General features: G+C 44.6%; 100 protein-coding genes, 1 other RNA gene and 1 pseudogene (2 of these 102 only partly in view). 48 read left to right on the plus strand and 54 right to left on the minus strand.

Features of this window, described 5'->3' with window-relative positions; genetic code table 11:
* Nucleotides 1-338 carry the 3' end of an apolipoprotein N-acyltransferase gene (gene lnt, locus J4N43_RS12090; RefSeq protein WP_053350767.1) on the plus strand. It extends 1,180 nt beyond the left edge of the window, so 338 of the gene's 1,518 nt are visible here — the last part of the coding sequence; the start codon falls outside the window, past its left edge; the stop codon is at nt 336-338.
* A gap of 83 nt (nt 339-421) precedes the next feature.
* Here lnt and tnpA read toward each other — a convergent pair whose 3' ends face one another.
* Both tnpA and J4N43_RS12100 read right to left on the minus strand, forming a co-directional pair.
* A complete protein-coding gene (tnpA, locus tag J4N43_RS12095; protein WP_017633711.1) occupies nt 422-856 on the minus strand; it encodes an IS200/IS605 family transposase in 435 nt (144 codons plus the stop codon).
* Nucleotides 857-1,036: 180 nt separating this feature from the next.
* Entirely contained in the window at nt 1,037-1,507 is a 471-nt protein-coding gene (locus tag J4N43_RS12100; RefSeq protein ID WP_005373024.1) for a zinc ribbon-containing protein, read from the minus strand.
* Nucleotides 1,508-1,660: 153 nt separating this feature from the next.
* On the opposite strand from J4N43_RS12100, the gene leuS reads away from it, so the two are divergent.
* From leuS to lipA, 12 genes are all read left to right on the plus strand, one after another.
* Nucleotides 1,661-4,234, plus strand: a complete 2,574-nt coding sequence (leuS, locus tag J4N43_RS12105) for a leucine--tRNA ligase (RefSeq protein ID WP_053350279.1) — start codon at nt 1,661-1,663, stop codon at nt 4,232-4,234.
* 152 nt (nt 4,235-4,386) lie between these two features.
* Nucleotides 4,387-4,926 (plus strand): LPS-assembly lipoprotein LptE, encoded by a 540-nt coding sequence (locus tag J4N43_RS12110; RefSeq protein WP_158159579.1) that lies wholly within the window; start codon nt 4,387-4,389, stop codon nt 4,924-4,926.
* A 5-nt stretch (nt 4,927-4,931) separates the two neighbouring features.
* Nucleotides 4,932-5,951 carry a DNA polymerase III subunit delta gene (gene holA, locus J4N43_RS12115; RefSeq protein ID WP_053350278.1) on the plus strand — a complete coding sequence of 340 codons (1,020 nt, stop codon included), beginning with the start codon at nt 4,932-4,934 and terminating at the stop codon, nt 5,949-5,951.
* 88 nt (nt 5,952-6,039) lie between these two features.
* Nucleotides 6,040-6,357, plus strand: coding sequence for a ribosome silencing factor (rsfS, locus tag J4N43_RS12120; protein ID WP_005373015.1), 318 nt, complete (start codon nt 6,040-6,042; stop codon nt 6,355-6,357).
* Between the two features lie 4 nt (nt 6,358-6,361).
* On the plus strand, nt 6,362-6,832 hold the full coding sequence (gene rlmH, locus J4N43_RS12125; RefSeq protein ID WP_017821762.1) for a 23S rRNA (pseudouridine(1915)-N(3))-methyltransferase RlmH: 471 nt from the start codon (nt 6,362-6,364) through the stop codon (nt 6,830-6,832).
* A 29-nt stretch (nt 6,833-6,861) separates the two neighbouring features.
* Nucleotides 6,862-8,778, plus strand: a complete 1,917-nt coding sequence (mrdA, locus tag J4N43_RS12130; RefSeq protein WP_005384126.1) for a penicillin-binding protein 2 — start codon at nt 6,862-6,864, stop codon at nt 8,776-8,778.
* Nucleotides 8,778-9,899 (plus strand): rod shape-determining protein RodA, encoded by a 1,122-nt coding sequence (gene rodA / locus J4N43_RS12135; protein ID WP_005384128.1) that lies wholly within the window; start codon nt 8,778-8,780, stop codon nt 9,897-9,899. The genes mrdA and rodA overlap by 1 nt, the downstream gene beginning before the upstream one ends.
* Nucleotides 9,900-9,901: 2 nt before the next feature.
* A complete protein-coding gene (locus J4N43_RS12140) occupies nt 9,902-10,705 on the plus strand; it encodes a septal ring lytic transglycosylase RlpA family protein (RefSeq protein ID WP_017635670.1) in 804 nt (267 codons plus the stop codon).
* Between the two features lie 91 nt (nt 10,706-10,796).
* Entirely contained in the window at nt 10,797-11,975 is a 1,179-nt protein-coding gene (locus J4N43_RS12145) for a serine hydrolase (RefSeq protein ID WP_005384132.1), read from the plus strand.
* A 139-nt stretch (nt 11,976-12,114) separates the two neighbouring features.
* Nucleotides 12,115-12,393 carry a DUF493 family protein YbeD gene (ybeD, locus tag J4N43_RS12150; RefSeq protein ID WP_005384135.1) on the plus strand — a complete coding sequence of 93 codons (279 nt, stop codon included), beginning with the start codon at nt 12,115-12,117 and terminating at the stop codon, nt 12,391-12,393.
* Nucleotides 12,394-12,569: 176 nt separating this feature from the next.
* Entirely contained in the window at nt 12,570-13,232 is a 663-nt protein-coding gene (lipB, locus tag J4N43_RS12155; protein WP_053350277.1) for a lipoyl(octanoyl) transferase LipB, read from the plus strand.
* The gene (gene lipA / locus J4N43_RS12160) at nt 13,229-14,194 is read left to right on the plus strand and encodes a lipoyl synthase (RefSeq protein ID WP_005391329.1); all 966 of its coding nucleotides are present in this window, start codon (nt 13,229-13,231) and stop codon (nt 14,192-14,194) included. Before lipB ends, lipA begins: the two co-directional genes overlap by 4 nt.
* A gap of 461 nt (nt 14,195-14,655) precedes the next feature.
* On the opposite strand, the gene glyA is transcribed toward lipA, so the two are convergent.
* Nucleotides 14,656-15,906, minus strand: coding sequence for a serine hydroxymethyltransferase (gene glyA / locus J4N43_RS12165; protein WP_005381985.1), 1,251 nt, complete (start codon nt 15,904-15,906; stop codon nt 14,656-14,658).
* Nucleotides 15,907-16,253: 347 nt separating this feature from the next.
* On the opposite strand from glyA, the gene J4N43_RS12170 reads away from it, so the two are divergent.
* From J4N43_RS12170 to J4N43_RS12180, 3 genes are all read left to right on the plus strand, one after another.
* On the plus strand, nt 16,254-16,856 hold the full coding sequence (locus tag J4N43_RS12170) for a YitT family protein (RefSeq protein WP_053350276.1): 603 nt from the start codon (nt 16,254-16,256) through the stop codon (nt 16,854-16,856).
* Nucleotides 16,857-16,946: 90 nt separating this feature from the next.
* A complete protein-coding gene (locus J4N43_RS12175) occupies nt 16,947-18,467 on the plus strand; it encodes a winged helix-turn-helix domain-containing protein (RefSeq protein ID WP_053350275.1) in 1,521 nt (506 codons plus the stop codon).
* 131 nt (nt 18,468-18,598) lie between these two features.
* A complete protein-coding gene (locus tag J4N43_RS12180; RefSeq protein ID WP_053350274.1) occupies nt 18,599-19,498 on the plus strand; it encodes a hypothetical protein in 900 nt (299 codons plus the stop codon).
* A gap of 99 nt (nt 19,499-19,597) precedes the next feature.
* Here J4N43_RS12180 and treC read toward each other — a convergent pair whose 3' ends face one another.
* From treC to gmhB, 4 genes are all read right to left on the minus strand, one after another.
* A complete protein-coding gene (gene treC / locus J4N43_RS12185) occupies nt 19,598-21,283 on the minus strand; it encodes an alpha,alpha-phosphotrehalase (RefSeq protein ID WP_053350273.1) in 1,686 nt (561 codons plus the stop codon).
* Between the two features lie 87 nt (nt 21,284-21,370).
* Complete coding sequence (gene treB / locus J4N43_RS12190) at nt 21,371-22,795, minus strand: PTS trehalose transporter subunit IIBC (RefSeq protein WP_005381959.1); 1,425 nt, start codon at nt 22,793-22,795, stop codon at nt 21,371-21,373.
* A 176-nt stretch (nt 22,796-22,971) separates the two neighbouring features.
* Nucleotides 22,972-23,919 (minus strand): trehalose operon repressor TreR, encoded by a 948-nt coding sequence (gene treR / locus J4N43_RS12195; RefSeq protein WP_033905853.1) that lies wholly within the window; start codon nt 23,917-23,919, stop codon nt 22,972-22,974.
* 74 nt (nt 23,920-23,993) lie between these two features.
* The gene (gmhB, locus tag J4N43_RS12200) at nt 23,994-24,545 is read right to left on the minus strand and encodes a D-glycero-beta-D-manno-heptose 1,7-bisphosphate 7-phosphatase (RefSeq protein ID WP_054729997.1); all 552 of its coding nucleotides are present in this window, start codon (nt 24,543-24,545) and stop codon (nt 23,994-23,996) included.
* Between the two features lie 341 nt (nt 24,546-24,886).
* Between gmhB and metN the strand changes: the two genes are divergently transcribed.
* The 3 genes from metN to J4N43_RS12215 are packed head-to-tail and all read left to right on the plus strand — an operon-like array spanning nt 24,887 to nt 27,430.
* Nucleotides 24,887-25,921, plus strand: a complete 1,035-nt coding sequence (gene metN / locus J4N43_RS12205) for a methionine ABC transporter ATP-binding protein MetN (protein WP_005381962.1) — start codon at nt 24,887-24,889, stop codon at nt 25,919-25,921.
* Nucleotides 25,911-26,588: a methionine ABC transporter permease gene (locus J4N43_RS12210; protein ID WP_005383604.1), complete on the plus strand. Its 678-nt coding sequence runs from the start codon at nt 25,911-25,913 to the stop codon at nt 26,586-26,588. Before metN ends, J4N43_RS12210 begins: the two co-directional genes overlap by 11 nt.
* 32 nt (nt 26,589-26,620) lie before the next feature.
* Nucleotides 26,621-27,430: a MetQ/NlpA family lipoprotein gene (locus J4N43_RS12215; protein ID WP_005381966.1), complete on the plus strand. Its 810-nt coding sequence runs from the start codon at nt 26,621-26,623 to the stop codon at nt 27,428-27,430.
* Between the two features lie 126 nt (nt 27,431-27,556).
* Here J4N43_RS12215 and J4N43_RS12220 read toward each other — a convergent pair whose 3' ends face one another.
* Nucleotides 27,557-28,333 (minus strand): Zn-ribbon-containing protein, encoded by a 777-nt coding sequence (locus J4N43_RS12220; protein ID WP_158159578.1) that lies wholly within the window; start codon nt 28,331-28,333, stop codon nt 27,557-27,559.
* Between the two features lie 2 nt (nt 28,334-28,335).
* Nucleotides 28,336-28,881 (minus strand): SecY-interacting protein, encoded by a 546-nt coding sequence (gene syd, locus J4N43_RS12225; protein WP_005381970.1) that lies wholly within the window; start codon nt 28,879-28,881, stop codon nt 28,336-28,338.
* A gap of 108 nt (nt 28,882-28,989) precedes the next feature.
* Between syd and queF the strand changes: the two genes are divergently transcribed.
* The 5 genes from queF (at nt 28,990) to xni (ending at nt 36,454) form a co-directional block, all read left to right on the plus strand.
* Nucleotides 28,990-29,835 carry an NADPH-dependent 7-cyano-7-deazaguanine reductase QueF gene (gene queF, locus J4N43_RS12230; RefSeq protein WP_053306524.1) on the plus strand — a complete coding sequence of 282 codons (846 nt, stop codon included), beginning with the start codon at nt 28,990-28,992 and terminating at the stop codon, nt 29,833-29,835.
* A 164-nt stretch (nt 29,836-29,999) separates the two neighbouring features.
* Nucleotides 30,000-32,282 (plus strand): tetratricopeptide repeat protein, encoded by a 2,283-nt coding sequence (locus J4N43_RS12235; protein WP_017635678.1) that lies wholly within the window; start codon nt 30,000-30,002, stop codon nt 32,280-32,282.
* 98 nt (nt 32,283-32,380) lie between these two features.
* Complete coding sequence (locus tag J4N43_RS12240) at nt 32,381-33,946, plus strand: GGDEF domain-containing protein (protein WP_005381978.1); 1,566 nt, start codon at nt 32,381-32,383, stop codon at nt 33,944-33,946.
* Nucleotides 33,947-34,237: 291 nt separating this feature from the next.
* Nucleotides 34,238-35,614 (plus strand): nucleotide 5'-monophosphate nucleosidase PpnN, encoded by a 1,377-nt coding sequence (gene ppnN / locus J4N43_RS12245; protein WP_005383611.1) that lies wholly within the window; start codon nt 34,238-34,240, stop codon nt 35,612-35,614.
* A 57-nt stretch (nt 35,615-35,671) separates the two neighbouring features.
* The gene (xni, locus tag J4N43_RS12250; RefSeq protein WP_053350270.1) at nt 35,672-36,454 is read left to right on the plus strand and encodes a flap endonuclease Xni; all 783 of its coding nucleotides are present in this window, start codon (nt 35,672-35,674) and stop codon (nt 36,452-36,454) included.
* Nucleotides 36,455-36,562: 108 nt separating this feature from the next.
* Here xni and rlmM read toward each other — a convergent pair whose 3' ends face one another.
* The 7 genes from rlmM to pomA form a co-directional block, all read right to left on the minus strand.
* Nucleotides 36,563-37,654 (minus strand): 23S rRNA (cytidine(2498)-2'-O)-methyltransferase RlmM, encoded by a 1,092-nt coding sequence (gene rlmM, locus J4N43_RS12255; RefSeq protein WP_017820611.1) that lies wholly within the window; start codon nt 37,652-37,654, stop codon nt 36,563-36,565.
* Nucleotides 37,651-38,049, minus strand: a complete 399-nt coding sequence (locus tag J4N43_RS12260; protein WP_047010151.1) for a DUF423 domain-containing protein — start codon at nt 38,047-38,049, stop codon at nt 37,651-37,653. The genes rlmM and J4N43_RS12260 overlap by 4 nt, the downstream gene beginning before the upstream one ends.
* The gene (locus J4N43_RS12265; protein ID WP_005383614.1) at nt 38,039-38,662 is read right to left on the minus strand and encodes an alpha/beta fold hydrolase; all 624 of its coding nucleotides are present in this window, start codon (nt 38,660-38,662) and stop codon (nt 38,039-38,041) included. The genes J4N43_RS12260 and J4N43_RS12265 overlap by 11 nt, the downstream gene beginning before the upstream one ends.
* Complete coding sequence (locus J4N43_RS12270) at nt 38,643-39,563, minus strand: transcriptional regulator GcvA (RefSeq protein WP_005383616.1); 921 nt, start codon at nt 39,561-39,563, stop codon at nt 38,643-38,645. The genes J4N43_RS12265 and J4N43_RS12270 overlap by 20 nt, the downstream gene beginning before the upstream one ends.
* A gap of 510 nt (nt 39,564-40,073) precedes the next feature.
* Nucleotides 40,074-41,522: a tRNA uracil 4-sulfurtransferase ThiI gene (gene thiI, locus J4N43_RS12275; RefSeq protein ID WP_005383617.1), complete on the minus strand. Its 1,449-nt coding sequence runs from the start codon at nt 41,520-41,522 to the stop codon at nt 40,074-40,076.
* A gap of 211 nt (nt 41,523-41,733) precedes the next feature.
* Complete coding sequence (locus tag J4N43_RS12280; RefSeq protein WP_042521210.1) at nt 41,734-42,681, minus strand: flagellar motor protein MotB; 948 nt, start codon at nt 42,679-42,681, stop codon at nt 41,734-41,736.
* A 14-nt stretch (nt 42,682-42,695) separates the two neighbouring features.
* Nucleotides 42,696-43,457, minus strand: coding sequence for a flagellar motor protein PomA (gene pomA / locus J4N43_RS12285; RefSeq protein WP_005381564.1), 762 nt, complete (start codon nt 43,455-43,457; stop codon nt 42,696-42,698).
* A gap of 263 nt (nt 43,458-43,720) precedes the next feature.
* Here pomA and xseB point away from each other — a divergent pair, with 263 nt between their 5' ends.
* Genes xseB through dxs form a run of 3 tightly spaced genes read left to right on the plus strand, consistent with a single transcriptional unit; the run spans nt 43,721 to nt 46,755 of the window.
* On the plus strand, nt 43,721-43,963 hold the full coding sequence (gene xseB / locus J4N43_RS12290; protein WP_005381566.1) for an exodeoxyribonuclease VII small subunit: 243 nt from the start codon (nt 43,721-43,723) through the stop codon (nt 43,961-43,963).
* Between the two features lie 21 nt (nt 43,964-43,984).
* Nucleotides 43,985-44,869 carry a (2E,6E)-farnesyl diphosphate synthase gene (ispA, locus tag J4N43_RS12295; RefSeq protein WP_005383621.1) on the plus strand — a complete coding sequence of 295 codons (885 nt, stop codon included), beginning with the start codon at nt 43,985-43,987 and terminating at the stop codon, nt 44,867-44,869.
* A gap of 20 nt (nt 44,870-44,889) precedes the next feature.
* Entirely contained in the window at nt 44,890-46,755 is a 1,866-nt protein-coding gene (gene dxs, locus J4N43_RS12300) for a 1-deoxy-D-xylulose-5-phosphate synthase (RefSeq protein WP_005383623.1), read from the plus strand.
* Nucleotides 46,756-46,802: 47 nt separating this feature from the next.
* Here dxs and pgpA read toward each other — a convergent pair whose 3' ends face one another.
* From pgpA to vcdP, 15 genes are all read right to left on the minus strand, one after another.
* Nucleotides 46,803-47,309 (minus strand): phosphatidylglycerophosphatase A, encoded by a 507-nt coding sequence (pgpA, locus tag J4N43_RS12305; RefSeq protein ID WP_053350269.1) that lies wholly within the window; start codon nt 47,307-47,309, stop codon nt 46,803-46,805.
* A gap of 91 nt (nt 47,310-47,400) precedes the next feature.
* On the minus strand, nt 47,401-48,366 hold the full coding sequence (thiL, locus tag J4N43_RS12310) for a thiamine-phosphate kinase (RefSeq protein WP_053350268.1): 966 nt from the start codon (nt 48,364-48,366) through the stop codon (nt 47,401-47,403).
* 78 nt (nt 48,367-48,444) lie between these two features.
* Nucleotides 48,445-48,912, minus strand: coding sequence for a transcription antitermination factor NusB (nusB, locus tag J4N43_RS12315; RefSeq protein ID WP_005381571.1), 468 nt, complete (start codon nt 48,910-48,912; stop codon nt 48,445-48,447).
* Nucleotides 48,912-49,382, minus strand: coding sequence for a 6,7-dimethyl-8-ribityllumazine synthase (gene ribH, locus J4N43_RS12320; protein WP_005381572.1), 471 nt, complete (start codon nt 49,380-49,382; stop codon nt 48,912-48,914). Before ribH ends, nusB begins: the two co-directional genes overlap by 1 nt.
* A gap of 169 nt (nt 49,383-49,551) precedes the next feature.
* A complete protein-coding gene (gene ribBA, locus J4N43_RS12325; protein ID WP_005381573.1) occupies nt 49,552-50,661 on the minus strand; it encodes a bifunctional 3,4-dihydroxy-2-butanone-4-phosphate synthase/GTP cyclohydrolase II in 1,110 nt (369 codons plus the stop codon).
* A 173-nt stretch (nt 50,662-50,834) separates the two neighbouring features.
* Entirely contained in the window at nt 50,835-51,488 is a 654-nt protein-coding gene (locus tag J4N43_RS12330; protein WP_053306528.1) for a riboflavin synthase, read from the minus strand.
* 8 nt (nt 51,489-51,496) lie between these two features.
* Complete coding sequence (gene ribD / locus J4N43_RS12335; RefSeq protein ID WP_053350267.1) at nt 51,497-52,624, minus strand: bifunctional diaminohydroxyphosphoribosylaminopyrimidine deaminase/5-amino-6-(5-phosphoribosylamino)uracil reductase RibD; 1,128 nt, start codon at nt 52,622-52,624, stop codon at nt 51,497-51,499.
* A 7-nt stretch (nt 52,625-52,631) separates the two neighbouring features.
* Nucleotides 52,632-53,081, minus strand: a complete 450-nt coding sequence (nrdR, locus tag J4N43_RS12340; RefSeq protein ID WP_005381578.1) for a transcriptional regulator NrdR — start codon at nt 53,079-53,081, stop codon at nt 52,632-52,634.
* Between the two features lie 206 nt (nt 53,082-53,287).
* A complete protein-coding gene (locus J4N43_RS12345; RefSeq protein ID WP_053350266.1) occupies nt 53,288-54,538 on the minus strand; it encodes a glutamate-5-semialdehyde dehydrogenase in 1,251 nt (416 codons plus the stop codon).
* A gap of 17 nt (nt 54,539-54,555) precedes the next feature.
* Complete coding sequence (gene proB / locus J4N43_RS12350; protein ID WP_005383771.1) at nt 54,556-55,695, minus strand: glutamate 5-kinase; 1,140 nt, start codon at nt 55,693-55,695, stop codon at nt 54,556-54,558.
* Nucleotides 55,696-55,816: 121 nt separating this feature from the next.
* On the minus strand, nt 55,817-56,206 hold the full coding sequence (gene crl, locus J4N43_RS12355) for a sigma factor-binding protein Crl (protein ID WP_005381584.1): 390 nt from the start codon (nt 56,204-56,206) through the stop codon (nt 55,817-55,819).
* Between the two features lie 115 nt (nt 56,207-56,321).
* Nucleotides 56,322-57,569, minus strand: coding sequence for an esterase FrsA (frsA, locus tag J4N43_RS12360; RefSeq protein WP_005381586.1), 1,248 nt, complete (start codon nt 57,567-57,569; stop codon nt 56,322-56,324).
* Nucleotides 57,570-57,660: 91 nt separating this feature from the next.
* Nucleotides 57,661-58,125 (minus strand): xanthine phosphoribosyltransferase, encoded by a 465-nt coding sequence (gene gpt, locus J4N43_RS12365; RefSeq protein WP_005381590.1) that lies wholly within the window; start codon nt 58,123-58,125, stop codon nt 57,661-57,663.
* A 263-nt stretch (nt 58,126-58,388) separates the two neighbouring features.
* Nucleotides 58,389-59,678: an NCS2 family permease gene (locus J4N43_RS12370; protein ID WP_005381592.1), complete on the minus strand. Its 1,290-nt coding sequence runs from the start codon at nt 59,676-59,678 to the stop codon at nt 58,389-58,391.
* 483 nt (nt 59,679-60,161) lie between these two features.
* Nucleotides 60,162-60,248, minus strand: coding sequence for a small protein VcdP (gene vcdP, locus J4N43_RS24645; protein ID WP_017635687.1), 87 nt, complete (start codon nt 60,246-60,248; stop codon nt 60,162-60,164).
* A 453-nt stretch (nt 60,249-60,701) separates the two neighbouring features.
* Here vcdP and J4N43_RS12375 point away from each other — a divergent pair, with 453 nt between their 5' ends.
* Nucleotides 60,702-62,174 carry an aminoacyl-histidine dipeptidase gene (locus J4N43_RS12375; protein WP_053350265.1) on the plus strand — a complete coding sequence of 491 codons (1,473 nt, stop codon included), beginning with the start codon at nt 60,702-60,704 and terminating at the stop codon, nt 62,172-62,174.
* A gap of 64 nt (nt 62,175-62,238) precedes the next feature.
* Here the strand turns inward: J4N43_RS12375 and J4N43_RS12380 are convergent, their stop codons facing one another.
* Nucleotides 62,239-62,778 carry a DUF3332 domain-containing protein gene (locus J4N43_RS12380; RefSeq protein WP_005381596.1) on the minus strand — a complete coding sequence of 180 codons (540 nt, stop codon included), beginning with the start codon at nt 62,776-62,778 and terminating at the stop codon, nt 62,239-62,241.
* Between the two features lie 330 nt (nt 62,779-63,108).
* Here J4N43_RS12380 and J4N43_RS12385 point away from each other — a divergent pair, with 330 nt between their 5' ends.
* From J4N43_RS12385 to J4N43_RS12395, 3 genes are all read left to right on the plus strand, one after another.
* Nucleotides 63,109-64,176, plus strand: coding sequence for a succinylglutamate desuccinylase/aspartoacylase family protein (locus tag J4N43_RS12385; RefSeq protein ID WP_042521202.1), 1,068 nt, complete (start codon nt 63,109-63,111; stop codon nt 64,174-64,176).
* Between the two features lie 264 nt (nt 64,177-64,440).
* A complete protein-coding gene (locus J4N43_RS12390) occupies nt 64,441-66,627 on the plus strand; it encodes a TonB-dependent receptor domain-containing protein (RefSeq protein ID WP_252094115.1) in 2,187 nt (728 codons plus the stop codon).
* A gap of 118 nt (nt 66,628-66,745) precedes the next feature.
* Complete coding sequence (locus J4N43_RS12395) at nt 66,746-67,186, plus strand: hypothetical protein (RefSeq protein ID WP_053350263.1); 441 nt, start codon at nt 66,746-66,748, stop codon at nt 67,184-67,186.
* Nucleotides 67,187-67,276: 90 nt separating this feature from the next.
* On the opposite strand, the gene J4N43_RS12400 is transcribed toward J4N43_RS12395, so the two are convergent.
* Together J4N43_RS12400 and purL are read right to left on the minus strand one after the other, a co-directional pair.
* Entirely contained in the window at nt 67,277-67,585 is a 309-nt protein-coding gene (locus J4N43_RS12400; RefSeq protein ID WP_025998700.1) for a DUF3622 domain-containing protein, read from the minus strand.
* A 296-nt stretch (nt 67,586-67,881) separates the two neighbouring features.
* Nucleotides 67,882-71,775, minus strand: a complete 3,894-nt coding sequence (gene purL, locus J4N43_RS12405) for a phosphoribosylformylglycinamidine synthase (protein ID WP_158159576.1) — start codon at nt 71,773-71,775, stop codon at nt 67,882-67,884.
* Nucleotides 71,776-72,074: 299 nt separating this feature from the next.
* Here purL and mltF point away from each other — a divergent pair, with 299 nt between their 5' ends.
* Complete coding sequence (mltF, locus tag J4N43_RS12410) at nt 72,075-73,652, plus strand: membrane-bound lytic murein transglycosylase MltF (protein WP_031777268.1); 1,578 nt, start codon at nt 72,075-72,077, stop codon at nt 73,650-73,652.
* Between the two features lie 588 nt (nt 73,653-74,240).
* Here mltF and tadA read toward each other — a convergent pair.
* The 6 genes from tadA to J4N43_RS12440 form a co-directional block, all read right to left on the minus strand.
* A complete protein-coding gene (gene tadA, locus J4N43_RS12415; protein ID WP_054579961.1) occupies nt 74,241-74,789 on the minus strand; it encodes a tRNA adenosine(34) deaminase TadA in 549 nt (182 codons plus the stop codon).
* A gap of 212 nt (nt 74,790-75,001) precedes the next feature.
* Nucleotides 75,002-76,561: an AbgT family transporter gene (locus J4N43_RS12420; protein ID WP_017635695.1), complete on the minus strand. Its 1,560-nt coding sequence runs from the start codon at nt 76,559-76,561 to the stop codon at nt 75,002-75,004.
* Nucleotides 76,562-76,849: 288 nt separating this feature from the next.
* Entirely contained in the window at nt 76,850-77,260 is a 411-nt protein-coding gene (locus tag J4N43_RS12425) for a type IV pilus modification PilV family protein (protein ID WP_053350260.1), read from the minus strand.
* Nucleotides 77,250-78,503 carry a hypothetical protein gene (locus J4N43_RS12430; protein WP_053350259.1) on the minus strand — a complete coding sequence of 418 codons (1,254 nt, stop codon included), beginning with the start codon at nt 78,501-78,503 and terminating at the stop codon, nt 77,250-77,252. The genes J4N43_RS12425 and J4N43_RS12430 overlap by 11 nt, the downstream gene beginning before the upstream one ends.
* Nucleotides 78,500-79,117, minus strand: coding sequence for a PilW family protein (locus tag J4N43_RS12435; protein ID WP_053350258.1), 618 nt, complete (start codon nt 79,115-79,117; stop codon nt 78,500-78,502). The genes J4N43_RS12430 and J4N43_RS12435 overlap by 4 nt, the downstream gene beginning before the upstream one ends.
* Nucleotides 79,098-79,607, minus strand: coding sequence for a GspH/FimT family pseudopilin (locus J4N43_RS12440; RefSeq protein ID WP_005381616.1), 510 nt, complete (start codon nt 79,605-79,607; stop codon nt 79,098-79,100). The genes J4N43_RS12435 and J4N43_RS12440 overlap by 20 nt, the downstream gene beginning before the upstream one ends.
* A gap of 103 nt (nt 79,608-79,710) precedes the next feature.
* Between J4N43_RS12440 and J4N43_RS12445 the strand changes: the two genes are divergently transcribed.
* A complete protein-coding gene (locus J4N43_RS12445) occupies nt 79,711-80,142 on the plus strand; it encodes a type IV pilin protein (protein ID WP_053350257.1) in 432 nt (143 codons plus the stop codon).
* Between the two features lie 69 nt (nt 80,143-80,211).
* On the opposite strand, the gene dnaJ is transcribed toward J4N43_RS12445, so the two are convergent.
* From dnaJ to grpE, 4 genes are all read right to left on the minus strand, one after another.
* Nucleotides 80,212-81,360: a molecular chaperone DnaJ gene (gene dnaJ / locus J4N43_RS12450; RefSeq protein WP_005381620.1), complete on the minus strand. Its 1,149-nt coding sequence runs from the start codon at nt 81,358-81,360 to the stop codon at nt 80,212-80,214.
* A 204-nt stretch (nt 81,361-81,564) separates the two neighbouring features.
* Nucleotides 81,565-83,478, minus strand: coding sequence for a molecular chaperone DnaK (gene dnaK, locus J4N43_RS12455; protein WP_005381623.1), 1,914 nt, complete (start codon nt 83,476-83,478; stop codon nt 81,565-81,567).
* A 347-nt stretch (nt 83,479-83,825) separates the two neighbouring features.
* Nucleotides 83,826-85,100: a dicarboxylate/amino acid:cation symporter gene (locus J4N43_RS12460; RefSeq protein WP_053350256.1), complete on the minus strand. Its 1,275-nt coding sequence runs from the start codon at nt 85,098-85,100 to the stop codon at nt 83,826-83,828.
* A gap of 418 nt (nt 85,101-85,518) precedes the next feature.
* The gene (grpE, locus tag J4N43_RS12465; protein WP_021034134.1) at nt 85,519-86,115 is read right to left on the minus strand and encodes a nucleotide exchange factor GrpE; all 597 of its coding nucleotides are present in this window, start codon (nt 86,113-86,115) and stop codon (nt 85,519-85,521) included.
* Nucleotides 86,116-86,261: 146 nt separating this feature from the next.
* On the opposite strand from grpE, the gene nadK reads away from it, so the two are divergent.
* From nadK to bamE, 5 genes are all read left to right on the plus strand, one after another.
* Nucleotides 86,262-87,146 (plus strand): NAD(+) kinase, encoded by an 885-nt coding sequence (gene nadK / locus J4N43_RS12470; protein WP_005381631.1) that lies wholly within the window; start codon nt 86,262-86,264, stop codon nt 87,144-87,146.
* 265 nt (nt 87,147-87,411) lie between these two features.
* Nucleotides 87,412-88,593 (plus strand): DUF3103 domain-containing protein, encoded by a 1,182-nt coding sequence (locus J4N43_RS12475; RefSeq protein ID WP_017820586.1) that lies wholly within the window; start codon nt 87,412-87,414, stop codon nt 88,591-88,593.
* 167 nt (nt 88,594-88,760) lie between these two features.
* A complete protein-coding gene (recN, locus tag J4N43_RS12480) occupies nt 88,761-90,425 on the plus strand; it encodes a DNA repair protein RecN (RefSeq protein ID WP_005381634.1) in 1,665 nt (554 codons plus the stop codon).
* A gap of 21 nt (nt 90,426-90,446) precedes the next feature.
* Nucleotides 90,447-90,929 carry a GNAT family N-acetyltransferase gene (locus tag J4N43_RS12485; protein WP_005381636.1) on the plus strand — a complete coding sequence of 161 codons (483 nt, stop codon included), beginning with the start codon at nt 90,447-90,449 and terminating at the stop codon, nt 90,927-90,929.
* A gap of 242 nt (nt 90,930-91,171) precedes the next feature.
* Nucleotides 91,172-91,531: an outer membrane protein assembly factor BamE gene (gene bamE / locus J4N43_RS12490; RefSeq protein WP_005381639.1), complete on the plus strand. Its 360-nt coding sequence runs from the start codon at nt 91,172-91,174 to the stop codon at nt 91,529-91,531.
* Between the two features lie 101 nt (nt 91,532-91,632).
* Here bamE and J4N43_RS12495 read toward each other — a convergent pair whose 3' ends face one another.
* Both J4N43_RS12495 and J4N43_RS12500 read right to left on the minus strand, forming a co-directional pair.
* A complete protein-coding gene (locus J4N43_RS12495) occupies nt 91,633-91,992 on the minus strand; it encodes an RnfH family protein (protein ID WP_005381640.1) in 360 nt (119 codons plus the stop codon).
* Entirely contained in the window at nt 91,982-92,425 is a 444-nt protein-coding gene (locus J4N43_RS12500) for an SRPBCC family protein (RefSeq protein WP_005381641.1), read from the minus strand. The genes J4N43_RS12495 and J4N43_RS12500 overlap by 11 nt, the downstream gene beginning before the upstream one ends.
* A gap of 119 nt (nt 92,426-92,544) precedes the next feature.
* On the opposite strand from J4N43_RS12500, the gene smpB reads away from it, so the two are divergent.
* The 7 genes from smpB (at nt 92,545) to J4N43_RS12535 (ending at nt 98,750) form a co-directional block, all read left to right on the plus strand.
* On the plus strand, nt 92,545-93,030 hold the full coding sequence (gene smpB / locus J4N43_RS12505; protein ID WP_005381642.1) for an SsrA-binding protein SmpB: 486 nt from the start codon (nt 92,545-92,547) through the stop codon (nt 93,028-93,030).
* Nucleotides 93,031-93,096: 66 nt separating this feature from the next.
* Nucleotides 93,097-93,464, plus strand: a transfer-messenger RNA (tmRNA) gene (gene ssrA, locus J4N43_RS12510).
* A 96-nt stretch (nt 93,465-93,560) separates the two neighbouring features.
* Entirely contained in the window at nt 93,561-94,853 is a 1,293-nt protein-coding gene (locus J4N43_RS12515; protein ID WP_140063073.1) for a site-specific integrase, read from the plus strand.
* Between the two features lie 262 nt (nt 94,854-95,115).
* A complete protein-coding gene (locus J4N43_RS12520; protein ID WP_140063072.1) occupies nt 95,116-96,273 on the plus strand; it encodes a site-specific integrase in 1,158 nt (385 codons plus the stop codon).
* 18 nt (nt 96,274-96,291) lie between these two features.
* The gene (locus tag J4N43_RS12525; RefSeq protein WP_065768113.1) at nt 96,292-96,543 is read left to right on the plus strand and encodes a hypothetical protein; all 252 of its coding nucleotides are present in this window, start codon (nt 96,292-96,294) and stop codon (nt 96,541-96,543) included.
* A gap of 93 nt (nt 96,544-96,636) precedes the next feature.
* Nucleotides 96,637-97,698 carry a helicase RepA family protein gene (locus tag J4N43_RS12530; protein WP_005398076.1) on the plus strand — a complete coding sequence of 354 codons (1,062 nt, stop codon included), beginning with the start codon at nt 96,637-96,639 and terminating at the stop codon, nt 97,696-97,698.
* Nucleotides 97,699-98,042: 344 nt separating this feature from the next.
* Nucleotides 98,043-98,750 carry a hypothetical protein gene (locus J4N43_RS12535; protein ID WP_025501817.1) on the plus strand — a complete coding sequence of 236 codons (708 nt, stop codon included), beginning with the start codon at nt 98,043-98,045 and terminating at the stop codon, nt 98,748-98,750.
* Between the two features lie 107 nt (nt 98,751-98,857).
* Here J4N43_RS12535 and J4N43_RS12540 read toward each other — a convergent pair whose 3' ends face one another.
* The 5 genes and pseudogenes from J4N43_RS12540 to J4N43_RS12560 form a co-directional block, all read right to left on the minus strand.
* On the minus strand, nt 98,858-102,106 hold the full coding sequence (locus J4N43_RS12540; RefSeq protein WP_140063070.1) for a type I restriction endonuclease subunit R: 3,249 nt from the start codon (nt 102,104-102,106) through the stop codon (nt 98,858-98,860).
* 77 nt (nt 102,107-102,183) lie between these two features.
* A complete protein-coding gene (locus tag J4N43_RS12545; protein ID WP_205390737.1) occupies nt 102,184-103,554 on the minus strand; it encodes a restriction endonuclease subunit S in 1,371 nt (456 codons plus the stop codon).
* The gene (locus J4N43_RS12550; protein ID WP_140063069.1) at nt 103,554-105,875 is read right to left on the minus strand and encodes a type I restriction-modification system subunit M; all 2,322 of its coding nucleotides are present in this window, start codon (nt 105,873-105,875) and stop codon (nt 103,554-103,556) included. Before J4N43_RS12550 ends, J4N43_RS12545 begins: the two co-directional genes overlap by 1 nt.
* 1,993 nt (nt 105,876-107,868) lie before the next feature.
* Nucleotides 107,869-109,371 (minus strand): annotated as a pseudogene (locus tag J4N43_RS12555) (type I restriction-modification system subunit M); the annotation flags it as partial.
* 121 nt (nt 109,372-109,492) lie between these two features.
* On the minus strand, nt 109,493-109,894 hold the full coding sequence (locus tag J4N43_RS12560) for a hypothetical protein (protein ID WP_240199926.1): 402 nt from the start codon (nt 109,892-109,894) through the stop codon (nt 109,493-109,495).
* 154 nt (nt 109,895-110,048) lie between these two features.
* On the opposite strand from J4N43_RS12560, the gene J4N43_RS12565 reads away from it, so the two are divergent.
* The 3 genes from J4N43_RS12565 to J4N43_RS12575 all read left to right on the plus strand — a co-directional run bounded on the left by J4N43_RS12565 (nt 110,049) and on the right by J4N43_RS12575 (nt 113,237).
* Complete coding sequence (locus J4N43_RS12565) at nt 110,049-110,879, plus strand: hypothetical protein (protein WP_025562326.1); 831 nt, start codon at nt 110,049-110,051, stop codon at nt 110,877-110,879.
* 5 nt (nt 110,880-110,884) lie between these two features.
* Entirely contained in the window at nt 110,885-111,184 is a 300-nt protein-coding gene (locus J4N43_RS12570) for a hypothetical protein (protein ID WP_205391106.1), read from the plus strand.
* 319 nt (nt 111,185-111,503) lie between these two features.
* Nucleotides 111,504-113,237, plus strand: a complete 1,734-nt coding sequence (locus J4N43_RS12575; RefSeq protein WP_250155654.1) for a site-specific integrase — start codon at nt 111,504-111,506, stop codon at nt 113,235-113,237.
* Nucleotides 113,238-113,287: 50 nt separating this feature from the next.
* Here the strand turns inward: J4N43_RS12575 and J4N43_RS12580 are convergent, their stop codons facing one another.
* The 3 genes from J4N43_RS12580 to J4N43_RS12590 form a co-directional block, all read right to left on the minus strand.
* Nucleotides 113,288-113,785: an RNase H family protein gene (locus tag J4N43_RS12580; RefSeq protein ID WP_158159574.1), complete on the minus strand. Its 498-nt coding sequence runs from the start codon at nt 113,783-113,785 to the stop codon at nt 113,288-113,290.
* 168 nt (nt 113,786-113,953) lie between these two features.
* Entirely contained in the window at nt 113,954-114,565 is a 612-nt protein-coding gene (locus J4N43_RS12585) for a hypothetical protein (protein ID WP_158159573.1), read from the minus strand.
* A gap of 769 nt (nt 114,566-115,334) precedes the next feature.
* Nucleotides 115,335-115,343: the final stretch of a hypothetical protein gene (locus tag J4N43_RS12590; RefSeq protein WP_005479249.1), read on the minus strand. The gene runs 192 nt beyond the window's last position; 9 of the gene's 201 nt are visible here — the last part of the coding sequence; the start codon falls outside the window, past its right edge; its stop codon occupies nt 115,335-115,337.

Here is a 115,343-nt window from a genome sequence, read left to right on the forward strand (position 1 = left end):
ATGTGACTGACGAAACAGACTTCATTCTAACGCTTTCAAACGATGCATGGTTTGGTCACTCTATCGGCCCTCTTCAGCATATGGAGATCGCCCGTATGCGTGCCTTAGAGTTAGGTAAACCGCTCATCCGCTCGACTAACAACGGATTAACAGCGGTAACCGATCACAAAGGTAAGATCGTTGAGCAAGTACCGCAGTTTGAAACTGCAGTACTGCGCGCAGAGCTCACCCCAACCAATGGACAAACGCCATATCGAGTCCTTGGTACTTGGCCATTGTATATTTGGGTTGGGTTAAGTTTAGCTCTGGCTTTCGGCTTAAGAAGAAAACAGAGCTGATAACAGCTTGAAAGTAGAAAAGGTAAATTACCACCTTCTAAAGAAGGTGGCTTTGTGTGAGCCCCCTAAAAGGGGGCCTTTGTTTAGTCCAGCGCCAATTGCTGCTGCTCTACTCGCTCTTGCTTCTCTTGATGTCTTACATATCGGCGTATTATTTCTTCATTGATTCCAACACTATCGACAAAATAGCCTCTTTGCCAAAAGTGATTACCCCAAAGCCTGTTCTTCCTAAGGTGAGGAAACTTGCTAAATAGCTTTAAGGCTATTTTGCCTTTCAATACCCCCATCAACTTGGATATCGAAAGCTTTGGTGGGACCTTTACAACTAAATGTACGTGGTCAACTTGTACGTTTAGCTCTACGACTTCACATCCAAGTTGATTACAGTAAACATAAATACATCGATAAACTTCTTTACCTATATTGTTCTTCAAGATCCTAAATCGATACTTTGGCGTCCACACTATATGGTATTGACAACGCCAAAATACGTGGGAAGCTTGATTGTATCTACTCATGTTATTTGTCCTCTTTGACTTCTGGAAAAATCAAAGACGCATTTAACATGAGTAGTTTTACAGGCAAAGCCGAAACGGATGATAACCACCTACTGAAGTAGGTGGTTTAGGGCTGAAAACAAAAAAGAGGCGACTAAGCCTCTTTTTTATTCATAGCATTATACTGTCGTTACGCGCCATTTATGGCTTTAATGACTGACGAGTAAAGCCTTTGTGACCACATTTAATACACGGAATGATTACAGTTGGGTGGTTATACGTTGTCTTGTGACCACACTCATCACAGACTAAAGTGCCTAAGCCTATCACCTCTCCTGCTTCATATAGCCCTTGATGCTCTAAGTCATCGAACAACTCAACCCACTCAACTTTAGTTCGGTCAGTAATCTCTAACAGCCCTTGCCATATCGAGTCCGCAATCGTTAAGTAAAACGGGCCGCTTTTGCTATCCTCGTAACTCTCTGAAAACTCTTTTAAGTCTGCTTTAAGGTACGCTTTGATTAAAGCCAATTCATCTTTGGTCAAGTCATTAGCAGCATCCACCACTTTGCCCGACGTCTCAATCGCTTTGTTAACTTCTTCCGGACTGTGCTTCAAGGTTTCAATCACATCCTCGAGCATTTCCTCATAACCTGTTTTACGTTTAGGCATAACTGACCTCCATCTTTCTCCTACCTGCGTCACTTAAGGGCGCATGGGTACAGATTGGCTATTGTTGTGATCCCTAGCTTTAGGTATTCTATGACGATCTATTTAAGTCTGTTCTAACCGAACTCACAAATTCCAAGATAACGGATACCATCGATGCAAGAACAATACAACCCACAAGATATTGAACAAAAAGTTCAAAAGCACTGGGATGACAACAAAACCTTTGTTGTAAGTGAAGACCCAAATAAAGAAAAATTCTACTGTCTGTCCATGTTCCCATACCCAAGTGGTCGACTGCACATGGGTCACGTGCGCAACTACACTATCGGTGATGTAGTATCTCGTTTCCAACGCCTACAAGGCAAAAACGTGATGCAACCAATCGGTTGGGACGCATTCGGTCTACCTGCAGAAAACGCAGCAGTAAAAAACAAAACTGCGCCAGCACCTTGGACTTACGAAAACATCGAATACATGAAGAACCAACTTAAGCTTCTAGGCTTTGGTTACGATTGGAACCGTGAATTCGCAACATGTACACCGGAGTACTACCGCTGGGAACAAGAGTTCTTCACTAAACTTTACGAGAAAGGTTTAGTTTACAAAAAGACTTCTTCTGTTAACTGGTGTCCTAACGACCAAACTGTTCTTGCAAACGAGCAGGTTGAAGACGGTTGTTGCTGGCGTTGTGATACGCCTGTAGAGCAGAAAGAAATCCCTCAATGGTTCATCAAAATCACTGAGTACGCTCAAGAGCTACTAGACGACCTAGATAAGCTTGAAGGTTGGCCTGAAATGGTAAAAACCATGCAGCGCAACTGGATTGGTCGTTCTGAAGGTGTTGAACTGAAGTTTGAAGTTAAGGGTCAACAAGACCTAGAAGTTTACACAACACGTCCAGATACGCTAATGGGTGTGACTTACGTGGGTATCGCAGCCGGCCACCCTCTTGCAGCTCTTGCAGCAGAGAACAATCCAGAGCTTGCAGCGTTTATCGACGAATGTAAGAACAACAAGGTTGCAGAAGCTGAGCTAGCGACAATGGAGAAGAAAGGTATGGCAACTGGCCTTACTGCTATTCATCCATTGAACGGCCGCGAAGTACCAGTATACGTAGCAAACTTCGTACTGATGGACTACGGTACAGGCGCGGTAATGGCTGTACCTGCACACGACCAACGTGACTACGAGTTCGCAACGAAGTACGGTCTAGACATCGTGCCAGTTATCAAGCCTGCTGATGGCAGCGAGCTAGACATCTCTGAAGCGGCATATACAGAGAAAGGTGTACTGTTCGATTCAGGTGAATTCGATGGCCTAGAATTCCAAGCGGCGTTCGATGCAATTGCAGCGAAGCTAGAAGCAGAGGGCAAAGGCACTAAGACTGTAAACTTCCGTCTACGCGACTGGGGTGTATCTCGTCAACGTTACTGGGGCGCACCAATCCCAATGGTAACGACTGAAGACGGTGAAGTTCACCCAGTACCTGCTGACCAACTACCAGTGATTCTTCCAGAAGACGTGGTAATGGACGGCGTAACGAGCCCAATCAAAGCAGACAAAGAGTGGGCGAAGACAACCTTTAACGGCGAACCTGCTCTACGTGAGACAGATACGTTCGATACGTTCATGGAATCTTCTTGGTACTACGCGCGTTACTGTTCACCACAAGCGGACGACATCCTAGACCCAGAAAAAGCAAACTACTGGCTACCAGTAGATCAGTACATCGGTGGTATCGAGCACGCTTGTATGCACCTACTGTACTCACGCTTCTTCCACAAACTACTGCGCGATGCGGGTTACGTAACGTCTGACGAACCGTTCAAGCAACTACTGTGTCAAGGCATGGTACTGGCTGATGCGTTCTACTTCGAGAACGAGAAAGGCGGCAAAGAGTGGGTAGCTCCAACAGACGTAGCCGTTGAACGTGATGGTAAAGGCCGCATTACTTCTGCTAAAGACACTGAAGGTCGTGATGTAACGCACTCAGGCATGATCAAGATGTCTAAGTCTAAGAACAACGGTATCGACCCTCAAGAAATGGTAGACAAGTACGGCGCTGACACAGTACGTCTATTCATGATGTTCGCGTCTCCAGCGGACATGACACTTGAATGGCAAGAGTCTGGCGTAGAAGGTGCGAACCGCTTCCTAAAACGTGTTTGGAAACTAGTGAAAGAGCACACAGCGAAAGGCGCAGCAGAAGCAGTAGATACCTCAGCGCTTTCTGGTGTTCAAAAAGCACTTCGCCGTGACGTTCACAAGACTATCGCGAAAGTGACGGACGATATCGCTCGTCGTCAAACATTCAACACCGCGATCGCAGCGATCATGGAGCTGATGAACAAACTAGCGAAAGCGCCTCAAGAATCTGCGCAAGATCGTGCAATCCTTGACGAGGCACTGAAAGCTATTGTTGTCATGCTTTACCCTATCACTCCGCATATCTCATACGAGCTATGGGCAGCACTAGGTGAAACAGACATTGATAACGCGGCATGGCCGACGTTTGACGAAAAAGCGCTAGTTGAAGACGAAAAAACTATCGTTGTTCAAGTTAACGGTAAGCTACGTGCGAAGCTAACAGTCCCAGCTGATATCTCTAAAGACGATATCGAACAGCTTGGTCTAAACGACGAAAACGTGGTTAAGTTCACTGATGGCCTGACTATTCGTAAAGTTATTTACGTTCCAGGTAAACTGCTGAACATCGTTGCAAACTAATCGCAGCTGTCAATTTGTCTCTGTTTAGCGAACTTATTTGTTAACCAAGAGTCATTAAACAGGGTAGTTTTCTACCCTGTTTATTTACCTCAAACCATTCACATGAGTGGTTTAAGGTAAATAACCCCTTCAATTTAGGATGAATACAATCAATGCGCTTTTTCTCTTTGATTAAACTACCAGTGGTATTGGTATTAGCGGGGCTTCTTTCTGCCTGTGGTTTTCACCTTCGCGGCGAGTATTCCGTACCGGAAGAGCTGCACACTATGTCTTTCTCCAGCTACGATGAATACAGTGAATTAACTCGCTATGTTCGCTCTCAACTCGAACTGAACAAAGTTGAACTTGTTCAACCATCATCGACGGCACCCAACCTTCATTTGACGGAAGCGACAATCGATGAGCGTACACTATCGCTTTATCAAAATAGCCGTGCAGCAGAAAAAGAGCTGACATACGTAGTAAAATACCGTGTGACAATTCCTGGCTATGGTTCTAAAAACTTTACGACAACAGTAAACCGCAACTACCTAGACAACCCGTTGACCGCACTTGCAAAATCTGTTGAGCGTGACGTAATTGAAGACGAGATGCGCTTGCAAGCTGCAAAACAGATGATGCGCCAGTTGGGCCGTATTCGTGCCGAATATGAAGCAGGACAAATCTCTGAGCCAGCGAACAAAAACTCTTAGTCACTATGCGAATTTATACCGATAAGCTAACGGATCATTTAACTAAACAAGTTAAACAGGTTTACTTAATCTTTGGTAATGAGCCGTTACTGATTCAAGAAAGCCGCCAAGCAATCCAAAAGGCAGCGTTTCAGCAAGGTTTTGAGGAAAAACACCGTTTTGCGGTGGATGCTAGCATCGACTGGAACCAAGTTTACGACTGTTTCCAAGCGATGAGCCTGTTTTCAAACCGTCAATTGATTGAGCTTGAAATTCCTGAAAGTGGCGTAACAACCGCCGTCAGCAAAGAGCTGCAAACACTGTGTGATATGCTTCATGATGACATCATGCTCGTCATTGTTGGTAGCAAACTGACCAAAGCCCAAGAAAATGCGAAATGGTTCAAAGCATTAAGCTCAAAAGGCGATTGGGTAAGCTGCTTTTCGCCAGACCTTCAACGCCTACCTATGTTCATTCAGACACGTTGCCGCACGTTGGGACTAAAACCCGATCAGCAATCACTGCAAATGTTGGCTCAATGGCATGAAGGTAACCTATTTGCATTGACACAAAGCTTAGAGAAATTGGCCCTACTCTATCCGGATGGTGAGCTGACCATCATACGTTTAGAGGAAGCCCTAAGTCGCCATAATCACTTCACTACCTTTAACTGGATCGACGCCTTACTGGCAGGTAAAGCAAACCGTGCACAACGTATTCTTCGCCAACTTGAGGCGGAAGGGGTTGAGACCGTGATCTTGATTCGAAGTGTACAAAAAGAGTTGAGCCAACTTTTAAATATGCATCAAGACTTAACTCAAATGGGAATGAACCAGGTATTTGAGAAATATCGAGTTTGGCAAAACAAGCGTCCACTCTATAACGCAGCACTGACCCGCTTATCAGCGAGTCGTATTTGTGCATTGCTCTCCTTGTTGGCTCAAGCCGAGATAAAAGCCAAAACTCAGTATGACGAGTCTGTATGGCCAACTATTCATCAGTTGAGCTTAGAAACCTGCTCTCCTGATATTAAGCTGGCAATTTAAAAATCAAAGCGTGATATAGTGCGCGACCTGTTTTGCAAGCAAGAATGTAAAACATTGTAGAGATAAGAGACAAACCGAGGAAAACCGAGTGCTTCGCGAAGAACTGAAAGACTTTTTAGCTGATAAAGCCGACGACATGAAAGCGGAAGACATTATCGTCCTAAATGTGGAAGATAAATCAAGCGTGACAGATTACATGATCATCTGTACTGGTACATCCAAACGCCACGTTTCATCCATCGCTGACCATGTTGCAACAGAAGTGAAAAAAGCCGGTCTTGAGCCACTAGGAATGGAAGGTGAAAACGAAGGTGAATGGGTAGTCCTAGATATGGGCGACGCCATGCTTCACGTGATGCAAGAAGAGCACCGCGAACTCTACCAGCTAGAAAAACTCTGGGGTTAATCTTTTGAAAATTCAACTAATTGCTGTTGGCACAAAAATGCCAAAATGGGTTGAGGAAGGCTTTCAAGAATATCGTCGCCGTTTCCCGCATGATATGCCGTTGGAGTTGATTGAAATCTCTGCTGGTAAGCGTGGTAAGAATGCCGATATCGCTCGCATCCTGCAAAAAGAAGGAGAAGCGATGCTCGCGGCGGTACCAAAAGGCAACCGTATCGTCACGTTAGATATCCCAGGTAAAAAATGGGACACTCCTCAACTCGCTGAGCAGTTAGAAGCTTGGAAATTAGATGGCCGTGATGTATCAATATTAATCGGCGGTCCCGAAGGACTCGCTCCTGCATGCAAAGCTGCAGCAGACCAAAGCTGGTCATTGTCTGCCTTAACGCTACCCCACCCTCTAGTGCGTATCGTAATGGCAGAAAGCTTGTACCGAGCGTGGAGCATCACCGCTAACCACCCTTATCATCGCGAATAATCGTTGTTTAACTTTAGAGCCAAGCGTTAATGATTCGTAAACGCCGCAGTCAAATCCGAGATTATCAAGCCGAAGCGCGTCTGTTTGCCAGCCGCGCTATTGTTGCTTTTATCGGCATTGTTGTCTTGATGGGAGCTCTGGTTGCCAACATGTACAACATTCAGGTGAACCAGTTTCAAGACTATCAAACCCGCTCGAACGATAACCGCATCAAAGTGGTGCCTATCGCGCCTAACCGAGGTCTAATTTATGACCGAAATGGCGTTTTACTGGCAGAGAACCGTCCCGTCTTTAACTTAGAACTGACCCCAGAAAAAATTAAAGACATTGATGCAACCATCCAAGAATTACAAACTATTCTGGAAATTACACCAGACCAGATTGAACGTTTCCACCACGAGCGTAAACGGACTCGTCGATTTAAATCGGTCCCACTGCTTACCCAACTGAACGAAAAACAAGTAGCGGTATTCTCCGTCAATCAGTACCGCTTTCCGGGTGTGGAAATAAGTGCGACCTTAAAGCGCTACTACCCTTTCAGCGAAGTCTTAACCCACGTGATTGGGTATGTTTCTCGAATCAATGATCGCGACATGCAGCGCCTGATCCGAGAAGAAAAAGACGCAAACTATCAAGCCACTCGCGACATTGGTAAGCTGGGTATTGAAAAATACTACGAAGACCTCTTACACGGTACAGCCGGATATCAAGAAGTCGAGGTAAACAGCCGCGGCCGAGTAATTCGTACGTTAAAGTACGTTCCACCTGTACCCGGAAAAGACATCGTTTTAAACCTTGATATCAACTTGCAGCTGTACGTACACCAATTATTGGATGGCCGCAGAGGCAGTGCTGTAGTGATCGATCCTAGAGACAACGGTGTACTGGCTATGGTTTCAAGTCCTAGCTACGATCCTAACTCGTTCGTGCACGGAATCTCAGGTAAAGACTATCGTGCCCTTTTGAACGATAAAAACCGTCCTTTGGTCAACCGCACTACACTTGGCATTTACCCTCCGGCCTCTACCATCAAACCATTTATGGCGGTAGCCGCGCTGCAAGAAGGTGTCGTCACACCTAACACCACACGAAATGACCCTGGTTATTGGCGCATACCAAACTCCAACACACGCCCGTTTCGTGACTGGTTGCGTTGGGGGCACGGGCGCGTCGATATCATTAAGTCGATCGAAGAGTCTGTTGATACCTTCTACTATCAAATCGCTTATGACATGGGTATTGACCGTATTTCGAATTGGATGATGATGTTCGGTTTTGGTGATTACACTGGCATTGATATCTACGAAGAAAGTAAGGCGAATATGCCGACTCGTGACTGGAAAATGTCTCGCCATAAAACCCCATGGTATAAAGGTGATACGATCCCTGTGGGTATCGGCCAAGGATATTGGACAGCAACACCAATGCAAATCGCCAAAGCAACCTCCGTATTAGTAAACGAGGGAGAAGTGATCGCACCTCACTTGCTCAAAGCGACGATAGAAAATGGTAACGACTTCGAAGAGCAGCAAACGACAGAATACGTGACTTACCCACCAATCAAGAATGTGCCTAAAAAGTACTGGGATATGGCGAAAGAAGGCATGCGTCGGGTAAACCATGGCACGCGCGGAACAGCTCGTCGCTCATTCTACAAAATGAATTATGAAACAGCGGGTAAATCAGGTACTGCACAGGTCTTCGGTCTGGGTGAAAACGAAGAGTACAACGCCGATGAGATCGCCGAGCACTTACGTGACCATGCGTTATTTACTGGCTTTGCACCATTTGATGATCCTAAAGTGGTCGTCACTGTAGTACTAGAAAATGCCGGTGGTGGTTCTAGTAACGGTGCCCCAGTAGTAAGGAAAATTTTTGACCGAGTCGTTCTTGGTCCAGAAGAAATTGAGCCTGAAAACAATGCGAAGAAAGAGGTAAAACAGTAATGAAGATGGATCCCTCTACAGGTAAAAATCGCGCCCTGTTTGAACGCTTCCATATCGACTTACCACTCCTACTTGGCATACTGGCCCTGATGGGGTTTGGCCTGGTGATCATGTACAGCGCCAGTGGCCAAAGTTTACTGATGATGGATCGCCAAGCCATGCGAATGGTGCTTTCACTCGTTGTGATGCTCGTCCTTGCACAGCTTTCTCCACGAACTTACGAAAGCTTGGCACCTTTGATGTTCGTTGGTGGCGTTATACTGCTTTTCGGCGTGCTGTTTTTCGGTGAAGCATCGAAAGGCGCGCAGCGTTGGCTTAACCTCGGTTTTGTGCGCTTTCAACCGTCAGAGCTATTGAAGCTCGCGGTGCCATTAATGGTAGCTCGCTATGTTGGTAGACAGCCCCTCCCACCAACGCTAAGAACACTCATTGTTGCACTGATTATGGTCTGCTTACCAACCATTCTCATTGCAAAACAGCCTGACTTAGGTACCTCAATCCTGATCGCGGCTTCCGGTATTTTTGTTATCTTCCTCGCAGGCATTAGCTGGAAAATAATTGCTGGTGCTGCGATTGCATTAGGTGGTTTCATTCCAATTCTGTGGTTTTTCTTGATGCGAGAGTATCAAAAAGTGCGAGTTCGTACTCTATTTAACCCGGAGTCTGATCCGCTAGGAGCGGGCTACCACATTATTCAGAGTAAAATTGCGATTGGCTCCGGCGGTATTTCCGGCAAAGGTTGGTTGCAAGGTACGCAGTCACAACTAGAATTTCTTCCTGAACGACACACTGACTTTATCTTTGCAGTAATTGCTGAAGAATGGGGTATGATTGGCTTCCTTTGCCTTTTAGCCATCTATCTATTTATTATTGGACGAGGTTTATATCTCGCCAGCCAAGCGCAAACCGCATTTGGACGAATGATGGCAGGCAGTATTGTACTCAGCTTCTTCGTGTATATTTTTGTAAATATTGGCATGGTAAGTGGCATCCTACCTGTAGTAGGTGTACCGTTGCCACTCATCAGTTATGGCGGCACATCAATGGTAACCTTGATGGCTGGTTTTGGTATTCTGATGTCGATTCATACGCACCGAAAAGCATTCTCTAAGGCGACCTAGACATGCAAAAACGCGCTTTATATTCCTTGGTTTTCTCTGCTCTTATTTTGGCAGGCTGTTCATCAACTAGCCAAAAAGAACAAGAAGGCCGTTACGAACTCGAATCCGATGTTGCACCGGATACACCGCTTTCAGTCGAACACATCGAGGATGCGCATCCTAAATATGAACCGTACAGCCTAGGTGGGAACAAAGATTACCACTTACGTGGCAAAGACTACAAAATAGTTCGCAATGCGAAAGGCTTTAAAGAAAAAGGCCGAGCATCTTGGTATGGGAAAAAATTCCAAGGTCATTTGACTTCTAATGGCGAAATCTATGACATGTACTCAATGACGGCAGCGCATAAAACGCTACCGTTACCAAGTTACGTAAAAGTTACCAATACTGACAACGGCAAAACCACCATAGTACGAGTTAATGACCGAGGTCCTTTTCACGATGGCCGTATCATTGATTTAAGCTATGCCGCCGCGCACAAGTTAGATGTCATAAAAACAGGCACCGCGAACGTGGAAATTGAAGTGATCAGTATCAATCAGCCCACGGATAAAAAGTCATTAGAAGCGCACCCTAGGTACGTTATTCAAGTGGCATCATCAAAAAATGAAGAACGCGCGCGAACTTTAGGTACCGAGCTTGGTCAAAAATTGGATACAGAAACTTTCCTAGAGAGTGCGAAAGAGTCTTATCGCTTGTTGTTAGGGCCATTTACTGACTATTCCCTGACGCAAGCCACATTAGATAAAGTAAAGTTGCTCGGCTATTCGTCTGCATTTATTAAAAAACACAACACTGCCAAATGACCTCGTGTCATGAATTTCTCTTTGATCCCCCTCTTACATAACTAGGGATTCTGATAAGATGTCTGCAGTTAACCCAAAAATTTGAATTACCATGAATAAAAATAAGTTTGTGAAATCTATTCTCGTTTCTTCGGTTGCCCTTTCTGCAACTTTCGCTCAATCTGCTCTTGCATCACCTATCGTTGTTCCAGATGCCCCTCAAATCGCGGCGAAGGGCTACGTGCTGATGGATTACCATTCAGGTAAAGTACTGGCAGAGAAAGAGATGAACACAAAATTGTCTCCAGCTAGTCTGACTAAGATGATGACCAGCTATGTAATCGGCCAAGAGCTAGCGCGTGGTAATATCTCAGAAGATGATGATGTCACCATCAGTAAAAATGCGTGGGCGAAAAACTTCCCTGATTCATCAAAGATGTTCATTGAAGTAGGCACAACAGTTAAAGTACGTGACCTGAACCGAGGTATCATCGTCCAGTCAGGTAACGATGCCTGTGTTGCGATGGCAGAACATATTGCAGGTTCAGAAGATGCATTTGTTGACCTAATGAACGCTTGGGCCAACACATTGGGTATGACTAACTCGCACTTTGCCAATGTTCATGGCTTAGATAACGCAGAATTGTACTCAACACCATACGACATGGCACTGCTAGGTAAAGCACTTATCCGTGACGTACCAAATGAGTACCGAGTGTACTCAGAGAAGAAATTTACTTACAACGGCATCACCCAATACAACCGTAACGGTCTACTTTGGGATAAGAGCATGAACGTTGACGGCATCAAAACGGGTCACACAAGTAATGCGGGTTACAGCCTAGTAAGTTCAGCAACTGAAGGTCAAATGCGCTTGGTTGCGGTCGTTATGGGTACTAAAGATGCCAATGCTCGTAAGTCAGAAAGCAAAAAGCTGCTAAGCTACGGCTTCCGTTTCTTCGAAACAGTGGCACCGCACAAAGCAGGTGAAACGTTCGTAGAAGAAAAAGTGTGGATGGGTAACAAAGACACCGTAGCACTGGGTCTTGACCAAGATACTTACGTAACACTACCGCGTGGTGAAGCGAAAAACCTAAAAGCAAGCTTCGTCCTTGAAAAAGAGCTAGAAGCCCCAATTAATAAAGGTGATGTAGTTGGTAAGCTATACTATCAGATCGATGGTGAAGATATTGCCGAGTACCCACTAATGGCACTAGAAACCGTAGAGCAAGGTAGTCTATTTAGCCGCATGTGGGATTACATCGTATTGTTATTCAAGAGCTTCTTCTAAAAAGAACGTTAGAGTAGCAAACTTATTCGCAAAGCCGCCTGAATGGGCGGCTTTTTAAGTTTGAGCTCCTCGTCTTGAGTTCCCCCTAATTTGACTGTACTATTTCGCACCGCAACGAATATCTACTGGAGTTATCGATATGCTAACCATCAACTCTGATGCAAAATTAAAAGACCTGCTTGAGTTCCCTTGTTCATTTACTTACAAGGTAATGGGTCATGCAAAGCCTGAACTTCCAGAGCTTGTTCTTGAAGTTATTCAGCGCCATGCTCCAGGTGACTACAGCCCGACCGTTAAACCAAGTGCTAAGGGCAACTACCACTCTGTGTCAATCAACATTACTGCAACCTCTATCGAGCAGGTTGAGACACTGTACAAAGAGTTAGGTGAAATTGACATCGTACGCATGGTTCTATAATTTTTTGATAGATTAAATTTTTTTTGAAAGCAGCTTTAGCTGCTTTCTTTTTATTTATCAAAGAGATAACGAGGCTTTACATCGCTTTCAGTTAAAAATCTGTTACGCAGCGGTAGAGCATCAGGGTTATCCGGTTTATAATCCAAAAACTTTATATATTAGCAACAGGAATTCCCATGCAACACCAACTTGTTGTAAAACGACTTGGCCGCCAAGACTATGAGCCTGTATGGAAGGCGATGCATGAGTTCACCGACCAACGCACAGAAGAAACCCGTGATGAAGTCTGGTTGGTAGAACATAACCCAGTATTTACGCAAGGACAGGCAGGTAAAGCTGAGCACTTGATTAACACTGGCGATATTCCTGTTGTACAAAGTGATCGCGGAGGTCAGGTTACGTATCATGGCCCTGGTCAGTTGGTCGCCTACTTCTTGATCAACCTACGCCGCAAAAAATTAGGTGTACGAGATCTCGTTACCACAATCGAGAACCTCGTGATCAACACGCTAAAAGCATACAATATTGGCTCAGCCGCGCGACCTGACGCACCAGGTGTCTACGTTGCCGGTAAGAAAATATGCTCTCTCGGTTTACGCATTCGTAAAGGATGCTCGTTTCATGGTTTAGCCTTGAACGTAAATATGGATTTAACACCGTTTCTGCGTATTAACCCTTGTGGTTATGAAGGTATGGAAATGGTTCAGGTCAGCCAATTTGGCGGCCCAGACAATGTAGAAGCCGTAGAAAAACAATTAATAGAAGAACTCGTTACTTTGCTCGATTATGAGCAAGTAGAATTCAGCACAGAAGCACCTTCTCAAGGTAATAAAGCATGAGCAAACCAATCCAGATGGAAAAAGGCGTTAAATATCGTGACGCCGATAAAATGGCATTGATTCCCGTAAAGAACATGCCTACAGAGCAGAAAGAAGTGCTACGTAAGCCTGATTGGATGAAGATCAAGCTACCAGCCGACAGCCAACGAATTCAAGACATCAAAGCGGCGATGCGTAAGAACAAACTTCACTCCGTATGTGAAGAAGCATCTTGCCCGAACCTAGCGGAATGTTTTAACCACGGTACAGCTACCTTCATGATCTTAGGTGCTATTTGTACTCGTCGTTGTCCTTTCTGTGACGTTGCTCATGGCCGCCCATTACCACCGGAAGCAGAAGAGCCTCAAAAACTGGCGAAAACCATTGCCGATATGAAGCTGAAATACGTAGTAATCACTTCTGTTGACCGTGACGATCTGCGTGACGGCGGTGCACAACACTTTGCCGATTGTAACCGCGAGATCCGTGCGTTAAACCCGCATATTAAGATTGAAACACTGGTTCCTGACTTCCGTGGTCGCATGGATGTAGCGCTTGATCTAATGAAAGACAATCCGCCAGATGTCTTCAACCACAACTTAGAAACAGCGCCACGTCTTTACCGTAAAGCTCGCCCAGGTGCGAACTATAAATGGTCACTTGAGCTTCTTAAGAAGTTCAAAGAGCAGCATCCCGATGTACCGACCAAGTCTGGTTTGATGATGGGCCTTGGTGAAACCAAAGAAGAAATCATCGAAGTACTGAAAGATCTACGCGCACACGGCGTAACGATGCTGACTCTAGGCCAGTACCTAGCGCCAAGCCGTCACCACTTGCCAGTAGAACGTTACGTTCCGCCATCAGAGTTTGACGAGCTAAAAGAAGTTGCACTAGAACTTGGCTTCACGCATGCAGCGTGTGGTCCATTTGTGCGCTCTTCTTACCATGCCGATATGCAAGCTCAAGGTATCGAGATTAAATAAGCTCTCGCTTGTTTTGAAAAGCTTGTTTTGAAGAGAAAAGGTTGGCTCAGTGCCAACCTTTTTTGTATCTGGCAAATGATGATAAAAAGCCACTCTACCACCGTCATTCTGAACAGCGAGGTACGAACGTGATTCAGAATCTGTTTTCAGAATACTGAGGATTTTTAGGGAAACTCTGAGTAAAAGAGTGTGCCTCAACAAGATTCCTGATCTCGCCTCGGCTCGTCGGAATGACGTGGTTTGGGTATATTGAAAAGGGACAGTGTTGGTAGCCATCCCCTTATCACACACTCTCGCTATATCTCATTCCAAACGCCAGACAAGCAAAAAGGCCCTCAAATGAGGACCTTTAGTATATCAATGTTCAAAATAGACGAGTCGAGTTCTAGGAGAACACACGGAGTTTGCGCGAGCAAATGAGTATGTTCGACACCGAAATCGACTCATTCTATGAAGAACAGTTAGGCATAAACCGGTAGACGCTTACAAATTTCTAGCACTTTCTGTTTTGTCGCTTCGATAACTTCTTCGTTGCCGATGTTATCTAGAACGTCACACATCCAGTTTGCTAGCTCTTTTGCATCTTCTTCAGTGAAGCCACGGCGAGTGATCGCTGGCGTACCTACACGAATACCAGACGTTACGAATGGGCTGCGTGGGTCATTTGGTACTGAGTTCTTGTTTACAGTGATGTTTGCTGCACCTAGTGCCGCGTCTGCGTCTTTACCAGTGATATCTTTGTCGATTAGGTCAACAAGGAACAAGTGGTTTTCTGTACCGTTAGATACGATTTTGTAACCACGCTCTTGGAACTGACCAACCATTGCTTTTGCGTTTTTCACTACGCGAGCTTGATAAGCTTTGAACTCTGGCTCCATCGCTTCTTTGAACGCTACTGCTTTACCAGCGATAACGTGCATTAGAGGACCACCTTGACCACCAGGGAACACTGCTGAGTTCAATTTCTTGTACATATCTTCGCCAGCATTTGACAAGATAAGACCACCGCGAGGACCTGCTAGTGTTTTGTGCGTCGTTGTTGTTACCACGTGAGCATGCGGTACTGGTGTTGGGTATTCACCGGCAGCGATAAGACCAGCTACGTGCGCCATATCAACAAATAAGTAAGCACCTGCTTTGTCAGCGATTTCACGCATGCGTTTCCAATCAACGATTTGCGAGTAAGCAGAGAAACCACCGATGATCATCTTAGGTTTGTGTTCAAGTGCTAGCTGTTCCATCTCGTCGTAGTTGATTTGACCAGCTTCATCGATACCGTAAGGGATAACGTTGTAGTGCTTACCAGAGAAGTTTACTGGTGAACCGTGAGTTAGGTGACCACCGTGCGCTAGGCTCATGCCTAAAACTGTATCGCCTGGGTTAAGAAGCGCCATGTAAACTGCGCTGTTTGCTTGAGAACCTGAGTGAGGCTGTACGTTAGCGTACTCACAACCAAATAGTTGGCATGCACGCTCAATTGCTAGTGCTTCAGCTTTATCTACGTACTCACAACCGCCGTAGTAACGCTTACCTGGGTAGCCTTCAGCGTATTTGTTCGTTAGCTGAGAACCTTGCGCTTCCATTACACGTGGGCTTGTGTAGTTTTCAGAAGCGATAAGTTCAATGTGTTCTTCCTGGCGAAGAGTTTCTTCCTGGATAGCTGCGAACAGTTCCGCATCGTAATCTGCGATGTTCATATCACGCTTAAGCATCTGTATCTCCTGACTCAGATTAGTACTGAAAGTTGCAAAAAAACTGTTGAATGACCCGACGCAAACGTTTTCGTCACCCTAATGGCGCGCATTCTACATAATTTGATTTAGGTCATAAAGAGAAATTTACAATTTTTCTCATGCAGTTTTTTCATGATGACAAGCAATGTTTATCATGCCAGCATTGCAATCGCATAACGACAATCTATTGCCTGTCAAATTTGTGCTTTACACCCTGTAAAACAGCAATTACATAGGTTTACCGTAAATTTTACCCTCTAGCTACCGAAAAGATCATCTTTTTACTACTATGCACGCCTTATTTATCACTAATGACTGCAACATTGATGGAAAAACACTCATTAAAAGAAGACTGGATAGCGATTCTCACGGGTACCTTTTTAGTAGCTCAAGGCGTTTTCTTTCTCCAATCCGCGAACCTTCTAACGGGAGGCACGACTGGATTGGCTCTGCTTATTAGCCAATTTACACCTTTTACCTTTGGTGTGCTGTACTTTTTAGCAAACAGTCCTTTTTACTTACTAGCATGGAAACGCTTCGGCCGTCATTTCGCCATTAATAGTGCCATTTCTGGCGCGTTGGTTTCTATCTTTGCCGATCATCTTTATTTGCTAATCTCGCTCGAATCGGTAAATGAAGTTTATTGCGCCGTCGCAGGCGGGCTTTTAATGGGGCTCGGTATGCTGATCCTATTCCGACATCGCTCCAGCTTGGGTGGCTTTAACGTGCTGTGTTTGTTTATCCAAGACAAATTTGGCATTTCAGTTGGCAAAAGCCAAATGGCAATCGATGCATGTATCCTGTTTGCTTCATTCTTCTTTGTCACACCAGAAGTGATTGGCCTTTCAATGTTGGGGGCGTTTGCACTCAATCTCGTGTTAGCGATGAACCACAAACCGCACCGCTATTCCGTGACCTACGGTTCATAAATTTTTGATAATGATTGAAGCGCGATTTATAAGATTTCGCGCTCCAATCGCTATATAATACTTCGCGATTTCCAAATAGATCGGTACGGTATGCGCGACTTTCTGCAACAAGCTAAACAGACTCACAGTTGTATTGCGATTGGAGAGCTGATCTATAACCCGAAGACACAGACCCTTCATCAAGATGCTATCGCGATTGATCTCGAACCTCGTACCATTGAGTTATTAGAGCTGCTGCTAACAAGCGTGGGACATCCGCTCTCTGCTGATACCATTATCGAAACCATTTGGCAGAGCAAGTTCATCTCTAAGAATGTGCTCACGAACCGCATTAGCACCTTACGTGCCCTGCTACAGCAGTACTTACCCGAATACGATGCCGCTAAGCTTTTAGTCACTTACCCCCGAAAAGGCTACTTTCTTAACCCTGCCAATATTCGTTTAGTGCCACCAGCGAAAAACCATCGGCGCGTTATCTCAACCCAGGTGGCGAGTAATAAGAACTTCAAGCTGATTTTTGCTTACAGCTTATGTGCCATACTTGCGGTATGTAGCATGACACTCGCAAGCTTGTTATGGCAACGCCAAGAAATCTCAACACAACAAACACGTCATCAACTACTGATTCCCAAAGTCGAGCTACTACTCAACCGTGTCGATTCAATCGGCTCCCAGGCGCGAAAATACCGCATACTGGTCAAAGCCATCTTGCTGCAACAACAGGTCGAATATCCATACACCGACATCGCCAACCAAGATGCTCCCAGTTACTTTCTTGATCCTATCGGTCATACGCCATATTTCCCTGGCGCACGAAACATGCAGACCAGCGACTACGAGCTCAATATCGAGTTAAAAGACGACACAAAACAGGGCATCTTGAAAGCGCAGATGAACCTTATTTATCCTGCGACGGGCAAGCTGGCGTTTCGCAATGAGTACACACTGCGTTTATCTGCCTTACAATCGGATATTTTCCAAATGCACTCGGATGTCGCGCAATACTTCAATCTGCCTGCACCTTCGGCAAGTTCGTGGCAGCTTTCGAATATTCACAAAAAAATGTTATTCGAGAATGCCTTTTCTAGCCAACCTCTCCGACAATCTGATGAGTTTGCGGCTATAACAACGGCAAGACATCTCGCCTTATACGAGCACGAACATCAAAAGCTGGAAGCGTATTTAACTCAAGTACAATCGTCGTTTGATGTTTTGCCAGATGAGCTGAGCCTCTGGTTAGGTCTATTGCATTTCAAATTAGGGAACTTAGACAGGGCAAAAGCTCTGTTAACGACACCAGATGGCGACTCACGTATCCAAAACGCACTGATTTATACCTTTGTGTCTCACATTGCTTATAAGCAGAACAAACTTGAACAGTTCCGTCTCAACTACATGGAATCACTGGTGGCGCTGCTGCGCGTTTTACCTTCCGAAACCTTGTTTGAGCGTCTTTCTCAATCTGAATCAAAAGAGACTTGCCTCCAACCGTGGAAAACGTTGCATGTTAGTGTGACCGATCAAGAAATCATAAGCCGATGGAAAGCGCTCATTAACGAGTATTGCACTAACGTAGCCAACGAAATAACCCCAAATAAAACAAAGACCTAAATATAAAATTAAGCTTTCATTAACCCCTGTTATCTTTTGTTTTTTGCCCTTTTTCTCTCACTGAACTTAGCATGCTCGCATTCAAGCAACGGCCCAACATGAAGCGGCCTTATCAATCAGGAATGTAAACCATGCTAAACAAAATGACGCTTATCGCAGCAGCAACTCTGGCTCTTTACGGCTGTGGCGGAGGTTCGTCTTCTGGCAGTGCGAATCCAAACAAAGTGCCTCAAGAAAGTTTCGACGTCTCGATTCACAACTCAATCTTCGCTCCCACGCCAAGTACACAGCTAAACTACGCATTTAGCTTGGATGGCCAACCAGAAGGCGACATGAAACTGAGCTTCCAAGCGATGGATAGCGAGCAAATATTGGCAGCATTGGCACAAATCCCAAACAGCGAAGCAATGGTCCAGTTGGTTAATGACTTGGTGAACTACGGCGCCGAACAGTTCTACTATTCAGACGAGCAGTACAACGACGACGAAGAGAGCAATACGCTTTACTTTGCAGGATCAGATGGTGCACTCCATGAAATCACTGACGCTTATTTCATTGGTCATCAGTTTATTGCCATGCTTATGCACAGCGGTCCGATTTTCCGCCTAAACGGTGACGACGTAAAAGAGAAAAGCCCGAATATTGACATCGGTGAAGAAACTATGTCTCTGCAAACCACTCTTACAGGCTACGCAGTTCACAACCTTCTAGACCGTTTTGAAGATCATGAGTGGGTACAAAACCTTCCTATGACAGCATCTTGCCAAGTGGTTTGGCAACAGCAAATCCGAGAGACTGGTATGCGTAAAGCGTTCTCGATCTCAGGCAAGAAAATTGAAGCGGCATACCTGATGGAAGAGAACATCTACAACCTAAACTGTGATGATATGGACTCAATGGAGTTCGCCACTTCGGCAGAACGTTGGTTTAATCCGAGCTTAGGTCTGATAGAACAAATTGAACTGCTGAAAGTACAACAAGTACAAATCAACGAAGAGAAAGTGCAGCTAACAGCGATTGAAACAAAATAAGCTTGCATTTTTTATAGATATCTCAATAAAAGAAGGCTTTGGGGAGCACACCAAAGCCTTCATCTCGAACATCAATCTTAGGGGTGATGACACCCGAGTTTATTCTTCTATCAATAAAATACGAGTTTCGTAAGGTCGTAACACTTGATGGTTTGACGCGACTGCGCTCGCTGAGTTTTGATAGTTAGATAGCAAGTTTTTCGCCTTACTCATATCAAAACGTTCTGGCAGAACGCATTCCACCTCTTCAGCGTAGTAGTTATTGATACACAGCAGCGTTTGCTTATCGTTCTGACGAGCGTAAGCGAAAATACGTTTGTGCTCTGGCAGTAAATCTTCATAACGGCCATCGGTGATGACTGGAACCTGTTTACGCAGTTCAATCAGACGCTTGTAAAAGTAGAACACCGAGTTTAAATCGGCAACCGCAGCTTCAGCATTGATTTCAGAGTAATTCTGCGCCACTTCAAGCCACGGCGTGCCCTCAGTAAAGCCCGCGTGTTTTGCACTGTTCCATTGCATTGGTGTACGTGAGTTATCACGCGACTTCTGTGCCAAGATCGCCATCATATCGTCATGAGATACACCATCACGGTTGACCATGATGTCGTACATGTTAGTACTTTCAACATCACGATATTGGCTGATTTCGGTATAACCCGGGTTGGTCATGCCGATCTCTTCCCCCTGGTAAACATAAGGTGTGCCTTGCATCATGTGCACTGATGCCGCAAGCATCTTGGCAGATTCAACACGGTATTGCTCGTCGTTACCTAATCGGCTCACAACGCGTGGCTGGTCGTGGTTACACCAGAACAGCGCCCCCCACCCTTTGCCATTTAAGCCCGTTTGCCAATGATTGAAGATCTGTTTTAACTGAATGAAATCAAACGGCGCTTTGGTCCATTTTTCACCATTTGGATAATCGACTTTCAGATGATGGAAGTTGAACACCATGGATAGCTCTTTGCCGTCTAGCGAAGAATATTGCTGGCAGTGCTCTAGCGTAGTGGAAGACATTTCACCCACCGTCACGCTGCCGTATTTTTGAAACACAGATTCGCTAATCTCTTGAAGGTATTCGTGCACACGTGGACCATCCGTGTAGAAACGACGACCATCACCAATATCGTCACTTGGAAAATCTTGCTGCTTGGAAATCAGGTTGATAACGTCGAGACGGAAACCATCCACACCTTTGTCTGCCCAGAAGCTGATGACTTCTTTCACTTCTTCACGCACTACTGGGTTTTCCCAGTTTAAGTCCGCTTGCTCTTTAGCAAAAAGGTGCAAATAGTACTGGCCTGTTTTTTCATCCAGCGCCCAAGCGTTGCCACCAAACTTTGATTGCCAGTTGTTTGGTTCAGCACCATCTACCGGATCTTTCCAGATGTAGTAATCACGGTATGGGCTGTTTTTATCACCCAGTGCGGATTGGAACCACTTGTGTTCTGTCGACGTGTGGTTCACTACAATGTCCATGATGATACGAATACCCAACTGATGCGCTTCTGCTAGCAAAGTATCGAAATCTTCCATAGTGCCGAACTCAGGGTTGATCGAGTAGTAATCGGATATGTCATAACCGTTGTCGATCATTGGCGATTGGTAAACCGGCGTCAGCCAAATCGCATCCACACCAAGATGCTTAAGATAATCCAGCTTAGAAATGATCCCTTTGATGTCGCCCGTGCCTTTACTGCCACTGTCACAAAAGCTTTTTGGGTAAATTTGATAGATGGTTGCGGTTTTCCACCAGCTCTCATCATGCTTGGTCATAGCCATTTCTAACACTCACTTACCAGTAATCGGAAACTTAAAATTTGAAAAGAAAAATAGGAGGAGGCAGCCAAGTCACTGCCTCAAATAGAATTACGCGTTTGCAGGCTCAAGCTCACCTTTGGCTTGTGCACGCTTATAAAGAATTAACGTTAATGCAGCAGGTACCAGCATTGCGACTAACATAGCCAAAGCAAAAATGCCCCAGAACTGCGGTTGGATAGACAAGATGCCCGGCAAACCGCCCACACCGATACCGTTCGCCATTACGCCCGCACTACCACAAATAGCAGCAGCACACGCACTACCGATCATCGCGCTCAGCATTGGGAACTTGTATTTCAAGTTGATGCCGTACATCGCCGGTTCAGTCACGCCAAGGTAAGCAGAGATAGCCGCAGGCACTGAGATATCACGCTCGCCGTGTTTTTTACTGATGATAATGATGCCGACGACCGCAGACGCTTGAGCAATGTTTGAAAGTGCAATCAGAGGCCAAATTGGCGTGCCGCCTAGCTCTTGCATTAATTGAAGGTCTACCGCGTTGGTAGTGTGGTGAATACCAGTAATGACCAATGGCGCGTATAGGAAGCCGAAGATGGTTGAGCCAATCATAGCGAAGTCACCCGTCATGGCTGCTTTTGCTGCGAAAGCAACGCCGTCACCCAACATACGACCGAATGGACCAATGATAGAGTGCGCAAGAATCACAGACACGATGATAGAGACAAACGGCACAACCACTAGGTAAAGGTAAGACGGAATGATGCGTTTTAAGTTGGTTTCAATAAACGCCAGTGCCATACCAGCGAGCATTGCCGGAATCACTTGCGCTTGGTAGCCCACTTTCTCGATGGCAAATAAGCCAAAGTCCCATACTTCAGGCACTTGCTTACCAATTAGGTAGGCGTTCATTAACTGTGGCGAAACCAGCGTGACACCCAATGTGATACCCAAAATCGGAGTACCGCCGAGTTTTTTCACTGTCGACCAACACACGCCAACTGGTAGGAAGAAGAAGATCGCCTCACCAATCAGCCATAAGAAAGAGTGTACAGTTGCCCAAAACTGGCTGATTTCCGTTAGCGTTTGACCATCAAACATCTTGATGTCGCCAATCACGTTACGGAAGCCAAGAATCAGACCACCGGTAATGATCGCAGGCAGCAGTGGTACAAAGATTTCTGCAAGGTGGGAAATACCACGCTCAACGATATTCATGTTTTGACGAGCAGCGTTCTTCGCTTCGTCTTTGCTGGCTTCACTTTTACCCGTCAGTCCGATCAGTACCTTGTAAACTTCATCCACTTCAGTACCGATAACCACTTGGAACTGGCCTGCGTTGGTAAAACAGCCCTTCACCATCGGTAATGCTTCTAACTGTTTCGTATCTGCTTTGTCCGTATCATTTAGAACAAAACGCAAGCGAGTTAAACAGTGACTTACACTGGCAATATTGTCCGGCCCCCCGACCAGCTCAATAAGACGCTCCACGTCTTTACGCGCAATCTTACTCATAACTTTGTCCACCCTGTATTGGATACATTCGATTCATCATTTTGTTTTTATAAATGGGAACATTCCCATTTCTTAATTTTAATATTGCCATCCGAAGGCAAAAAACAAAATGGGAACAGTCCCATTAATTGAGAGTGATCACAGTATAATTTTAGAGCAGATCGTTTTAGTGTGGGTCAATAAACGATAGGCTGTTGAGTAAAGTGAACCACTTCCTCATCGCCATTTAATTGATTGATCAGCATGTTAGCGGACTTCTCACCTGCAAGGGTATAACCGGGGTCGACACTAAATACTTTAGGGAAAAGGAAAGAGAGCAATTCATTACCACCAACACCTGTCACAACCACATCTTCACGGCCTAACTCTTGAAGACGCTTAATCACGCCCAACGCGATGGTGTCACTGGCGCACACGATGGCCTGAGTGTCAGATTGAAGGACTTTGTCTACCAACTGATAAGCACTTTCATGGCTCAACTTACCCGTCTGGAAACAAGGTGTAATTTGTTTGCGTTGACACCAAGCTTTATAAGCATTTAGACGAGCTAAGCCAGTGGTTTTGTCTTCAGGGTCAACACCAATATAAGCAATGCGAGATAAAGATTGCTGCTCAAGATGAGACAAAGCCATGTCTATCACACCTTGGTTATCGTAGTTGATCGAGGAAACCATTTGCGTGTCCATCGCGATCACGACGATACGATTCCCCCACTCCGCCAATGCTCGCTCATCACATCCAGTAAAGCCAAACACGATCACCCCATCGACGTTGCGACGTTTAAGCACATCCAAATGCTCATTGGTTTTATCGCGATCGAATTGGCTCTCCATGATCACCGCATCATAACCAGCGGAATACAAAGCATTGAGCATGGTACCAACGGCGCGATTTTCTGATGGTGAATCTAAACGGGAGATGATAACCCCAATAACCTTTTGACTGCCACCACGCATCGACTGCGCCGACTTTGATGGGACGTAGCCTGATTCACGAATGATTTGCTCTACCTTCTCACGCGTTTGCGGTTTTACCTTGGGATCGTTAGTAAGCACACGGCTTACTGTTGATTTGCCCACGCCTGCCAATTTTGCGATATCAAGAATGGTGAGTTTTTTGCTCATAAGTGTTCAGATTAAAAGAAGGAATCAAACAAAAGGGAAGCAGTGGCTTCCCTTATCTCAGTCAGTAATGAAGATTACTTGTTTAAGTACGCAGGCACATCTGCAATGCTATCTAATACTACCGTTGCAATGGCTTCGCCCTGTTCCGTTACTGGCTTACCAGTGCGAACCAAAATCTTAGTGCCAACGCCTGCCGCTTCTGCTGCCATCATGTCTTCAGCTTTATCGCCGATCATCACAGATTTCTCCATGTCGATCTTCAAGAAGTCACGCGCAGAAATGAACATGCCTGGTTTTGGCTTACGGCACTCACAATCTTGCTTGTACTCGCCAATGCCATGTTCTGGATGATGTGGACAGTAATAGATACCATCGAACTCAACACCTTTATCAGCAAAGTTCCAATCCATCCATTGAGTCAGAGACAAGAAACGGTCTTCACTGAATTTACCGCGTGCGATGCCCGATTGATTCGTCACTAACACTAGAAGGTAGCCTTTATCTTTTAGCGCTTTCGTCGCTTCAAATACACCATCAATGTACTCAAAATCATGTTCGTCATGAACGTAGCCGTGGTCAACGTTTATCACGCCATCACGATCGATAAAAACAGCAGGTTTTGCCAAAACGTATTTCTCTATTAACTCGGTTTAATCAGATTATTACATACCTTATAAACTTCAACACTATCTAATTCATTCTTGGCCTCGACAAAACGGTTGATTTGTTGGGCAAGAATCGGTAAATCTGAGGGTGCCCTGCCGTCTACCTCCTGCTTGTTATCTATACATCTTCGTTTCAAAACAGAACATCCATACATTTAGACGTCTAGACGTAAAAATATCTATTGACTTCATTCTGCTTAACCCATAGCATCAACTGAAAATTGAGATAAAGCTCAACATTAAGTTCTGTCAAAGGCCGTTTTTGACAGCGAAGTTCCCCGTATCTTTGGGCAGGTTGAAACATGATAGAAATAAAAAACGTCAATAAAGTGTTCTACCAAGGCAGTAAGGAAATCCTTGCCCTGAAAGACATTAACCTACACATCGACAAAGGCACCATCTTTGGTGTTATCGGTTCATCAGGTGCTGGTAAAAGTACGCTGATCCGCTGTGTCAACATGCTAGAAGCACCGACCTCTGGTTCCATCATCGTTGATGGTGTGGATCTAACCAAACTCAGTAAAAAACAACTAGTCGAAACACGCCGTAACATTGGCATGATCTTCCAGCACTTTAACCTGCTTTCGTCTCGTACTGTGTTTGATAATGTAGCACTGCCACTAGAACTGGCAGGTAAAGACAAATCGCAAATCACAACAAAAGTAACTGAGTTGCTAAAGCTTGTGGGCTTAGCCGACAAACACGAGAGCTACCCATCTAACTTAAGTGGCGGACAAAAACAGCGTGTGGCAATTGCTCGTGCATTGGCATCCGATCCTAGCGTGCTGCTTTGTGATGAGGCCACTAGTGCGCTAGACCCGGCAACAACTCAATCTATCCTTGAGTTATTGAAAGAGATCAACCGCAAACTCAACATCACGATTTTACTTATCACTCACGAAATGGAAGTCGTAAAAAGTATCTGTCACGAAGTAGCAATCATCGGTGGTGGTGAGCTGGTGGAAAAAGGCACCGTTGGCGATATTTTTGCGCACCCTAAGACAGAGCTAGCGCACCAATTCATTCGCTCAACGCTGGATCTTTCCATTCCTGAAGATTACCAAGCACGTCTACAAGCAGAGCGTGTTGATGGCAGCTACCCGTTGGTTCGCTTAGAGTTTACTGGCGCAACCGTCGATGCACCGTTAATGTCGCAAATTTCTCGTAAATACAATATTGATGTGAGTATTTTGAGTTCCGACCTTGATTACGCTGGTGGCGTGAAATTCGGCATGATGGTCGCAGAGCTATTTGGTAACGAAGAAGATGACAACGCAGCTCTTGAATACCTGCGTAAGCACAACGTAAAAGTAGAGGTACTTGGTTATGTCCTTTAATACGATTTCTGAATGGCTGAGCTTAAACAGCAAACTACTTTTAGGTGCAACGTGGGAAACGCTTTACATGGTTGCGGTTGCCGGATTAGTCGGCTTTGCTGTGGGTATTCCATTAGGCGTAATCCTCCATATTACTAAGAAAGGCGGCCTACTTGAAAACACCAAACTAAATAGCGGCTTAGGCGCTATCGTTAACATTGGTCGTTCTGTGCCATTCCTCGTACTGATGGTTGCGATTATTCCAGTGACAAAAATGCTAGTTGGAACCTTTATCGGTACAACCGCAGCAATCGTCCCACTGACTATTGGCGCCATTCCTTTTGTCGCTCGTCTTATTGAAGGTGCTTTATTAGAAGTACCGACAGGCTTGGTGGAAGCAGCGCAGTCAATGGGGGCGACTCCAACACAGATCATCACAAAAGTTCTACTACCTGAAGCAATGCCGACTATTGTTAACTCAGTAACGATTACCTTGGTCACTCTCGTTAGCTACTCAGCTATGGCGGGTACGGTAGGCGGCGGCGGCCTAGGTGACGTAGCCATTCGTTACGGTTTCCACCGCTACGATGTAACTATCATGGCCGTGACTGTCGTGATGTTGATTGTTCTAGTACAGATTATTCAGTCTATCGGTGACGCAGTGGTGCGCCGTGTAGACCACAGATAAGCATCAAAAATACAAATTATAAGGAGATAAAGATGAAATTTAGCCTTAAAGGTCTTTTGACTGTAGCAACGGCCGCCTCTGCTCTTGCTCTAGCGGGTTGCGGCGACAAAGAAGTAGACGTAAACAAAGTAAAAGTTGGCGTTATTGCTGGTGCTGAAGCACAAGTAGCCGAAGTTGCCGCTAAAGTAGCAAAAGAGAAATACAACCTAGATGTTGAGCTAGTAACATTTACCGATTACGTAACACCAAACGCCGCTCTGGATGATGGTTCAGTAGACGCGAATGCGTTCCAGCACAAACCATACCTAGACCAACAAGTGAAAGACCGCGGCTACAAACTGGCTATCGCGGGTAACTCATTCGTTTACCCTATTGCTGGTTACTCAAAGCAAGTAAAATCAATTGATGAAATTCAAGATGGCGCACGCATCGCAGTACCAAACGACCCAACTAACCTAGGTCGCTCACTACTGCTTCTTGAGCAGCAAGGTTTAATTACGCTACGTGATGGCGTTGGTCTACTCGCTACAGTACGTGACATCGTAGGCAACCCTAAAAATATCGAAATCATTGAACTAGAAGCCCCACAGCTTCCACGTTCACTGGATGACGTAACGCTATCTATCATCAACACCACTTACGCAAGCTCTATCGACCTATCGCCAGAGCGTGACGGCGTGTTCGTTGAAGATAAAGACTCGCCATACGTAAACCTAATTGTCGCTCGCGAAGAAAATGTTAATGCGCAAAACGTACAAAACTTCGTAAAAGCTTACCAAACGGAAGAAGTTTACGAAGCGGCAAAAGAGCTGTTCAAAGGCGGTGTTGTGAAAGGTTGGTAATCCCACTTTTCAAAACATGACTGAAAACAACGTTCTAAACATAAACGTTCTAAACACAAAAGGGCTGATGTGAAAACATCAGCCCTTTCTATTTGTCTATCTACCCATTTAAGTAGCTTCAATTCGCTACTTAAGATGGTCCCAAGAGATATTCGACACGATTCGGCAGTCATCACACTTAAAATGAAATATGTCATGTAGTGGCTCATCGAGTAGCCACTCGCCATCGCATTTTGGACACTTGCGCGCTTTCTCGCTCTCCAGCGACTGACCACCGACACGATACTGGTAATAGTACGTAGGGATCTTCGTGATGTATTCGATACGGCCACGTAAGTCCCAACCTCGGCGAAACAGCACACTATCCACATCGCAAATTTCGTGCAGCGCCGCATATTCCGCTCGGCAGCCCCCTGCCATTTGGATTTCATCACACGCTTGCCACTCAGTCTGCCACTTAATGACGGCTTTATGGTCTCCATTAAGTGTTGGCTCATTACGATACAAAGGAATTGGCAACAGGGTTTCACCACTTCGCAAAGGCGAACACGTATGAACATAAGTCGTGTACAACACTTGCCAGCTAGGTGTCTCTTCTTCGGCTGCTTGTTCTGAATTCAAATCACGCCCCAGCATACGCATTTTCGGTGCAAGCAAAGACGCATCCGACAAACGGTTCATGCACACTTTGACGAAATCTGAGTGATAACGTGGATGCAAGCTGTCTTGTTCTGGGCAAACAACACGAACGAAAAATTCACCTTCTCCCATCACTATCGGAAATTCACGACCTAATACTTGGCCGTTGTAACGCAGAGCATCCATCAAGCCATTAATGGCTTTGTCTACCGCGCTGACGGTGGTGTTATCAAAACACTCAAACTGCAACTCAACAACATACATACTTAGACGGCAGCCTCTAACTTATTCAAGAACTCAACCAATGAATCTGCCAATACATCACGTTTAGAGGTGCCCAAACGCTCTAGAATCACATTGCCAGTGAGGTTACAAATAGAAATCACATCCATTTCCTCATCTGTCGCTGCGATAAATACTGTTGGTTTAAGTTTCAAGCGGCGCTGCGTCACCAAATGACCAAGAATATTTTCTTGTAGACGCACGAAATCGTCATCGCTCCAGACTTGCAGCAGCGTCAACGAATTACCTTGCCAAGTTGCCTCCATATCGGCGCAGTATTGAGAACCATAAAAGGCTTTAACATCATCTTGCAGTGACAACTCAATCGCATTTTCCACATTGGTGAAATCGGCCATTTCATCACGTGCGACCGCTTTCCAAAGCACCTTTCCATCACGCTTCTCTTCGACACAAGGAGAAACAAGCTCTGCAAGCTCTTCACTGCTTGGCAACTCATTGTGCTTAGCTTGCCAAGCTTGTTGGTAGCGCAGGCTGAACTCTTGTAGCGCCTGAGTAACGTTTTGGGTCATGAAGGTCTCCTCATTCCTTATTTATCAGATAGCCGTACTTGCCGGATGGCAATTGACCAGCGGATTCAGTAAAATTCTCGCCATTCTAATCGAAAACGACCACAAAGTATGAGCAAATATTCTGACGCTAAAGAGCTTGCTGGCTTAACACTAGGTAAAACGACCGAGTATGCGAACCAGTATGACCCAAGCTTGCTGCAACCAGTCCCTCGCAGCCTGAACCGAGATGACCTCCAGTTAGGCGATACTCTGCCTTTCATGGGGCACGACATTTGGACGCTGTACGAACTGTCTTGGTTAAATAGTAAAGGTTTACCACAAGTGGCCGTTGGCGAAGTATACATTCCAGCCACCAGCGCAAACTTGATTGAATCGAAGTCTTTCAAACTGTACTTAAACAGCTATAACCAAACCCGCTTTGCAAGCTGGGAAGAAGTGACTGAGCGTTTAACACAAGACCTTTCTGAATGCGCAGGTGAAAAGGTGCTGGTTGAGGTGAATCCAGTGACCCACTATACCAATCAACCTATCGTGACAATGGACGGTGAATGTGTAGATGACCAAGACATTGACATCACCAGTTACGATTTTGATGCCGATTTGCTTGAAGGTGCGGCAGGTAAAATACAAGTTGAAGAGGTGCTACATAGCCACCTATTGAAATCAAACTGTTTGATCACTAACCAACCCGACTGGGGCAGTGTAGAAATTCGCTACCAAGGCGCAAAAATAGATCGTGAGAAGCTGTTACGTTACTTAGTGTCTTTCCGCGAGCACAATGAGTTCCACGAACAGTGTGTAGAGCGTATTTTTACGGATCTAATGAAATACTGCCAACCAAGCAAACTGACCGTATTTGCCCGCTATACGCGCCGTGGAGGCTTGGATATCAACCCTTACCGCTCAACGGAACAAGATAAGCCAGCTCACAATCACCGTATGGCTCGTCAGTAAGCGCATAGGCAACAGAAATAAGTTCGGCAATCTAAAGGGTTGCCGGACGTTTTTATTGTCCAAGCATGTTACTATATCAAATGGCTTCAACCCGCATTTAAACGGCTAATTGAGGCTTTTCGCCGTTATCGCCATATCTAAAAACAGTTCGAGGGAACGAAAGGATGTTTTGGGACAGTTCGCGTCTATTCAAATTGATTGGCTTTCTTTGCTTGCTGTTTGTACAGCCACTTCATGCTACCATTTTATCGTCCGCGTTACTCAACGAAGCACAACAATTGGCGGAAATAGAGCCATCACAAGCAAAACAAGCGGCAACCAACTATTTGTCACAGCGTGAACTAACAGAACGCAAAGAAAGTGACAGCCCTTCAGCCATGTCTCGCGACGAAACAGATCGTAGCGTTCGCACACCAAGCAGCACCATCGAAGCGCACAAGATTATCGCTCAGGCAGATTACGCCATGGGTAATGTTCGTTCGGCTATCGAGCACCTAAATAAAGCGGAACGCTTAGCGCAAGAATATCAATTGCCGTACATGGACTTAGATCTCCAGCTGATGCGCAACCAAATGATTTGGATGTACGACGAAAACTACTCAAAAGCGGAAGACACGCTTAACCAAATTGAACAACAGCTCGATGAAGCCGATGCCGTATTACAACGCACCGACAGTGTTCGCTACCGACTAGTGATGCAAAGAGCACTCCTCGCTTCACATAGTGGCGATATCATTAAAGCGGAAAACTTGTACTCTGAAGCAAAGACCATGCTTGACGATAGCCGCTCTGAGTTAGCCTTGATCGACTACTACACAGCCGTCGGCGAGTTTTACCTCAATAGCAAGAAATACAATTTGGCTTTGTCAGAGCTGCTATACGGTTATTGGCAATCTATTGAAAGTAACAGTGGTGCAAGGTTAGCAAAAGTGAATCGCCTTTTGGCTAGGCTCTTCCAGGAGCGACGAGTGTACGACAAAGCGATCGAATACTTATCTCAAGCCGCAGATTTTTATGACTCTTACCCTAGCTCTCCGATCCTAGCGGACGTCCTAGAGCAAATGGGCGACATCTACTTTTATCAGGGTAAGTTTAACCTTGCGTTAGTGCATTACTTCAACGTGCTTGACCATGAAAGTACCAGTAAGAACATCAATAGAATCATTAAAATTCGCTTAAGCTTGGCGGCTACCTACCTACAACTCTATAACTACGCGCTAGCAGAGCAGTACTTAGACCGCTCTAAAGAGCTTTTAGAATACACCAATATTCCTAAGCTTGAAGCAAAGGCTGCCCTGCTTCAGTCAGGTCTGGCTTATCATCAAAATGACAGTAAAGACGTCATTACTAATGCAAAGCTGGCGTTAGCGCTTGCTGAAAAGTCACCTGAAAATAACAACTTCATTAAGCAGCAGTCATACCGTTTACTTGGGTTGGGTTACGAGCAGGCAGGCGAATACAAACTTTCTCTGCAAGCTTATAAAAAATACACAAACCTCGTTCGTCTAGAACAAAAGCAGCTTAACCAAATCAGTGAAGATGCGTTCCGTCAGCAAAAAGAATTTGCCGAACAAACCATCCATTACATCGGTCAATCAGAACGCTTAGAGCAAGTGGAAAGAGAGCATCGTAAATTCCAGAAAATCTCATTTGCATTGTTTATTACTGTATTGGTCATGTTTTTGTTCATTATGCGCCGCGGTGTCATTATGCAGCGCCAAGCAAGTGAAATCGAAAAACTGCGTAACGACCTCTTCACCCACTCTCGCTCTCGTTTACGTAACTTGCGTATGCTGAATGTTAAGCTTTCTCGCTCATTGAAAAAGTCGAGCGAAACTTTCGAGCAATGGCAAATGGGTGAATTGATCCACGAACCACTTAATGATCGCCTACGCTTTGTTATGATCGATTTGCCATTCTTACGAAGCATGTACGTCCATAACGGCTATAAGGCAGGTCTAGAACTAGAACGGGCATTTGGCGACTTCCTTGCGGAAAAAATAGAAAAACCGTCGCGTCTTTACCATTTCTCAGATGCGAACTTACTCTACATAGAACCGAACGCTGACCGTGATGCTTCTGCCGAAGTCATGTTCGAAAAATTCCAGACTTGGGTGGATGAGTTCGCACAGCAGCACAACGTCAATCGTATTATTCGTATGGGCATCAGCGATTATCCGTTCTTACCCCGAGCCTACACTGCAATTAACGATGAGGAATTACTCGATCTGTTATTGCTTGCTACTCACATCGCACGAGAAGTCAGCTTGAAGGATAAGCAAAGCCACTGGGTGTTCTTAAAAGCCATCGATAATGCGCCTGCTGCTAGCTTTGCAACAGGTAACATAAGAACTGCCTGTCAACATGCCATTAGCCAAGGCCTGATCAAGATCCATTCGTCCTACAAGAATGAGGACGACATCAAGAAAATATTAAAAAATGGATAATTAAACGCCTGTTGAACGTAATAACTAATGACGCTATAAAGTTTTTTGTTATTATCAGATAATTGTCAGTAGTACATGGACTTAACCGTAGTCACTTCATGGGAATCTTGGAATCCGATATTCAGTCGCAGCTGCATCAGCTGAGTTGTCAACTTGACCAACTCAGACTGACTCATCGTGATACTTCACTCAAATTCAAACGTGAACAACAAGTTCTTAAACGCGTTGTGGCATCATTGTCTTCAGCTTGCCAGGGTTCGAATACTCAGGTATCCAACTACCTATTTGAAATCCAACAAGAGCTGCAACATCAAAAAGATATCAGCACTCTTATCCCGCGTTTAGCGGTATTAGAGAGGATGCTCAAACAGCAGTCGAAGACGATGGATAAACAGAACGGTTACCTTGACGAACAAATCAAGCACAGTGGTGAAACACTGCAACGTGTCACTGGCTTACCTGCGCAGTTAAAACGTGAACTACGGAACCTGATGAGTTTCTCTGAAGTTCACGCCAGCAATAAAGCTGATCAAGCCACTAAGCTACTGAGTATTTACGAACGCGCTCTGAAAATCATCACGTCTAATTCACGTCTACATCTTAGTGAATTTGAAAACAATCCCGACAGATCTCAGCTTGAGTGCTTAGCCAGCGACCTCCAACATACTATTACAGAGCTGGATTTCGAAGGAGAATCAGGCGATAGATTGCTGGATATTCGCGCTAAGTTGCTCCTTGGCGTGAGTGCCGAGTCTCTCATTGAGCTTACGCTCTCAACGCTGAAATTGGTTGTCGAAGCAACAAAGTTCGAGCGCGAGGCGTCTAGCCAATTCCTTGATCAGCTGAACACTTCTCTCGCAAGTAACCTAAAAACCGTTCATCAGAACGTCGACCAGCATCATACCTACTTTGAACACCGCCAAGAGCTCAACACAGAAATGAACAGCTTGGTTGAATTAAGCCAAAAGTCACTTAATCAAGCTCAAGATATCGCGGTTGTGAAAAAAGAAATCACGCCTCTTCTCGAAAAAATGGCGTCGCTGACAGAGCGACTGAAAATGACGGAAGAGCGAGAGCAAGCGCTGCAAGAACGGTTGAGTTACAGTAAGAACCAACTCGAAGCGGTATTTGAAACTACGCAAGATTATCGTCGACGCTTAGATGACCAAGCTCAGCGTATGTTGCTCGACCCGCTGACTAAAGTTTATAACCGCACTGCATTTAACGATCGACTAGAGCTAGAGTATCGCCGTTGGATTCGCTCTCAGCAAAACCTTCGTGTTGTGCTATTTGATGTAGACAACTTCAAAGCGGTGAATGATAGCTATGGTTATACGGCTGGCGATAAAGCGCTGAAGATCATCGCTCGTACTATTAACAAGCGCGTATCAGAAACGGAAACAGTAGCTCGCTTTGGTGGCGAGGAGTTTATTCTACTCGTCCCGGAACAATCTGAAGAATACACACTGGATCTGATTAAGCATATCCAGCGTGATATTAGCCAATTACCCTTTAAGTTCCGTGAGCAAAATATCATGATTACCTTAGCTGCTGTATCGACGTCTTTCAAAGAGTCCGATACGCCAGAGTATGTGCTCGATCGTCTTGGCAAGATGCTTGCGGACGCTAAAAAACGTGGAACAAACCAGCTTAACTGGAGCTAAGATTCGTACAAAAAGCGAGCAAACAAACCAAATTTGGTGCAATCTTCGCTTTATAACCACCCATTTTCAACGAGTTATCACATTTCTTCCCTTTTAGTCTGCTAAGCTGTAAAAACCCAAGTCACTTCAAGATGATGTATTTATAAAAGGCAAATGTATCATCTTGAGGTTGCTTGGGAGTTGATAACCATAAAACCAAATCGGCCAACTACCTTTCATCAAACCATACGTATAACACCAAAAAGGTAAGTTGGTACTTTCCCTCAAATTAATGCAACACAAGGAGGCGTTATGATTACCCATATAAGCCCCGCTGGTAGCATGGACTTGCTATCTCAACTAGAAGTAGAGCGCTTAAAGAACACAGCCTCGAGTGAACTTTATCAGCTGTACCGTAATTGCACATTAGCGGTGTTGAACTCCGGTAGCCATACCGATAACTCGAAAGAACTGCTCGATAAATACCAATCGTTTGATGTCAACGTAGTGCGTCGTGAGCGTGGTATTAAGCTTGAGCTGACTAATCCGCCAGAGCACGCTTTTGTTGACGGCGAAATAATTAAAGGTATCCAAGAGCATCTGTTCTCCGTATTGCGTGATATCGTTTACGTAAACATGCATTTGGCAGACGCCCAGCGGCTCAACCTTACTAACCCAATTCACATTACGAACCTCGTGTTCGGCATTCTTCGTAATGCCAGAGCATTAACTCCAGGTATCGCACCGAATCTTGTCGTATGTTGGGGTGGTCACTCTATCAATGGAGTGGAGTATCAGTACACACGTGAAGTGGGTAACGAACTGGGCCTGCGTGAACTTAACATCTGCACAGGTTGCGGCCCTGGTGCAATGGAAGGGCCGATGAAAGGTGCAGCAATTGGGCACGCAAAGCAACGTTATACTCAGCAACGTTATCTTGGTTTAACCGAACCCTCGATTATTGCTGCCGAGCCACCAAACCCAATAGTAAATGAACTGGTCATCATGCCCGACATCGAAAAGCGCTTGGAAGCCTTCGTCCGTATGGCTCATGGTATCGTTATTTTCCCAGGTGGCCCGGGCACAGCGGAAGAGCTACTGTACATTCTTGGCATCATGATGCACCCGGATAACGCCGATCAGCCAATGCCTATCGTATTAACAGGACCAAAAGAGAGTGAAGAGTACTTCCGCTCTATTGATGAGTTCATTCGCGACACACTTGGTGAGGAAGGGCAAAAGCACTACGAGATCATCATTGACGACCCGGCAGAAGTCGCTCGTATTATGAAACGCTCCATGGACTCGGTACGCCTTCACCGAAAAGAGAAAGGCGATGCGTACAGCTTTAACTGGTCATTGAAAATTGAGCCAAACTTCCAACTGCCATTCGAGCCTACTCATGAGTCGATGGAGCAATTGGATTTAAGCCTAGATCAAGAACCGCAAGTTTTAGCGGCCAACTTGCGTCAAGCCTTCTCTGGCATAGTGGCAGGTAACGTAAAGGCTGAAGGCATTCGAGAAATAGAACGTAGAGGGCCTTTCACCATTCATGGCGACGCAGTCCTCATGAAAAAACTCGATAAGTTGCTAAAAGACTTTGTCGAACAGCACCGAATGAAATTACCTGGCGGTTCAGACTACGAACCGTGTTATCGAATCGCTCACCCGGAAATTGGTGGTCGATAGTCAGGCTAGCATTCGTTACACTAGGGGCATTACGCCCCTTTTTATTGCTAAGTCATTATGTCTATTCATCTTGTTATCATTGATGCCCTAAACCTGATCCGCCGAGTGCACTCAGCACAACCAGATCCAACCGACATAGCAAGAACCATAAGCACAACGCAAAGAACCCTAACTCGCATTCTGTCAGAAGCCAACCCGACACACATCATCGCGGTTTTTGATCACCACGAACAAGACAGAGGTTGGCGCGCTGAAATTCTCCCTGACTATAAGCAAAACCGAAAACCAATGCCTCTGCCACTACTGCAAGGGTTAGATGCGATTCAACAAGCGTGGTGGGAGCAAGGTATTGATTCATTGCTGTCTGAAGGCGATGAAGCAGATGATTTGGTTGCTACACTCGCAACGAAAGTGGCCAGCCATGGTGAAAAAGTCACCATCGTTTCGACTGACAAAGGTTACTGCCAGCTACTTTCCCCTACCCTACAAATCCGTGATTATTTCCAACATCGTTGGTTAGATGAACCATTTATCGAAAAAGAGTTCGGCGTAAAACCAAGTCAACTAGCGGATTACTGGGGATTGACCGGGATAAGCTCTAGCCAGGTTCCGGGCGTACCTGGAATTGGCCCGAAAGCAGCGAAAGAGATTCTCACTCAGTTTGAGAGTATTGAAGCTGCCTACGCTAGTGAAGATCTCGTACCGAAATACCGTAAAAAATTGGATGAGCACATTGAGTCTGCTCGTTTATGTAAACGCGTCGCCGCTTTAAAGTGCGATATAGAACTAGGCTTTAACTTGCAAGATATTCGCTTTTTAGGGCCAAACAAAGCGGAGTAGTGCCCGATGGTAGTTTCACACCATGAAACCCTCAGATATTAAAAAAGCGCCATTTGAAGGCGCTTTTTCTATTCTAATCACTATCCCCAAAAGACTCAGGGAATAAAGTTAGTAAGGTGAAATATTCGACAGACATTGGATATGAATCGTGATCTCTTCACGATCATGATACAAATGTTTAGCTTGTAGCTTGAACTTTACCTTATTATCAATGAGGAACTGCTTCAGATTTTCAAGGTCTTGCAGCACTTCGTCATAACGCCCTTTCATTGGCAGCTTAAGGTTAAAGATAGCCTCTTTTGCCCAACCTTTTAACAGCCACTGTCCCATCAGGTGAGCAACACGAGCTGGCTTTTCCACCATGTCACAAACAATCCATGTTACGTTCTTGCGGTCTGGTTCGAACTTAAAGCCATCCACCATATGGTGTTTGATCTGGCCAGTTTCCATCAAACTGTCTGCCATCATGCCGTTATCAACGCAGTGAACGAACATTGAGCGCTTCACTAATTGGTACGTCCAACCGCCTGGACATGCACCTAAATCCACACCCCACATACCTGGTGCTAAACGCTCATCCCACTCTTCACGTGGAATAAAGACATGAAATGCTTCTTCCAGTTTAAGTGTTGAACGACTTGGAGCGTCTGCTGGGAATTTAAGGCGAGGGATACCCATGAAGAACTGTGAGTTGTTGTCAGTGTAAGAGTAACCAACGTAACAGTGGCCAGGCTCAACAAAGCAAATGTGCAGTACTGGTTTTTTCGCGTTATCTTTGTTCAGCATTAAGCCTTTGCCGCGCAACGCTTGACGCATTGGGACGGTAAACTTACGGCAGAATTTCAGTAGCTCTTTCGCTTCATTTGTATCTGGCGTTTCAATTCTCAAATCACCACAACGAGGGAATGCTTCAATGTCTGCTAGTTCATTCAAAATTGGACTAATGCGGTCATCACTTGGCAACGATTGAAACTCAGCTGCTACCGCAAACATTTGTCGAGCAAAAATTAAAGACTTAAAGTCTAAACCTCTCGCAAGTTTGTCGGCATCTCCATCTTGGTAACACTCGAAGACAACATAACCTGAGTTTCTCTTCACACGAGGGAAGCCATACACTTCCAACTGTGTCGCTTTGTCCTGAATTTCACCAGCACACTCTTTCTCAAAGCCAGAACGGCAATAGAGCATTAGTTGTTTCACTTGGAGACCTCTTTGATATTGAACGCAGCAAAAAAGAACAGACACCAACCAATCATGAACAGCAACCCTCCTACAGGAGTAATTGGCCCAAACCACTTAATGCCCGTCAGCGCCAGCGCGTAAAGACTGCCGCTAAAACAAAAGATGCCGATAATAAAGCAAATCGCCGCAATGAAAAAATACTTTTGTGCTTTTTGTCCCAAATTGAGCAGAAGCAGAATGGCACAAAACACAATCGCCAACGTGTGAATAAATTGATACAGAACTCCGGTCTCAAATACACCGAGCAAATAAGGGGCCAGTGTCGCTTTTAGCCCATGAGCAGCAAATGCTCCAAGAGCGACCGAAAGCAGCCCAGACAAACCAGAGAATGAGAGTAACCACTTACTTTTCACTGTACACCTCTTTTATAAACGCCGCTAACTGCTCTATCGCGAGTGCAATGTTACCCACTTCAGTATGACCTGAGATCTTGCGCGGTTTGAAGCTGTGGTCACCATCAGGTAAAAAGCTCACCGTTACTTGTGACGAAAGGACGAAATCATCGAATTCCTCACGCTTACCAAAGGTGTCTCGTTCCCCTTGCAGAATCAGCGTAGGTTTCTCAATGGTTGCTAAGTGCTCGCCTTTGTATTTCTCTGGCTTTCCTGGCGGGTGAAATGGAAACCCTAAACAGGCAATGCCCGCCACCAGCTCATTTTCAGCCAACAAGCTCGACATACGACCGCCCATTGACTTACCACCAATAACCACGGGAGAAGAAGTAAAGTGAGCGATCACTTCGCTGTATGCTTCGAGCAACTTTGGCGCGCGATCGGGCGGACGCTTTTTGCCATCTTCCGAACGTTTCACCATGTAAGGGAAATTAAAACGCACTACACGAATACCTTGCTCCACTAATCCTTTGGCGACCGCTGTCATGAAATCATGCTCCATCCCCGCACCTGCGCCGTGAGCAAAAATAAACAGCGGTCCGTTTTCAGGTCCCTCAGCTATCCAGTGATTCATCCAATACTTCCTCTTGTTCTTTTCTCGCGGTTGCTAACATCCAGTCTCTAAACGTTGCGATTCGGCCCATATCTGCCTGCTGTTCATGACACACCACATAGAATGCATTCTTAGATATCAACACCTCGTCGAATGGTGCAATGAGTCGTCCGGCTTCCATTTCAGGTTTGGCGAGTACGTTGTTACCGAGCGCGACCCCCTGACCGTGCGCAGCAGCCTGTAGCACCATCGTTGAGTGACTAAAAATAGGACCGTGGTTTACGTTGATGCCTTCAATGTTGTAATGACGAGCAAACTGCTTCCAGTCTTTACGCGAAGTATCGTGTAACAAAGTATGTAATTTGAGGTCACTTAAAGATTCTAATGGTTTGTTACCCAAAAGTAATGAAGGTGAACAAAGTGGGATCAAAAACTCTTGGTACAATTTATCTGCTCGCAAACCTGGCCAGTTCCCACGGCCATAGTAGATCGCCACATCAACATCATCAGTCAGTGAGCCTTCATCCATATCTACGGCTTTAATACGTACATCGATATCGGGCTCTTGAGCATTAAAATCGGCCAAACGAGGTACAAGCCATTGGATAGCAAAACTCGGCGGTAGGCTAATCGTCAATGCCCCTTTTTCGCTACGTTCCAACACCTTATCTGTCGCTTCCGCAATCGAGGTGAAAATATCTTTGATATCGAGAAAGTAACTTTGGCCTTCTTCTGTTAACAACAAAGAACGATTACGTCGACGGAAGAGCTTCAATGATAAGAACTCTTCAAGCGCTTTAATCTGGTGACTGACCGCGGCTTGAGTAACAAATAACTCTTCTGCTGCTCGTGTAAAACTGAGATGACGAGCAGCCGCTTCGAAGACTCGAAGCGAATTTAATGGAGGCAATCTGCGAGACATATGGGACCTCTAATAGGATTAGTTTTTTTAATCTGAAACATTATAAAATGTCCGTTGTCGAACAGCCAGATAAATTCTATATTTCACCCCGCAACACGGGCCTGAACGGCTTGATTTCTTTGGAAATCAATTGGCTTCGTTGTTGCGATGTTGTGTTTGCAAACTCGTATTTCGAGTTAGGTAGATTTCTACCATAATGTTTTGTCCACACTCCCTGTGACAAAACATATACTTCCTGTATTTATTTTTGACCTGTCTGTCAAATTTGTTACACCGCCTAAATTAGGCGGTGTTTTTTTATCTATCAAAAATCTCATCCGCATATCTGGCAGCAATATCACTTTATTACTCTTCTTTCGGATTAATTATCGTTATATCAACACAAAGTGTATGGCTTTGCGATAAGCCTCAACATTATGCTAAGTAATGGTTGTCTGTAACGCGATCAAAAACAAAAAAGGCGCAAATTGATGTCTCAATTTGCGCCTTTTAACGTATTTTAACAGTCAGCTATGGACGGTAAACTTTTACGTTGCTGAAGCCTTGCTCTTGCAAGTAAAGCGCTTGCAGACGGCTCATCACACCGCGGTCACAGTAAAGTAGGTATGTCTTAGACTGGTCTAAGTCACCAAACTGTGTACCCAGCTTGTAGAAAGGGATATGTTTCACATCCACACCTTCGATTTCAAGTGGGTTATCGTCTTCCTCTTCAGGACTACGAATATCTAGCACAACCGCGTGCTCTTCTACCGCTTGAACTTGCTCTACTTCTGGTGCGGCTTGCTCAGACTCTTTCGCGATATCACGAATGTCCATCATGCGAGCTTCTTGAACCACTTGCTCAAGGATACTGAAGTCGAATTTCTCTTCTTCAGCTTCTAGCTTGCCTTTCACCGCTTTCACGGTTGGCTTCTTAGAGATAACACCACAGTATTCTGGCATTGTCTTGGCGAAATCTTCTGTGCCGATTTCACGTGCTAGATTGATGATGTCTTCTTTATCCCAGTTGATAAGCGGACGCAGAATCAGCGTGTCTGTTACGTTGTCGATATGGCGTAGATTGGTTAGCGTTTGGCTCGATACTTGACCTAGCGCTTCACCTGTTACCAATGCTTCGATCTTCATCTTCTGAGCGATCATGCCTGCTGCACGCATAAACATACGCTTCAAGATCACGCCCATTTGGCCGTCATCGACTTTCTCTAGGATTTCCGCAACCACAGGTTCGAAATCAACTGAGATAAAACGTACTTTTGCTGAAGAACCGTATTTGTTCCATAGGTAGTGAGAAACCTGCTTAACGCCGATTTCGTGTGCTGGACCACCTAAGTTAAAGAAGCAGTAATGTACTTTTGAACCACGCTTGATATGAAGATAGCTTGAAACACCAGAATCGAAACCACCCGAGATCAGGCTTAACACGTCTTCTTGCGTACCCAGAGGGAAACCACCTAGGCCTTTATGACGAGACAATACTTGGTTTAGCTTGTCGTTCGAGACTTCTACCTTGATCGTCACGTCTGGGTTTCGTAGCTTAACACTAGCGCTTTCAATCGCTTGATTTAAACCACCGCCTACATAACGCTCTAGTTCAATAGAGGTAAAGTCATGCTTGCCGCGACGCTTCGCACGTACAACAAAGGTTTTATTTTCGAGTGCAGCACGGTTGAGTTCTAGTACTTGCTCGAAGATATCGTGCAAGTCTTTAAATTCAGTTTGCTTCACTTCCAGTACGTGGTGAATACCTGGTGTATGAGTCAAAACCTCAAGAACTTCAGCGTGGAATTCGTTACTCTCAGAGGTCACTTCAATGTGATCACGACGGTTAAATACCGCGACAGACTCCGTGCGGCTCTTAATGATGTTACGAATGTTGCACTCTAAAATCTTTGTGAAGCGCTTACGCACAGATTCACTTTTTACAAAAATTTCTGGATGGGGCTTTACAATAAATTTCATAGTCTAATTCGCAGGTTAGTTTCGCAATCAACAAAGAGTGACACTCAACTTCAATACTTCATACGCAGTAAAACCGCGTTTCAGTCACAAAAAGTAGTCTGAGCTCACTTTTAAGGCGCAAGATTATACACCCAAGCGGATTGGAAAAACAAAAAAAGCGAGCAATCTGCTCGCTTTCTTATCTCTTTACTGACTTAAAACTAAAGCCTAGTTATTGAATTACCGGCACTTCTTCACTGTAGAGAGGCTCGCCTTGCATAATGCTGATTTCAACCCGTCGGTTAAGCGCACGATTTTCATCAGAATCATTCGGTAACAAGGGTTCCGTATCCGCCATGCCTCGTACTCTTAAACGTTGATGAGAGAAGCCTCTCACTTTCTCCATCTCTTGCGCGACTGATACTGCGCGCTGAGAAGAGAGATCCCAGTTAGAACGATAAAGTTCCGAGTCTAGCGGTCGATTGTCTGTATGGCCAGATACTCGAACAATGCCTGGCACATCTTTTACTAGCTCTGCAATCTGACGAACTAAAGGGCGAAACTTAGGCTGCAAGAAGGCCGAACCTTCTGGGAATGCACCTTTTTCACGCATACGTATAACAATCTGCTGACCGAGGTTTTCAACTTCAATGGCGCCTTGTTCAATCTCTCGTTCTAAGGCTTTCTTGATGCTTTCCATCAAGGTTTCCATCTCTTGAGACATCTCTTTAGATTGCTGTTGTTGCATGTCCGCTTCGGCAGACTCATTGTTTTGAGTTGACGTTTCTGGCGATTGCCCACCCGTTAACTTGCCTTCATCACGTTTTGTGCCACCAGCTCGATCAGACTCCCCTTCATGAAATTCGAGCGTCTGCTGAGTGATGTCCATGGTTTGCTGCATGATGACATCAATCGGAGTTGGTTCCGGCCGACCCGGTCGAAACTCTTGGGCAATAATGCTAGTGCCTTTGGGAATGTCTTTCACTTCAAGCTGATTTTGCACACCGAAGGCAAATTTCATTGATCCTGCAATTTGTTTGAACTTCAGTACATCCATCTCAGAAAAAGAGAGCAGAAGAACAAAGAAACACATCAGTAGCGACATCAAATCTGCGAATGTCCCCATCCATAACGGGAGGCCAGGTGGCGGACAATCGCATTTGTTATCTTCATCATCCATCACGACTCTCCAAGTTACTCGTCAATCTCAAGGGCTCGTTTACCTTCATTGAGGTAGTTCTTCAAGTAACTATCGATCACTCGCGGGTTTTGGCCATCTTGAATCGCTAATACGCCATCCATGATCAAACGGCGATTTAGCGTTTCTTGGTCACGGCGAAGAGAAAGCTTATCCGCAATAGGGAAAAACACCATATTGGACAGGATCGCGCCATACAATGTGGTCAAGAGTGCAACGGCCATTGCTGGTCCAATCGCTTTAGGGTCATCCATGTTTGAAAGCATCGCAACAAGACCAACCAAGGTGCCAATCATTCCCATCGCAGGAGCAACGTCGCCAAAGGCGCGAAATACACCAGTACCTTGCGTATGTCGTTCATCCGTAAGCGCGATGTCTTTTTTGAGTGCCGCTCTCACAACGTCGGCATCATGGCCATCAACCAGTAGATCAATGCCTTTCTGCATGAATGTGTTGTTTATTTCCATCTCTTCAAGAGCAAGAAAACCACCTTTACGCGCCGCATCGGCCATTTCCACAATTTTTGCGATCAGGTCTTCGGGTTCATCCGCTTTAAACATGAAGGCTTTGCCAGCAATCTTTGTCGCACCAAAAAACTGTCCCATTGTGAACTTCATCAACACGACGAATATTGAGCCACCAACGACAATAAGGATCGACGTGACATCGACAAACATGCCGATGCTGCCACCAAGCACCATCGCCATAATGACGAATGCAAAACCACCAATCAAACCTAATAGGGTTGCTAAATCCACAAAGCACTCCTCACGCTATACTCAAATACTGCCATTGGGCGGATTATTACCTGTATCGACAACTCGCGCAGAATTTTTAGAAAAATCTTAGCTAATGGATCACAAATTACACTTAACAACCTCAATCAAAATATGGGGTTTCATCGCTTAGACTCGTTGAACGCTAATTTTGTGACAATTATATAAGGTTAAATTTGACCAAGTTACTAGGCTAAGGTAACTTTCGTGCATCTTACCCGAGGCTTGATTAAGGCAGAAAAAAGATGGCGGTCAAGAAACCAGAAAACATGACCTTTGAAGCAACCATTGAAGAGCTTGATAGCTTGGTTGATCAATTAGAAAATGGCGATCTTGCTCTAGATGATGCCCTGCGTAAGTTTGAACGAGGCATTGCCTTAGCTCGTGCAGGCCAAACCAAATTAAGCGACGCCGAACAACGCGTGAGCATTCTTCTTAGTGAAGATGATGAAGCACCACTGAGTGACTTCAAACCAGATTCAGAATAACAATCAGTAGTGAGCAATGTGATGCAACAGACATTGACGTCTTTTCAACAAAGAAACAATCAGCAATTGAATTTGTGGCTCGATCAGCTTCCATATCAAGAGCAGCCATTGATTCAAGCAATGAAATACGGCCTTTTGCTAGGTGGAAAACGCGTTCGCCCTTTTCTTGTTTACATCACAGGTCAAATGCTCGGCTGTAAACCTGAAGACTTAGACACCCCCGCCGCTGCTATCGAATGTATACATGCCTACTCACTCATTCATGATGATCTGCCAGCCATGGACGATGATGAACTGCGTCGAGGTCAACCAACTTGTCATATTAAGTTTGATGAAGCAACCGCAATACTGACAGGTGATGCACTACAAACCCTTGCCTTCACTATTATTGCTGATGGTCAATTAAGCCCGGCGGCAGAAGCTCAACGCATCAACATGATCAAAGCCTTAGCGCATTCCTCTGGTGCCAGCGGCATGTGTGTAGGGCAAGCCTTAGATTTAGGCGCGGAAAATCGCCAAGTTTCTCTTGAAGAAATGGAAGAGATACACCGTAAAAAAACCGGAGCTCTGATTGATTGTGCGGTAAAATTAGGTGCATTAGCTGCGGGTGAGAAAGGTATCGAGGTTCTACCTCACTTGGAGCGCTACTCAAAAGCAATTGGTTTGGCGTTTCAGGTTCAAGACGATATTCTTGATATCATCAGTGACACAGAAACACTGGGTAAGCCTCAAGGTTCCGACCAAGGTCTGAATAAGAGCACTTATCCTTCCCTGCTGGGTTTAGAGGGAGCCATAGAGAAAGCTCACACTCTGTTACAGGAAGCACTTCAAGCATTGGAAGCTATCCCATACAATACTCAGTTACTCGAAGAGTTCGCCCGATATGTCATCGAGCGCAAAAATTAACACTATAAGCGCGCATTTATATGACTCTTGATATTTCAAAGTACCCAACACTGGCGTTAGCAAATACACCGGAAGAATTACGTCTTCTTCCGAAAGAAACATTACCAAATCTGTGTGATGAACTGCGAACGTATCTGCTAAATTCAGTGAGCCAATCTAGCGGACACTTAGCGTCTGGCTTAGGCACCGTGGAGCTAACTGTCGCTCTGCATTATGTTTACAACACCCCTATCGACAAATTGATCTGGGATGTTGGTCATCAGGCTTACCCGCATAAAATCCTCACCGGACGTCGCGATAAAATGCCAACAATTCGCCAAAAGGATGGTCTACACCCTTTCCCTTGGCGTGAAGAAAGTGAATATGACACCTTATCTGTCGGCCACTCTTCGACATCGATTAGTGCAGGTCTTGGCATGGCCATCAGCGCACAAAAAGAAGGTAAAGGCCGCAAAATCGTCAGTGTGATTGGTGATGGCGCAATTACAGCAGGCATGGCATTCGAAGCCATGAACCACGCTGGCGACGTTCATCCTGATATGTTGGTGATTTTGAACGACAACGAAATGTCGATTTCAGAAAACGTCGGCGCCCTGAATAACCACCTTGCGAAAGTACTTTCTGGCAGCTTGTACACTTCTATCCGTGAAGGCGGCAAGAAAGTGCTGTCTGGTGTCCCACCTATTAAAGAGTTGGTTCGCCGTACGGAAGAGCACCTAAAAGGCATGGTAGTGCCTGGTACTCTGTTCGAAGAGTTCGGCTTTAATTACATTGGCCCGATTGATGGACACGACGTCAATGAACTCGTCAAAACGCTGAAAAATATGCGTGAGCTCAAAGGTCCTCAGTTCCTACACATCATGACCAAGAAAGGCAAAGGTTATGAGCCTGCCGAGAAAGATCCTATCGGCTACCATGGTGTTCCTAAATTCGATCCAACGCATAATTGTCTGCCGAAGAGCAGTGGCGGTAAGCCAACTTACTCAAAGATCTTCGGTGACTTTTTATGTGACATGGCGGCCCAAGATCCTAAGCTAATGGCAATTACGCCAGCAATGCGCGAAGGATCAGGTATGGTGCGTTTCTCAAAAGAGTACCCAGACCAATACTTTGATGTGGCGATTGCTGAGCAGCACGCAGTGACACTGGCAACAGGCATGGCAATTGCGGGCGATCATCCAATCGTTGCTATCTATTCGACTTTCTTGCAACGTGGTTATGACCAATTGATCCACGACATCGCGATCATGGACTTACCAGTGATGTTTGCGATCGACCGCGCAGGTCTCGTTGGCGCAGATGGTCAAACTCACCAAGGTGCGTTCGATTTGAGCTTTATGCGCTGTATTCCGAACATGGTGATCATGGCGCCAAGCGACGAAAACGAGTGCCGACAAATGCTTTACACTGGCCATAAGCATTCTGGCCCGAGTGCGGTTCGATACCCTCGTGGTAGCGGAATGGGCGTAGAAATCGAAACTGAGTTTACGGCTTTAGAAATCGGTAAAGGACGCATGGTTCGCCAAGGTGAAAAAGTTGCTATTCTGAACTTTGGTACTTTCTTGGGTAACGCGCTAGAAGCGGCAGAATACCTTAACGCCACTGTTGCTGATATGCGCTTTGTGAAGCCGCTCGATGAGGCATTGATTCGTCAACTAGCCGCAGATCATGACGTGCTCGTGACGTTAGAAGAAAATGTTATCGCGGGTGGTGCTGGTGCTGGTGTCGTTGAGTTCATGATGAAAGATAAAATCATTAAACCTGTGTTGAACCTAGGTTTACCAGATGAGTTTATTCATCAGGGAACACAAGATGAACTGCATGAAGAGCTTGGTCTCGATGCAAAAGGAATTGAAAAATCCATCTTGGATTATTTAGCAAAATAGAATGTAAAAAGGGATGCTCATAGCATCCCTTTTTTTACGGTCAACGTTTAATTCATCCAGCCCGCATATTTTGCGACTAGAAACAGGGCAACACCGGCCATAACTCCCGCCACGATATCATCAACCATAATACCCAGCCCACCGTGAACTCGCTTATCTAGCCACCCAATTGGCCAAGGTTTTACCATATCGAAAAAACGAAACAAGATGAAGCCAGTGATCAACCACTTCCATTCAGTGAGTGGAATATTCAGTGCAGGTACAATGCTCATCGTAATCCAAAAGCCCGCAAACTCATCCCATACGATTGAACCATGATCATGTACTTTCATGTCTGCAGAGGTCACTTGGCATATTTGAATGCCGATCACACACGAAATCAGAACAACAATGACATACGCCGTAAATGGTAATTGTGCCAACAACAAAAATAAAGGCACGGCCGCCAGTGTGCCCATTGTTCCAGGGATAAACGGGGATAATCCACTGCCAAAACCCGTCGCCAATAGATGCCACGGGTTCTTTAATGAAATCAGAGAAAGAGGGTTGGTCATATCCTTAAACCTATACTGCTAGTTTGGTTTCAATCGTCATGCCTGCGAGTTACTCAATAGTAACAGGCTCTTGGCTAGAGCTTAGCTCAGATCATTTAAAGTGGTCGAAGCCACTTAAGTCCCAATCAAGTGGTTGATTGTTATCATGCAGCTCGAAGGTTCCATTTGGTCGGATTTGACCAATACATGTGACCTTACAGCCAGTATGAGACAAAGCGCTTTGTAACGAGCCTCGATTTTGCTCCGGCACGGTAAAACACAACTCGTATTCTTCGCCACTTGCTAAAGCATACTTCTGCGCGCTGATCTTATCATCTAAAAACTGGACTAATTCTGAAGAGATCGGTAGCTGAGAGACATCAATACTCACCCCAACCTGAGATCGCTGTAAAATGTGCTTAATATCAGAGATTAAACCATCTGAAATATCTATCGCCGAAGAGGCTAGGCCAACCAGAGCCTGACCAGCGAGCACACGAGGAGAACTAAGGTAATGAGCTCGCTCTAGTGCTTCCGCGCCGGCTCTACTGCGCAGAGAGTCATCTAGAATCACATCCAAGCCAGCTTTTGCATCGCCAAGGTTTCCCGTTACGTATACCCAATCCCCAGGCTTGGCGCCGGATCGCGTGAGCGCTTTGTCTTCAGGTACAAAACCTTGCACCGTCAGTGTCAGACACAATGGGCCTTTGGTGGTATCACCGCCTATTAACTGAATACCATAGTAATCAGCCAGTTCGAAAAATGCATCACAGAAAGGTGCAAGCCATTCTTCATCTGGCTCAGGCATCGTTAATGCAAAGCTCACCCACGCAGGCGTTGCGCCCATCGCCGCCAAATCACTGATGTTAGAAGCCAATGCTTTGTGTGCGACCCATGCTGGGTTCGCGTCGGCTAAGAAATGCGTTCCAGCTACCAATGTATCCGTGCTAATCGCAATCTGAACATTAGCTGGCGCTTTGACCAAAGCGCAATCATCACCAGCGGCTAGATGGACATCTTTACGTTGGCTCTGACGACCGACGAAGTATTTGTCTATCAGATTAAATTCACCAGACATAATTCACTTACTTTTTGATGTAAAAGCTTTTGATACAAAAAAGGTCAGCATGTGCTGACCTTTTCATTGAAGAAATCGTTATTTCTTACGAATGTGAGGTGCTGCTTTATCAAGTACACCATTCACAAACTTGTGGCTATCTTCTGCTGCGAAAACTTTTGCAAGTTCAATCGCTTCATTGATAACAACTTTGTAAGGAACATCTTCGCGACGAGTCATCTCGTACATAGCAAGGCGAAGAAGAGCAAGTTCCATCATATCTAAATCCTGCATAGGACGAGAGATGTATGGACGAATTTTGCTATCTAGCTCAGCGTGGCTAAGTACAACACCGCTTAATAGTTCACGGAAGTAAGCTACGTCTGTCTCTGGAGCAGCAAGCGCTGGCTCAGATGCATGAAGTTCTTCTTCATCGTATTTGTCGCCAGACAAAAACTGTTCTTCAATCTTGGCAACATTCTCTTTAGTAATTTGCCATGAGTAGATCGCCTGTAGAGCGAATTGACGTGCGTTACGACGTGCGGCTGGTTTCACACTGGCCCCCATTAGGAATCAATTTCAGATAGTACATTAATCATTTCAAGTGCGCTTAGTGCAGCCTCTGCACCTTTATTACCAGCCTTGGTTCCTGCGCGTTCAATCGCTTGATCGATCGTATCAACAGTCAAAACACCAAATGCTACTGGAATGCTGAATTCCATAGACACTTGTGCTAGACCTTTGTTCATTTCACTACAAACATAGTCAAAGTGAGGCGTTCCACCGCGAATAACAGACCCTAGAGAAACAATAGCGTCGAATTTGCCAGTTTTAGCAACACGCTGAGCTACTAGAGGTAGTTCTACGGCACCTGGACAACGCACAACCGTGATGTTGTCTTCGCTTACTTGTCCGTGACGCTTTAGTGTATCGATCGCACCAGAAAGTAGGCTTTCGTTAATAAAACTGTTGAAACGAGAAATAACGATAGCAATTTTTGCATTTGGCGCTGGGAAGCCACCCTCGATCACTTTCATAAGCTTTCCTTTAACTCTATTTATAAGTGAAATATGTTCATCAAGTGAGAATCGCCGGATTCTAGCACAAATTTGTGAGCAATATCTAATGGAAATTGGAGGCAAATCACTGGTTCCTAGCCATTGACGAGTTAAGCACGTCAAAGACTAGGAACTTATTGTTCGGTTGTTACTCGCAGACGTACTCAACAACGTTCAGACCAAAACCACCTAACGCGTGGTACTTTTTGTTGGTCGATGACAGAAGACGCATATCATGTACACCGAGATCCGCAAGAATCTGTGAACCAACGCCAACACGGCGAGACGTGCCTTGTTTTTTAGCAAGCGTTGGTGCTTCACCTTTGTCTTGCGCTTCGAACATCTTCACGCGATGAATAAGTAGATCGGTCGATTCTTCATGGCCAAGAACAACCAGTACACCGCCCTCTTCACCAATGCGTTTCATTGCCTTATCTAGTGTCCAGCTGCGCTCTGCATTACGATCGCTACGTAGTAAGTCGGTAAAAACGTCTTGAAGATGAACGCGAACCAGTGGCGCTTTTTCTTTCAAATCGCCCTTGCACATTGCGTAGTGCACTTGGTTATCAATGGTGTCTTTGTACGTGACTAACGTGAACTCGCCAAACTCTGTCGGTAACTTGCACTCAGCCACACGTTCAATCGTTGTCTCAGTGTTATTGCGGTACTCAATTAGGTCGGCAATAGTGCCCAATTTAATACCGTGCTTCTCTGCAAAGATCTCTAGATCTGGGCGACGAGCCATCGTGCCGTCGTCATTTAAGATCTCAACAATCACCGATGCTGGCTCTAAACCAGCAAGACGAGCCAAATCACAGCCAGCTTCAGTGTGACCTGCGCGAGTCAGTACACCGCCGTCTTGAGCTGCGAGAGGGAAGATGTGACCAGGCTGCACCAAATCCGCAGCTTTAGCGTTTGGCGCGACTGCTGCTTGAACGGTACGTGCGCGATCTGCGGCTGAAATACCCGTCGTTACCCCTTCTGCTGCCTCAATCGAAACAGTAAAGTTGGTGGTGTATTGCGCATTATTGTCTTGCACCATTGGTGGCAGACCTAGACTTTCGCAACGATCTTTGGTCATGGTTAAACAAATCAGGCCACGGCCATAGGTTGCCATAAAGTTGATGGCTTCCGGCGTAATATGCTCGGCAGCCATGATCAAGTCACCTTCATTCTCACGGTCTTCATCATCCATTAGGATGACCATTTTGCCTGCGCGAATATCATCAATAATTTCTTGTGGCGTACTGATTGGCATAGTCTGTTATCCCGTTATTCTAAATTTGTTATTGCGACAGCAATGAAAAATTACGTTGCAGTGAATGCTAGTTAGGTCAATAGTTTGAGCTTTGCATTAAGCAAGTCAATGAATCTCGCGGTGTTCTGTGAGTCTGCTCTTTATCGCATGCCTCACGCAGCCACTCCCAAGACTTATGCAAAACCGTTTTGCTGTAAAAAGTCCATCGTGATACGAGACTCGGCCTTATCTTCTTGTTGTCCTTGCAGTAAACGCTCCATATAACGCGCAAGTACATCAACTTCTAAGTTGACTTTGCGCCCCACTTGAAACTGGTCAATCGTAGTTTCTTCACTCGTATGAGGAACGATCGTCAGCTTAAAAGCATTTTTACGTAAGTCGTTGACGGTTAGGCTAATACCATCAACAGTAATCGAGCCTTTCTCTGCAACGTACTTGCTAATTTCCGCAGGCATTGCAACCCAAAACTCTATCGCACGGCCAACTGAATTGCGTTCGACAATTTCACCAACCCCATCGACATGGCCAGAAACGATATGTCCACCCAATCGCGTTGTTGGCAACATGGCTTTTTCTAGATTCACCTTATCGCCTACTTGGTATTCAGAAAACCCAGTTTTCTTCAAGGTTTCTAATGACAGATCAGCACTGTAATAGTGGCTTCCGAAGTCAACTACCGTTAAGCAAACACCATTGGTCGCAATGCTATCGCCTAACTTAACGTCTGACATATCAAGCGTACCCGTTTCAACCGTGACGGTGATGTCTTCGCCCTTCGGCGTAATCGCAGCTAACTTGCCAACTGCTTCTACTATTCCTGTAAACATACTATTTCTTATCTAATTTCATTACGTTTTATGGTGGCGGTGATGCGAATGTCTACCCCAACCATACGAACGTCTGTAATGTTTAAATCTATGACGTCAGCCATAGCGCTTAACCCTAAAGCACCGATAAGCCCCCGACCATCGCTGCCCATGAGTTTTGGCGCAAGGTAAACAATGAGCTCATCTACAAGATTAGCCTTTATCATCGCACTCGCTAGCGTAGCTCCAGCTTCAACCCATAAGTGATTGATGTGGTGCTCATCAGAGATACGTTTTAATGTCGTTGATAAGTCAATTTGGTCAGCGCTGTCCAATAGAGGGATACAGTCTCCATCAGAGCGAACAATAACTCGCTCTCCATCGGTATGGAACAGCTTGAGCGCATCAGTTAAATGGTTCTGACGATCTAAGATTACACGTACTGGTTGACGAAGCTCTTCTTGTAAATACTGCGCTTGAACACTATTAGGTAAGTCATCCCAGCGCACGTTGAGTGATGCATTATCATCAATCACCGTTTTGCTAGTAGAAAGAATGCCACCACTCATTGCTCGATAACGCTGCACATCTTGGCGGGCCGCTGGGGAGGTGATCCATTGGCTCTGACCATTATTGAGTGCGCTTTGCCCATCCAAACTGGCTGCCATTTTTAATTGAACAAACGGCATGCCTGTACGCATGTACTTTATAAAACCAGGGTTAAGGGCAAGGGCATCTTGCTCTAACAAGCCGATTTGTACTTCAATTCCGGCATCACGTAACATCTGGATGCCGCGACCTGCAACTTTCGGGTTTGGGTCTACCATGGCGCAAACCACACGTGCCACTTTGGCTTTAATCAGCCCTTCGGCACATGGCGGTGTACGGCCGTAATGAGAGCAAGGTTCTAGCGTCACATAAGCGGTTGCACCAACTGCTTTTTCACCCGCCATGCGCATCGCGTGCACTTCGGCATGCGGCTCACCAGCACGATGGTGATAGCCTTCACCGACAATTTCTTCATCACGAACGATGACACACCCTACATTTGGATTAGGGGCGGTGGTATAAATGCCACGTTTCGCTAACTTAATAGCTCGTGACATCATGGCGAAATCTAAATCAGAAAACGCTCTTTCAGGAGTGTGTTGAGTCATGAGCTACTCAGTCTTCTAGGCGGGCAATCTCTTCGCCAAACTCGCGAATATCTTCAAAGCTTCGGTAAACGGAAGCGAAACGAATGTAAGCCACCTTATCGAGCTCTTTGAGCTGGTCCATGACTAAATTACCAATCATTTCACTCGGAACCTCTCGCTCACCCGTCGCACGCAGTTGTGATTTGATCATACTGATCGCTAACTCTATAGAATCGGCACTCACTGGGCGTTTCTCTAAAGCGCGTTGAATACCGCCAACCATTTTATCTTCATCAAATGGTTCACGGTTGCCATTCGATTTGATCACTTTAGGCATCACTAACTCTGCGCTTTCAAACGTAGTGAAACGCTCGCTACACGCCAAGCACTGACGGCGACGTCGAACTTGATGGCCATCAGCCACTAAGCGGGAATCAATAACTTTGGTATCGTTCTCGGAACAAAAAGGACAATGCATATCACCTCCATATCTATACCAAAATAACCTCATGAGCAATCACGGATAACCACGCGTTCATGGTTATACGGACTCTATTAAAGCTATTTGGGTATAACGCTTTCAAACCGAAATAAAAGCTCATGTAGTGTAGCGGAATTGGTATGTTAGACAAAACAAAAAGGGGCGCAAAGGCCCCTTTTTCACTCAAGATCTCGTCGAATGTGTTAACTGCGTGCTAAGTAGTTCGCTTTACCAACCCACTTGTAGCTAGTTAGCTCTTCTAAGCCCATCGGACCGCGTGCATGTAGCTTTTGCGTAGATACTGCGACTTCTGCGCCAAGACCAAATTGCGCACCGTCTGTAAAGCGCGTTGAAGCATTCACATAAACCGCCGCAGAACCGACAGAATTGATGAACAGTTCTGAGTTTTCCAAACTATTGGTCATGATCGCATCTGAGTGGCTCGCGTTATGGACACGCATATGATCAATGGCATCTTTCACATCAGACACAACTTTTACACCAAGAGTGTAGCTCAACCATTCCGTATCAAAGTCACCTTCAACAGCATCGCGAATTTGTGTTGCTTGAGCCATCATTGCTTTTGCCTTAGGCTCTGTCACGAAGGTCACTTTATCGTTCATGCGCTCTACGATCATTGGTAGGAATTGCGCTGCAATTTTTTCATGCACGAGCAGCGTATCTAATGAGTTACACGCAGATGGACGTTGAACTTTAGAGTTCTCAACCACATTCAGGGATTTCTCTAGATCAGCGGATTCGTCGACAAAGATATGGCTGATACCAAAGCCACCAATAATCACCGGAATCGTGCTGTTTTCTTTACACATTTTGTGTAGGCCAGCACCACCGCGTGGAATGATCATGTCGACGTAATCGTCCAACTTAAGCAATTGAGAAACAAGCTCACGATCTGGTTTTTCAATGTACTGCACAGAAGCGGCTGGAAGGTTCGCCTTTGCGAGCGCAGACTGAATAACCTTCACTAATTCCATATTCGAGAAAAATGTCTCTTTGCCACCACGTAAAATGCTTGCGTTGCCGGTTTTCAAGCACAACGCTGCAATATCAATGGTTACGTTTGGACGCGCTTCATAAATTACGCCTACGACACCAAGCGGCACACGACGACGAGACAGTGACATCCCATTTTCCAGTACCTTACTGTCTATTTCGCTGCCTACAGGATCGTTCAAGCTAATGACGTTGCGAACATCATTCGCAATTGCAGTCAATCGTTCTTCATTAAGCAAAAGGCGATCGAGCAGCGCATCGGTTAAACCCGCTTCACGGCCAAGTTCGATGTCTTTAGCGTTTGCCGCCAAAATAGCAGCGGAGTTTGCTTCTAGCTCATCAGCGATGATGGCTAATGCTTGGTTCTTTTGCGCAGTTGACGCTGTCGCTAATTCGAAAGCTGCATCTTTAGCAGCTTTACCCATATTCGTTAAATCCACTTTGCTTCCCTCTAATTCTATTCCTGAATGACGACCAGATCATCGCGGTGAATCACCTCAGAGCCATAATCATGCCCCAAAATAGAGATGATATCTTTACTGTGTTTGCCCGTAATTTTAGTTAGGTCATCACTTGAGTAGGCGCTGATGCCACGAGCCACCAACTTACCGTGAGCGTTTGTTACACGCGCCACTTCGCCTCGTGCGAAGTCACCACTAACTTTGATGACCCCTTTAGCAAGTAGGCTACTCCCCTTGCCGACCACAGCATTGACTGCACCATCATCAATAACGATGTCGCCCGATGCCGCAGGTCCCGCTAGAATCCAGCGTTTACGGTTCTCTAAGGCTTCAGCGCAAGGTAGGAAGCGCGTGCCCTGAGGTTCAGCACTTAAAGAGTCAAAGATAACATTCGGCGCACTACCAGCAGCAATAATAACCTCGATACCCGCGCGGCGAGCGATGTCTGCGGCTTGCAGCTTCGTTGCCATACCACCAGTACCCAATGTTGTACCGCTTCCACCTGCGATTTTACGCAGCGTGTCGTCGATGGTTTTTACTTCCTTGATAAGCTCTGCGTTCGGATCTTTACGAGGGTCAGCAGTAAACAGACCTTTTTGGTCCGTTAAAAGCAAGAGCTTATCTGCACCACATAAAATGCCTACCAAAGCGGAAAGGTTGTCGTTATCGCCAACTTTAATCTCGCTAGTCGCAACGGCATCATTTTCGTTTACGATAGGAACAATATCGTTCGCAACGAGCGCATTAATAGTGTCACGCGCGTTAAGGAATCGCTCACGATCTTCTAAATCGGCACGGGTTAGTAACATTTGGCCGATCTTGATACCATAAATACCAAACAAAGACTCCCATGTTTGAATCAAGCGGCTCTGCCCCACCGCGGCAAGTAACTGCTTACTCGCCATCTCGTTGGGCAATGCGGGGTAACCAAGATGCTCACGGCCTGCTGCAATCGCACCAGACGAAACCATTACGATTGAATGGCCTTGTTTTTTAAGCTCAGCACACTGGCGTGCTAACTCAACCATGTGTGCACGGTCGAGTGCCAGAGTGCCGCCTGTCAGCACACTTGTACCCAGTTTCACAACGACAGTTTGTGGTTGTGAAACAACTGCATTTTGTTGATTCGTTGTCATGATGTCTTCTGAAGTGAAAAACAAATAAAGAGAGGATGTTTTAACAATCAAATAGAGAATTAACAAGAGAAAAGGTGCGTTTTCGCACCTTTTTGCTTGGTATTAAATGAAAACAACCAAATTAAGCGAAATCGAAAGACTCCGTGTGATATTCGACTTCTAATTTGAAGTGTTCTTCTAAAGTATCAACCAGCTTTTGATGGAATGTGCTCTGCGTGAGATACACTTCCTCTACCACTTTTTTGGGAAGGGCTTCAGATACCCATTGCCCTTCTTTGTTGTACTTGCCAATATGATATTTAGCAGTAAAGCCTCCCTCGATGGATTCCAAATCCATCCACCAGCCCCAAAATTCACGCTTCTCAGGCGATTTTTTGTCGTCTACACATACAGATAAACAATCAAAATAATAGCGCCCTTCTTGCGATTGTGGTTCGCGCAGGTAAGGCCCTATCGCCTTCAACTTTGACATCAAGCGAAAGTGAGTCGGGCCCTGAGTCGTCTCTGACATATGAATCTCCGTTTTCATAGTTAAAAGTAAACACCCAAGAATGATTATTATTTTTAATTATCATGAGCTTATTTTTTGCTCAGATATATCACTCTTAACTAATTTAGGAGAATTGTCACCCTAATAATTCATCTTCTAGCCACTTTATGGCTAAATCGAGGGATTGCTCATATCCTTTTGTAATTGTTTTGGAACTGATTTTTTTTGCTCTACCATACTGGCTAAATAGAGCAACAAGTTGATTATCACTGTGTGGCGACACTGGATCGCCTTCAAGACTCAAAGCCAAAATAGGCACTTTGGTTTTTCGACTGCTCAGGAAGCCCTGAACCTTCAATGACCACGCCATCATCTGACCAGCCATGCTATTAATATCAACCGCATTTTTCCCCAAACGGGAAGCCAAAAGATCTAAATACATCTTCGGCATTTTTTGTAACTTCTGAGGGGAAGTAAAAATATCATGTACGGGTGCGCCTAGAGCGACACAAGCTTTGATCTTTTCCTGCTCGACAAAAGAGAGTCTGATCATGGCATTACCACCAAAACGAAACCCAACTAACCCCACTTTGTGATGATCAACCCAAGGTAGCGAGTAAAGCTCATTCAATACCGCTTGATGTAGGCAACTTGAATTCTCGGTCAAGGGCCAATGAGAGCTATGCCCTACCGAAGGCATGTCCACAGTTAACATCGCAATATCTCGCGGTGCAAGACGATTACGGAACAAACGCCACATGTCGGTTTGTAGGGTATCCAAACCAGCGCTCACCATTACCACAGGCAACTGTTTATCCGTTCTTGGTAAATGGAGGTTCGCGATGATTTTGCGATTTTGGTAAGGCACTTCAATTTGCTTGATGGTGTACTTAGTTTTTTCTGCGCCGTCAGAATACGCTTTGTTTGCCAGAACTTGAGCTTGCGATGCCAAGTTGTCATTTTTTAAATGTGGGTAGCCTGCAATACTAAAACACAAAGAAGCAGTGAAGAGTTCATCCGCTGCCTCTTCTCCTTGCATTTCATTTGCTCGCTTCTGATGATCCATACCAAGCTTGATCCACTCAAATGTCCAGTTACCACTGTGATAACCCATTACAGTGTCTAACCAATCATCATTGGTTCGCGAGTGAGAAGATGAAGCAATTTTGGACAGTACGCCTTCCATTTCGATCGGAGACAATCCTTGCCAAGCCCATTGCAAGCGACGCAAATGACGATACCAAGCACGATCACCTTGCGCTTCTCGTTCATCAAGTATTTTTTTACTGGTCGGCATGTACTGGGTAAGCGCGGAGGTTTCTTTTGCTTGCTTATGTTTCACGAACAAAGTTTCGGAAAGATTTTTACTGACGTCTTCAGACATAGGAAGAACCCTAGGCTATTAGCATGATTTAATATCATAATAAAAAAAATGCCCCTATAAAGGGGCATTTCTCAATATTCTTTAACCGCGTTTATTTTTGCTTGCGGTTTACTGGCTCAGCATACTGGATTGACATATCCCAAGGCTGCTCGATCCAAGTGTCTTGAGCAATATCTACAACGTAATCATCCAGCAGCTCTTTGCCTGATGGTTTCGCACACACAGCGATCATTTTCGCTTTTGGATACATCTCACGTAGTTTGCGCGCTGTATCACCACTGTCTACTAGGTCTTCAACGATTAGGTAACCTTCGCCATCACCTTCAGGTGCTTTTAGTACCGTCATATCGCGCTGATGATCATGGTCGTAGCTTGAAATACAGATTGTATCAACGTAACGAATACCCAGTTCACGAGCCAAAATAGCGCCAGGAACCAAACCGCCGCGGCTTACCGCCCAAATTCCTTTCCATTGCTCAGCTGGCATTTGTTTTTCAGCCAGTTCACGGCAGTAAGTCTGCATTGCATCCCAAGTGATAATGAATTTTTTACTCATTGTAATAACCTAATAATTTGAAAATATGCATCCTCAAAATCTAGCGAAGTCACTCAAAAGCGGAATGCTCACTAACTTCTCCAAAATGTTTGGAGACGAGGATTTCAAGCTGCGCAAACGATTATTCTACCGAAACACACCGCTAATACCAACGGTGATATCAAAATTCTCTGCCTATTCCGCAGAAAAACCGTCTTCTGTGAACAACGTAAAAAAGAAAAAGCCAGCGTGAATAAATCCACACTGGCTTTTTGCTCGAGAAATTAACCGACGAGGTATTTAACGATGAAGATGGCTGACATCACCCATACACTCATCGACACTTCACGGCCCTTGCCGCTAAATAATTTGATCGCCGCGTATGCGATAAAGCCTAACGTGATACCTTCTGCAATCGAGAATGTTAGCGGCATCACCAAACAAGTCACAACAACTGGCGACGCTTCAGTTAAGTCACGCCAATCAATGCTTACTAGCCCAGACAGCATCAAGATCGCCACATAGAATAGCGCACCTGACGTTGCATAAGCAGGGATCATGCCCGCAAGTGGTGAGAACAATAGAGCAAGTAGGAAGAGTACACCAACAACCACGGCTGTTAGACCAGTACGCCCACCCGCAGCCACACCAGAAACGCTTTCAATATAAGATGTCGTGTTAGAGGTACCAAGTAATGCACCTACTGACGTTGCTGTTGAGTCTGCAAGTAACGCTTTGTTTAAACGAGGGATGTTGCCATTCTCATCAGTTAGACCTGCTTTTTGAGAAACGCCAACGAGCGTACCTGCGGTGTCAAATAAATCGACAAATAGGAAAGCAAATACGACGGAAATCATGCCTACTTCAAACAAACCAGAGAAATCCAGTTGCATGAAAGTTGGCGCAATGCTTGGTGGCGTTGACATAATACCGCCCCACTGCACATCACCAAATAGAAGACCAAGCGCTGTAACGCCAAGAATAGCGATCATCACCGCACCTTTCACACCACGGTGAACCAATGCAATCGTAAGAAAGAAGCCAATCGCGGCCAATACAGATGGCAATGATGTGATCTCTCCCATAGAAACTAATGTCGCTGGGTTATCAACGACGATACCTGCATTTTTTAATGCGATAAACGCTAAGAAAAGACCAATACCAGCTGAAATACCTGTTCGTAGAGAATGCGGGATCGAGTTAATAATCCACTCACGGATCTTAAATACGCTTAAAAGAATGAACAGAAGGCCAGAAACAAATACAGCCGCCAACGCAACTTGCCACGTATAACCCATTCCTAATACAACAGAGTAAGTAAAAAATGCGTTCAGGCCCATTCCTGGTGCCTGTGCGATTGGGTAATTGGCAACAAATCCCATGATAAAACAGCCGATTGCGGCAGCAAGACAAGTTGCGACAAAAATGGCGCCACGGTCCATACCGGTATCCGACAGGATCGCTGGGTTTACAAAAATAATGTAAGCCATAGTTAGGAAGGTCGTAACACCTGCAATGATCTCAGTGCGCACATTTGTGCCATTTTCACTGAGTTTAAAAAGCCTCTCGAGCATGATCGAATCCTGTAAAGGTAAAAAGTAAACGGTTGCGTAATCGATTGGCGGGAATTATAAAGTTATCAAATAGCAAATTCTAGATAGAATCTTCACTCTAATGCGTTTTTTTTCTTTGGATATGAAACACATTCTCTAACCCATCAAAGCAAGTAAAGAAATATATTCTTATAAAACAATAGGTAACCCAGATAACACAGTTCTCTAAAAGAGAATAAAAACTGAGCAATGTACTAAACTTTCAGATGAAAAAGGCCCATTTTAAACATGGTATCTAACAGATTTGATGGAAAAGTCGATAAAACCGAAGAATGGGGAATAGAAGAAGGCTTTGATGGCAATAAGTGAGTCAGGAAGAGAAAATAGAGATAAAAAAACGCCACCCAATTTGGGTGGCGGTGAATCATGTCAGCACTATCACTGAAAAAAAATTCCAATTTATAGGGGTGAACAAACTGTTCGAGTCACATGCGTTGACTTCACTTAGTAGCCAAAGCTTGTTGGGTATACAAAGTTACCGGTGTAAACAGACTTGCTATTCCAGAACATTGTACTTGGTAAACCTTTCATAACTATCACCTTTTAAATCAATTAAACATTCGTTGATTTCTCGGTTCCTTGGAGGCGATAAAACGGACTCATCCTTTGAGCATTTCATTCTTCTCTCAGAAGCTGGTTACAAATATACCACCAAGAAATTTAATTACAAGCATTTTAGTGACTGAAATCACAAAAAATACATAAATTGACCTTTATCAAAGTTTACATGTAATTAAATTACAATTTTATGAATTAAAAAATAAAGCCACTTTCAGAATGTATGATAGAGAACACATAGTGCTTGTTATTGTATTCACAAACTGTGACAGTTCTGAGAGAAATCCTTGTGATCGCGACTACTCGTACTTCTTATCTGGTGGTATGCTAACGGCAATTTGAAGGCCAAATCGTCTAGCATTTAATGCTACCTTGACAACATTTTTACGGTATATATTTGGCAAAGCACATCAAAAGGAGTCCTCCGTGTCTGAGTTCCATTCTGAGATCAGTACCTTATCACCTGCTCCACTTTGGCAGTTTTTCGATAAGATTTGTTCTATCCCTCATCCATCGAAACATGAAGAAGCATTAGCACAGTACATTATCAACTGGGCAACAGAGCAAGGCTTTGACGTTCGCCGTGATCCAACCGGTAACGTGTTCATCAAAAAGCCCGCGACACCAGGAATGGAGAATAAGAAGGCTGTTGTACTTCAAGCACACATCGACATGGTGCCGCAGAAAAACGAAGACACTGAACACGACTTCACCAAAGATCCAATCCAACCTTACATCGATGGCGAATGGGTAACTGCGAAAGGCACGACGCTTGGTGCAGATAACGGTATTGGTATGGCTTCTTGCCTTGCTGTATTGGCATCTAAAGATATTAAGCACGGTCCACTCGAAGTTCTGCTGACGATTGATGAAGAAGCAGGCATGACTGGCGCATTTGGCCTTGAAGCTGGTTGGTTAGAGGGTGAGATTCTTCTAAATACAGACTCTGAGCAAGAAGGCGAAGTCTACATGGGTTGTGCAGGTGGCGTTGATGGCACCATGACTTTCGATATTTCTCGAGAATCAACGCCTGCAGGTTTTGTAACACGCCAACTGACGCTGAAAGGCCTAAAAGGTGGTCACTCAGGTTGTGACATTCACACAGGTCGCGGTAATGCCAACAAATTACTTGGTCGTTTCCTTGCCGGTCATGCTCAAGAGCTTGATTTACGTTTAGTCGAATTCCGTGGTGGTAGCTTACGTAATGCAATCCCTCGCGAAGCGTTTGTTACTGTCGCGCTTCCTGTCGAAAACCAAGACAAGCTTGCTGAGCTGTTCAACCACTACACTGAGCTGCTTAAAACTGAATTGGGTAAAATCGAAACAGGTATCGTAACCTTTAATGAAGTGATCACGACTGACGCGCAAGTATTTTCAATCGCCGATCAGCAACGATTCATTGCGGCACTTAACGCTTGTCCAAACGGCGTAATCCGTATGAGTGATGAGGTGGAAGGCGTTGTTGAAACTTCTCTAAACGTTGGTGTGATCAGCACAGAAGAAAATAAAGTCACCGTGCTTTGCTTGATTCGTTCTCTCATTGACTCTGGCCGTAGCCAAGTGGAAAGCATGCTGCGCTCGATTACTGAGCTAGCAGGCGCACAAATTCAGTTCTCAGGCGCTTACCCTGGCTGGAAGCCAGATGCAGATTCCGAGATCATGGCAATTTTCCGTGATATGTATGAAGGCATTTACGGTCATAAGCCGAACATCATGGTCATCCATGCTGGTCTTGAGTGTGGCCTATTTAAAGAACCATACCCACACATGGATATGGTTTCTTTCGGTCCAACAATAAAATTCCCTCACTCTCCAGATGAGAAAGTGAAGATTGATACTGTTCAGTTGTACTGGGAACAGATGGTCGCGCTTTTAGAAGCGATTCCAGAGAAAGCATAATTCAATCACGAAAAACGACAAAGGGTGCCATACGGCACCCTTTTTTTGGTTTAGTTGAACCCAACTACACACGGTTTTGCGCGTAAGCGGCTAACTCATCCATTGAGGTTTGTGCAGCAACTTCACCATCAATGTAGTAAGTAACAAACTCACCATCGCGTACACCCATGAGTGTCGCCTTTTCACCGTTACTGTAAGTAATATCCATTTGAACAGTGTTCTCATCGATTTGCTGCATTCGCCCCTGCTCAATGACACGGTTATCCGCTAATGGTGCGATTGGTGCCGTCGTTAACGACTTATCTAACTGGTGATTGACATCAATGTAAGTATCTACCTTTGTATCGAAGATATGTGGCTTACCATTTAACGGGTTCTTACCCGTCCAAAATTCTAGAGAGTTAAACACGATATAATCCGCTGCGATCGCGACACCATAAACAGGCGCTAAAAGCATATTTAGGCCACCTCGAGCGTAACGGTTGTCAACAGCTTTCAAGTTAAACCCCATGACATAACCTGTCACGGCATTACTACCTACGCAACCTGAAAGTGAAACTGCTACCGCAGTCAATGCACCAATTTTAGCAATTGCCTTTTTCATCAAAACCTCTAGTTAGAAAGTGTGAAACCTCAAATTCGGCGCGGATATTATCGGATAAAAAGTAGGGTTAAAAGTCCGTTTTTTTGTCCTCCATGAACAGTATTATTTTTAATACAGTCACATTTTTTAAGGCTATTATTGCGCACTCTTCTCTATGTCTTGTTATGTATTAAACTGATAGAAAAGATCATATTGAAAACAAAAACTTCACACATACCAAAATTTCACGCATGACGATTAAAGTAATTTGTCGTGTCCTTAATGAGAATGATTAGTGCGATTTTGCAGCAATTGTTACATTGCTGATGACGCATTTGACAGAGATGGTTTATGGCCAGAAGTAAAAAAAGCAAAGTGTTTGAGCTCTTAGGACATCAAATACAACCAGGACAACGATTAGAGATCGAATTTGAAGCAGCGAAGCTATATACACATTCGCCTTTATCTATTCCTGTGGAAATCATCCATGGGAAACAAGAAGGACCAGTGTTAATGGTGAATGCTGCTATCCATGGTGATGAGCTTAATGGCGTAGAAATCGTTCGTCAGATCATTAACCAACTGGATCCACAAAAACTGAAAGGCACTGTCATTGCAGTACCTATCGTTAACGTTTTTGGTTTCATCCATAAATCTCGTTACTTGCCCGACCGACGAGATCTCAACCGTTGCTTTCCTGGCAGTGAAAAAGGCGCACTTGCATCTCGTATGGCACACGGGTTCTTTAACAACATTGCCAAGCGTTGTGACTACATTTTGGATCTACACACAGGGGCAATTCATCGCACGAACTTGCCACAGATTCGCGCAAACTTAAGCAACCCAGAAACTCTACGTATTGCTCAAGCATTTTCGACGCCAGTGATTGTTGATTCAGCATTGCGTGATGGCTCTTTACGCAGTGAAGCAGAAAAATGTGATATTCCAGTGCTCACCTACGAGGCTGGCGAAGCATTGCGTTTTGATCCACTTTCGATCAGCGCTGGTGTGCTCGGGGTTCGGCGCGTAATGCAAGCCATTGGTATGTTGCGTGCGAGCAGGAAAAAGCTGCCTGAGCCTATCATAGCGAAGTCCACCAGCTGGGTTCGCGCGTCAGGTAACGGCATTTTGCGTACTGTCGTTAATCTGGGAGACAAAGTAGAACAGGGGGAAACGCTCGCTTATATTAGCTCTCCTCTTGGTCATGATGAGATAGAACTAAAAGCCCCGAAGCGTGGTTTGGTTATCGGTCAACAAACATTACCATTGGTGAACGAAGGCGATGCAATTTTCCACCTTGCCTATTTTAACCAAGGTGATAATGCTTTAGAGCAAGCAGTCGAAAGCTATATTGAAGGCCTCACTGAATTCGATGCCGAGCCGCTGACCACCGGACAGATACCGTTAGAAACTCAGTAATTCCTACCAAGTAGGCGCCTGATTAGCTCAAAAGGAGCAACAGTGCTCGCACTATCTTGTTTAAAGCCAATAAGCTCAGCGTCCATGATGCTGGGCTTTTTGTTTTACGTACGCTAACGATACTTATCGCAGTTTCCAAGAATGGATAAAAAACTTTACAATCCGTCGCAAAAACACATTTGATAATTAATCTCATTATCATTTATTAATCGTAATAATGTTCTTATAATCCCAGCTTCATAAAAAACACTATAAATCATCAATATGAAACGATTAAAAAGTCATCCATTCAAAGTAAATCTCATTTCACTGGCTTTGCTCTTCCCTCTTTATTCATATGCCGAGACAGCGCCAAATGAAGAGCTTGAAGTCATAGGCGTTCGTTATGCCAAACCTATTACCATTGCTGAGCCTGCGCAAACCACCATTAATTGGTCAGAGATTGAAGAGCAACAGTACTCTAATTTTGCCTCAATGATCGATGCCGTTCCCGGTGCATCATTAGATGGTGGCGGTCGTTCTGGTGGCGAACGTATTAACATTCGTGGTTTTGATGATCCAAGCGATATCGCCGTGTTTGTCGATGGCGCTCCAATTGGCTTTCAACAATACCGCTACGGTACCTTCTTTTTTGATCCGTTCTTAATTGGCGAAGCAGAAATTATCAAGGGCGCGCACGACTATCGAGCACTCAACGGGAAGTTTGGTGGCTCCATTCGCATTAAAACCAAAAGTGTCGATGATCTCCTGTACGGCGAAAGAAACTTTGGTGCTCGCATCTCAAGTGCATACAACACCAACGGCGATGAGAACGCCTACACGCTAACACTCTATGGTAAAAACGATACTGGTTTTTATTTTCTAGCGAATGGCTCGGTAAAAGATTCTGATGACATTAAAGTCGGAGGTGGTGAAACGCTGGATTACTCAGGTTATGAGCAAGAAAACATGCTCGTAAAGGTCGGTTATGAAAACAACGATCACGAGTTTGAAATTAGCCACACTCGCTACAAAGATGAAGGTCGTAAACCTTGGGCTAACCGCCGCGGAAAAATGCCTAACATCAACGAATACAATATCAAGAAATACGGCTCATTAGAAAAAGCCCAATACGCTTACACCGTCGATAACAAATACACGGACAACACCACGACCATCTCTTACCACTACATGCCGACTAACCCGTATATTGATTTCAATATCAAAATGGCACGTTCCGAAAACGATCGTCATTGGGTTCGCCCTGACGTAGCATTCGAGAAAATGTTCGTTTCTGTTGGCAGTTACGGTCATGAGTCATGGCTGAGTTACGAGCGTGATTACGTTGATGTGTTTAACCAAGCGCAATTCGGAGATCACACTCTAGTCACTGGGCTTCAATATCAAAAAACCGATAGAGACTCGTTAGTATTCAACGCATCATACGACAGTAATGAAGCGAAAAACTACGGTTGGTACACCCCTTACTACGAACCATCTGGCACGCAGTCAATTTATGCCGCTTACATTGCTGATCACTATCAAGCAACAGAGCGCCTAACAATCACACCTTCTCTGCGTTACGAATACATCAAGAGTGAAGGAAAAGGGAACGCAGCGCCGGATTATAATGATCCAGCTGCCGGACATAACTACACTGAAACGACGCATAAAGGCTTTAGCCCACGTTTGGATATCGACTTTGATGCGAGCAATAATACGCGTTTAAACGCCTCCTACGCCTACGCTTTAAAAGCACCAACCGTTGATAACATCTACTCAGTGCAATATGCGCGAGCTACCGCTACGGCTACTGCTTTGAATCTGGACGTGTCTCGTATCCATGCTTATCAAGCAAGCGTTATCAACTTAACGGAAGGGCTGGTGAACTCTCGCGATAACCTCGCAACAGAGTTAACTATGTTCTATAACGATGTTAGCGACACAGTTGATATACGAACGGGCGAAAACCTCGACAAAAATACTACTGAGTTACAAAGCTGGAATACAAACCTAGATGGCTTTAAAAACTATGGCTTTGAGCTAATTTCACAATACCGGATTGAAGATTTCTACAGTAATTTCTCAGCAAGTTACATTCGCGGCAAAAACAAAGGTAGCCTATCTGACTCTACAGGTTCAGATGATGATCATCCTGATGTACCGCCATTAAACATTAATCTGGGTTTAGGTTACGAATGGATTCCTGGTTTACGTACGGGCTGGGAAGTCCGTTGGTATGATGCGCAAACCAAAACCAAGGCAAGCGGTAATAATTTAAAAGTGAAATCGCCAAGTGAGCAATACACGCTACAAAACGCTTACGTGGTTTGGGAAATACAACAAGTCGAAGGCTTGAGCGTTGGCGCGGTTGTGAAAAACTTAACCGATCGTTACTACGAAGCATACCTATCTAATGGCGTGCCTTCGCCTGGTCGCGAAGTCAAACTGCACCTCACTTATCAATACTAACCATACCTAAAAGATGCAGGGCAGACATTAACTGCCCTGTTATATCGTATCCAATGGCCATAATTGCACGCCGTTTTATTTATCAGTATTATCATTTCCTTTTGCTTGCATACACATTATGAACAATCTAAAAACACGGCTTCTTCTGATTTGCTTCTTCCCTGTAGGTAGCCTAGCGCAAGCTTCTGAGAACATTGCAGACTACTTACAAGAACAAAGCAAGCACCAAGTTTCAGAAGATTTTTACGCACAGCCAACAGCAAATAACCTGAATCTAGATGCAAAAACTAACTCTTTAACTTGGCACGAAGATGGTAAGCCGGATCACTGTCGTAACGCCAAGCAGCCCAAAGACGTCGCAACACATTTCGACTACGGTGAAGCAAACGATCTATCTGACGGCTTACAACACTTTGATTTACCGGAAAGACATTCTGCAAAGGTCAAATCGACACATCGCACTTATGCTAATAACCCTCACCTTCTTCCTGGCAATAAACAATTTGCAGCCCCTGAAGACGGCACGTTTAGCCTGTCCGTATCATCGGATTGTTTTTAGCCGATATAAATAAAAAATGCCCTGAGACAAAACTCAGGGCATTTTCACTATTTGTTTGATGGGTAACGTCACCATCTCACCGATTTAAACTTATTCTTCGTCAGTGTCTACTTCGGTTTCACGTGCTTTGCGGGCTTCTTCTTTACGAACTTTTGCCGCTAGTTGTTCTGCTTCACGCTCTTGACGTTGCGCTGCTTTACGCTCGTTACGAACCACTTGGTTTTGGATAAATCCAGCCAGTTCTTGTTCAGCCCAAGCTTGTGCTTTCTCTTCGCTGTCAAAGCCTGTTTCACGCTTTGATACTACAGTCTTACGAGATGTCACTTGGCGAGTGATTTCTGCGCTCCAGCCGTTACGTTTTTCAGTGACGCGGATAGCAAATTTTGGATTCTTAGACATTTCTTTCATTTCCTAAGGGATTTAGGGATCAATCAGGGATTCGGTCAACTTGATAACTCCATCTAAGCTGAGCTGTTTAACACCATCCCTTGGTAAGCGCGGTATTAGAGCATAAAAGTAATCTAAACGCTGCAAGTTTTTTACGCTAGATAATAGATGACAAAGAAGAGGCAGAACAAAGCAACGTTTCGCCAAGTCACTAGAAAGAGCGACGAAGAAAAAAAGAGTGATAAGAAAAAAGAAAGCGCTGGTCTCTCAACCAACGCTTTACTTAAGCTACATTAACCTTTGGTTAATTAACCGATATTCTTACGGGCATTTTGGAACATACGCATCCAAGCGCCATTTTCACCCCAACCTTCCGGAGCCCAAGAATTTGCAACTGTGCGGAATACGCGCTCTGGGTGAGGCATCATGATAGTTACGCGACCGTCTGCTGTTGTTAAACCGGTAATCGCGTTTGGCGAACCATTCGGGTTGTTCGGGTATTGTTGTGTTGGGTTACCGAGGTTATCCACGTAACGAACCGCAACCGTACCTGATGCTTCAATCGCTGCTAGGTGCTCTGCATCACGTACTTCTACACGTCCTTCTCCGTGGGAAACCGCGATTGGCATACGCGAACCAGCCATGCCGTCGAAGAATACAGAATCAGATTTCTGAACTTCAACTAGACTAAAGCGCGCTTCAAAACGCTCAGATTCGTTGCGCACAAAACGTGGCCACAAGTCTGCACCTGGGATCAGCTCTTTCAGGTTTGATAGCATCTGACAACCGTTACATACACCTAAAGAGAACGTCTCTTCACGGTTGAAGAAGGCTTGGAACTGTTCACGAGCTTGTGCGTTAAACAGGATAGACTTAGCCCAACCTTCACCCGCACCTAGTACGTCGCCGTAAGAGAAGCCACCACAAGCTACTAGGCCATGGTATTCATCCAGTACCGCTTGGCCTGTTAGGATATCGCTCATATGGATGTCGGTTGCTTCAAAGCCTGCTCTGTCAAACGCTGCTGCCATTTCGACGTGGGAGTTAACGCCCTGCTCACGTAGAATTGCCATCTTAGGTTTAGCACCTTTCGCAATGTACGGTGCTGCAACGTCTTCATTTACGTCGAAGCTGAGCTTAACGTTTAGACCCGGGTCAGAGTTGTCTTTCTTAGCTTCGTGCTCTTGGTCTGCACACGCTGGGTTATCACGTAGGCTTTGCATCTTATGCGTTGTTTCAGCCCAGATAACGCGTAGTTCGGTACGTGAACGTTCAAGCACAACTGCATCACCAGAAGTGATAACAAAGTCGTCTGAAGCTTCAACAGAACCAATCACATGTGAGCATGCCTCTAAGCCGTTTGCCGCCAGAGTAGATAGAACTGAATCTAGATCATCATTCTTAACTTGAACAACCGCACCTAGCTCTTCGTTAAATAGAACGGCTAGCGCATCATCACCCAGCTCTGCGATGTTCGCTTTTACGCCACAGTGGCCCGCGAATGCCATCTCAGCCAGTGTAACAAAAAGACCGCCGTCGCCTTTATCGTGGTAAGCCACTAGCTTGTCATCACGTACTAACGCTTGCATTGCATCAAAGAAGCCTTTTAGCTGCTCTGCATTATCTACGTCAGCAGGTTTGTCACCCAGCTGTTTGTATACTTGTGCCAATGCTGTCGCACCTAAGCGGTTTTTGCCGTTACCCAAGTCAACAAGAACTAGAGAAGTCTTTCCGTTGTCAGTGCGTAGTTGTGGAGTCACGGTCTTACGTACGTCTTCCACACGACCAAATGCCGTGATAACTAACGACAGTGGAGAAGTGACTTCTTTGCTCTCGCCGTTTTCTTCCCACTTGGTTTTCATCGACATGGAGTCTTTACCTACTGGGATAGTCAAACCTAACGCAGGACACAATTCTTCACCAACCGCTTTCACTGCTTCGTAAAGACCCGCATCTTCACCTGGGTGACCCGCTGGAGACATCCAGTTCGCAGACAGTTTAATGTGTTTAATATCACCGATGTCTGTTGCCGCAATGTTCGTTAGTGACTCACCAACGGCTAGGCGAGCCGATGCTCCAAAGTCTAGTAATGCCACTGGCGTGCGCTCACCCATCGACATTGCTTCGCCATGGTAAGTGTCGTAGCTTGCCGCTGTTACTGCGCAGTTTGCTACTGGTACCTGCCAAGGACCAACCATTTGATCACGAGCAACCAGACCCGTTACTGTTCGGTCACCGATAGTAATTAGGAATGTTTTTTCTGCAACAGCAGGAAGACGAAGTACGCGATCCACCGCTTCATTAAGCTCAATACCATCACGAACAATGGCAGGGCTTTCCACTTTTAGTGTGGTTGCGTCACGGTGCATCTTCGGTGGCTTACCAAGCAGGATATCCATTGGCATATCGATTGGCGTATTGTCGAAGTGAGAATCTTCTAGCGTTAGATGACGCTCTTCTGTCGCCACACCCACCACTGCATACGGTGCGCGTTCACGCTTACAGATGGCGTCGAATGCTTCCATGTTTTCTGGCGCTACCGCTAGAACGTAACGTTCCTGTGATTCGTTACACCAGATTTCCAGTGGGCTCATGCCCGGCTCATCGTTTGGTACATCGCGTAATTGGAACTTACCGCCACGCTCACCGTCGTCGACAAGTTCAGGCAATGCGTTAGAGATACCGCCTGCACCCACATCGTGGATAAATGCGATTGGGTTATCGTCGCCTAACTGCCAACAACGGTCGATCACTTCCTGACAGCGACGTTCCATCTCTGGGTTTTCACGCTGTACCGAAGCGAAGTCCAGATCTTCTGCTGACTGACCAGATGCCATGGAAGATGCCGCACCACCACCAAGACCGATGTTCATTGCCGGACCACCAAGTACGATTAGGCTCGCACCTACAGGGATCTCTTTCTTCTGTACGTGTTCATCGCGGATGTTACCCATACCACCAGCAATCATGATTGGTTTGTGGTAACCACGAATTTCTTCACCCGCATGAGAAGTGACTTTTTCTTCGTAAGTACGGAAGTAACCCAATAGATTTGGACGACCAAATTCGTTGTTGAATGCCGCGCCGCCAAGAGGACCTTCAAGCATGATGTCTAACGCATTCACAATACGACCCGGCTTGCCGAAGTCGGTTTCCCATGGCTGTTCAAAACCAGGAATACGTAAGTTAGAGGTTGTAAAACCAACCAGACCCGCTTTTGGCTTACCGCCGATACCCGTCGCGCCTTCGTCACGAATTTCACCGCCTGAGCCAGTCGATGCGCCCGGCCAAGGAGAGATTGCCGTTGGGTGGTTGTGCGTTTCTACCTTCATCAAGATGTGCGTATCTTCATGGTGGTACGTGTATTGACGAGATTTAGGGTCAGGGAAAAAACGCCCCGCTTTAGAACCTGTCATAACGGCTGCGTTGTCTTTGTATGCAGACAGCACATAGTCAGGTGTCGTTTCAAAAGTGTTTTTGATCATTTTGAACAAAGACTTAGGTTGATCTACCCCGTCGATAGTCCAATCTGCGTTAAAAATTTTGTGGCGACAATGCTCTGAGTTCGCCTGAGCAAACATCATCAATTCAATGTCGTTTGGGTTACGCCCAAGCTTAGTAAAGTTCTCTACCAAGTAATCAATTTCATCTTCTGCGAGTGCCAAGCCAAGGGAAACGTTTGCCTCTTCAAGCGCAAGACGACCGCCAGCTAAGATATCAGCATGTGCGACAGGCTTAGGCTCTGCAACAGTAAATAATGCTGATGCGGCTTCAAATTCTGTGAATACTGTTTCCATCATACGGTCGTGAATTAACGCTTTAACAGCGTCAGCTTGAGCTTCTGATAGAACAACTGAAGATTCGACATAATAAGCCGTACCACGCTCTAGACGTTTCACTTTATCCAGACCACAGTTAACAGCGATATCGGTAGATTTAGAAGACCAAGGCGAGATAGTGCCAGGACGAGGCGTGACAAGAAGTAGAAGACCTTCAGGCTCATGCTCTTCGATGGTTGGGCCGTAAGTTAGTAACTTTTCAAGTTTTTCTAACTCTTGGTCATCAAGGTCTGACTTTAGATCGGCAAAGTGCATAAACTCGGCATAAATGCCAGTTACAGGCAGATCTTGTTCACGACAAAGTTCCAGTAGTTTATTAACACGAAACTCAGAAAGAGCTGGGGAGCCACGCAAAATTCTCATGTGCTTAGGTCTCTTATGCAATTGATTAAGGTGATATTGGAATAAATTCAGACACTTAAAATAAGCCCTGTCGAACCTATGCCGATTCCACCTCGTCATTGCGAGCGCATTATATAGTAATTGTTTTTGTGATGTAACACCAAAAGCAACCGTTTGCGTCATTTTTTTTGTCAAATTTGAATTACAACTAAAATGTCGATAAAACACACAATGTCACGTTATAAGTGTGTGATTCACTTTGCCCCATGAGCTCGCTTTGATATAAAGGCAAATAGAAATTTTCCAAGATGTACCTATTAATGCAAATAAGTCACTTCAACCGGCTCAAGCGCAGTGCTCTAATTTTAGTTTCTGTTCTTTTACTCTCTGCTTGCCAGATTGAGTCGGAGCCCAAAAGTGAATTTGAAAAAATTCAAGAACGTGGTGTGCTTCGTGTTGGCACGCTAAACAATCAGCTTTCCTACTACATAGGTCCCGATGGTCCCGCAGGGTTGGATTACGAATTGGCGCGTCAGTTTGCGGAGCAGCTCGGCGTCAAACTCGAGATTAAACCAGCCTTTCGCCAGGCTGAGCTTTTTCCTGCTCTTAAGAAAGGAGATATCGATATCATCGCTACGGGTTTAAATCAAACGTCACAAGCAGTCAAACGATTTAGACCAGGCCCTGCCTATTATTATGTAAGCCAACAAGTGGTATATAAAAAAGGGCAACTTCGACCACGTGATATCGAACAACTCATTGAATACCAAGCCTCGAAAGACGACGAGTCCGACGAAGATACAAATGCAGGCGCTCAAACATTAAAGATCGTTGAACAATCGCAATATGTTCCGACCCTAACAGCGTTAAAGAAGCAGTATCCAGAACTTCAGTTTGAAATTGTTGGTGATGCTGACACGAGAGACTTACTCAAATACGTATCGACGGGTGAGTTACGTTTTACTGTGACTGATTCGGTGGAACTTTCCCTTGCTCAACGCCTTTACCCCGATCTTGCGCTCGCGTTTGAACTTACAGAAGATCAACCAGTATCTTGGTTTACTCGACGCTCTGAAGACGAAAGTTTGTATGCGATGCTGATAGAGTTTTTCGGTAACATCAAACAATCAGGAGAACTGTCCACCCTCGAAGAAAAGTACATTGGTCATATTGAAGCATTTGACTACGTTGATACTCGCGCATTCATTCGAGCTCTGGATGACAAATTGCCTAAATGGGCACCTTTATTCCAAAAATACAGCGAAGAGTTCGACTGGCGCTTAATTGCAGCATTGGCTTATCAAGAGTCACATTGGAAACCAACAGCAAAATCGCCAACGGGTGTTAGGGGGATGATGATGCTTACTCTGCCAACAGCGAAAAGCGTCGGGGTAACAAACCGTTTAGACCCTGAGCAATCTGTTCGTGGTGGTGTCGAGTACTTACGTCGCATTGTAGGTCGCGTGCCTGATAGCATCAACGAGCATGAAAAAATATGGTTTGCGTTAGCTTCATACAATATTGGTTACGGCCACATGATGGACGCACGACGACTCACCAAAGCACAAGGTGGCGATCCGAACGCTTGGGCCGATGTAAAAGATAGGCTGCCTTTACTGCGTCAGAAGCGCTATTACAGCCAAACTCGCTATGGGTACGCCAGAGGCGATGAAGCGCGTAATTACGTAGAAAATATTCGACGTTACTACCAATCCATCATTGGTCATGTCAGCCAACAGCCAGCGATTGATGAGAATAGCGATGACTTGCAAGTGATTCCGCCGCTCAACCCCGACATTTTGATATCGGGCGCAGTAGAGACCGTCGTAGAACAAGTCTCTGGCGCTTCTGACGTCACGGTTGAAGAAGACACCGAACAAGAAAGCATTGAAGAATAAACCCGCGGTAAACTAAAAAATGACGAGCCTATGAAGCTCGTCATTTTTGTTGAGTCCTAACGAAAACTTATCTAGACTCCAATATTCTGAGTGACACCAACCACACTCAACCATTCCTTTGGTTGGTCGCCTTTTCTTCATCGTTAGTAAAACTGATTGCTTTGTAACAGATTACTTTACAACCACATGGTTTAGCTCACTTGATGAAGCGGCGCTTTCGGCTACACTCTGCCGAAATAACGTCACTCCTATTATTAAGCATCGTATTGCAATTGTTTGCTGGCTCTGTGCAATGCAGAAGTCAAATGAAGAACGTTTAAACCATACAATGTTTAGTGCGATTATCGAGCCTATTGCCAAGCATCGATGAGCCGCACTTTACTGGTATAAGTCTTGTCTGCAGGAGGTTTTGAATATGAGAAGACGTAGAGTGCAGTCAAAGCGTTTAAATAACACAGTAGCTGCTATCCGACGTAAACGTAAACTGACATGTATGAAAAAGAAAGTAAGTTCACGTAATCGTGTTTTTGTACATCTAGTCAATCACTAGTGCGTCCAAGCAAACATCTACCACGTTGTAGGTGTTTGCTAGCCCTCACTACTCCTACTACCTTGTTCGCTCTCTCCATTTTCTAATGCTTTTTGTGCTTGCTTCTTCGCTTTAATTTCCTTTCGGCGGCGCTTAAAAAACGCTTGTAGCTGAGTACGGCACTCATCTTCTAGCAGCCCCTTTTCAATTAAGGCGTAATGGTAAGCGGCTTGACTTTCAAACAAATTAAGCACTGTTCCTGCTGCTCCAGCTTTTAAATCTGGCGCTCCAAAAACAACCCGCTTAACGCGGCTATGCAATAAGGCTCCGGCACACATTGGGCATGGCTCAAGTGTTACATATAACGTCGTATCCAGAAGGCGGTAATTTTCTAGCTTTTGGCCTGCTTTACGCAGCGTTTGGATCTCAGCATGTGCGGTAGCGTCATTAGTACCAATACAGCGATTCCACCCCTCAGCGATAATTTCACCATCTTTGACAAGCACTGCGCCAACAGGTACTTCCCCCTCAGCTTCTGCTTGCTCAGCAAGCTCCATCGCTCTGCGCATAAACAATTCATCTTGAGGGGAAAACGGATGGTTAGACAAAGGAGGCTCCAAAGAAACAAAAAACGATTGAAGTCAGGAATTTTATCACCAACTTCGGTTTCACTACAGCAACACATCACGGGACAAAGTCTGCAACTCCAAAAAACTAGTTACAAGACCTATCGATGTTCGTTTTACGAGAACAAAAAAACGCAGATCGAAGACCTGCGCTTTTTGGCTGCCAATTAGCGGCTTTCACACCCTACACGTTTTTACATTGTGTAAGTGTAAGGAGCTTGAATGCCTAGCGGGATACCTACCATCCAATAAGCAACTAGGAAGATAGACCAACCGATCAGCATTGCGATCGAGAATGGCATCATTAGTGACGCAAGCGTACCGATACCAGCCGACTTCACATAACGCTGACAGTAAACCACAACAAGAGGGAAAAATACCATTAGAGGCGAAATGATGTTCGATACAGAGTCACCCACACGGTAAGCCGCCTGAGACAGCTCAGGCGAGATACCAACCGCCATTAGCATTGGCACTAGGATTGGACCAATTAAAGCCCATTTTGCCGATGCCGAACCAATAAGTAGGTTTACAGACGCGGTTAGAAGGATCATACCGATGATGGTCACTTCACCTGGTAGGTTCATCGCTTTTAAGCCTTCTGCGCCATACAACGCTAGCATCGTACCGATGTTTGACTGAGCAAATGCAGATAGGAACTGAGCACAGAAGAACGACATAACAATGTATGCGCCCATGGTTGACATAGTATCAGCCATCGCTTTGATAATGTCGTTGCTGGTCTTGAACGTTCCAGACACTTTACCGTAAACGTAACCAGGAATGATAAACAGAATAAAGATCAACGGCACGATAGACTTCATTATCGGTGCTGAGAAGGCTGTAATTTCACCTTCAGGCGAGCGAAGTGCTGATGTTTCTGGAATTAACGCTGCAACAAGTAAAGCAATACCCGCCATCATTGCCCAACCTGCATAACGGAATGCTTTTGATTCCAGTTCAGTAAATGAACCTAGGTTTGGCGCGGTTTCCGCATCATCATCAATTGGCATTTTTGATAAACGAGGCTCGATGATTTTCTCTGTCACGTACCAACCAATCCCCACAATAATGATAGAGGATAGGCCAGTGAAGAAGATGTTCGCTAATGGGTTAACCACATATTCAGGATCAAGAACCTGCGCCGCAGTTTGCGTAAAGCCAGCCAATAGCGGATCGATACCTGAAGGGATAAAGTTTGCAGAGAAGCCACCAGATACACCTGCAAATGCTGCCGCAATACCTGCTAAAGGGTGACGACCTGCCGCATGGAAGATAATACCGCCAAGAGGAATAACCAGAACATAGCCTGCATCTGCCGCAGTATGCGATACAATGGCAACCAAAATAAGCATTGGAGTAAGAAGCTTAGCTGGCGTGAAGTTCAGCATCTTCTTAAGACCCGTCGTAATAAAGCCCGAAGAATCTGCAACACCCACACCTAGCATTGCGACAAGTACGATACCCAGTGGCGCAAAGCCAGTAAACGTCGTCACCATGTTAGCAAGGAAACTTGCTAGCGCTTCGCCCGTAAGTAAGTTGGTGATAGTAAGAGCTTCGCCCGTTCGAGGGTTTGGAAGATCGAATGATACATTCGACAAAAGTGCTGACGCCGCCCAAGTAATGATCAATGCCCAGAAGAACAAAATCGCAGGATCAGGAATTTTGTTACCTGTCCTCTCGATAAAGTTTAAAAAGCGCTCCATCCCGCTCGGCTTCGATGATGGTGCCTTATTTACAGCTTGGTTACTCATGGTAACTCCATAGTGAATGATGTTGGTGCCAAGGCCTATTTGAATAATTATAACGACCTACTATCCAACGAGTATTCTAGTAAACACTAATGGAGAAAGCACAAGGTTCTAGATTTTTTTTCATAATTGGAGACATATTTTGCAAAAACACCACTTCAATTAAACATAATAAAAACAGTAGCACATCAACTCGATTAACAGTTCAAAAACCATTTATTAACCGTGACAAATCCGGTATCAAACAGGAATTACACCCGCATTTGTCTCAGCCCATGTATGCAATTGAACTTAGTTTTCGAATTCACTGTACTGTGAAATCATAGTTTTCAGCTGAACGGATTGCGTCTGCCCCATTCTATCTTCCCAACTTGTTGTGATGATGATCGTCTTTAGTGAACCTGATACAGTAGCAGGTGGCACATCCCACTCCACCGTGTACGCTCCAGTGGCGGAAGATCCTGTCACGATAGAGGCAAAACTGGCAGTAGAAATCGTAGAAAGCGCATCCGAAGCACCACGCGTTCGGAACCATTCAAGCTGGTTTTCTGCTAGACGAAGTGCTTCAATACTTTTTATGGCATATTCGGATTCGCGTTCTAGATATACGTTTAGCTTCGTTAAACCTAGAGCCCCAACACCGATAAGTAGAAAAGAAATTAGAACTTCAAGAAGGTTAAAACCTTTTTGTTTAGAGATCATTCCAGGAGCCTTTTTTCCATCTAGGAATTGCATGCGCATTCCTTGAATTGTCTATCACATCTTTATTGTATCTAAAGTCCAAAGAATCGAAGAAAACCGCTGCCTGATCTTCACTATCAAAATATTGACCACCAGATACCGTAAAAGAACCATGCTGATAATAAGAAGCTATTGTCCTGTATGAGTCTTCTACAACACTTGGCACATGATTTAGGTGAGCATTGGCTTCGAACCCAACCCAATCCGCTGTTGTCGGGGTATAATCATGATTGAAATGAAACAAGACCCCTTTAAACTTATTTGATGTAGCGCCGGAGCTCGGTGGTCCCATCACGGAGAAAAGACCATCATGAATGAGCACTGTTACGCCATTGGTCGATGATGTAGCATTCACTAAATCATTGTATTCCGATTGCTTGATTTCACAGCTCCCTTCCACCCATAAATGATGCTTCCCTGACTGAATTTCTGCTGTTAAAGCAGCACCACAATTAGGTATACCATCAGCCACTGAGCCCGTCATAACATGAAATACACCATTATCTCGGACATCGTTATGCTCTTCTGCCTTTACTCCAAAGAAGGATTCAAATGGCTTTAAATCTGTATCTTGAGTAAAATCATCACCAGCACCAACCCCGCCAACACTAGATGAGAGATGACGGTTTGCCGTCGTGTTTGCACAATCTTTATTTGTAGGGTTGTTAAAATCGGCATAGGGAGACTCTCCATGAATTACGCCTTTATTATCAACTGAAGAGGAGTAAAAGCGCTTTTTATACCTTAACGCAATACACTCCCACCCATCGCTGCTCAATTCCCCTGGGTCTGGAGTAGAGAACGTTGCACTAGAATGAAAATAAATGTCGGCACTAGACTGCATTGCACCATAACTCAAGTTACCTCCCAAAATAATCTCCTTACTAATGCTTGTAAATCCAACATTAGAAGTAACCAAATACCCATTGGAAGTACTCGTAAAATTCGGAATCGTCCAAAGCCCTGAGCCACAATCTGTTATTACGGCAGGTACAATATTATTAACTCTAAATTGCGCCCATGCACATTCAACACCTCCTTCCGCTAACCAATGTGCTTGTCGAGATTTTATTTCGTTTTGCGCAACTTTTATTTGAAAAAATACACCTTTGGATGATGCTAATGATGCAATTAAAGCAAGTAATAAAAGTATAGAAGTCACAAGCAAAGTGGTATAACCGGAATAGCCATATTTAGATGTCATTGCCAATTCCTTTGTTTGATAGAAAACTCCGCAACTTCACTAAAGACTCCATCAATCGTTTTCAAACCTAACTTAACGCTCGTGACCGAACTTACATTTCCTCCATTAGTCACTGTTTCTGAACTAACGGTGAATTGGGTAACTTGGAAAATATCATCATCAAATAGAGAACGACAAAAATCTATACCATCAAAAGATAATATTTGTGTTTGAGACACAACGCCTTTTTCACATATAAAAAACCGAGTATCTCTCTTCTCATACTTAATATTTCGATAGTCTTCATTGGCAGCTGAGTCCTCTTTAAAATACACAACCCCTACAGAAGAGGCGCCGCTCAGCATTATGGTTCCTGTAGCTCCGGATAATTTGAGTGAACTACCGTTCCCACCATCATAACCTGCCCTTTGAATATCTTCTTTCATAACAGATAAAGTGATATTCAGACCTTGCAATAAATTTAGCTCTAAGCTTTTTTCCTTTGCTGTTTTTTGTAAACTCAAGAATATAGAGCCCACTACACTAAGGACAATTAATCCAATTAAAGAACTAATCATCAATTCGATTAAAGAGCTACCTATTTGATAACGTTTGTTAGCACTGACGGTAATCATATAACTTAGCTCCAGAGTTACTACAAATTTTAATCCTTCCGGGAGGGTTGGAGAGCTTTGCTTGTAGTTTTATGTTTTGAGCATTGGTTGGGAAAAACTCTATATTTCCTCCTTGGGGTCGTCCACGGACCTCGTCGAAGCTTATTTTTTGATTATCGTAGCTGTGCTTCAAAGATAATTCAGAGTAGGCGGAGCCGGAAAGGCTTAAAATTACGCCCCCAGAGCCGCTAGACGAGTTAGTTAACTGTAGAGACCATGCACCTTGACTGACAACGACGTTTTTAGCCATAGAGAAATGTATATATAACTTTTGATTTCTCATTACCGCCTCGGACTTACTTTGGCTTAGAAAGCCAGCTAATTCAGTTGCTAATCGCTGCATTTGCACAGTTTGTGAAACACGGCTAAAGCTTGGAGCTGCAAACGCCAATATAATACTCAGTACAGCAACAGTAATAAGAAGCTCCAACAACGTAAACCCGCGAGGCATTTCCCAAATTCCTATGTAAACGGCAAAAGGGCCGTAATTCATCTTGCACAGATGCTATCACCTGCCAAAAATAGGCGGAAAAGTGAAAAGGAAACTACTCGTGATGATTCGAATTTCTCGTTGTAACGGCTACAAAAAAGGATTGAGAGGGATGACATTGATCGAATTACTGGTAGCTGTAGTGATTGTCGGGATCATTGCTGCGATCGCCTACCCTTCTTACACTAATCATGTAATCAAGTCTCATAGGACGGTTGCCTTGAGCGATCTTAGTCGAATTCAGCTAGAGCTAGAGACATCTTATGATGGTGGGTACGACTGGAGTCATATTCTCTCTGGAGGCACATGCACTCTATGTGACTCAGACACAAATAGATTTTCTTTCGATATTGCGAGCTCTGCAAGTACGGCCTATACCATTACAGCAACAGCAAAATCGTCTCTGGGACAAGACGACGACGAGTGCTTGACTGGTTCTAAAACGATTACTTTAACGTCAACAAATGTCGAAGAACCAAGTGATTGCTGGAATTAGGAAGAACACCGAGATGCAAAAAGGCCTGCATTTTAGCAGGCCTTTGTATTTGTGCTTTTCACTAACGTCTTAGCTGGTTAAATCATCAAAGAACTTTTTCACACCGTTGAAAAAGCCTTCTGATTTAGGCTTGTGCTTTGTCGCCGCTTCACCACCACAAGACTCTTCAAACTCTTTGAGCAGTTCTTTTTGGCGTGAGCTTAGGTTTACTGGTGTTTCAACAACCAACTTAACAATAAGATCACCAACACCGCCACCGCGAACGCCTTTCACACCTTTACCACGCATACGGAACATACGACCTGTTTGCGTTTCTGAAGGCACTTTTAGGCTTACGCGACCATCTAGGGTTGGTACTTCAACTTCACCACCTAGAGCTGCCATCGCAAAGCTTACTGGCACTTCACAGTATAGGTTGTTGCCATCACGCTCGAAGATATGGTGCTCTTTCACGTGCACTTGTACATACAAGTCACCCGCTGGTGCTCCCATTTCTCCCGCTTCACCTTCGCCAGATAGACGAATACGGTCGCCAGTATCAACACCTGCTGGGATCTTAACGTTAAGTGTTTTTGTTTTCTGCTTACGACCTTGACCATGACACTCATTACAAGGGTCTTTAATGATTTTACCTTTGCCGTGACAGGTAGGACAGGTTTGTTGCACTGCGAAGAAGCCCTGGCGCATCTGTACTTGACCATGACCATGACAGGTACCACATGTTTCAGCAGATGAACCTTTCTTCGCGCCACTACCATCACAGGTATCACAGTGTACTAGTGTCGGTACTTCGATCTCTTTCGTTACACCACGAACCGCTTCTTCTAGCGTCAATTCCATGTTGTAACGTAGGTCAGCACCTCGCTGGGCACGGTGGCCACCACCGCCACGACGACCACCACCAAAGATGTCACCGAATACATCGCCAAAGATGTCGCCGAAATCAGCACCGCCGCCGCCAAAGCCGCCGCCACCGAAACCACCGCCGCCTTGTTCAAAAGCAGCATGACCGTATTGGTCGTACGCCGCTTTCTTTTGAGGGTCGGTCAGAACTTCGTACGCTTCTTTTACTTCTTTAAACTTGTCCGCCGCAGAATCATCACCCTGGTTTCGGTCTGGGTGGAATTTCATCGCTAGACGCTTATACGCCTTTTTGATATCGCGCTCTGAGGCATCACGGCTTACGCCTAATACTTCGTAAAAATCACGTTTTGACATGTTCTTCGTCACCAGTTAATTACTACAAACGGCATCGATTCACCGCTTGGTGTTTGTATCGTTCTAGGTAAGTGCACTTGTCTGCAACATACTTAACTAGAAAGACAGCGTTTACAAACAGACGGGCGTAAGAGTTGCCCCAAACGCCCGCACACGAAGTCTTATCGACCCCAGATGGCTATGCAACCATCTGGTTAAGAAATATTATTTCTTGTCGTCTTTAACTTCTTCGAACTCAGCATCTACAACGTCGTCTTCTTTAGACTGTGCACCTGCGTCAGCACCTTGTGCTTGCTGCGCTTGAGCTTGTTGTTGAGCGATTTCCATCAGCTTTTGAGAAGCAGTCATTAGTGCTTGAACTTTAGCATCGATAGCTTCTTTGTCTTCGCCTTTACGTGCTGTTTCTAGCTCAGAAATTGCTGCTTCAATCTTCTCTTTCTCTTCTGCAGGTAGCGCTTCACCAGCTTCTTCTACTTGCTTACGAGTACCGTGAATCATTTGGTCAGCTTGGTTACGTGCAGTCGCTAGCTCTTCGAACTTCTTGTCCGCTTCTTTGTTAGCTTCTGCTTCTTGAACCATTTTCTCGATGTCTTCATCGCTTAGACCGCCAGAAGCTTGGATAGTGATCTTCTGCTCTTTACCAGTCTGCTTGTCTTTCGCAGACACGTGTAGGATACCATCCGCATCAAGGTCAAAAGTAACCTCGATTTGTGGCATACCACGTGGTGCAGGCTGGATGCCTTCTAGGTTAAATTGGCCTAGAGACTTGTTGTACATCGCTTGCTTACGCTCACCTTGTAGAACGTGGATAGTTACCGCGCTCTGGTTGTCTTCCGCTGTAGAGAAAACTTGGTTCGCTTTAGTTGGGATAGTTGTGTTCTTCTCAACTAACTTAGTCATCACGCCACCCATTGTCTCGATACCTAGAGACAGTGGAGTTACGTCTAGTAGTAGTACGTCTTTAACGTCACCAGCAAGTACACCACCTTGAACTGCAGCACCCATTGCTACTGCTTCGTCAGGGTTTACGTCACGGCGCGCTTCTTTACCAAAGAACTCAGCAACTTTCGCTTGAACCATTGGCATACGAGTCTGACCACCAACTAGGATTACGTCAGTGATGTCGTTTACTGATAGGTCAGCGTCAGCTAGAGCTACTTTTAATGGCTCAAGAGAGCGTTGTACTAGGTCTTCAACTAGAGATTCTAGTTTTGCACGAGTCACTTTAATGTTCATGTGCTTAGGACCAGTTGCATCTGCAGTAACGTAAGGTAGGTTTACGTCTGTTTGAGAAGTAGAAGAAAGCTCGATTTTCGCTTTCTCTGCTGCTTCTTTAACACGCTGCATTGCTAGTGGGTCGTTTTTAAGGTTGATGCCTTGCTCTTTGTTGAACTCATCAACCAAGTAGTTGATTAGACGGTTATCAAAGTCTTCACCACCTAGGTGAGTATCACCGTTAGTTGCTAGAACTTCGAATGTTTTCTCGCCTTCAACTTCATCGATTTCGATGATTGAAATATCGAATGTACCACCACCAAGGTCGTATACCGCGATAGTGCGATCGCCGCCTTTCTTATCAAGACCGTAAGCTAGCGCAGCTGCTGTTGGTTCGTTGATGATACGTTTAACTTCTAGACCTGCGATACGGCCAGCATCTTTTGTCGCTTGACGCTGAGCATCGTTAAAGTAAGCAGGTACTGTGATAACTGCGCCAGTTACTTCCTCACCAAGGAAGTCTTCAGCAGTTTTCTTCATTTTCTTAAGAACTTCAGCAGAAACCTGAGGAGCTGCCATTTTTTGGCCTTTCGCTTCTACCCAAGCATCACCGTTGTCAGCCTTAACGATTTTGTAAGGCATGATTTCGATGTCACGCTGAACTTCTTCGTCTTCAAAACGACGACCGATTAGACGCTTAATTGCAAATAGCGTGTTTTCTGGGTTAGTTACTGCTTGACGTTTCGCTGGTTGACCTACTAGCGTCTCACCGTCAGTGTAAGCAATAACCGATGCAGTAGTACGTTCGCCCTCTGCGTTTTCAATTACACGTGGTTTGTCGCCGTCTAATACAGCAACACATGAGTTAGTAGTACCTAAGTCAATACCAATGATTTTACCCATCTGGCTATCTCCGAATAAATTCTATTTTCGTTTGGTTATAACCCCAATGTGGGGGGAGGAGAATCGGGTTTCAACCCTTGCTCACAAACAAAAATAATCAATGTTTGCTTCTCTATGCCACATAGATAAGGGCGGCAAAATGCTTTTCAAGGGCAGAATTAAAAAAAAGCGTCTTTTTTCGAAATTTATGTGTTTCTTTCTGATTAGTTGGGAACTCGTCACACTGCTGTAGCGCAACAAAACGTCATTTCCCAGATAAATTTATTTATGTCCGACTCTTCCTAAATAAAAAACGAGCTCATAAGAGCTCGCTTCAATATTAGGGTTAAAATAAATTATTCAAGGTATTAGGCGTTCGCTTGAGCAGGCTCAGCATCAACACCTTCTTCTTTACCGATCTCACCTTCTGTTTTTGCAACAATGGTGTTCACTGCCGTGTCGCCGACAACGTTAGATGATGTACAGAACATATCATTAATACGGTCGACCGCTGCAATGATTGCTAAACCTTCAGGTGGTAAACCTAGTTGGTGAAGCAAAACGCCTACCATTACCACGCCGCCCCCAGGAACACCGCCAGCACCAATAGATAACAGAAGAATAGTTAAGCCAAGTGTGAAGATGTCTGCGGTGTTAATTGGCTGGCCAAAAGCGTTCGCAACAAACATCGTTGCTAGAGCAATATAGATAGAAACACCAGACATATTCATCGTTGCGCCCAGTGGTACACCGAAGCCAGCAACCGATTTAGAGACCTGAAGCTTTTCTGTCAGTGTGCGCATCGTTACCGGGATAGTCGCGTTTGAGCTCGCGGTAGATAGAGAGAAAAGAATCTGCTCACGAGTTGCACGTAGGAAAGTCTTTGGAGAAGTTCCTGTCGCAATACTCACTGCCATTGGGTAGAAGAAGAAGATCCAGAACACCAACATCGCAACCACCAAAGCCACGTAACCGGCAACGGACATTAATGTATTGGCGTTTAGCGTTGCACCTAGTTGAATCATTAGTGCGAACACACCATATGGTGCAAGACTCATCACTAATCCAACCAATTTCATCATGATTTCATTTGCCATTTTGAATGTGCGAATAGCTGGGCCACCACGAGAATCCAAAGCTTGAATTGCAAGCCCCGTCAAAATTGCCATAAAGATGATTTGCAGCATGTCGCCGCTAGCAAACGCTTGTACAGGATTGCTAGGAACAATGTTAACAACTAAAGAGAAAATGTCCGGCGTCTCTGTCGTTGTCAGCTGTACAGCCTCAGATACCGTTCCTGCTAGATTAGCGCCCACTCCTGGCTGGAAGATCAAGCCGACAGTCAAAGCCGCCGTAATCGCAATGATGGTGTTAAGAATGTAAAGGGTAAAAGTTTTTCCACCAAGACGACCAAATGCACTGATGTCTTTCAAGTCAACAATGCCGCATACGATTGAAACGTAAACTAAAGGAACAACAAGCAATTTGATCAGTGAGACGAACATGCCGCCAACACCTTCTGCTGCTCCAAGTAGGTATGTATCAAAAATCGCAATACCGCTAAATAAGTACTGAATTGCTGTCCCCAACACAAGGCCGGCAAACAAGCCTATAAAAATCTTACTAGAAAGCGATTTATCCATTATAAATCTCCGATATGTTGTGTTTACTATTTACATTTTTGTAGTTATATATGCTTGCTTTTAAAGCATTAGTCGCAAATCATACACACCGAAGTTACAAAATAAAGTGATAATTTACATTTTTGTTAACGAAATTATTTTAGAAAAAATGACTATATTTACATTCCTATGCAGAATAAACATTCACACAGCGAATGATTACAATCACTTATAGTCCTTTCCGTTAATAAACACGCAGCGAGATGAGAGAAAATCTCCTATAGGAAAATAATTAACCAATAGGAAAAAATATGAAGGGAATCAAATTTTCATTTATCGATATACAACGAAGTTCGATGCAGTCATTTATGTTTAAAACAAAAAAGCGCCCATCAAAAATGATGGGCGCTTTTATATTTAAAAAAACAGGGAGTTAAAGTTACTTAGCAACCATTACCATTGCCGGACGAATCACACGACCGTTTAGTTCGTAACCTTTTTGCATAACAAACATAACAGTGTTTGATTCATGATCAGGGCTCTCCTGAATCGACATCGCTTGATGGAACTCTGGATTGAATGCTTCACCTTCAGGGTTGATTGCTTTCAAGCCAAATTTCGCGACAACGTCTACAAACGTTTTATGTGTTAGTTCAACGCCTTCTAGGAACGGCTTCACAGTTTCATTCTCTGTATCTGCCGCTTGAATTGCACGCTCTAGGTTATCAATAACAGGAAGCAGCTCTTCTGCAAACTTGTTCAACGCAAACTTACGTGCTTTATCGATCTCTTGCTCAGTGCGACGACGCATGTTTTCTACTTCAGCTTTAGAACGCAACACCGCATCTTGTTGCTCTTTTACTTTTGCCTCGCTAGACAATAGTGCCGCTTCTAGTTGAGCAATCTTAGCGTCTGTCTCATCACCAAGCTCTTCAAGCTCAGCTTCAACTTCTTGTGCTTCAGCTTCTACTTTTTCAGCCTCTTCGATGATTTGATCAAGCTCTTCTTCTGTAACTTTGTTTTCTTCGTTGCTCATGATATCTCCAGAATTCAACATAATGCCCTTAAAGCCATGCGCCTTTTTGCGGGCTTTAACCACATAAAAATTCGCATATTTAGGTGACTTGCCATTATTATGGGGATGAAGATTCCTGATTCAAGCCTCTTTAATGCGGAAATGCTATGAAAAATCCATGTAACGTGATCGCGATTATCGGAAAACCAAGAGATCAACAAGCAATTCAAACTCATAAAGAGTTGTACCAATGGTTGACCTCTGAGGGCTATAAAGTATTCATTGACGATCGCCTTGCCGCAATACTGGATGATATCCCACAGAGTCAGTTTGCTAGCTTAGTTGAACTAGGAAAAAATGCCGATCTAGCCATTGTGGTTGGTGGCGATGGCAACATGCTAGGTGCAGCAAGAATTTTATCCCGATTTGATGTACCAGTTATAGGCGTGAACCGCGGAAATTTGGGCTTCTTAACTGACTTGAACCCAGACGACTTCCAAGCGTCTCTGCAAGCGGTACTCGACGGTGAGTACATTGAAGAGGAGCGTTTTCTTTTAGAGGCGGAAGTACACCGCCACGGACAAATAAAGAGCCATAACGCTGCGCTAAACGAAGCCGTACTTCACCCAGGGCAAATTGCTCATATGATTGAATTTGAAGTGTATATTGATGAAAGCTTCGCCTTCTCTTTACGGGCCGACGGTTTGATTGTCTCCACTCCGACTGGCTCGACGGCATATTCACTTTCTGGCGGCGGCCCAATTCTTTCTCCTAGCTTGAATGCCATTTCACTCGTGCCAATGTTCCCGCATACATTGTCGAGTCGACCTTTGGTGGTTGATGGAAAACGTCGAATTAAATTGGTGGTATCACCAGAAAACCGTGGAACACAAGAAGTTAGCTGTGATGGACAAGTCTCACTTCCAGTTACCCCTGGCGACGAAATTCACATCTATCAAAGTCCAAATGTACTAAAGCTCATCCATCCAAAAGACTACAGCTACTATCACGTCTTACGGAATAAGCTTGGCTGGTCTAGTAAATTGTTCTAACACTTGTTACTCAGGGCAATAACTTCAATAAAAAAGCCAGCAGCTTAATTGCTACTGGCTTTTGGCTTTCTTAGACAAGAAATAGACACAAAGTAGTGAGGCGACACGATATTTGTCATCATTAAAGAGAAGCTTATAAATTTTGATCCTGTGGGCAAACTTTACACAAAAGATAGAAAAGCAAATTCAATGATCTATGTCCGGTGATATTCTCACCATGAATAGAGTATTAACTCTATTTCATACAATCAATAAAGGACATATTATGAAGAAAACCATCATTCTGTCTGTTCTCAGTACATTAGCACTTATTGGCTGCCAATCAGAGGAAACGCAAGTCAACAGTGTATCCAACGCAAAAGCGGAAGATATCACTAAGACGAAGCGTGCCCTAGCTCAACAATTGAGTGAGAACTATGCTGCCATTGAACCCATGTTGAGAAGAGATATTACTCCACAGCAGACTAACGTGTCTGTATCAGCATTTGTTAAGCAAAACCCTAACTCAGAGTTCAGCCGCCAGCTTGTACAAGCTGACACTCAAATTCGTAGCTGGAAAGGTATTTCTGAATACTCTGATCAGTTGTTAGAAGTTCGCTTGGCAAATGAAGCCATGATAACAGCATGGCAAAGTGGCGAGGTCGAGCCATTATTTGCATTTGAACCAAGTGGTGATGATGAGAATTGGCAATACATCGAAGCATTTGATGTTTATGGCAACATCCATCAACTCGATGTTTACCAGCTCCCTGAGGTACCTGTGCTTGTCGTTGATAACAATAGCTCTGCAGAGCTAAAAGCAGGCTTGCAAGCTATGCAAGCTGAGATGAAAAAACTCGGTCAACCAGCTTTAGTTCAACCATATATTGCTGATGAACAACGCCAAAATACACCGCTATTGTCAAATAGCGAAGCGGCTCCAATTCAAACCACGCAGTTGAAAAAGATCCGTCTAGCCGATGACAAAGAACCTTGGATCTCTGGCAAGGCAGAAATCTACGCTATCGTAACGGGCGTCAATCCAAGTCGTGATGAACCTACTCTCGATTTGGTGGAGCTTCCATACTTAGACTACGATAACCAAGATTACTATCCGAATCAGATCATTATTCACTGGTCTCGTTACCGCTGGGGTGCGGCAGACATTGTGCTCATGGAGCAAGATGACGGCACAGACTATAAACAATTGGCAAAACTCCTTGTTCAAGTTGCCGAAGAAGTATTGAAAGCGATTCCAGATCCAGAAGTTCAGGCTTACGCGATTATTCCGCAAATCACGAACAAGATCATCGACACTATCCCCGATGGTGTACTCACGAATGATGATGACTTCGTCGACGTTTACTACACTCTAATGCAAGATACTTCATACGTAGATCACCCAGGTGCAGGTGTGAATGCAGTCGTCACACTAGAACCACTAACGATTAACCCAACTCGTCCGTAACCTGTTCAATTTTAATGAGTCGTTGTAATCACATCGGCTCATTTTTCCCACTTCATCACAAAAAAAACAGCCTACAAAGAAAATTTTCCTTACCTGACTTTACTGTATAAAGAAACAGTATATACTGTTCTCTTATACAGTATTGTTCAGTTATACAGGTAAATAAAATGCTGGCTCATCTAAGTGTTAATAATTTTGCGATTGTTAAGTCTTTACAACTCGAGCTTTCTAAGGGCATGACCACCATTACAGGTGAAACAGGCGCGGGTAAATCCATTGCTATCGATGCTTTAGGGCTCTGCTTAGGCGGACGAGCCGATGCCGGCATGGTGCGACAAGGTGAAGAGAAAACCGAAGTTAGCGCCGCTTTTTTATTGGACAACAACTTACATGCAACACGTTGGTTAGAAGATAACGATCTGCTAGATGGCAGTGAGTGTATTTTGCGTCGTAGTATCACAAAAGAAGGCCGCTCAAGAGCCTTCATTAATGGCAGCCCTGTTCCACTATCACAACTCAAATCTCTAGGGCAGCTACTTATCAATATCCATGGGCAGCACGCTCATCATCAATTGATGAAAAGTGAGCACCAAATGGCCATGCTCGACCAATATGCTGGGCATTTAAACCTACTAAAAAGCACACGAAGTGCTTACCAGCATTGGCGTCAGGCGGATAATAACCTCAAGCAGCTAAAAGAAAATAGCCAGCAAAACCAGGCGCAAAAACAGTTGCTTGAATACCAAATCAAAGAACTGAATGAGTTATCGCTAGGTGAAGAAGAATTTGCAGAGCTCGAGCAAGAGCATAAACGACTATCCAACAGTGGTGAACTCGCCACTACCTGTCAGCAAGCCATCGAACTTATTTACGAAGGTGAAGAAGTCAATGCGCTTGGTATTTTGCAATCGGCCAATCACTCCCTAATTCAATTAGCCGAATTAGATGAAAAGCTATCTGAGCTACCTAACATGCTGTCAGAAGCGATGATTCAACTTGAAGAAACGAAGAATGAATTACGCAGCTACTTAGATGGCATCGATGTTGATCCAGCTCGTATGGCTTATGTAGAAGAACGTTTTTCTAAAGTGATGTCTGTAGCTCGTAAACACCACGTAATGCCAGAAGAACTCTACCAGCATCATCAAGATCTTCTGGCCCAAGTAGAAGCGTTAGATTGCTCCGATGAACGTTTAGATGAACTTGCTCAAGAAGTAGAACACAAGTACCAAAGCTTTCTAACACAAGCAGAAAAACTGCACAAATCACGCAGCCGTTACGCAAAAGAACTGAACAAACTGATCACACAAAGCATGCACGAATTGAGCATGGAGAAAGCAGTATTCAGTATCGAAGTTAGCAATGACAACACGCACCCATCGCCGCTTGGCATGGACAGCGTGTGCTTCTTAGTATCGACCAACCCGGGACAACCATTGCAACCTATAGCAAAAGTTGCGTCAGGCGGTGAGCTATCACGTATCTCTCTAGCTATCCAAGTGATCACCGCTCAGAAAGTAGATACACCAAGTTTAATCTTCGATGAAGTGGACGTAGGTATTAGTGGCCCAACAGCTGCCGTAGTGGGCAAAATGCTACGCAAGCTTGGCGAATCTACTCAGGTATTGTGTGTCACTCACCTCCCTCAAGTTGCCGGATGCGGCCATCAACAAATGTTTGTTGCTAAGCAAACCAAAGCAGGCCAAACCGAAACCCAAATGCACGCATTAGATGAACAACAACGTGTGGCAGAATTAGCTCGCTTACTTGGTGGTAGTCAAATAACCGACTCAACGTTGGCAAACGCAAAAGAACTGCTTATCGCCGCTTAATAAATCGACAAGGGATGAGATATGGATATCAGAGCAATACACAAAACCAACTGCTTAGATCTCATCCCTATTTTTATTGAGTTAGAACATTACTACTTCAAAGAAAAAGCTTCATCAAAACACGATCTGGTCCATTATCTAAAGAGCCAAGTCTTCTCTGAACATTCTGGTGTTAATATCATTGCGGTTTACGATAATGATGACGTCGTAGGCTTTGCATCTTATACCGTCATGTTCCCTGCCCCAAAACTCTCAGGGCAGATGTACTTAAAAGATCTGTTCGTATCTTCGAAGGTTCGAGGAAAAGGGGTTGGTCTCAAGTTAATGAAGTATCTGGCATCTTTGGCGATCAAGTGTGGATGCCAAAGGTTGGACTGGACAGCTGAAAGTAGTAACCCTACCGCAGGTCAGTTTTACCGCTCAATTGGTGCAACACTAATTCATGAAAAAGAGTATTATCGTTTTTCAGGTGATGCATTACGCGAATTCGCCAAAACCGACTAACGAGTCACTAGGCTTTGCTCACCGCTGAAAGCGTCCATCACCCTACTTCCGATTGAAATTTGCTCTTCGTCACCTAACTAATACGTCATGTGGTGACATTTACCGCCTAATATCGGTGAATAAATGCAACTCAACTCAAAATTCGTTGTCAGATTGTCTACCATACGACGCATAGCTTTTTACATCTGCGTCGAGCTTGTTTATTATCAGCGCAGTATTTTAAAGGTTACTAAGAAATTATTATGCAATTAAAGAAGTGGTTAGTTGCCGTACCATTAGCAATGACATTGCTGACAGGATGTTCGGTATTGGAAAGACTGGTTTATCGTATTGATATCAACCAAGGCAACTATGTAGAACAAAGTGCGGTTGATAAATTAAAGTTTGGGATGACTAAAGCACAGGTTCGCTTCGTATTAGGGTCGCCAATGCTTATTGAAAACGGCTATCCAAACACTTGGTATTACATCTATCATCATACTCCTGGCCATGGCGAACCAGTACAGAAAGATCTGATTGTAAACTTTAATGGCCAAGGCACACTCGCAGACATCAGTGGTGACTTTCCAAAAAGTGACGCATTTTACGAGCAAATTCAGTAAACTGACTTTTGCAAAAAAACCTCCCGTTTGGGAGGTTTTTTATTATATAGAAATCACGTTAGTCAAACTTTGAGTAACTCACATGAGCTATTGGGTTTATATTAATCCTGCTTATTTTTACGTACAGAACTAGGCTTGCCACCGGTGACTGGGTCTGCACTCCCCTCGGCTTTAGCCTGCTCCGCCCGTTTACGGCGAATCTCTTTCGGATCGGCGAGTAACGGACGATAAATCTCTATTCGATCTCGATCTCGAACGGTCGCATCTAACTTCACGTTACGACTAAACACACCCACTTTGTTCTTGGACAAATCAATTTCAGGGTACAACTCCAATACACCGGATTGTCGAATGATCTCTTCTACCGTTGCGTGATTATTTACCACTAAGTTAAATACACGCTGTTCATGAGGAAGAGCATAGACAACCTCAACGTGAATCATATCTGACTCAATACTCATAACACTCGTAGACCTGTTTTGCGCGTTTAGTAAATGCATTTACCATATTACTAGTAAGCTCGTTAAAAATCTTACCGAAGGCCATCTCAATCATTTTACTTGAGAATTCAAACTCAAGCTTTAGTTCAACCTTGCAAGCTTGTTCATCTAGCGCGGTAAAAATCCAACCACCACGCAACGTCTTAAACGGGCCATCCACCAAGTTCATCATAATTGCCTGACCGGGGATCAACTCATTTGAAGTCGTAAACGTTTTGCTGATTCCAGCCTTCGCCACATCGACAGAAGCCACCATACCATTCCCCGAAGACTCAATGATTCTAGAGCCCGAGCAACCAGGCAGAAATTCAGGGTATTTAGCAACATCATTAACCAGATTGAACATCTGTTCGGCGCTAAAAGACACAAGCGCAGAACGGCTGACTTGCTTCATACATACTCCTATCGATACATGTACAGATTTAAAGCTACTCGCCAATTTTACTTTTATTCCACGATTGCGCAAATAAAAGGATTTCCTATCCGATATCCAACCCGTATAATGACGCTATTATGGCAAAGAAAAAAACGAAACAAAAAGCGGGTAGCAATACTATCGCGCTGAATAAAAAAGCTCGCCACGAGTATTTCATCGATGATGAAATCGAAGCTGGCTTGGAGCTCCAAGGTTGGGAAGTGAAAGCCCTTCGCCAAGGTAAAGCCAATATTTCTGAAAGTTACGTATTTATGCGTGACGGTGAAGCCTTTGTGAGTGGCATGACAATCACTCCTTTAAATCAGGCATCGACACACGTTGTGGCGAACCCTACACGTGTGCGTAAACTACTAATGAGTCGTCGTGAGCTGGATAACCTATTCGGACGTGTAAACCGTGAAGGTATGACATTAACGGCCCTCTCACTGTACTGGTCTCGCTCTTGGGTGAAACTAAAAATTGGCGTAGCAAAAGGTAAAAAGCTGCACGATAAACGTACGGATCTAAAAGAAAAAGACTGGGCAAGAGAAAAAGCACGCGTAATGAAGAGCGCGCTGCGTTAATCTTGACCACTTAAACGCATAGTACTGGACAGCCAATGCTTTTCTGTTACTATGCGAATATTACCTGGGGCTGATTTAGGATTCGACGGGAATTCAGAAGTCTGAGGTGCATGCCGAGGTGCGGTAGGCCTCGTTAACAAACCGCAAAAAAATAGTCGCAAACGACGAAAACTACGCACTAGCAGCTTAATAACCTGCTAAGAGCTCTCTCGCCCTAGCTTCCGCACGTAAGACGGGGATCAACGAGGGATCAAACCCAAACGCGCTAGCCCGGATTCTCCCGCCTGAGAGATGAACGGCGAATTTTAATTCAGGCTAGTCATTCATTAGCGTGTCGGTTCGCAGGTGGGTGGCGAAATTAAAGATCGACTAAGCATGTAGTACCAATGATGAACGGTTTTCGGACGCGGGTTCAACTCCCGCCAGCTCCACCAAACGTTTGGAAAGGGCGGTAACTCTCTGAGTTATCGCCCTTTTTGTATTCACCACTTCGATATTAGGCTGTTTGTACTACATTTTGGTACTAAAACATGCGCTATTTATCTATCTCTAAATCTGGCATTTGGCAGTTTCGCTTTCAAATCCCCTCAGAGCACCGACACCTATTCGATGGGCGCAGGGAAATCAAACGTTCACTAAAAACATCCGATAAACAACTTGCAACAATTCATGCGTTGCAGCTTGAGATAGAAATACGGAAAAGCCTAACTTCGCCTCTCCCCCGTAACAAAAATAAAAAACTAGAGGTTCAAACACCACCTAACTCTATTGCAGTGCAAAGACCCAAACAACGTTCGAGCGGCACACCTCAACATGCGCTAGAGCTATTCATTAAATACAAGAGTGCTCACCTATCCGACAAGTCAGCGGTAATGCTGAAAGCGAAATGCAACGTAGTTTTAGATCTACTTAATAAAAAGCGGCTTACGTTCATTAGGCGAACAGATGCCGAGCAAGTTATCGACTTACTGCGCCTCTACCCTACAAACCTTAAAAAGCATCACCAATTCAACGGGCTATCAGGTACTCAGGCGATTAAACTGAACAAAGAGCTTGGATTACCGACACTCAGTGAAGAATCCGTCAAGGACTATAGCCAAAAGATGTCTGGCTTTTTTGAATGGTGTGTTCTCAATGAACTAACTGATATTAATCCATTCAAAGCCATCAGGTTTAAGAAGCAAAGAAAGGATAGTGCTGCCAAATCTGCGTACTCTACTGCCGATTTACATAAGTTGTTCAGCACTCCTGTTCATTGTGAGAAAGACTTTAGGCACCCCCATTACTACTGGCTTCCATTACTTGGATACTTCACTGGCGCCCGCCTCAATGAACTTTGTCAGCTTTACAAAGCTGATATATACAAAATGGAAGGAGTTTGGGTGATCCAAATTGATGATAGGTTTGAAGGGCAAAAACTGAAGAACTTAACCAGCCGCCGAATTGTACCAATCCATCAACGACTAATTGATATCGGGTTTATTGATTTTGTAACCTCAGTTCAACATGACCGACTATTTCCGGAGCTTAAGGACTCAAGGGATGGCTTCGGCAGTGCTGCTTCAAAATGGTTCGGCAGGTTCAAGACTCGGTTAGGTTTTGCGAAAGGACAGGACTTTCATTCATTCCGCCATACCGTTGCCACACAACTTAAACAGAAACAGGTGTCCCATATTGCTGCTGGAGCAATTCTCGGTCATGCCCAAAATAACATTACCTACGACCGATACGGGAAGGATCTGAACATTGAGCAAGTAATGACTGTCGTAAACCTGATTGATCCCCGCCCCCTAGATAAGGTGACAAACTATTCAACTGAGTGACCCTAGCTACCTCTTAAACAGTTATGTGGCTTTAATTTTGGGCGTGATTTCACGCCCCAAAAAAATAAACTCATTCGCTCATTATTTCAGTAATTATCTCAAAGTAACCAAATAAACAACTTAAAAACAACAACTTAAAAAACAAGTTGCAGTTAAACATGCATACATGTATGTGATTGATAGGTTGCTGGTTTTTTTTCTTTACGGGCATGAAAGACCTTCTTAGATTGATTGGAAAGCAATTGATTAATTAGGAACTATTATGAATTTATCCTCTTCTGTGGCACAAAGCTTACGCTCAAATTTCAGAGATAACGTAAATCTCGAAGCTATCCTCAGTCTTAAAATGCCAGTGCAACGCAGCCATAAGACACTAGAACCACTAACAGGTGTCGAACTACTAGATGCTTACACAGATTCACGTATCAAACTCGGCAAATCTAAGCTAAAAAACATCCAGCAAGATCATGAACTTCTTACGAGAGTATTGCACCTCATCGGCTTTGATGACTTAAACGAGCTTGATCGTTCAGGAGCTGAAAACGTTCGAGACGCCTTGAGCCACTATCCCACAAACGCAAAGAAACATTCTGAGTTTACGGGACTAACAGGGTACGACGTAATCTTCAAAAATGCTGCCCTGCCAAAGCCTAAACCATGCCTTTCCCTTACAACCGTCAAAGGGATAATCGAAAAGTTCTCTACTTTTCTTAACTGGAGCAAAGCTCATGGATACGTTAAGGACAATGTATTCTATCGACTTCCAAAAAAGAGTGAAAAAGGTGGAAAGAAACGCCTATGCTTTTCCGACCAACACCTTGCTGCCATTTTCAAAATGAAGGACTACAAATCACATAGCTACCTTCACCCTTATTACTATTGGGTGCCGCTATTGGGACGCTACACAGGGGCAAGGCTGAACGAAATCTGCCAACTAACCATTGATGACATACTGCAAGTAGATGGTGTCCAGTGTCTAAAGATTTGGGATAACGTCGAAGGGCAGAGTGTCAAAAATACTTCATCTATCAGGCTGATCCCTATTCATAATGAATTGATTGCAAAAGGCTTCTTAGCATTCGTAAATTCAAAGAGCAAAGGTCGCCTCTTCCCAGAGCTACCACTTATTAAAGGGTACTACTCACACAATGCTTCGAAGTGGTTTCAACGCCGTAGGGATTCATTGGGTTTAGGTAAAGGGTTAGATGCACACTCTTTCCGACACACGTTCATCAATGAGTTGAAACAGTTAGGTGTTTCTAAAGAGATTATAGAGTGCATTGTTGGCCATAAACATAATTCTGAGTCGTTTGATACCTACAGTGAGCAATACCGTCCTAGCATTCTGGCTCCTGTGGTAAATATGATTGATACATCTCATACAGAGAATGTGCTTCCTTATTTTTCTTTTTTAAATTAATAATTAAGAGGTAATTGAATGAACAATGACACAAACCGTGAATCTGATGGTTATATCTATAACTCTAGAAGAAATATCCGTACTAATTATTGTATAGAGCGGTTGTATAGCGATCAAAATAATAACTTTCTTGCCTTTATTTATTCTGTTGAATACAAAAACTCAGAAGGTAAATGGTGGAAGGCAGGTTCTCGCTGGGCTTTTAACTCTCTTGATACAGCCTTTATTTTAGATAATGGTTTTAGAGAATTCCCAAACACATCTAAATAACCGTCTAAACACTTAAATAATCACGATTATTCACCTTAACTTTTGGGTGAGTGGTTTCGATCACCCTAAATTTATCAACTTATTAATTTATCTATGAAAAATACTGTTATTTCATCCTCTTCAGAACATCAATTTATTTTTGGCAAACTACCATTTACAAGTGGTTCTTACGGTTATGATGACCCTGATTCGTGGCTTATTGATGATTTCATTCCAACTGAGTCATTTGGTGTTATTTACGGGCCATCAAGTACTCGTAAGTCATTCATTGCTATTGATATAAGTTGTGCCATCGCAACAAGTTCACAATGGCATAGTTACGACACTCTTGCTGGTGCCGTTATGTATGTTGCAGCAGAAGGAAAGAGAGGGATATCGAGGCGAGTTAAAGCTTGGGAATTTGCCACAGGAAAAAATGCAGAACACGTATATAAACTGGGGAAAAGTGCGTTCGTATCAAAACAATCAGTTAGGGATGACATTCTGGAGGCAGTTCACGACCTCGAAAGCACGAGGGGGGTCAAAATTGAGTTGATTGTTCTTGATACTCTTGCTCGTAATTTTGAGGGGGATGAAAACAATCCAGACGCAATGGGTAAATTTATACGAGGTTGTGACCTGTTAAAAGAAGCAACTAACGCATCAATTCTAGTTGTTCATCATTCTGGCAAAGATGTATCCAAAGGCAGCCGCGGTAGCTCAACACTTCATTGCGCATGTGATTATGAGTTTAGTGTTGCATATGATAAAAAAGCTAATTTGGTAACGTTAAGAAATACCAAACAGAAAGATGCACCAGAAGCACCAGACGTGGTTTTTAATTTTCAACCTGTAGAATTAGATATCTTTAATAAACAAGGTGAACCAGTCACCTCTCTCGCATCGCTGACGCCAGCAACGTTCAAAAACCAAAAAAACAGTACAAATGATGAAAACAACCCTCTGCTTAAAGCACTTCGTGATATTTTTGGGGGGAGCTGTACAAGGGAAGAACTACGTACACATTGCTTTCCTCCGAAAGACGGTGTGGCTGCCAATACAACCACTCAAAAATTCAAACGTGCCCTCACAGCACTGGTAGAAAAAGACCTTGTTTCAGTTCAGCAAAAGGGAGCAATGGCTAATCGAAGCGACATCATCACCGTCGTGGAATAGTTAGAGCTTTTCTAGCCCGCGTTTAATTAGATTGTATGAGGGGGTGACAGATGACGCACATATATATGTGCGTCATCTGTCACCCCCTCTCTGACTTCAACTATTTATTCTTACTGCCTTACCCTACATTCCTAAACGTCTCACATAGTCATTAAGTTCTTGAACTTTAGTCATTTACTATTTATAGTTCTGTACCGCCCTCTCAGGCTAATGGTGCGTTTGCTGTAAACTGAGATCATTTTTAAGTGCTTCATTTAATATTGCTACGACTAGATGCTGGTCATTGGCAAACCAACAAAATCAAACGCGGTGTGTCAAAAAATCCAGCATGATATCGAGGCCGTATGAACGTTAATGCTTATTCTCAATTTTCAGAACTCACTCCAGTACAGTTACTTTCAGTCTTTAAAGATGAGTATAGAACCATCGCCAAAGACAATCGCACATTATCTCTTAATCAAGGCTACCAAGCCCTAGCAAAGCACGCACAGTGCAATAGCCTTGAATCGATGAAGAGCCAGTCGATTATTCTAATTAAAGTCAGCGAATTTATTAACGCATTGATCGCTTGTGGCTTACCTGTTTCAAAAACCACTAATACCGCAAGGTTTGAAAGGCTACTAAAATGCGATGTGCTTTGCCCGCCTTTGAGCGGAGGCCTTTGTGTCGCAATCACTAATGATGGTTTAGTCCTTGAAACACCTTATCTAAGCAATCCTACTCCGTACATTGCTGGCTCTGAGATTTATCATTTGCAAATAGATATGGTTGATGGAGCTTGGCTTAGCAATGACGATTGGGTCAGTTTTGTGAACAACTTAGAAGATAATTTGGATTTAGATGGTGATATTCAGCAACAAGCTAGTGAACACTGGAGCGAAGTACATGCAGAAGAAAATGTACTAATCCTAGAACCCACTCCCGACTATGAAGAGATGGCGACTTGGTCTGAAGGTCGGTTCAGGCAGTTTGTTCTAGAACACTCTCTATATACACATGTAGATACTGTATACGACTTCTTCGACGAAGAACGCAAAAGGCAATTAGCTTAGCCCTAGAAAAAGGCTTCGTCCCTTTAATAAACGAAGCCTTTCCGGATATCTTAGATAAATATCCTAAGAGACAATTTAAACCTTGATAACGAATACCTCGTTTACCATCACTTCACTCCGCTCAACATATCGAAGATAACCCGCGCAAATTGCTTGGTTTTGTTCGGATCAGACAACAACTGCATCATCTGCTCCTGATGTGCTTCGTTACTATTCAAAATCGCATCATCAATCGCACGTGGGAAGTCGCCCAGCATGGCTTGCTCACGCGTGTTATTGGCGATTTGACTCATAACTGTTTCGTTCTCTGTGAGCTTGTCACGCACCGTAAAGGCATAATTGATCATGTCTTTGTCGGTTAGGTTGTCGGTAACAAACACCTCGTTCAATCGCTCAATTATGTGAGAGAGGAACTCTTCTTTCTTATCCTTTGGCTTGGCAGTGCCAACATCGTTGCTTGGGTGCAACTTGTACTCTGGCGTATTCTCTTGAAGCTGAATGTCCTGCTGACGGATCTTCGACAGACGATAGTGGCTCATCACCACATTACCGAGGTCAAGTTCATCCTCTTCAATCACCTTCTCGCGCAGCATTGGGCGAAGGTGGCGTGCATACAGGCTCAGTTTCTCTAGCTCTTTGTCGTCATAATCAACAATCTGCGACATAAACTCATAGAAGCGCACAAAACTACCTAAGTCTTTCTTGAAGATCTCTAGGCGGTCTTTCTCCTGTTTGCACTCTTTGAAGGTGTTTTCTGCATTAGCGATTAACACTGCATCGCCTGTTTTCTTGGTACGTTCAAACACGTTTTTAGCGTGAATGTATGCTTCTACCGAAGAAGTATAACGCTTGCGCCAACGGTCTATCGCTGGCTTGCAGATATTACTGATAGCCGCATTAGATTTGTTCTTAGTAAAGAAGGCATCAACGAATTGATCTACCTCCGACCATAAGAAAATACCGCTAGCACGCAGTTTCTCTGATAGGTCGAAAATCTTGTCAGGGTCAGTGACATCCTCAAGCTCTGCCACTTGATAATAAGGCTGGAAAGCATCAAGAATATCTTGCGGGTCGTTGTAGAAATCGAGCACGAAAGTGCCACATTCTGCTTTCCCCGGATAGATACGGTTGAGGCGAGAAAGCGTCTGCACACACTCAACACCAGCGAGCTTCTTATCTACATACATTGCACAGAGTTTCGGTTGGTCAAAGCCTGTCTGGAACTTGTTGGCAACCAACATCACTTGATAGTCATCGGTGTTGAAGGCTTTGCGCATCTCACGACCTTTAAGATCAGGGTTCATGTTGTGCTCAGTAAATTTCTGATCCATAAACGCCGTGCTGTCTGGGTCGGCGGCATTAAATTCCACTTCTCCAGAGAACGCGACCATCGCACGAATCCCCGCATAACTATTTTCTGCCACGTATTTATCAAAAGCCAACTTGTAGCGTACTGCTTCTTTACGAGAACTAGTAACCACCATCGCCTTAGCTTGACCACCTAATAAACCCATCACGTTCTTTTTGAAGTGCTCAACAATCACCTTCACTTTCTGCGAGATGTTGTGATCATGCAGGCGCACCCAGTTGTTGAGTTTCAGCTTAGCTTTGCCTGCATCAACCTCTTTATCTTCCGCTTCCAGCTTCTGTTTGAGCTGATAGATAACTTTGTAGTTAGTGTAGTTTTTCAAAACATCAAGGATAAAGCCTTCCTCAATCGCCTGACGCATGGAATATATATGGTAAGCCACTGGCAAGTTACGTTTAGAAGCTGGTTGCTCTGGGTCAGGTCTGCGCCCAAACAACTCCAAAGTTTTTGGCTTTGGTGTGGCGGTAAAGGCGTAGTAACTCAGGTTGGCACTGCCTCGACGAGCCGCAACGGTAGCATCAAGAATATCCTCTGAGGAAAGCTCGGTGTCATCATCGGCTTCATCCGTCATCAACACTTCTTTGAGCTGGCGAGCCGTTGCACCTGTTTGTGACGAGTGCGCTTCATCGGCAATAATGGCGTAACGACGCTCTTTCAGTGACGTTGAGTTCTCAATCGCTTTTAACACATGCGGGAACGTTTGAATGGTCACGATGATGATAGGCTGAGAGGTTTCCAGTGCCGATGCCAGCTTCTCTGATTTCGAGCCATCACCTTCTTTACGGTTGATGCGCCCCACCACGCCATCTGCATGTTCAAACTGATAGATGGTATCTTGTAGCTGATCATCCAGAACGGTGCGGTCAGTGACCACAATCACCGAATCAAATTGCTTGTTGCCGTTAGCGTCATGCAAGGTCGAAAGTTGGTGCGCTGTCCATGCAATCGAGTTGGATTTACCCGAACCTGCACTGTGTTGGATCAGGTACTTATTGCCATTGCCCTCTTCAATTGCGGCATTAACCAGCTTGGTTACCACATCCCACTGGTGGTAACGCGGGAAGATCAGGGTTTCTTTCTTGGTTTTACGCCCCTCCCAATCTTCCTTTTCTTCAATTTGAAGGTGGATAAAGCGCCCGATGATATTGAGCAGGTTGTCTGGGGTTAACACCTCATTCCACAGGTAATCAGTAGCGTAGCGACTTTCATCTTCAGGAATATCATTGCCCTTGCCGCCATCGTGTGTACCTTTGTTAAATGGTAGGAAGAAGGTATTTTCACCCGCCAGCTTAGTTGCCATGTAGACTTCATACTGACTTACCGCAAAATGCACTAAGGCACCGCGTTTAAAGCTCAAAAGCGGCTCTGGCTTTTTAGTGGCAGGGTCTTTCGGTAAACGAGTGAGTTTGTACTGCGCAATGGCATTTTCTACCGCTTGTTTGAACTCAGATTTCAGCTCAAGAGTAGAGACGGGCAAGCCGTTAACGAACAACACCAAGTCAATGCGCCATTTCTTAGCTTGCTTGCCTGTCGCGTCGAATTCCGCTTGCGTTGCATACGGGCTGTAAACCAGCTCTGGCACAATACGGCAGATGTTTTGCTGATAACGCGCCAAGGTTTCAGGGTTGAGGTTATGCTCTGGCTTAAACTGACACAATTCAAAACGGGCATTGCGGATTTTCAAACCATGACGTAACACGCCCAAAGTGCCAAAGGTACGTGACGCACGATCAGTGGCGTTCTCATCGGCTTTTTTTAGCTGAGTCACCAAGGCATCGAGAAAGTGGCGCTCTGAGTCGGTCGGGAAGACTTTGCAGAACTTCTCCCACTCTTTCGGCTGCGTCTGTTTGATAAAGGTCAGCACGTCCGCTTCATACAATGCCGATTCGCGGTTATAGCCCTCTCCAGTGCCTTGCACCCAGCCATTAGCCACCATCTGCCTGATGATGTCGTCCTGAAATACCCGTTCTTGTGTAGTGTCTTTCATAACCTTTCTTCTTATTCTTTTTCTGCCAACAAATTCGCAAAAGCCACTCTGCTTTCTCAGCGAGAGTGGCAATAAATTTAGGCGGTTTGCTCCAACGCTTGATCTTGAGGTTTTGCTGCCTTCCAGTTGCGTACGTCAATTTTGCCTGTGACCGCGGCTGAAATTAGAGCGGTTCGGCGTTCTTGCATTAACGCGATAGCCTCTTTGCATCTTTTCTCAATCGAATCATATTGATTAAGTAAGCCATCCAGATATTGGACAATCTCACGTTGTTCATCGTACGCAGGGAAAACCGCCTTTACTGCACCAATTCGATCCACATTCAAGTTTGCTTGCGTGCTTTGCGTCGATGTCTGCTCTAGTGCTGGCAGTGCTGCCATAAAGCTATATCGAAGAAACTCTATATCAAGGTCGGCATAGGGCTTAAAACCAACAACACTATCAGGCGCATAAGCCTTAAAACCCAGTATTGCGGTATCACCAATATTTGCAGCAATAGCCATCATCAAGGTGCCAGCAGGGAACAACTGGCTAACTTCTTTACCTTTCTCGTTCAGCGTTTGACTATAGCTAGTGATCATTTTGCCAGCTCTAGCAACATCGCCTGTTTGAATAAAAGGATAATCACCATCATAAAACGCAGGATCATTGCGAGGACGATGCCCAAATTTTCCACGATATATCTTACAAGCATAACGATAGCTTTTAGTCACCCAATGCTCGGGCACTTCCCCTAACCACTCCACACCAGAATCTTTCATTGGTGCGTGTGGGTTAAATCCTTTGGTTACCGCATGGCTGATCACCGCTTGGCGCTTCTCTTTCAGCAGCTTAATCAGTTGCTGCTGCTTTTCGATCAAGGTGTCAATCTTGGCGGTTTCGTGATCGAGGAAGTTGGCGATTTGGGTATCTAACTTGCTATTCGGTCGTGGAATTGGAAAGTTATTGATATTTTCCTGAGTCATGGTTGGCATTCCACTACCAGTGTTATTTACATCTATTTTTGCCTTTATCAGTGAAGAGTTAAACAGATAAGCTAAGAACCTTGAGTCAATAGTAGTATTCTTAATTAAAGCCATTTGAGGGTTAATTGTCATAGGGGAATCTACGTCCGTAACAATTGTTGACTTACCATAGGTAGACCCTGTTTTGACTAAAAGGACATCATTCTTCTCCACCATGATCTCTGGAGATTCGTAATACTTTTGCCAACTTAAAAAAGATGTCTTCGCTAAAGTAAATTTATCACCAACTATGTTTGAAGGACTCAGAACGATAGCTCCTTCACCTTCACCGACGATGTCATTTACGGTATACCCTCGAAAACCAATCCTGCCAAAAATCGATGCCACATACTTTAATCGCGTCACTTGCCAATCTAAGGGAATATATCCAACCCAATCAACTTCAGAATCTTTATACTCTGGATACGCCTGATACTTGCCCATTACGAATGCACCTCTTGCAGTAACTTCATAATGTCGGCACTGACTGCATCCAAATCGGCATCAATCGCTTCCAGCGCACGCGGTGGCTGATAAACATAGAAATGGCGGTTGAACGGGATCTCATAGCCCACCACACCAATTTCACTGTCTTTGTCATCACGCTTATCCGCGTTAATCCACGCATCGGCAACATGTGGTTGTACTTCGCGCTTGAAGTAGCTTTCAATCAAGGTTGATGTACTGACGCTTGGATCTAGCGGCACGTTCTCGTTATCACGCAGGTCGCCATCCTGTTGGAACTCAACGACCTTACCTTTGTACTCAAAAGCACCGTAAAGCGGCTGTGCGTCTTCTTTCAGCACTTTCTTGATCACAGGCTCGGCGTCTTGGTTCTTCCACGTTACCGCATCAATAAATTGTTTCTTCTGCTTCGCATCAAATTTTATGCCTGTGGCCTTGAATGCGCCCTTCAGCGTCAGTTCAAACTGGTTAAAGTCGTCGGATTGCTGCGCCTTTCCACCCAGTTTGTCGCCAACCGCAACTTGCAGGGCTTTGGCATTATCCATCAACGCTTTTTGGCTTAGCCACAGCTTGCTATCCAGTACATCTTTGATTTGCTTTTCTTTCATCTCTGGGAAGTCGGCTTTGATCAAGACACGAACTTCTTTTTCCACATCAGTTAGTGAGCCGTACGAGTCTTCCGTCCACTCTGAGCCAAACTGCTCGTATACAGTCTGCATTACGGCATTAAATGGCTTAGGTGCAAAGCGCAGTGATTCCACCGCTTCATCGGTAATTTGTGCAGACAGGCGCAGTGGACGTTCTATGGTTAGTCGGCGGTAGCCAAACTGATAAGTATCAAAAATCTTGCTGGAGAAGTGTTTTTGGTTGTCCGTCACACCATCTTTGGTCAAGGTGTCGATTTCTTCAAAGTCACCAAAGTTCTTCGTGATAGTGCGAATTTCGTCATCAGTTAAATAGTGACGCTTAGAACCTAATGACTTACGCATTTTCGTGCTTAAATTAGCGCCATTAATCAATTGCACTTTGCCTTTACGTGCAGGGTCTTTTTTATTGCTCAGTACCCAAACGTAGGTCGCAATACCTGTGTTGTAGAACATATCGGTAGGCAGCGCAACAATCGCTTCAAGTAGATCAGATTCAAGGATGTAGCGACGAATTTCACTCTCACCACTACCTGCACCACCAGTAAATAGTGGTGAACCATTAAGGATGATGCCAATACGACCACCATCCGTGACTTGGTTATCAACGTTTTTCTTGTCACGCATCTTGCTGATAAGGTGCATCAAGAACAACAACGAACCATCAGAGACTCGCGGCAAGCCTGCGCCAAAGCGTCCATCAAAGCCTTTTTGCTGGTGCTCGTCTTTGATTTCACCTTCAATCTTTTTCCAATCAACACCAAACGGCGGATTAGATAGCATGTAGTCAAACTTATCGGCTGGTAGCTGATCATTCGATAGGGTGTTACCCAGTTTGATACGGCTAACATCTTGCCCTTTGATCAGCATATCCGCCTTACAAATAGCGTAGGACTCTGGGTTTAGCTCCTGACCAAACGCACGCATTACCGCTTTCGGGTTAAGTTCGTGTACGTATTCCATACCAGAAGAAAGGAAGCCGCCTGTACCCGCTGTTGGGTCATAGATGGTGCGAATGATGCCATCTTTAGTTAAGGCTTCGTCGTCTTCCATAAACACCAAAGAGGTGGTCAGGCGCACGATGTCACGCGGGGTAAAATGCTCACCCGCAGTTTCATTTGAGCTTTCCGCAAAGCGGCGGATCAACTCTTCAAATACCAAACCCATATCGTGGTTAGAAATGCTATTTGGGCTAAGGTCGGTGGTGGCAAACTTCTTCACCACTTTGTAAAGCAAGTTGGCATCTTCCAGCAGCCCGACAAATTCATCGAACTTGAAATGCTCGAAGATCTCACGCGCATCTTTAGAGAATGACTGTACGTACTTCTCAAGGTTCGCCTTGATGTTGCTCTGCCCCATCTTGCCAAGGTTCATTGGCGAAGTGTTGAAGAATGACAAGCCATCAAGTTGTGCTGGTAATTGCGTTGCACGCAGCAAAAACTTTTCTTGCGCCTCTTCTGGCAAGTTCATCGCTTTGATTCGCTCATACTCTGTAACTACAGCACCTTTGCTTGGCTCGAGCACACACTCAAGACGACGAAGTAGAGTAAACGGCAGGATCACGCGACCATATTGAGATTGTTTGAAATCACCGCGAAGCAGGTCAGCCACCGACCAGATAAAGGCCGCGGTTTGGGAGAAGTTGTTGTTAGTCATTTAAACAGTCTCTAATTAGTTCTTCTGGGAGAAATTTGTAGGTTTCAACATTTGGATATGGGCAGACAAAGCGAAGTTTATCCTCAACGGTGTCGCTATAGAAGTAGAACCCCATAATCTCACTATTTTGTACCGTCTCACTCATTGTTAACAGCGGAAACAGCTTTGTGACAGTTATACTTTCTTCCTGATTCAAGTCGCCTTGAGCTAGATAAAGCTGGTCAGCAATCATAGGCTCTGATGTTTTAATTCTTGCGGTTCTGGCAGGGTTCACACCAAGACCTTTTAGGACTTCGACTTCGTAAATGAATACTTTGCCATCAAACTTTGCCTGAATAGGCTTAATTAGAGCTGTAATTTCAAAGAATGATCTTAACGCACTTTGCATTTTCTCATTTAACGTCTGTATTGTTGCTTTAGCTTTGCGTACGAGCTTAGCTGAAGGTAGTCCTCGATGAGAGATATCATTTCTAAGGTCTGTAGCATTCGATAGTAATTGTGTAATTTCATCATGACAAAGTGAAGCAACTAAGGTTTTCGAGTCAGGAAAATAAACAGCATGTTCACGCAACCGATTGTGACTAAAAGCCATTGTTAGGCTTTTTAGACTTTTCGAACTGTAAAGAATCTTTTTGGGTGGTGATCTATATCCAAAAACAACCGAAACCAAATACAAGCCCAAGTATTCATAAAACTTGATAAATGCTTCAACTCTTTCACGTTCATTAAACTTTGACTCAGCGAGTTCCCAAAGGATAGCGAGTGGGGTTGGCAACATAGAAGAAAATTCTTGTTCATATCGACTAGCAACGCTTTGGTAAGGCAGTATTTGCTCTTGTGCTGTCTGAAGGTCACTGAATGCTGACTTTTTCAGCAACTCTACCCTTGTGAGCACAGCGTCACACTCGAACCATAGGTCAATCAATGCTGATTGGTTTGCAATTTGCGGTACTGATATTCGCGTGTTTAACCACAAGGACATAGATACATATTTCAATGAGGTCGAAGACATGAAATTGCTATCGAGCCAGTCATTACCCTCTTCTTGCTGTAGAAATATGTTGTAGAAATCCGCTAAGAGAGTATTAGGCAGCAAATCAAAACGTGTGGGTCTTAAAGCTTTTCTCTTTTCGTTAAGATTAGAATACTCCACAATCTTTCCAGACGTGCTATCAACTACATAGAGTCCCTTTTCATTGACTTGTACTACATCTTTGAGTCGAACAAGCTTCCCTTTTAACAGTCCATCTCGTGAATAGCTTCTTTGGAAATAAGAACGAAAGTTAATCTCGTAGCCAACCACACCAACTTCTCGATCTTGCTCGTCTTTAAATTCTGTATTAATCCAAGCATCTGGCGCAGAGGGATGAAGCTCCGTTTGATAATAGCGTTCAATAATGTCTGAGGTGCTAACGCTAGGGTCTAGAGGCATATTTTCATGATCGCGAAGCTCTATATCTGGTTTGAACTCTACAAATTTACCTTGTAACTCTTTGACTTCCCCGCTATACGCGAAAGAGCCATACTTAGGTTGTGCTGCTTGTTTAACCTCTCCCTTAATAACAGGCTTCGCTGTTTGGTTTTTCCATGTGATAGCATCAATAAGTTGTCTCTTCTGCTTGGCGTTGAAATTGATGCCTGTGCTCTCAAACGCACCTCTAAGAGTCAACTCAAACTGGTAAAAGTCGTCGGATTGCTGCGACTTTCCACCCAGTTTGTCACCAACCGCAACTTGCAGGGCTTTCGCCGCATCCATCAGGACTTTTTGATTGAGCCACAGCTTGCTATCCAGTACATCTTTGATTTGCTTTTCTTTCAGATCTGGGAAGTCTGCTTTGATCAGCGCTCGTACTTCGGCTTCCACTTCAATTAGTGAGCCGTATGAGTCGTCATTCCACTCAGTGCCAAACTGATCAAAGACAGCCTGCATCACGGCATTAAATGGCTTAGGGGCAAAACGTAGTGACTCCACCGCAGCGTCGGTGATTTGCGCAGACAAACGCAGCGGGCGTTCGATGGTCAGGCGACGGTAGCCAAACTCATGGGTATCAAAAATCTTAGCTGTTAGTGGTTTGCCGCTTTCTGTCAGCATATCGGTTTCAACAAACTCACCAAAGTTCTTGGTGATGGCGTGAATTTCATCATCTGTCAGGAAGTGACGCTTAGAGCCAAGTGACTTACGCATTTTGTGGCTTAAGTTGGCACCATTGATAAGCTGCACTTTGCCTTTGCGCTCTGGGTCTTTCTTGTTGGTCAGTACCCAGACGTAAGTCGCAATACCTGTGTTGTAGAACATATCGTTTGGTAGCGCGACAATGGCTTCAAGTAGGTCAGCTTCTAAGATATAACGACGAATTTCACTTTCGCCGCTACCTGCGCCACCAGTGAACAGCGGTGAGCCGTTAAGGATAATGCCGATACGACCACCATCAGTGACTTGGTTATCAACATTTTTCTTGTCACGCATCTTGCTGATAAGGTGCATCAAGAACAGCAGCGAGCTATCAGATACACGCGGCAAGCCTGCGCCAAAGCGTCCATCAAAGCCTTTTTGCTGGTGCTCGTCTTTGATTTCACCTTCAATCTTTTTCCAATCCACACCAAACGGCGGGTTAGACAGCATGTAGTCAAACTTGTCGGCGGGCAGTTGGTCATTTGACAGAGTGTTACCCAGTTTGATGCGGCTAACATCTTGCCCTTTAATTAGCATATCTGCCTTACAGATAGCATAGGACTCTGGGTTTAGCTCCTGACCAAACGCACGCATCACCGCTTTCGGGTTAAGCTCGTGCACGTATTCCATGCCAGAAGAAAGGAAGCCGCCTGTACCCGCTGTTGGGTCATAGATGGTGCGGATGATACCATCCTTGGTTAGGGCTTCGTCGTCTTCCATAAACACCAAAGAGGTGGTCAGGCGCACGATGTCACGCGGGGTAAAATGCTCACCAGCGGTTTCATTCGAGCTTTCCGCAAAGCGACGGATCAACTCTTCAAACACCAAGCCCATATCGTGGTTAGAAATACTGTTTGGGCTAAGATCGGTGGTGGCAAACTTCTTCACCACTTTGTAAAGCAGGTTGGCATCTTCCAGTAAACCAACAAATTCATCGAACTTGAAGTGCTCAAAGATTTCACGCGCATCTTTGGAGAATGACTGCACGTACTTCTCAAGGTTCGCCTTGATGTTGCTTTGTCCCATCTTGCCAAGGTTCATTGGCGAGGTGTTGAAGAATGACAAACCATCAGGTTGTACTGGTGATTGCGTTGCACGCAGCAAGAACTTTTCCTGTGCCTCTTCTGGCAAGTTCATCGCTTTAATACGTTCATGTTCAGCAACCACAGCATCTTTGCTTGGCTCAAGCACACACTCAAGACGACGAAGTAGAGTAAACGGCAGGATCACGCGACCATATTGAGATTGTTTGAAATCACCGCGAAGGAGGTCAGCAACCGACCAGATAAAGGCAGCGGTTTGGGAGAAGTTGTTGTTAGTCATTGTAAACAGCACAATTGAAAAAATTGTGCTGATTGTACCTCACCACTCTCCAAGTCGCAGCGACATACAACAAAAAAGCACCTTTGCAGGTGCTAAAGATCAGAACAATTATGAACAATATCTAGCCTTTATACTGAGGAACACTGTCAAGCACGCACTTAGATAGCAACTCTAAAATCTCATTGACTCGCTGTTCTCTCTCTTCTCTTAATTGTTTGAAATTTGCCATAGTTAACTCCAGTGGCTCATTCTCAATAACAGCCTCCAAATTAAATGCCTCTTCAGCATTCTTAGCGACTTTCTTAATCCAGCTGGATTTATAAGCATAAGATTCATCATGCTCACTTAAAAAGCCTGCTTTTTTTGCCTTTTTGATTACTTGTTCTTCAAGAGTCGTTGATTCGAACTTTTCTAGTTCAATGACATAGCCGATAAGATCGGATGATGGGATAGGATTGTCCATAGTGTTTTTTATAAGCATAAAAACTATTTTAAGCTGCTGCAAATTTATGGCTGCTTTCAAAGGGGGAGTCAAGAGGGGAACCCACTCTTGCCAGTGGGACAACATAAGAACGAAGTGAGTTGTCCTATCTGGAACCGCAAAAAATCTTTGATGTTTTTGCTCAGTTATTTGCAAGTGATGGAAATTATTTCTAACCTTCTAAAAAACACATCAGATGATTAAAAATTTCACTCTTATCAGTCAGCCTGTGAAGCTCCAAAGTGATGGTGTAATGATGCGCGAGCGTTATCTACTGAGCGAACAACACGCTAATCACAAACATAGTGACGCACTTATCTCACTGATTGGTTGTGCTGAAACATCCCACCGAATTGCTCTAGCAGGCGAGAAGTTTAGGCTTGAACAACAACTCAAACGCAAGGGCGGGCGGCCGCTCTCTAGCTACGCCATGGAATTTTGTTTGACGCTGCCGAGAGGCCATAGACCGTCTATTGAGCAATGGCAATCCATTACCAGCGATTGCTGCATCAAACTGGCTAAATACTGCAAGCTGACAAAAGCTGAGTTCGCACAGTATCGACAGCAGATCCGCGCTGTATTACACCAGCAAAACCAAGAAGGGCAAAAAGGCACTGGTGATCATGTCCACCTAATCATTGGCAAAGTGGTTCGTGGACGCGTTTTGATGGAGCTGCAAAAAAAGGGCGCGACAAAACTCTTGAAGCAAACTTTCAACCATGCGGTTTTGCAACATGTCGGCATAGATTACCGGAGCTATGAACCAATTGAAAAAGAGAAAGGACGACGGTTGAGTACTTGGCAGTATCAATATGAAAAAGCCAATCAAGCTTTAGAAATCGAAAAACTGATTAAGAAGATGCAAAGTCAGTTTGATAAATGGCTCAAGGCTAAAGAAGAGCACAATAATAGGCAGCAACACCGACAAAAAAACCGACTGTTAAAAACGTATGAAGAGTTGAAATTGAGAAAGTTATCACCTCTACAACAAGAAAAATTAGAAAAAATAAAACAAAAAATAAAATAAAACTTATGCCTTATTACAATGGAAGATGGCACCGCTATTCGGAAGCTGAAAGACGCGAATATGGTCGCCAACAAAGAGAAATTTACCGCCAAGCATGGCACGAAAAGTGGGTATCAAAAACAGGGCTGAAAGAAGAGCGGAACTGGACAGACACAATGATAAAAACCTTTCTTGAAGGAAAGTCTGAAAGTGCAGGTAAAATACAAGCTTATAAACGCACGCTGATAACAAAAGTCGAGAAAACGAAAAAATTTCAAGTGGCAATGGCTGAGCGTGTTGCTAGACAGAAGAAAAAGAAAGTGTAAATGTAAAGTAAAAACCTCAGTTCAACTCCCAAACAGGGAGCTGAACTGGCGTCCTTAACTTAGGATAATAGGCTTCCATATTGATACTGGCTTCATATGGTACTAAGATAAGGTACTAAAGGGTTATTTTCAAAAACCACAAACACCCTAACCTATTGAAGTAACTGTTTTTTAAGGCAGTTGAAGGTGAGTCCCGCCAGCTCCACCAAACATCATGTAAGCCTCTGATTTTTCAGGGGCTTTCTTTTTATATATGCCTATGAAAAGAGAAATTGAGGTACATCCTGTTCTACATATGGACGGAGATGACACTTTGCACATGACACAACGGGCAAACGGTAACTGGTACTATCAACGCCGTATCCCAACCCACTCTCAGCCATTCTTTGGCAACAAAAAGTCCATCAAAATCTCACTGCGCACCAGGTCTGTCGCAGAGGCTCGTGTTAGAGCGCGTCAGCTATCTGTAGAGCATGACGTCCTATTTGCGCAGCATGAGACTCTTGCAACAACGACAAGCAAACCTAAAGGCTACGCAAGTAACCCACTTGAGGTGCTCGTTGACGTCAAAGCTAGCCAAGCTCAACACAAAGAAATCACTCAAGCGACGTCTGGCAACCTAGTAGGAACTCAGAGCTTACTACACGCACAAGTCTTTACTGCGCCACTAAAGGAGCGTGAGAGCGTCTTTACGGGTATTGAGGCAATGAGAGATGATTTATGCGAACTAATGTGCGACCTTGCCGAAAATAGATTGAGTGAGTATGACGCCAAGCTTTCGCGCTCATGGCGTATCATTGAGGGTGCGATGGAGTCAGAGCACTACGAGTACTTTGTAGAGCAACCATTTGAAACTCAAAGACAACTTGTCATCGAGAGCTGTAGAAAGTCGATACAAGGATTATCCTCATTAACTACTCAGCTCACAGATGTGATGGCAGAGCGTCTTGAGTTACCTAATGCGTCTGATACCTACCTTCATGAGCTAAGGGGAACGCAAGCTCCTACGGAGAGCGAACATCAAAGCTTGCTGTTATCTGAATGCGTAGAGCTTTACCTCAAGGATAGAGAAAAAGACAACATGCAACCCAAGACCTTTGAAAGCTACAAGGCTCGTATGCGACTCATGCTATACATCTTGGGCGACCGTCCTATTGACTCTCTCAAGCGTGCTGATGCTTTGATGTTCAAGGATAAACTCTTGCAGTTACCAGCGAACCTCAACAAAGTGTCGAGCTTTAAGGGCTTACCTGTTGATGATGTCATTGCTCTCAAACCGACACCGATGGCAGTGAGCACAGCAAATGACACAATGACTGGTGTTAGCTCATTCTTCGACTGGTGCGTGTTGAATGAGTACGCGTCCAAGAATGCCTTTAAAGGACTCAAAGTAAAGACCAAGAAAAAGGCATCTGATGAGCGTAGCGCGTTCACTGAGTCTGACTTAAAGACCCTATTTCAGCATCCATACTTCCAAGGAGGTGAGAGTAAACACCCACACTATTACTGGCTACCTGTACTAGGGCTTTATACAGGTGCTCGTCTCAACGAGTTGTGTCAGTTGCATGTATGTGACGTTCGTAGAGATGATGAGAGCGGACTTTGGACTATGACCATCACCAATACTCAAGAAGACCAGAAAACCAAGAATATGAGTTCAATTCGCACTATTCCACTGCACCCTAAATTAATTGAACTAGGGTTCGTTGACTACGTACAGAACCTCACTCATGAGCGCGTCTTTCCTGAGCTTAAGAGAGGAAGAGATGGGTATGGACAAGCACCATCCAAATGGTTTGCTCGCTTCCGTGACAAAGTGCTGCCTAACGCCAAGAACGAACATAAGGCTTACCATTCTTTCAGGCACACTTTCATCAACGCCCTGAAGCAATCAGGCGTATCCCGCAGTCATGCAGCAGCCTATGTGGGTCATGGGGACGGAAGTGAAACGTTTGGACGGTATGGTAAAGCTTATGTCGCATCAGCATTAGCTCCTATATTGGACAACATTACGTTCGACTTCGACATAAAGCCCTATGTACTACCTAACTAGTACAAATTAAAAGGTAACACCTGACGTCTACCCAAGTGTTACCTTTCATTTTACATTTTACCTTCGGCTGCTTGTCTCGCTAAGCAGTCTGAATGCTCATTACCTTTGATGCCAGAGTGACCAGCTACGTGCTCAACGCTAACACGTGGACGAATAGCTTTAAGCTCATCTATCAGCATCCATAAGTCCTGATTAGCGACAGGCTTCTTGCTTGAGTTGCGCCAAGCGTTACGCTTCCAGCTATCAAGCCATTCATTGAAGCCCCGCACACAGTACTGACTGTCACTAAAGACATTGTCCCCCTCACCTGCTACAAGTAAGGCAATGATGAGAGCCAGAAGCTCAGCCCTTTGACTGGTGACACCACCAGCACTGCGAACGGAGGATGAGAACTCCTGAATGCAATGTCCAAGAGCGTCGTAAACAGCGACACCAACACCCCCTTGAAGACACCCGTGCTGATTGTCTGGTGCTGAACCATCGCAATAGATACTTAGTGGGTGCTGAGCGTTGTGTAATAGATGTGTCGTTTGAAGTTGTGTATTCATATTGAGTCCTTAATCGTAAAGCCACACCGAAAGCCCCACATAGCCAACTACACCAACGAAAGACTCGTAGTGACTAGCTGACAGCATGGCTTTGCGGTTAAGCGTTGGGTTTGAAGTGAAGTAGACCTTGTGGTGGCCTATTGTGGGTTGTGGAGATCTGAGGGTTAATCAGGCAGCTTGGAGTGATAGCGCTGATGTGGCATGTATCGAGCGTTTAAAGGTAATGCTGTAGTTCGCACCTTCATCACCACCTAAACACACGATATAGCCGTGGTGGTCAAGCCGCTTTAGCGACTCTCGAATAGTATGAGGCTTGAGCCTTAGAGCTTCTTCAAGCGTCGACATCGACACGATAAGATACTTTGCCCCTTTCGGTAGCATTCGTTCAGCAACAGTAAAGACTCGCTTGTCGCTAACACTGAGCCTGTATTGAGACTCACTTTCAGGGATTGTTGTCTCATGACGAGGTATCCCATACATTTGTGCTAACTGAGACGCTACCTTACGGCAAACAGATAAGTACAACGCAATGGTGCGCTTTGAATACGACTCGCGGCTTAGTGCTTTGAGACTGACATTAAGACGCCTTTCAAGACTGTCATAGGTAAGTGTATCGAGCGTCTGAAGCAATCGAAAGATTCGGCTTCTAGACAGCCCTCGACCTACCCCAGACAAACGACAGGCGTTATCAAAGACGGCCATCTGGCGACGACTAAGGTCTGAGTACTCAAGTGCACAAGCAAGCTTATCTTTCAGCTTTGAGTTGTTTACATACGTCATATCAAGTCCTTTAAAAACAATCAATTACAGAACAATCCTGCAAGACTGCAACATATATAAGAAAGGCATTGAGTAGTTACTTAGAGCTAGGCTGAAGGAAGGATGATTGAGAGTTAAGACACAGAACTTTAAGTCTGTCTTAGAGCTACTTTAAGCTCTACTTTAAGTAAGTGATTGTTATTGTTAATAACTACAATCACGTCTTTAAGATAGTCTTTAAGACAGACTTTAAGTATCCACGCCCTACACCAGCACGTCTTACAAGCTTAAAGCTTCCCTTAAAGAGAACTCTTAAGCTTTGCGTCTGGTGCATGTATTGCTCTTTGTCTCTCTGCTTGCCCAAGGCATTAAGACTCACTCTCTATGAAGCCGAGAGGTTACGAGGTGATGGCCTTGAAGCCCACTCAGTGCGTGACTCTGATGTGTGACTTCTTGCTGTGGTTTGGCGGCTACAGTCCGCATTGGGTTTGTTCTTATAGGCAGTCGTAATTACAGGTTATTAACACAAAAAAGGGGAAATAAATTAATTTCAGTCACTTAGCGTCTTTACATCTAAATAACACTTACATCCCTTTTAGTGTGACATTCCCTAGTTAAACCAGCTTACAACCTCACCGTATCGGGCTGCGCCCTATAGGCAGTCGTAATTCGATTGGCATTGCGTTGAGACTCAAAGAGAGCGTAAAGGCAGGGGATGAGAGCGTTGATACCTCGATGGTTTGACCTAACTAAAACAGACAAGGGCAGGCGTTGCACCCGCCCAAGTGACCTAGATAAG

Origin of the sequence: Vibrio sp. SCSIO 43009 (genome assembly GCF_023716525.1) — a bacterium.
GTDB classification, from domain to species: Bacteria; Pseudomonadota; Gammaproteobacteria; order Enterobacterales; family Vibrionaceae; genus Vibrio; species Vibrio alginolyticus.

Excerpts from the sequence above, each read along its gene's own strand:
- tnpA (WP_017633711.1), bottom strand. The coding sequence starts at position 856 with ATGAGTAGATACAATCAAGCTTCCCACGTATTTTGGCGTTGTCAATAC.
- J4N43_RS12100 (WP_005373024.1), bottom strand. The coding sequence starts at position 1,507 with ATGCCTAAACGTAAAACAGGTTATGAGGAAATGCTCGAGGATGTGATT.
- leuS (WP_053350279.1), top strand. The coding sequence starts at position 1,661 with ATGCAAGAACAATACAACCCACAAGATATTGAACAAAAAGTTCAAAAG.
- J4N43_RS12110 (WP_158159579.1), top strand. The coding sequence starts at position 4,387 with ATGCGCTTTTTCTCTTTGATTAAACTACCAGTGGTATTGGTATTAGCG.
- holA (WP_053350278.1), top strand. The coding sequence starts at position 4,932 with ATGCGAATTTATACCGATAAGCTAACGGATCATTTAACTAAACAAGTT.
- mrdA (WP_005384126.1), top strand. The coding sequence starts at position 6,862 with ATGATTCGTAAACGCCGCAGTCAAATCCGAGATTATCAAGCCGAAGCG.
- rodA (WP_005384128.1), top strand. The coding sequence starts at position 8,778 with ATGAAGATGGATCCCTCTACAGGTAAAAATCGCGCCCTGTTTGAACGC.
- J4N43_RS12140 (WP_017635670.1), top strand. The coding sequence starts at position 9,902 with ATGCAAAAACGCGCTTTATATTCCTTGGTTTTCTCTGCTCTTATTTTG.
- J4N43_RS12145 (WP_005384132.1), top strand. The coding sequence starts at position 10,797 with ATGAATAAAAATAAGTTTGTGAAATCTATTCTCGTTTCTTCGGTTGCC.
- ybeD (WP_005384135.1), top strand. The coding sequence starts at position 12,115 with ATGCTAACCATCAACTCTGATGCAAAATTAAAAGACCTGCTTGAGTTC.
- lipB (WP_053350277.1), top strand. The coding sequence starts at position 12,570 with ATGCAACACCAACTTGTTGTAAAACGACTTGGCCGCCAAGACTATGAG.
- lipA (WP_005391329.1), top strand. The coding sequence starts at position 13,229 with ATGAGCAAACCAATCCAGATGGAAAAAGGCGTTAAATATCGTGACGCC.
- glyA (WP_005381985.1), bottom strand. The coding sequence starts at position 15,906 with ATGCTTAAGCGTGATATGAACATCGCAGATTACGATGCGGAACTGTTC.
- J4N43_RS12170 (WP_053350276.1), top strand. The coding sequence starts at position 16,254 with ATGGAAAAACACTCATTAAAAGAAGACTGGATAGCGATTCTCACGGGT.
- J4N43_RS12175 (WP_053350275.1), top strand. The coding sequence starts at position 16,947 with ATGCGCGACTTTCTGCAACAAGCTAAACAGACTCACAGTTGTATTGCG.
- J4N43_RS12180 (WP_053350274.1), top strand. The coding sequence starts at position 18,599 with ATGCTAAACAAAATGACGCTTATCGCAGCAGCAACTCTGGCTCTTTAC.
- treC (WP_053350273.1), bottom strand. The coding sequence starts at position 21,283 with ATGGCTATGACCAAGCATGATGAGAGCTGGTGGAAAACCGCAACCATC.
- treB (WP_005381959.1), bottom strand. The coding sequence starts at position 22,795 with ATGAGTAAGATTGCGCGTAAAGACGTGGAGCGTCTTATTGAGCTGGTC.
- treR (WP_033905853.1), bottom strand. The coding sequence starts at position 23,919 with ATGAGCAAAAAACTCACCATTCTTGATATCGCAAAATTGGCAGGCGTG.
- metN (WP_005381962.1), top strand. The coding sequence starts at position 24,887 with ATGATAGAAATAAAAAACGTCAATAAAGTGTTCTACCAAGGCAGTAAG.
- J4N43_RS12210 (WP_005383604.1), top strand. The coding sequence starts at position 25,911 with ATGTCCTTTAATACGATTTCTGAATGGCTGAGCTTAAACAGCAAACTA.
- J4N43_RS12215 (WP_005381966.1), top strand. The coding sequence starts at position 26,621 with ATGAAATTTAGCCTTAAAGGTCTTTTGACTGTAGCAACGGCCGCCTCT.
- J4N43_RS12220 (WP_158159578.1), bottom strand. The coding sequence starts at position 28,333 with ATGTATGTTGTTGAGTTGCAGTTTGAGTGTTTTGATAACACCACCGTC.
- syd (WP_005381970.1), bottom strand. The coding sequence starts at position 28,881 with ATGACCCAAAACGTTACTCAGGCGCTACAAGAGTTCAGCCTGCGCTAC.
- queF (WP_053306524.1), top strand. The coding sequence starts at position 28,990 with ATGAGCAAATATTCTGACGCTAAAGAGCTTGCTGGCTTAACACTAGGT.
- J4N43_RS12235 (WP_017635678.1), top strand. The coding sequence starts at position 30,000 with ATGTTTTGGGACAGTTCGCGTCTATTCAAATTGATTGGCTTTCTTTGC.
- J4N43_RS12240 (WP_005381978.1), top strand. The coding sequence starts at position 32,381 with ATGGGAATCTTGGAATCCGATATTCAGTCGCAGCTGCATCAGCTGAGT.
- ppnN (WP_005383611.1), top strand. The coding sequence starts at position 34,238 with ATGATTACCCATATAAGCCCCGCTGGTAGCATGGACTTGCTATCTCAA.
- xni (WP_053350270.1), top strand. The coding sequence starts at position 35,672 with ATGTCTATTCATCTTGTTATCATTGATGCCCTAAACCTGATCCGCCGA.
- J4N43_RS12265 (WP_005383614.1), bottom strand. The coding sequence starts at position 38,662 with ATGAATCACTGGATAGCTGAGGGACCTGAAAACGGACCGCTGTTTATT.
- J4N43_RS12270 (WP_005383616.1), bottom strand. The coding sequence starts at position 39,563 with ATGTCTCGCAGATTGCCTCCATTAAATTCGCTTCGAGTCTTCGAAGCG.
- thiI (WP_005383617.1), bottom strand. The coding sequence starts at position 41,522 with ATGAAATTTATTGTAAAGCCCCATCCAGAAATTTTTGTAAAAAGTGAA.
- J4N43_RS12280 (WP_042521210.1), bottom strand. The coding sequence starts at position 42,681 with ATGGATGATGAAGATAACAAATGCGATTGTCCGCCACCTGGCCTCCCG.
- xseB (WP_005381566.1), top strand. The coding sequence starts at position 43,721 with ATGGCGGTCAAGAAACCAGAAAACATGACCTTTGAAGCAACCATTGAA.
- ispA (WP_005383621.1), top strand. The coding sequence starts at position 43,985 with ATGCAACAGACATTGACGTCTTTTCAACAAAGAAACAATCAGCAATTG.
- dxs (WP_005383623.1), top strand. The coding sequence starts at position 44,890 with ATGACTCTTGATATTTCAAAGTACCCAACACTGGCGTTAGCAAATACA.
- pgpA (WP_053350269.1), bottom strand. The coding sequence starts at position 47,309 with ATGACCAACCCTCTTTCTCTGATTTCATTAAAGAACCCGTGGCATCTA.
- thiL (WP_053350268.1), bottom strand. The coding sequence starts at position 48,366 with ATGTCTGGTGAATTTAATCTGATAGACAAATACTTCGTCGGTCGTCAG.
- nusB (WP_005381571.1), bottom strand. The coding sequence starts at position 48,912 with ATGGGGGCCAGTGTGAAACCAGCCGCACGTCGTAACGCACGTCAATTC.
- ribH (WP_005381572.1), bottom strand. The coding sequence starts at position 49,382 with ATGAAAGTGATCGAGGGTGGCTTCCCAGCGCCAAATGCAAAAATTGCT.
- ribBA (WP_005381573.1), bottom strand. The coding sequence starts at position 50,661 with ATGCCAATCAGTACGCCACAAGAAATTATTGATGATATTCGCGCAGGC.
- J4N43_RS12330 (WP_053306528.1), bottom strand. The coding sequence starts at position 51,488 with ATGTTTACAGGAATAGTAGAAGCAGTTGGCAAGTTAGCTGCGATTACG.
- ribD (WP_053350267.1), bottom strand. The coding sequence starts at position 52,624 with ATGACTCAACACACTCCTGAAAGAGCGTTTTCTGATTTAGATTTCGCC.
- nrdR (WP_005381578.1), bottom strand. The coding sequence starts at position 53,081 with ATGCATTGTCCTTTTTGTTCCGAGAACGATACCAAAGTTATTGATTCC.
- proB (WP_005383771.1), bottom strand. The coding sequence starts at position 55,695 with ATGACAACGAATCAACAAAATGCAGTTGTTTCACAACCACAAACTGTC.
- crl (WP_005381584.1), bottom strand. The coding sequence starts at position 56,206 with ATGTCAGAGACGACTCAGGGCCCGACTCACTTTCGCTTGATGTCAAAG.
- frsA (WP_005381586.1), bottom strand. The coding sequence starts at position 57,569 with ATGTCTGAAGACGTCAGTAAAAATCTTTCCGAAACTTTGTTCGTGAAA.
- gpt (WP_005381590.1), bottom strand. The coding sequence starts at position 58,125 with ATGAGTAAAAAATTCATTATCACTTGGGATGCAATGCAGACTTACTGC.
- J4N43_RS12370 (WP_005381592.1), bottom strand. The coding sequence starts at position 59,678 with ATGCTCGAGAGGCTTTTTAAACTCAGTGAAAATGGCACAAATGTGCGC.
- vcdP (WP_017635687.1), bottom strand. The coding sequence starts at position 60,248 with ATGAAAGGTTTACCAAGTACAATGTTCTGGAATAGCAAGTCTGTTTAC.
- J4N43_RS12380 (WP_005381596.1), bottom strand. The coding sequence starts at position 62,778 with ATGAAAAAGGCAATTGCTAAAATTGGTGCATTGACTGCGGTAGCAGTT.
- J4N43_RS12385 (WP_042521202.1), top strand. The coding sequence starts at position 63,109 with ATGGCCAGAAGTAAAAAAAGCAAAGTGTTTGAGCTCTTAGGACATCAA.
- J4N43_RS12390 (WP_252094115.1), top strand. The coding sequence starts at position 64,441 with ATGAAACGATTAAAAAGTCATCCATTCAAAGTAAATCTCATTTCACTG.
- J4N43_RS12395 (WP_053350263.1), top strand. The coding sequence starts at position 66,746 with ATGAACAATCTAAAAACACGGCTTCTTCTGATTTGCTTCTTCCCTGTA.
- J4N43_RS12400 (WP_025998700.1), bottom strand. The coding sequence starts at position 67,585 with ATGTCTAAGAATCCAAAATTTGCTATCCGCGTCACTGAAAAACGTAAC.
- purL (WP_158159576.1), bottom strand. The coding sequence starts at position 71,775 with ATGAGAATTTTGCGTGGCTCCCCAGCTCTTTCTGAGTTTCGTGTTAAT.
- mltF (WP_031777268.1), top strand. The coding sequence starts at position 72,075 with ATGCAAATAAGTCACTTCAACCGGCTCAAGCGCAGTGCTCTAATTTTA.
- J4N43_RS12420 (WP_017635695.1), bottom strand. The coding sequence starts at position 76,561 with ATGAGTAACCAAGCTGTAAATAAGGCACCATCATCGAAGCCGAGCGGG.
- J4N43_RS12425 (WP_053350260.1), bottom strand. The coding sequence starts at position 77,260 with ATGATCTCTAAACAAAAAGGTTTTAACCTTCTTGAAGTTCTAATTTCT.
- J4N43_RS12430 (WP_053350259.1), bottom strand. The coding sequence starts at position 78,503 with ATGACATCTAAATATGGCTATTCCGGTTATACCACTTTGCTTGTGACT.
- J4N43_RS12435 (WP_053350258.1), bottom strand. The coding sequence starts at position 79,117 with ATGATTACCGTCAGTGCTAACAAACGTTATCAAATAGGTAGCTCTTTA.
- J4N43_RS12440 (WP_005381616.1), bottom strand. The coding sequence starts at position 79,607 with ATGCCTCGCGGGTTTACGTTGTTGGAGCTTCTTATTACTGTTGCTGTA.
- J4N43_RS12445 (WP_053350257.1), top strand. The coding sequence starts at position 79,711 with ATGATTCGAATTTCTCGTTGTAACGGCTACAAAAAAGGATTGAGAGGG.
- dnaJ (WP_005381620.1), bottom strand. The coding sequence starts at position 81,360 with ATGTCAAAACGTGATTTTTACGAAGTATTAGGCGTAAGCCGTGATGCC.
- dnaK (WP_005381623.1), bottom strand. The coding sequence starts at position 83,478 with ATGGGTAAAATCATTGGTATTGACTTAGGTACTACTAACTCATGTGTT.
- J4N43_RS12460 (WP_053350256.1), bottom strand. The coding sequence starts at position 85,100 with ATGGATAAATCGCTTTCTAGTAAGATTTTTATAGGCTTGTTTGCCGGC.
- grpE (WP_021034134.1), bottom strand. The coding sequence starts at position 86,115 with ATGAGCAACGAAGAAAACAAAGTTACAGAAGAAGAGCTTGATCAAATC.
- nadK (WP_005381631.1), top strand. The coding sequence starts at position 86,262 with ATGAAAAATCCATGTAACGTGATCGCGATTATCGGAAAACCAAGAGAT.
- J4N43_RS12475 (WP_017820586.1), top strand. The coding sequence starts at position 87,412 with ATGAAGAAAACCATCATTCTGTCTGTTCTCAGTACATTAGCACTTATT.
- recN (WP_005381634.1), top strand. The coding sequence starts at position 88,761 with ATGCTGGCTCATCTAAGTGTTAATAATTTTGCGATTGTTAAGTCTTTA.
- J4N43_RS12485 (WP_005381636.1), top strand. The coding sequence starts at position 90,447 with ATGGATATCAGAGCAATACACAAAACCAACTGCTTAGATCTCATCCCT.
- bamE (WP_005381639.1), top strand. The coding sequence starts at position 91,172 with ATGCAATTAAAGAAGTGGTTAGTTGCCGTACCATTAGCAATGACATTG.
- J4N43_RS12495 (WP_005381640.1), bottom strand. The coding sequence starts at position 91,992 with ATGAGTATTGAGTCAGATATGATTCACGTTGAGGTTGTCTATGCTCTT.
- J4N43_RS12500 (WP_005381641.1), bottom strand. The coding sequence starts at position 92,425 with ATGAAGCAAGTCAGCCGTTCTGCGCTTGTGTCTTTTAGCGCCGAACAG.
- smpB (WP_005381642.1), top strand. The coding sequence starts at position 92,545 with ATGGCAAAGAAAAAAACGAAACAAAAAGCGGGTAGCAATACTATCGCG.
- J4N43_RS12515 (WP_140063073.1), top strand. The coding sequence starts at position 93,561 with ATGCGCTATTTATCTATCTCTAAATCTGGCATTTGGCAGTTTCGCTTT.
- J4N43_RS12520 (WP_140063072.1), top strand. The coding sequence starts at position 95,116 with ATGAATTTATCCTCTTCTGTGGCACAAAGCTTACGCTCAAATTTCAGA.
- J4N43_RS12525 (WP_065768113.1), top strand. The coding sequence starts at position 96,292 with ATGAACAATGACACAAACCGTGAATCTGATGGTTATATCTATAACTCT.
- J4N43_RS12530 (WP_005398076.1), top strand. The coding sequence starts at position 96,637 with ATGAAAAATACTGTTATTTCATCCTCTTCAGAACATCAATTTATTTTT.
- J4N43_RS12535 (WP_025501817.1), top strand. The coding sequence starts at position 98,043 with ATGAACGTTAATGCTTATTCTCAATTTTCAGAACTCACTCCAGTACAG.
- J4N43_RS12540 (WP_140063070.1), bottom strand. The coding sequence starts at position 102,106 with ATGAAAGACACTACACAAGAACGGGTATTTCAGGACGACATCATCAGG.
- J4N43_RS12545 (WP_205390737.1), bottom strand. The coding sequence starts at position 103,554 with ATGGGCAAGTATCAGGCGTATCCAGAGTATAAAGATTCTGAAGTTGAT.
- J4N43_RS12550 (WP_140063069.1), bottom strand. The coding sequence starts at position 105,875 with ATGACTAACAACAACTTCTCCCAAACCGCGGCCTTTATCTGGTCGGTG.
- J4N43_RS12565 (WP_025562326.1), top strand. The coding sequence starts at position 110,049 with ATGATTAAAAATTTCACTCTTATCAGTCAGCCTGTGAAGCTCCAAAGT.
- J4N43_RS12570 (WP_205391106.1), top strand. The coding sequence starts at position 110,885 with ATGCCTTATTACAATGGAAGATGGCACCGCTATTCGGAAGCTGAAAGA.
- J4N43_RS12575 (WP_250155654.1), top strand. The coding sequence starts at position 111,504 with ATGACACAACGGGCAAACGGTAACTGGTACTATCAACGCCGTATCCCA.
- J4N43_RS12580 (WP_158159574.1), bottom strand. The coding sequence starts at position 113,785 with ATGAATACACAACTTCAAACGACACATCTATTACACAACGCTCAGCAC.
- J4N43_RS12585 (WP_158159573.1), bottom strand. The coding sequence starts at position 114,565 with ATGACGTATGTAAACAACTCAAAGCTGAAAGATAAGCTTGCTTGTGCA.